Genomic DNA, 112,255 nt, shown 5'->3' with positions numbered 1-112,255 from the left:
CGCTGCAGTCAAAGCCGCTTGGCGTTGTTCCACCCCAGCGATATCGAACGCCCATATACTGTTTTCCTTTGTTAATCACTGCGTTAGGGTTATAGCGCGCTGAGCTAGAAGAAGATTTACCCTTTGCTGAAACGCCTAGTTTAGCATACGTTCCTTTTCCAACAATACCATCTGCTGCTAGTCCATTTTTGCGCTGAAATGATTTTACAGCAGAAGTTGTAACAGTCCCAAAGTATGTAGTCGTATTCCCTTTAAAATAACCTTTATTTTTCAACGTTTGTTGTAGTTGTTTAACATCTTGATGATTCATGCCTTGGCGAAGCGTTTGGTCGCCTAGAGCCGCTTGGCTGACAATCGGGCTAGTAGAAACAATAACGCCAGCAAGCGTAAGAGCTGCTATTACTTTTTTCATAAAACTAGTACCCCCTGAAAATTTTTCCTGATTTGAGTAAATTCATCATATCATCTTTCGACAGTGTTCTACGTTACAATTTCATTACATATATGAAAAAAATGAAATATAAAGGTGAATATAGTCTTATAAAAGCTGTAACTAAAAGGGTTCTTTAGATGTGCAATATTGCTAGAAAAACTTTGAATATTTGACGGTAAATAACTAAAAGATATGAAAAAGTATGTACATTTAAAATTTAACAAAGAAATATGTTGTGAATTACTACACAAAAAGTTCGAACTCGGGTAAAATGTAGAACTATAATATAGTAGTCATGTATGTGACTTTGATGAGGTGAAAGTAATGAAAAGAATAGGTGTATTAACAAGCGGCGGAGATTCTCCAGGTATGAATCCTGCGGTTCGTGCTGTTGTGCGTAAAGCAATTCATGAAGGTATGGAAGTTTACGGTATCTATCAAGGATATCAAGGGTTAATAGAAGGAAATATTAAAAAGCTAGAAGTTGGAGATGTTGGTGACATCATTCAACGCGGTGGAACTATGCTTTATTCTGCAAGATGTCCAGAATTCAAAACAGAAGAAGGGCGTTTAAAAGGTATTGAAAACCTTAAGAAGCACGGTATTGAAGGCTTAGTAGTTATTGGTGGAGACGGATCATATATGGGAGCTGTAAAACTAACAGAGCTTGGTTTCCCTTGTATCGGTATCCCAGGAACAATTGATAACGACATTCCAGGAACAGATTTTACATTAGGATTTGATACGGCTCTTCATACGGTTATCGATGCAATTGATAAAATCCGTGACACGGCGACTTCTCATGAACGTACGTTTATTATTGAAGTTATGGGTCGTAATGCAGGAGACATTGCTCTTTGGTCAGGTCTTGCTGGCGGTGCGGAAACAATCCTTATCCCAGAAGCAAAAGATGAGTTCCAAGAAATGGTTGATCGTTTGAGAAAAGGCCAAGAGCGCGGTAAAAAGCACAGCATTATTGTAGTAGCTGAAGGTGTAGCCAATGGTAATGAAGTGGCGAAGCAGCTTCATGAAGCTGCAGGTATTGAAACGCGTGTAACAGTATTAGGACACATTCAGCGCGGTGGTTCCCCAACTGCTCAAGATCGTGTGCTAGGAAGCCGTTTCGGCGGTCGTGCAGTCGAGCTTCTGCTAGAAGGTAAAGGCGGCCGTGCAATCGGTATCCGTAAAAATGAAATTGTAGATTATGATATTATGGAAATTTTAGGTGAACCTCACCATATCAATGCTGATATGTACCGTTTATCTAAAGAGCTTTCAATCTAATCACAGTGTTGCTGAGGCGAAACTTCTTATATTGAAGGAGTTTCGTCTTTTTTTGATTGCATCCCTGTCCCTTCGCAGTGTTTGCATGTTTTCATGTAACCGATACCAGGAATAACGGCTAGCTTTCCGAGCCCTTTGCAAAAAGTGCAAATTAATTCAAAACCAAACATCGTTCCATCCCCTCTGTACACGTTTTCTTTCAGTTTATCATAAAAGTAGACAAATAATTTTAAAAATTATAGAAATAATTAAAAAAATGATTACATTTGAACAGCGAGTGATATAGTAAAGAGAGAAGACCATTTTACAAAAGAGGAGAGGAAGCGTGATGTTTAAACGAATTTTACTTGCCTCAGATGGCTCAGAGCATGCAGCTAAAGCAACAGAAAAAGCCGTTCAGCTGGCTCAGCTGACAGAAAACAGTTTTATTCAAGTTATTTATGCAGTAGAGGGTGATTCAAGATTAAAATCACTTAGCCGCGACGAGGAACGGGAAAGTCGGATACATACAACAGATGAAATTTTAAAGCAAGGAAACGTGGAGTATGAGATTACGTTTATGCATGGAGACGCGGCTAAAACAGTGATTCAATTTGCTAATCAAAATTCATTTGACCTTGTAGTAATAGGAAGCAGAGGGTTAAATCCTGTAAAAGGCATGCTGCTTGGAAGCGTGAGTTCTAAAATTGCACAGCAAGTAACGATTCCTGTGCTAATTGTTAAATAGGAGAGAAATGCAATGTCAAAACAGTACAAAGAATTAAAACAGCTCATTGATGATGCTAAACACATTTGTTTTTTTACGGGAGCAGGAATGAGCACAGAGTCAGGCATACCGGACTTTCGCTCTCAAAATGGCTTATATCGCCAAAACAAAAGCTTTGTGGACATAGTAGCTGCTGACTTCTATGAACAGTATCCTCATGAGTTTTGGCCGCTGTTTAAAGAGATTTTTCATATTAAAATGCTGCATCAGTATAAAGCAAATACGGGCCATCGCTTTATTGCTGAACTAGAAGAAGCCAAAACCGTGCATGTGATTACGCAAAATATTGATGGCTTGCACCAAGATGCAGGAAGCACGAACGTTTTTGAGATTCATGGATCCATTAAGAGAGCTCATTGTCCAAGCTGTAAAGAAGAGTATGGCTTAGCGTATTTAAATCAGTCGGCTCTCCCACAATGTACAGCGTGTGAGCGCCTTTTAAAGCCAAATGTTGTTCTCTTTGGAGATGCCATTCATCAGTTCGATGAAGCAGTTACAGCAGCGCTGTCATCTGATTTATTCATCGTGCTTGGTTCATCGCTTGAAGTAGCACCGATTAATCAGATTCCGCTGCTTGTGAGCCGGTACAATCGTACAAACATGGTGATGATTAATAAAGAACCTACGCATTACGATTATTTGTTTGATTTGGTTATCTATGATTCCATTGGACAAGTGGTCGCAAATTTATAAGCGTCTATGCATGGACATAGCGCTTTTTTAGCATTTAGTGATAAAGTGTAGGGATGTATCATATGGTGTAGTACATCATCCATTCGCTAATGGATAGAAGGGATGTTTTCGCATATGAGTGTAGGCTTGAGAGTTTGTCTCTTCATTGTTGGTATTGCACTCAAAGTGACAGCTGTTTTGACTTTGATTTTTGAAATGAATCTTGTCCCCATTCACGGAAGGAGTCTCACTTATTATGCTGAAGCGATAGGTGTGAAACTCCCCATTATCTGTTTTGTCCTTGGTTTTTTTTGTGTAGCAGCAAGCTTTTATTTACCTGCTAAAAATCGCCGCACCAGTAAATAGCAAGGGCAGGAGACTAACTAAAACGTTTGACTGCAAAGTTTTTAACATTTAAAATAAAGTCAATAAGTTTAAAAAGAAATAGGATAATTATTCCTTATTCTTTTTAGATATACGGAAATAGAGGTGATTGGATGGGGCAGTGTACCACGTTGGCGAAGTAGCATTATATGCACCAGTGTCAAAGCGTACAATACAGTATTATATAAACCTACATTTGCTTCACGCATATCGCTCTTTATCACATAATCGCTCTTTTAAGACGTTAACAGACTTTAACTTTATAAAGATTATAAACTACTAAATTTTTTATAAATGAATGGAAGAGAGAATCAGCGCTGAAGCAACATCATGAAATGAAGCGATGTGAGCCATTGCTTCACATCTAGAACAGCTGAATAAAGAATGACCTGCTACACTAACGAGTGAAACGTGAGATAAGGAAGAAAGACTGGCAGTTTTGCTCCATATAAAAATGTTTATACATTTATCATGTGATTCCTCCTTATATGCACTTTTCCAAGTGATCAGTACAGGGATAGAGTTCTTTATCCAAATTTTTTATTTTTTAGGAGGTGAGTCCTTACTCGTTTTTAAACGAGCTAAGGAACTTGATTGGACATATTTAACTTGATTTTACTAGCGGTACTGATTGCATTAACTGCTTTTTTCGTTGCTACCGAGTTTGCGATTATTCGCGTGAGGAGTTCCAAAGTGGATCAGCTTATAGCAGAAGGGAGCAGCAATGCAAAAGCTGCGAAGCAAGTTATTTCAAATTTAGATGAATACTTATCTGCGTGTCAGCTTGGTATTACGATTACTGCGCTGGGAATTGGTTGGTTAGGAGAGCCTACACTTTCGCATCTCCTCTCACCATTACTTGATCAACTAGGGATAAGCGGAGCTTTAACAAAAGTACTATCTGTTGCGATTTCTTTTGCGGTTGTTACATTTATAAACGTTGTGGTCGGAGAGCTTGCTCCGAAAACATTTGCAATTCAAAAAGCAGAGAAAGTCACTTTATTATTTGTTCGTCCGCTTATACTCTTTTATAAAGTAACCTATCCTTTCATTTGGCTATTAAACAGTTCTTCTCGTTTAATAACAGGGTTATTTGGTCTAAAGCCTGCTTCAGAAAATGAGCTTGCACACAGTGAAGAAGAGCTTCGCATCTTGTTATCAGAAAGCTATAAAAGCGGTGAAATCAATCAATCGGAGTTTAAATATGTAAGTAAAATTTTTGACTTTGATGATCGCGTTGCCAAGGAGATTATGGTGCCGCGTACGGAAGTCGTTTCGATTGACCAGGAAGATACAGTCGAATACATCCTTGAGATGGTTCAAGAAGAGCGGTTTACCCGCTATCCGGTCATCGATGGAGATAAAGATCATATTATTGGAATGGTCAATATGAAAGAGATTTTAACCGAGATTGTCATGAACAACAGCAAGGAAAAAATAGATTTAAAACAGTATATCCGTCCTGTTATTGAAGTAATTGAATCGATTCCTATTCATGATTTATTGCTTAAGATGCAGCGTGAACGCATCCATATGGCTATTTTAATTGATGAATACGGTGGAACAGCAGGGATTGTAACAGTAGAGGATATTTTAGAGGAAATTGTCGGTGAAATTCGTGATGAATTTGATGCGGATGAACTTCCATTAATTCAGAAAGTCAAACCCGATCATTATATTGTAGATGGAAAGTTATTAGTAAGTGAGCTTAACGAGCTGCTTGGCACAACAATTGATGATACGGATGTTGATACAATTGGAGGCTGGGTCTTGACGGAAAAATATGACGTCAAGCAAGGAGAAAGCCTTAGCTTTGATCAGTATGACTTTACCGTTACGAAAATGGAAGGCCATCACATTCAATATATTGATGTGATCAAAAAACGTCAGGTGCATCAAAGCACGGATGAAGCGGTTAATGTGTCGGACATGAACCAGTCACAGGCTTTATCTTCGTAACAAAAAGGCGCATTGCAAAAGAGCAGTGCGCCTTTCTTATGAAAAAAGCGTGCTGAGAAGATGATAAAGTCATATGATGGAACTAAGGGATAATATTACCGCTATGAATCTTGAAATCAATTTGCTTTAATAAAAGTATGAAAACTCTATCAAAACTTTTATTAGTAACACTGTTGTCTGTCACTCTAGCTTTTGGTCTTAATAACACTGCGCAAGCAGCAACCGTACATACCGTTCAATCGGGAGATACGATGTGGAAAATAGCAGTAAAATATCAGGTTGGCGTTTCCGAGCTGATTGAAGCGAATTCTGCTATTAAAAATCCTAATTCGATCTATCCGGGACAGAAAATTACTATTCCAACCGATAAAGCAGGAAGTTCATACGAAGAGCAAGTGGTTCAGCTAGTGAATCAAGAACGTGCTAAAGTAGGACTTAAGCCTTTAAAGTCTAATTGGGAAGTAGCTCGCGTTGCTCGCTATAAATCGCAGGATATGATTGATAAAAATTATTTTAGTCATACATCGCCTACATATGGAAGTCCGTTCGACATGATGAAAAACTTTGGTATTACATACAGTACAGCAGGTGAAAATATCGCTGCTGGACAAGCAACTCCAAAAGAAGTGGTTAACGCATGGATGAATAGCGAAGGTCACCGTAAAAACATACTATCGAGTCAATTTACCGAAATCGGAGTAGGTTACGCTAAAGGTGGAAGCTACGGCCATTACTGGACTCAAATGTTCATTTCAAACTAAAAAAGAAAGGAAAAAAAGCTGACTTAGTAGTCAGCTTTTTTTAGCTTCGAGCACTTTCTAGAAATTCTTTTGGATTGCCAGAAAGCTTTCCGTCCTGCTCAACGATGAGTGTGCGCGTAGGGAAAGCAAATTCTACGCCTTCTTCTTCAAGAATGTCCATAATTTCGAAGTTTATATTTTCTTTTACCTCTAAATAATCAGCAAAAACGGTTGTATTTGTAAAGAAATACAGATAGATATTTAGACTAGATTCATAGAAGCCGTCAAAATTTACAAGAATCGTTTCATTGTGAATTTCTTCGTGCTCCGTCAGCATCTTTTTAATTCTTGTCACTACGGTTTCTAACTTTTCTTTTGGGGTATTATAATTCAAGTTTAAATGAAAGGCAATTTGACGTTTTCCCATCTTAGCCCAGTTGATAATAGGCTCATTAGAAAGAGTAGCATTTGGAACCGTTACGACTGCTTGAGCGAACGTTCGAACTTTGGTGCTTCGAAACGTAATATCTTCTACAACGCCTTCAACACTCGGTGTTTTAATCCAATCTCCAATAGTAAAAGGCTTTTCGGTAATAATCACAATTCCGCCGAATAAATTACTAACGGTGTCTTTTGCGGCTAGGGCAAAAGCAAGACCACCTAACCCAAGACCCGCTACAAAGCCGTTTACGTTAAAACCCCATTCTTCTGCGATGATGGATATAGAAAGCATAACAACAACGATGCGGATGAACTTTTCAATAAAAGGAATAATGATTCGATCCACTTGGATATCAAAGCTTTTGGCAAACGTTGCAAAAAATAAATTGGTAGAAGCAGCTAAATTATACAAGCCCCATCCTGCAAGGCCAACAGAAGCTGAACGAACTAAATGTCTTTCCGTGTCGGCTGTTAAAACATCAAAGGGAAGATAGGGAAGAGCAAGCTTGAAACCAATAATCACAAAAATCCAGCGCAGCGGCTTTTCAAAAGCTTCTAAAACGCTCGTAATTAAATTGATTTTTTTATTTTTGACAAAACCAATAATAAACTTAAACAAATAAGTCGTGAACAGCTTGCGAAGAATTAAAAAGATCAGAAAGATCCCAATCGCAATCACGATTTTTTTCCAATCATCTAAAGATGACAGAGACTTCAAAAAATCCATACAATCCTCCTAGTTACCAAAACTGTGCTACAGTTCATTTATATCCGTCAATTAAAGCATTTCTATGTAGAGTGTACTGTACCCTAAATTCATGCTTTTTAAAAGCTTCTTCCCTATTAAAATAGCATAAAAATACCCGTAAATCTATTTAAGTGATAATTATGAATATATCTCTTTTTAGTAAAAGAGACAGACAATAGTCTGAAAATAAGTTGTATAATAAATAGGTGATATTATAAACATTAATTTATCTTATTATTTATTTAAAACGTTCGTTGGAGGGAGAAGCTTTGTTAAGTCAATTAAATAGAATGCTAGAAAAATTGATGCCCTTTATTACGCCGGTCAGCTTACTCATAGGAGTGCTTATCGGTTCGTCACTGAGTCAGTATACCTTTTTAATTCCATGGCTTTTTGCATTAATGACGTTTGCTGGAAGTTTAAACTCAAATTTTCAGCAGTTAAACGCCACCATACACCGTCCATTTCCAATCGTTATGGCCCTGTTTGTTTTACATATTTTTATGCCAGCGTGGGCTTGGAGCGTTGGCCAGGTGATTTTTCCGCATGATGTATTTACAAGCACGGGCCTTTTACTAGCAGCGATTATTCCAACCGGAGTGACTAGTTTTATATGGGTCTCTATTTACAAAGGAAGCATTCCTCTTGCGCTGTCCATTATTTTAATTGATACTCTTTTAGCGCCGCTTATCGTTCCTTATACGCTTTTATTGGTGGTTGGAGACACCGTGCATTTGGAAGCGCTAAAGCTAGTCAAAGATTTATGTTTTATGATTGTCCTTCCATCTCTGTTAGGCATGTGCTTAAATCAATATACAAAAGGAACAATTAAGCAGACATTAGGACCAAAGCTGGCACCTGTTTCAAAAATAGGGTTAAGTGTGATGGTCATGGTAAACGGGGGAGTGATTGCCCCTTATTTAAAACATATCGATAAAAAACTGCTGTTTATCATCGTGATCGTCTTTTTAATGAGTTCAGCTGGTTATTTCTTTAGCTGGATGATTGGTAAATGGCTAAGGTGGGACCGAGCAAAAGTTGTGACGCTTACGTTTTGCGGGGGCATGAGAAATATTAGCGCCGGAGCCGTATTAGCCGTATCTTATTTTCCAGCTCCCGTTGCTGTACCCGTCGTACTAGGGATGTTATTTCAGCAGGTATTAGCCGCTTTATCAGGGCGTTTAGTTCAAAACTATTACCAGAAAAAAGACGCTGAATTTGTTTCATTGAAATAAATGGAAGAAGCAAGGGACGAACCACAGTAATCATAAAGTAAGCACTCTGTTTTAATGATGAGAGATAAGGTGCTTTTACGCTTGCTGCGTTCAAGATAAAGAGATGATTAGAAAAAGAAACGGTGTGGCATACTAGAAAGAAAAAGGTCGGATATTCTTGCTTATCAATATAGCGCTGGCGTTTGTTTTACCTTGGATTTTTGGCACACTTTATTTACATCCTAAAAATCGTCGTTTAATGCCTTTAGTAGGAACTGCTTTTTGCATTTTAGCAATCATTGTCAATGAATTAGGGAGTTATTATGGCTTTTGGAAACTCCGCACTTCTTTAGAAAATGAAGCATTAGAGGCGCTGCCTTTTAATTTAGGCGTCTATCCTGTATTGGCCAGCTATATGATTTTTTTAATCCAGCGAATCGGAAAACCTTATTTTTTTATTTTTCTTATTGCGCTGTTTACAACATTTTTAGAAGGAACGTATGTGCATATGGAAAGAGTTATATACGGAAACGGGTGGAATCTCGGCTGGACATTTTTTTCCTACTGGATTCCGTACAGCGTGATTTATTTATACTATAGGTATTTGGTTAGTCTTAGACTGCTTCACTAGAAGAAAGAAAAAGAAGTAAATATGCACAATAAAAAAAGCCGTGAATATTCACGGCTTTTTTTGTTAGATCGCTTTTTTCGAGCTGGATTTATCTTTTGAATGATCCCACGCATCAATATTATCAAGTCCAGAAATGCTGTCTTGATAGAAGACAGGGTCTTTTCCAGCTTTCTTTTGGGCAAGATAATCTTTGAGTGCGGCAAAGGCAACTTTTGACAGCAGGAGAATTGCGATTAAGTTGACTACTACCATAAAGCCCATAAACAGATCTGCTAAATCCCATACAAGCTGAATTTGAGAAATAGAACCGAACACAATCATTGCAAGTACAGCAACACGATAAGTCATCAGCCAAGCTTTATTTGTGTTCAAGAACTCAATATTTGTTTCTCCATAGTAGTAGTTACCAATTAATGTACTAAAAGCAAATAGGAAAATCATAATCGCAAGAGCGCCTGCTGCCCAAGAACCAATGTGAGTGCTTAAAGCAGCCTGTGTTAACTCAATACCGCTTAAATTTTTATTTGTGTAAGCACCTGAAAGTAAAATGATAAAGGCAGTACTGCTACAAATAATAAGCGTATCCGTTAATACACCAAAGGCTTGAATCAATCCCTGTTTTACCGGGTGGCTTGTTGTTGCAGCAGCTGCAGCGTTTGGCGCGCTACCCATACCCGCTTCGTTTGAGAATAATCCGCGTTTAATTCCTTGCATAAGAGCTGCTCCAAGAGAACCTCCGGCAATTTGCTCGAAACCAAATGCATTTTTTACGATTAACGCAATAAGAGAAGGCATCTCTTGAATGTTCATAATAATAATAAAGAGTGCTACGCCAATGTAGGCAACAGCCAGTACTACCACAATATATTCTGACATTTTTGCAATACGCTTAACTCCACCAAAAATAATGGCAGCGAAAGCCACTGTCATAATAATTCCTAACACTAAACGATTTGTTCCGAACGCATTTTCAAAAGCAAGAGTAATCGTGTTCGATTGTACAGCATTAAAAATTAAGCCGAATGATAAAGTGATTAAGACAGCAAACAGTCCGCCCATCCAGCGCTTCTTTAAACCTTTTTCCATATAGTAAGCCGGTCCGCCTCGGAAGCCGCCGTCTTTGTCTTTTACTTTGTATATTTGTGCTAATGTACTTTCGATAAATGCTGAAGCTGAACCGATAACGGCAAGCACCCACATCCAAAATACAGCACCAGGTCCCCCTAAAGCGATCGCAATCGCAATACCTGTAATGTTCCCCGTACCAACGCGGGCTGCCATACTGATACAAAATGCTTGGAATGGCGAAATTCCGTCTTTAGAAGAGCTATCCGCACCTTCTTTTAATACACGAATCATTTCTCTTAATAACCGAATTTGTAAAAACTTTGACCTGAATGTAAAAAACAAACCAAATGCAATCAGCATCGCAATCAGTAAGTAGGACCAAAGAAATTCGTTGATTGAACTAACAAAACCTTGAACTACTTCTTGCATAGTTTCACCTCTTCATGAATTATAGTAGAATAATAATAAAAAACGTGAATTTATAGAATTTTCCCTCTATTTAGATAGATCTCCCTATTTCCCCGCTGTTTTTCTTCATTATCCTTGTCGAATCTTGTTGCTAAATCTGAACCTTATATATATATAAAATAATAATTTTGGTCTTTTGTCAACTAACCTCACATGGAAAAATAGGGTGATATGACAAATGAAGCGGGTATGAAAAGGCGATAACAGCAGGGATGAAAGAAATTTCATTTTGTTTTACTTAATTGTTGCTAGAAAATAAAAGTTTTAGGCCAAGTACGCCAAAAACCGTTCCTTTTACATATTTTAATGTGTGCTGAAAGATACGGCTTTTTTTGACTTTTTTCCCAAGGCCAGAAGCAAATAGCGCAATAAGTGAAAAGATGATGAGCGTTTCGGCGATAAAGATGATACCAAACAAAATCATCTGCAAACTTACATGTCCAAGAGACGAATTAACAAACTGCGGTAAGAACGTGATGAAGAAAATAGCTACTTTTGGATTGGTTAAGTTGCTAACAAATCCTTTTCTAAAGTGATGGTGCTGCTGAACGTTTTCTGTTAATTCCAATGGACCGCTTTTTTCGCGAAACGATTGGTATGCTAAAAACAGCAGGTACAGAACGCCTACAACTTTTAGAATCGTAAAGGCTATAATTGATTTTTGAAAGATAATAGATAGCCCCACTGCGGCTAAAAGAGTATGTACAAAGGTTCCCGTAATAGATCCCAATACGGTTTTGATGCCTGCTTTGACGCCTGAAGCAATACTTTGTGTCATTACAAAAATCATGTCTTGTCCTGGTATTAAGACAATGATAAGTGACACGGCTATGTAAGGTATAAGCCAAGAAAATGTCATGATGATTCCCTCCCAACAGAATTTTAACCATTTCGACAAAAAGTTCTCAAGAGTGTGTGCTAATGAATTAATAGATTAATGGAGTAAAGTTAAGAAGGCATAAAAGCATAAAAAGAGGTTATTTCTCCTAATAAAAATCAATAAAAGATGTAGGAAAAAAATAGGTGGTGTTGTATAATAATTCGATATACTTAATTTTTATAGAAAGAGGGTGAAATTTATGAAGTACTGTTTAGCACAGCCAGAGGACGCTGCTATAGTTCACGATCTTATGCTGCAAGCCTTCTCCGTCTATCGCGATTCTGTCCCATCGTCCAGTGCTCTTGATGAAACGATAGAATCTATTATGCAATCGTTAAAGCACGGAAAAGAAGCTGTCATTTTATACGTCGAAAATAAGCCGGTAGCGATGGCGCGTTTTACGCTAGAAGAAACGAGCTTATATTTTTACCGCCTGTCTGTTATTCCTACTTTTCAAGGAAAAGGAATGGCTAAACAGCTTATTCAATGGTTAGAAACATACGCCAAAGAGTGTGGCAAGGAAAGTTTATCATGCAAGGTGCGAATGAGTGTTTCTCGTAATATAGCTTTGTATGAATCAATCGGCTTTTACATAGAGGAAAAAGAAATCGTACATAGAGACGGAGTGGATATTCCCGTAGTAAATATGAAAAAAGAGATTCTAAAAGGAGTAATGGCATGAATAAAGCAACTCTTCCTTTACCGCCTCCTGTCTTTCTTTTAATCGGTGTAGTAGCCGTTTCTTTTTCTTCTATTTTAATTAAATGGTCGGAGGCGCCTGCTTCTATTTTAGGAATGTATAGACTGCTGTTTACGGTCCTTTTATTTTTACCGTTTTTACCATGGAGGGAAATGAAAATTCTTTTTAAAAACAGCACGTTAAAAGAATGGCTAATGCTAGCTGTATCAGGCGTGTTTTTAGGGCTTCACTTTCTGTTTTGGATGGAGTCTTTTTCACATACAACAGTTGCTAGCGCTATGATTTTGACTGCGCTTGAGCCGGTTTTCGTAGTGATAGGAGCTTATTTTTTATTTAAAGAAAAAACAAGCAAAGTAGGAATCATCAGCATTTTAATTGCTGTTAGCGGCTCAGTGATTATCGCATCGGGAGATATCGGAGTATCCAAAACGGCTCTTTACGGAGACTTACTTTCTGTCTTAGGTACAGTAGCTGTTTCTGTTCATATGCTGGCGGGGCAAGAATTATGCAGGAAAATGCCTTCAATCATCTATAGCTTCGCCGTTTTTTTAATCGGTGGCCTGGTTCTATTTGTCTACAATATTTGTACAAACGTATCGCTGATTCAATATGACATAAAAGATTGGTGGATCTTTTTGCTTTTAGCACTTATTCCTAATATTTTTGGTCATGCCTTATTTAACTGGCTGTTAAAGTACGTAGATGCTACAACGATTTCAATGGCTATTTTGGGCGAGCCAATTGGTGCCATCATTCTCGCTTATTTCTTGCTTGGAGAAATGACAACTGTTTCTCAGTTAGTGGGAGGAATGGTTGTGATGATTAGTGTGATGATCTTCTTAAAGTACAAAGCAGCAGAGCTAGAAAAAGTCATGGCTCTTCAAGAAAAGTCCAATATCAGCTAATTGGATAGGCAAGCAGCACTGAGTATGATACAGTTTATTTATCATTATTTACCATTTGGTGAAAAGGCTTTTATTAAACTATATAAAGCGGGTGTAAATATGCTGAAAAAACTAACGGATTACGTTTATTACTTTCCTCATTCTGAAGAAACGGATCGGCCGGTGCTCGGGCTTATCTGCGGGGAGAAGTATAGTTTCATCGTAGATGCCGGGAATTCTTCTGCGCATGCATCATCATTTTTAGAAGAAGTGGAAAAAATGGGCGTCCCTCCAATCAAAGGAGTAGCTATTACGCATTGGCACTGGGATCATACATTTGGCATTCATGCAATGAATAAGTATACAATCAGCCATCATTTAACAAAGAAAAAGCTGGCCTATTTAAAGACACTGCGCTGGGATGATGATTCCTTGGATAAACGCGTCCAGGAGGGGGAGGAAATTGAATTTTGCCGGGATATGATCAAGAAAGAAATGCCGAGTCGAGAGGCGTTAATTTTACAGGAGCCAGACGTAACGTTTCATCATCATATGGAAGTTGACCTAGGTGGAATCACTTGTTGTATTCAGCATATTGGAGGAGTACACGCGCAGGACTCGTCTATTGTCTACATACCCCAAGAAAAAGTCCTGTTTTTAGGTGATTGTCTATGTCCAGATTTTTATAGCGGTGACTGGAGTTATGATAAAGAAGACTTTGAGCGGATTCAGAGAGAGCTTAAAAAATATGATGCGCAGTATTATCTCTCATCTCATTTTGACCCTGAAACTCCTGAGGAACTTTGGCGAGATTTAAACCAATTGAGTGCGATTGGAGAAATTGTAGGAAATGAAGTCGATTTAGAAAAAGCATGTTTTCAGTTTGAATGTGAAACATATAAAAAGCCGACAAATGAGCAAAAAGAGAGAATACAGTATTTTGTTAATGGAAATATCAAACGCAAAAGCAGAGAACTGTTTTGATAGTTTATACATAATGATAAATAAGCCCGACTGTTCATACTATGTTATGAGCAGCCGGGCTTATTCAATTGGTTGTGCAGTGATATAAGCTTTAAGTTATGATAGTAAAATAAATAACTTGACGAAATAAAGTTATAAAAATATAATAAGTTACATAAAGTAAGTTGAATAAAAAATGATATATTAAAAAGGAGAAATAATCATGAATTTTCACCGTGCACCTCATGTATTTGTTGGGAAAGTAAATTTAAAAGTAGAAAATTTAGAGCGCTCACTTGCTTTTTATCAGCAAATAATCGGGTTTAAACTTTTAGGGAGAAAAGAGAACAAAGCTCTGTTAACAGCTGATGGACGCACCGCGCTGTTATCGATTGAACAGCCGGAAAACGTTACAGCAAAACAGCCTCGTACAACAGGCTTATATCATTTTGCTCTATTGTTGCCGACTCGTTCTGATTTAGGAAGTATACTGCAGCATTTGTTAAATAGCGGTTATCCGCTTCAAGGGGCGTCTGATCATCTAGTGAGCGAAGCGCTGTACTTGGCAGATCCAGATGGAAACGGCATAGAGATTTATCGAGATCGTCCGTCAAGTACATGGGAATGGAATGACAGTGAAGTAGTAATGGCTACAAAACCTTTAGATGCAGAAGCGATATTAGCTGAAGGAAACGGTAAACCATGGACAGGATTACCTTCAGCTACCTTAATGGGACATATTCATCTTCACGTTTCTGAATTAGGACAAACGGAAAACTTTTATCGAAATGGATTAGGTTTTGAGGTTGTGAGCAATTACCATAATCAAGCATTGTTTATTTCAACTGGGCGCTATCATCATCACATCGGACTAAACGTTTGGAATGGAATTGGAGCGCCTAGTCCTCTTGAAAGCAGCGTTGGTTTAGAGTCATTTACACTTGTTTTTCCAGTTGAAGAAGCAAGGGAGCAGGCAATAAATCAGCTTCGTGAAATTGGAGCAGCTGTGTCTAAAGAAAACCAAGATTTCATCACAAAAGATCCATCAGGCAATATAATTAGATTAGTCCTTTAAAATAAAAGCTGCCGTAATTGGCAGCTTTTATTTATCGCAATGTTCGTCAAAATAGGAAATAAATGTACACGTTTTTCTCAAATAGTAAGATGATAATGGCGAAAACGGTGTTATTTTCAGGGAAATAAACGAAGAGTCTTACGTTTAAAAAAGTTTGTAAATAAGCGGGCGTGGGAATAAAATACATATCAAGCATCATTTCTTATCGTTATTGAACCTTTATATAAAGTCTTTTCATATAAAACCTTGAAGGAAGGGAGCGGAAACCTGTGAGATATAAAGTGAAACATTGGCTTAGATTAACTTCAGACGAGCGCTATCTTGTATTGTTTGCTACTGCTGCTTTGCAAAAAGAAAAGCGATAAAAGAGTTGTTAATAGTAAGGAAAGTAGCTTTATATGCTAACGAAAAGGTAATAAAAGGCCTGAAAATAATATATTATTTTCAGGCCTTTTATTGTTTTTAAACCTTTTTTAAGTCAACTGTTGAGAGATAGCTTCAGCCGTTTGTTTGCCGTTTGTTATACACGCTGCAATGCCTACTCCATAGTAAGAACAGCCGGCTAATGTAATAGCGGGGTGCTTGTCATGCAATTTTTGAGTCAAGCTGCGTACGAGTTCACCGTGTTTAAGGTGATAGGTAGGCATCAATTTATCCCAATTGGTTACATCGCTTTCAATGGGCTGCTCTTTGATGCCTAAGCTGTTTTCAATGTCCTTTTGTGCCACTGCTAGCAGCTCTTCTTTTGACATCATCCGCAGTCTGTCAAAGTGGTGGCTCGTGCTTTTATAAAACAGGCGAACTAACAAATTCCCTCGCTTAGAAGTGTGAGCCCATTTTTTGCTCGTCCACGTACAGGCATTGGCGATTAAGTTGCTTGATTGAGAGGCAATAAATCCAGTGCCTTCAGCAGGAAGGCATTCGTCTGGAACGTCATAACCCATGTATACGCTAATTAGAGAAGAATCTTTTAACTGCTCAAAGTCTTCGTTTAATTCAGGATCGTTCAACAGGTGCTGAGCAGCCGTGTGCGGTGTAGCTAACACCACGTAATCTGCTGAATAGGCTTGCTCCGGCGTACTGATTTGGTAACGTTCACCGTCCCGTTTTATGCTGGTGGTTGGCGTATTTTTTAAAATCGTTACATCAGAAAGCACTTCTTCTAAGCGGTGAATAATCGTTGATAAACCTTGTTTAAACGAAATGAATTTTTTATTTCCTGCCGTTTTAAATTTCTTTTCATTGGCTCCCATTCCTTTGATGATGCTGCCGTACGTGTTTTTGTAGTCGAGCAGATACGGGAGAGTCGAAGAAATCGTGAGTTTGTCTAAATCGCCAGAGTAGACGCCGGATAAAATAGGTGCAATTTGCTTTTCTACTAGCTCTTCTCCTAAAAAATGTTTTAAAAAGAGTCCAATTGAGCTGTCTTTCGTAAACGTTGTATTTTTAGTGATTAAGTCTTTTAAAGCTGTAATTTTAGCTTTTGAAGAAATCAGCTCGCTTTTAAAAAGAGATTCTATGCTTGTTGGAATACCGAACATGGTATCTTCAGGAATGGGCAGCAGCTCATTAGCAGAGTAAATAAACGATTTGCCCGTTTCGTTATAGACTAAATCGTTTGTTAAGTACAGCTCTTCTAGCAGGGGCATAACATTTTCTTTTCGAGCTACAATAGAATCCGCCCCTGTTTCCATAATAAATTCCCCAGCTTCACGCGTATTGATTTTCCCTCCTAGATGGGCATGTTTCTCTAGTAATAATAATTTAAGCGGGAGATTACGTTCTCGTTTTAGTTTCTGCAAATAGTACAGAGTGGTTAAGCCCGTAATTCCTCCTCCAATAACAGCGACCGTTTTCAAAATATTCACTCCTACATTTTCAACAATTAGTCTGTAATATACGAAAATCATACCACTATGACTAGGAAAAGTGTAATGAATTGATTGTGAACATAGTGTGTGCAAACACGAAAAGAAATATTGAAACTATACGATTAGATATTTTGAAATTACATAAAATAAAAGCTCATACACGTAGAGAAAATGACTGAGACGCAGCAGTGAAGAAAGGAGGAAGCATCATGCTCGGCGGTTTTATGGAAACGCTGAAAAAAGACTGGCTCGCTTTAGTATTAATAAGTGTTCTTATATGCGGTATTACCTTAAACGTACGAGCCGAAGAGAAGAGCGGACGAAGCGGATACATCGAACCAAAGCTAGTTTTTCCTGTGATCAGTGATGTTCATATTAAGGAAACAGGAACGCTTGATTTGCGTACTTTTCAACATGCATTAACGCAATTAAATGAACAGGCACCGAAACAAGATGCATTTGTAGTAGTAGGAGATTTGGCTGATACCGGCGCGTTAAAAGAATACGACCGCTTTTTTTCTATTTATAATCAAAATAAACAGCCGCAGGCCGTATCTCTTTTTACAATTGGTAATCATGAATACCGGGACAGCGTAACTAATCAGCAAGCGCAGCAGCGTTTTTTATCTAAAACCAAAATGAAAGCTCTTTATTTTCATCAAGTGATAAAAGGGTATCATTTTATCATGCTTGGAACAGAAAGCCGTCTGACCGCCGGTGATTATTCAATCAAACAAATTAACTGGCTTGGAGAACAGCTGAAGATAGCAAAGCGAGACGATCCTAAAAAACCGATTTTTGTCTTTATTCATCAGCCTATTAACAATACACTGTACGGGAAAAACAGATGGGGGATAGAAGTGAATGAACAGCTTCTTTACAATACGTTAAAACCTTATCCGCAAGTCATTACATTTTCTGGTCATACCCACCATCCGTTGGACGATCCTCGTACTATTTTTCAAAGAGATTTTACATCTCTTGCAACGTCTTCTGTTCGGTATATATGGCCTGGTGCTGGATATTTACAAGGTGAACTTCCTCCTGGCTACCGAGATGTGAGTCAAGGTCTTCTTGTAGAGGTTTATAATCGAAAAGTAGTAGTTAAAAGGCGAGATTTTCACGCAAATAAGTGGACAGGAGAAGCGTGGAAAATTGACATACCTGCAGATTCAAAAAAATTTCACTACACGAATGAACGAGATTTAGTAAAACCGATTTTTCTTCCAAGCTCTACTATTTCTGTTATACAAGAAAAAGCTTCATCGAATCAGCTTTATACCCAGTTTACGCAAGCGGTGGATAATCTGATGGTTCATTCTTATCGCATTACCGTCAAAAATAAAGAAACTGGAGAAGTGGTCAAAACATATAATGCATTTTCTCAATATTACAGCGATCCTGTTCCGGATGTTCTAAGTCTCCCGTTATCAGGTTTGCAGCCTCATACTGCGTATCAAATAGAAGTAGCGGCAGTGGATGCGTTTGACAATCAAAGCGACCAAAAATTAATCATTGAAGGCTCTACTAAATAGCTAAAAGAATCCTGATTTTTATTGATTCTTTTAACTTTTTTTCATCTGTTTTTAATGTTATTTTCATTAGATTTTTAAGTGGAGTTGCTACACTGAAACTGTATTTAAAGTAATAATATGTAATTTTCATGAAAGTATCAAAATCAAAAGGAGTTTGTATGAAAGGATCTTTTGTACGTTTTTTAGTAGTAGGGCTGGTCAATACAGGAGTAGGTCTCTCCATTATGTATGTGCTGCTTCATATCTTTCATCATTACTGGGCAGCAACGCTTGTGGGCAACGCAGCGGGGGCAGTCGTTAGCTACGTATTAAATCGAATATTTACGTTTAAAAGCGGAGTTCATTTATCTAAAAGCATACTGCGTTTTATTTTGGTTATTGGCGTTTGCTACGGTTTATCTTACTATATTGGACTGCAGTTCTCCAGCTGGTTATTGCACCAACTTCCTGCTGCTGTGCGTCCGTTCAAAAAAGACGTCGGTATATTGATTGGAACAGGTCTGTATACGCTTTTAAATTATACGGGTCAAAAATACTTTGTATTCAATGCAAAAAAAGAAGCAGCCGTCATACACGATTAGCTTCTAGCAATTATGAAATGGAAATAGGTGTTAACAGATGAAGAAAGAAACAGCTATGAATAAAGAAAAAACATTGCTTATTATCGCTTTCCTTTTGCTGCTTGCGTATGTATCCCCTATGTTTTTGCTTGGGGAAAATTCACATATACGCGTGCACGATAATTTAGACTCAAATATTACGTGGTATAAAGTTCTGCATCGAAGCGGAGAGCTGTTTGGCTCCAGTCATGCCGTATTACCTCAAATTATTAACGGATTGCCGAGGAATACGTTTGGAACAGAATTTAGCGGTATTCAGTGGCTGTATGGTTTATTCCCGACCATGCTTGCATACAGCCTGAGTCAAACGATCACGCGCGTATTTGCTTTAATTGGAATGTACTTATTATTAAAAAAGCATTTTATCAAAAGCAAGGATGCTTATGCGATTCGAGTGCTTGTATCACTTGCTTTTGCACTTACTCCTTTTTGGCCTTCGGGGATGCTGAGTACATTAGGACAGCCGCTGGCGCTGTGGGCGTTTTTAACCATTCGAAACCGCGAAGGAACGTGGAAGGAATGGCTTACTCTTTTATTGCTTCCGTTTTACGCGAGCTTTGTGCTAGGGTTTTTCTTCTTTTTAGCAGCGATGGGGCTGCTATGGCTAAGAGATGCAGTAAAAAAACGAGCGTGGAATATGCCTTTTTTAAGCAGTATTGCAGCGATGACCGCTGTCTTTCTGCTCATTGAATACCGGCTTGTTGATTCTCTTTTGTTTCCGGAGGCCCCGACGAGTCGAAATGAATTTTTAAGCTCTACTCTAAGTTTCGGACATTCCATTCGCCTTACTTTGAAGAACTATACGCTTGGGCATACACATGTAATGACGCTTCATACCTTTGTCATTTTACCGCTTTCTTTTATTGTACTGTGGATTGTCGCTCGCAATCAGAATGGAAAGCTTGAAAAAACGTTTTTGCAGTTATTTGTTCTTAATCTACTACTGTCGATTTGGTATGCGTTTTGGTTTTATAAAGGATGGGAGCCGCTAAAAGAAAAATTTCAGCTTTTAAATACGTTTAACTTTGCTAGATTTCATTTTTTACGCCCGCTCATTATTTATTTGATGTTTGCCGTTGGCGGCTATGTTTTATGGAAGCGGGGCAAAGCGTGGAAAAAGTTTGTGTGGGTGTGTTTGGTTTTACAGCTGCTTGTGTTATTTATAGCGAACCCTGAGCTTTATTATCGCTACAATCACGAGCCGTCAGTCAAAGAATTTTATGCTGTCCATCAATTCGATGAAATCAGCAGATATATAGGGAAACCTAAATCATCTTATCGGGTAGCAAGCATTGGGCTTCATCCATCAATTGCTCAGTATAACGGCTTTTATACGCTAGATACGTATAACAACTTCTATCCGTTAACGTATAAACATGAGTTTCGCAAAATCATTGCCAAAGAGCTTGATAAAAATAAAAAGTTAGAAAGCTACTATGATCACTGGGGCAACCGCTGCTATGTGTTTGTTAGCGAGCTAGGGAAAAAATATGATTACCGAAAAGACTCAACGAAAAAAATCCGTCATTTGCAGCTTAATATCAGCCAATTTAAGAAAATGGGCGGTCGCTATATCTTTTCAGCTGTTCCAATCGAAAATGCTGAAAGTGACGGTTTGCACTTTTTAAAAGCATTTAACGATAAACAGTCCGCTTGGAAAGTGTATGTATATGAAGCAAAGTAAGGGGGCAATAACATGAACAGACCTATTTTAACGATTGTTGTTCCATGTTACAACGAAGAAGAAGTATTCACAGAGACATCTTTTCAATTAACTACTGTAATAAAAGAACTGATAAATGAACGTCTTGTATCGAGTGAAAGCACCATTTTATTTGTCGACGATGGAAGCAAAGACAGCACGTGGTCGCTTATTGAAAAAGAAAGCTGCAGCAATTTATTTGTAAAAGGGTTAAAGCTAGCGCGAAATGTAGGACATCAAAATGCTTTGCTCGCAGGACTAGAAGCAGCCCATAAGCAATCTGATTGCGTCATTTCCATTGACGCAGATTTGCAAGATGATATCAGCGTCATTCGTACCTTTGTGGAGAAATATTGGCTCGGGTATGAAGTCGTATATGGTGTTCGAGACAGCAGAGAAACCGATACATTTTTTAAACGAACCACGGCAGTAGGGTTTTACCGTTTTATGAATAAGCTAGGAATTCAGCTCGTTCAAAATCACGCTGATTTTCGTCTCATGAGCAAACGTGCTCTTGGCGAACTCATGAAATATAAAGAAGGAAACGTCTTTTTACGAGGCCTTGTACCATTAGTAGGATTTCGCTCCACGGAAGTCACATATGACCGAAAAGAACGGACGGCGGGCGAATCAAAATATCCGTTAAAGAAAATGCTTGCTTTTGCATTCGATGGGATTACATCTTTTAGCGTAGCGCCGATACGCTTATTGACGCTGCTTGGAGGAGCTTCTTTTCTCTTTAGTATTGCGTTTGGTATTTATGCGCTGATTCAAAAATATTTAGATCATACGCAAATCGGCTGGACGTCTCTTATTTTATCCATTTGGCTTGTAGGCGGCCTGCAGCTAATGGGAATGGGTCTTGTCGGAGAATACATTGGCAAGATTTTTAACGAAGTGAAACAGCGTCCTAAATATGCGATTGAAAGAGATTTATATACAAAACACTCATTAGACAAACAAAAAGATTTGCTTATGCATTAATTTAAGAAGCTTCTCCTAAATGGAGAGGCTTTTTTTTGTTAAAGCGTTTATCATAATTTTTAAGTGAACAGGAAATGCTACTACTAAAATTTCTAAGGAGATCAAAATCTATGAAAAGACTATTTTATACAGTCAGCACTTTTTGTTTTGTCTGGCTTGCTTTTGCAGCCATTCATGTCAGCGCTCTTTCGATTGAGAAGCTTCCAATGAAGAAATCATCTGAACAATGGTCGGTTGAACTGACAAAAGCGAGCATGACGGGAGATAATCAGCTAAAGTGGAAAAATAACGTCTATCATACATATGGATTAACCGTTGAAAACATTGGGAAAGACGTAGAGCGCGTGCAGGTCCAAGCTTTTCGGCACGAAGGAAAAAATAAGGCGAAATACAGCTTGTTTTCTCCTATTGAAAGGTCTAACTTAAGCAAAAGCGGTCAGCGTTTTCGCTATGCGAATTTTGCTGTTCCTGGAAAAGCGGCAAGCTTAGACATCATGATCAACTGGACGGACGAACAAGGTAATCATCAAGAGCATTTTGAATTTAAATAAAAGTCTTCGCCTAGGCGAAGACTTTTATTTTGCAGGAATTTATCCTCGCATGTAGAAAACGAACACGAAAGGAGAGATCCATAATGATTGCAAAAGCTACTGAAGAAGAATTACAGGAAATTCGGACGAAATCTGCTGATGCGCTGTTTGAAGGAACAATGAAGCAGTTTCATCCGTCAGCTGAACGCGTAAATGAACTAGTTGGTAGTGCCTTTGAAAAAGGCTGTTATTATTTAGTTTCAAGACAAGAAAATAAACTCGCAGGCTGGGTTCTTATCGGCCCATCTACCGACTTCTTTTCAAAAGAAGAAATTGGCTTTATCTACGAATTATATGTTGTACCGGAATACCGCGGGCAAGGTTTAGCCAAGCCGTTAATACAAAAAGCAATTGATGAATTGTCTATCAAAGGATACCCTGAAATCAGACTCAGCGTTCATGCTGGGAATTTTGCACAGCATGTGTATCGTGACCTTGGATTTGTAGATAAACAAATATCAATGACCTTACAGGTGGTAAAACGTCCGTAACGTTGGTGAATATCAGCGAGTCCATAAAACATAAGATGTTATACACGCGATGAGGTTTGGCAGTGAAAGTAAAAGTAAATAAGTAGCCCAAACGGCTCCTTTATCTAGTACTTCAACGGCTCCTCCACCTGTATTATCTGAGGAAGGGGGATCTTCAAGCGCGTTCATAACTAAAGCTGCCGCAGCTAAAATAATTCCTCCGATGCTTCCCGTTGTTTTGACAATTGCAATATGGAAAGTAGATGAAAAAGCAATAGTAAGAAGCAGCAGCAAGCTTCCCAAAAAAGCAGATAACATATATCGTTTCATGTGCTCACCATCCTTTATGAAATCATACCATATTTTACTTCTTTTTTCTTTTTATTGAAAAGCTATTGACGTAACCTATAAAACATATTAGAATAGTCAGAAATAATTCAAAAACGAAATATTCTTATCTAGAGAGGTGGAGGGACTGGCCCTTTGAAGCCTCAGCAACCACAATTATTGAATGGTGCTAATTCCAGCATAGCCTAGCTCTGACAGATAAGAAGAGGAATCTTTTTCTATGATGAAATCCTCTTCTTAGGAAGAAACATTTCGTATAGAAAAGGTGAGGACATTGAACAGTAGACAAACAGCGTTAAGCACTGATGATTATTTAGATCTATACTTATTAGCCAAAGAAATAAAAGACGAAACGTGGCAGCAGGAAACTTTAGCCGCGCTAAAAACGCAGCAAAATCGTTCATTTGAAGAAAAACAATCCGCCCTAGTTCAAGAGATATGGGAAGATTTTAAACAGTTAAATGAAGATATTTCTTTTACGTATCGCTTGATTCAAAAAGAGCCAACTAACGAACAATTTCAGGCTAAATTAAGGCACTTGAGAGAACGGCGGATCACGCTGAGCCGTGAGTTATATTTAGCTAAAAAACAGTATGTTGAACACACGCAATAAAAAGATCCGCTTGATAAACAAGCGGTTTTTTTGCGTGAAAATGTTAGAATCGTTATATTTCGGGTAGTAAATAGATAAGACAAGCAAAGGAGGGGTAACAGTGGCCCAAGGTGTATTATGTGAAGTGAATGAGTGCATGTATTGGAAATCCGGAAATAAATGCAGTGCAGAGTCCATTTACGTTGTGAGTCCTGAAAGTAGTCACCATTTTTCTGAAACGGAAGAACCTGGCTGTAAAACTTTTGAACCCGCGAGATAAATGCTAGTTTTTATAAAAAAAGCATAAAATGAACGATGCGCTGACGGAGTTGAGTCGGCGTTTTTCTATTTTTTTAAAATACTATTGCTTAGGTGCAATAATAAATACATATTAAAATAGCAGTGTCTACGTCTAATTGTGCGTTTAAACAAAATGATAAGATAATTTTTTTGTTTTTCGACAAAAGAAAAGTGAGAGAAAGGTGATAGAATACAAATATACAGCCTAGCTGTCTTTTAGCACAAACTTATATGAAAGCGCTAACAAAAAAGGCTGTGTTCATCTCGTTTTGACAGATTGGAAAAAGGGGAGACGTTTATGCAGGGGAAAACTCAGGGGAAAGAATTGAAACGCGGGTTAGAAGAAAGACATGTGACGCTGATGTCCTTAGGAGCAGCCATAGGGGTAGGGCTGTTTCTTGGATCTGCATCTGCTATTAAATTAGCAGGACCGGGGATATTATTGGCGTACGGATTTAGCGGAATGATTATGTTTTTTATTATGAGAGCACTTGGAGAAATGGCGATTCAAAAACCTGTTGCAGGTTCATTCAGTAAGTACGCGCGCGACTATTTAGGGCCGCTTGCCGGTTATTTAACAGGTTGGAACTACTGGTTTTTATGGGTTGTAACATGTATGGCTGAAATTACAGCCGTTGGCATTTATATGGGGTATTGGTATCCAGATGTACCAAACTGGATTTGGGCGTTATCGGCGCTTGTTATCATGACAACGGTTAACTTCTTAGCTGTTAAGGCATATGGTGAACTGGAATTTTGGTTTGCACTTATTAAAATTTTAGCGATTGTATTAATGATTGCCGTTGGATTATTAATGATTGTGTTTGGAATCGGCAACGGCGGCGTTGCGACTGGTATCAAAAACTTGTGGGACAACGGCGGACTGTTCCCGAACGGATTTAAAGGCATTTTGCTGTCGCTGCAAATGGTCATGTTTGCATATTTAGGAATTGAAATGATCGGCGTTACCGCGGGAGAAGTGAAAAATCCGGAAAAATCTCTAGCAAGAGCGATTGATTCTGTCTTTTGGCGTATTCTTATTTTCTACGTTGGTGCATTATTTGTCATTATGTCGATTTATCCGTGGCAAGAAATCGGTTCACAGGGAAGCCCTTTTGTATTAACATTTGAAAAAATCGGCATTCCAGCGGCGGCTGGTATTATTAACTTTGTTGTGCTAACAGCAGCTCTTTCTTCTTGTAACAGCGGTATTTTTAGTACAGGCCGTATGCTGTTTAACTTAGCAGAGCACGGAGAAGCACCAAAAGGATACGGCCAGCTTACAAAAGGCGGCGTACCGGGAAAAGCTGTTTTAGCATCAGCGGGTGCTTTATTAGTGGGAGTAGCGTTAAACTACATTGTGCCTGCCAAAGTATTTACGTGGGTAACAAGCATTGCAACATTCGGTGCGATTTGGACATGGGGAATTATTTTGCTTTCTCAAATTAAGTATCGCAAAACGTTAAAAACAGGTGAAGAGGCAAAGCTGAAATATAAAATGCCTTTATTTCCGTTAACATCTTATGTGTCACTTGCGTTCCTAGCGCTGGTGGTGGTTCTCATGGCATATAATCCAGATACTAGAATTGCAGTTGTCATCGGACCATTATGGTTTATCGGTCTTATTATCGCGTACTATGCAAAAGGATTCCACAAACGAAGTCAAGGTTCAGCTGCAGCTGAGCAAAAGCTAGTGAAATAAAAGAAAAGACCTCTTTCTTGGAAAGAGGTCTTTTTTCATTAGTTTATGTGCGAATGATTAGTTTGTTTTAAGGGATCATTGGTACGTATGAATAATGTAGAAAATATTCTATTTATTCTGTACTATTTAGTTAGAGAATTCGTTAATGATTAAGTGGTAATTGAAAGTGGATAAGTATGTTAGTTTTACGCTTTTTAACGCCGTACAGTGCATCGAAAAGTTGGGAGGAAATAGGCAGAAATGATAGAAAGATTTAGTGAAAAAGACATAAAGGATTTGCTAGTGCTATCTAAGTTGGAAAAATGGGATTATAGCGAAGCGGATTTACATACGATTTTTTCATCTGGAGACGTATTTGGTCATAGAAATGAGAAAGGTAACATTGTATCAAGCGTAGCAGTAATTTTGTATAAAAATCAGTCAGCTTTTATAGGAATGGTAATTGTGAGAAAAGATTACCGAAAACAAGGGTTAGCCGGGCAGCTCATGAAGCACTGTTTGCAAACTCTTTCCCCTGAGGTGAATGCCTACTTAATTGCGACAAAAGAAGGTGAGCACTTATATAAAAAAGCAGGGTTTAAAACCGTGGACTATGTAAGTAAATATATAAGCAGTGAATACATACCAAGAGCATTTAAAGCTTCAGGGGTTTATACACGATCCTTAACGAGAAGGGACTTCAAAGAGGTTGTAAAGCTTGATGAAGCAGCAATGCTAGTCATTGATGAACTAGCGAAGAATTACAAAGAAAAGCTGAGAATTGACCTGTCTTCTCATGAGGAAACGTTAAAGAAACTTGTGGAAAATCACGGATTTCAGCTTCAAAATGAGCCTCCTGTTATGGCGTGTGGTGTCAATCCCCTACCTGCTAGACAGGGCAATCTTTTTGCTATAGCAGCTCAGGCGTTTGGATAAAAAGAAAGGAGAAGCTCCTTTCTTCGCGTCTACCGAATTCTATCAATTTTAAATCCGTTATCAATTTGATGAAAGCCGACTTTTGGATAGTAGTTCATAGCAGAAGGAGCGGAAAGTAAAATCAGCGCGGTTTCTTCGCCGATTTCTGATTGAACGTGTTTGATTAGCTGTGTACCGATTCCTTGATTTTGATAATCTTTTACAACAGCTAAATCCGATAAATAGCAGCAATAGCTAAAATCTGTTAACGCTCTGGCTATGCCAATGAGTTCGCTGTCGTTCCAAGCGGTGATAGTAAGAGAAGCATGATCAAGCATTCTTTGAATTCGATCAAGGTCTTGTGCAGGACGTTTAATACCGGAATGTACAAATACTTCAGCAGCTTGTTCCGCACGGATTGAGACGTTGGTTTTATAAGTGATAGTCATTGCGTCATCTCCTTGATTTATAAGATATAGTCCAGTATATGAAGAACCTGAACTGAGAGTAAGTGTCAGAAACAGCGAATTTAATAGTATCAGTTAGAAAGGAAAGAACACTATGTTAGAGTTAATGCCTTTGCTTGATAAAAGAAAAGCAGATCCCTTATACATGCAGCTTTATATCTACATAAAGAAACAAATTCAAAAAGGTACCATTCCGCCTCTTGAAAAACTGCCTTCTAAACGAAAGCTAGCTCTTCATTTAAGCATTAGCCAAAATACGGTTGAAGCAGCTTATGTACAGTTAGAAGCAGAGGGCTATATCGAGATACTAGCCAGGAAAGGGGCATTTGTAAAAGAGATAAAAAATGAAGTTGTGCTTCAAGAACTGCCTCCCGCCTATGTCTCTTTACCGCAAGAAGAACGGAAATCAACTGTCATTGACTTTAGCCATGGAAAGGTAGACGTAGAAAAATTTCCGTATAACACGTGGAAAAAGCTAACGGTTCAAACTATTTATCATGATGAAAGCCAGCTTTTTTACAGCGGACATCCACAGGGCGAACTGCTTCTTCGCCAAGAAATTGCAGCGTATCTTTATCATTCAAGAGGAGTGCGCTGCACAGCGGAGCAAATTGTGATAGGTGCAGGTACGCAGTATCTTATGTGGCTGCTTTCTGTCACGTTGGGGAAAGAAAAAATAATTGGGTTTGAAAATCCGGGTTTTCACCGAACGAGGCACGTTTTTCAAGAACAAGGCATGTCAGTTATCCCTATTTCTCTCGATAATTCTGGCTTGAAAGTGAAGGAACTGAAAGAAAGCGGAGCGGATGCGGTGTACATTACGCCGTCTCATCAATTTCCTATTGGGATGGTCATGCCGATAGCAAGAAGACTTGAACTACTAGAGTGGGCGGCAGAAACGAACAGCTATATTATAGAAGATGACTATGACGGAGAATTTCGCTATAAAGGAAAACCGATTCCGGCCCTTCAAGGATTAGATCAAGACGATCGCGTTATTTATACGGGTACGTTTTCAAAATCGTTGATGCCTTCTCTTCGAATAAGTTATGCCGTGCTGCCACACCGGCTTCGTACAAGCTATGTGAAGCACTGTGGACTTTTTAAACAGCCTGTTTCAAGGCTTCATCAGCATACGCTTTTTCTGTTTATGAAAGAAGGGCACTGGGAACGTCACTTGAATAAAATGAGAACAACGTACCGTAAAAAACAAGCGCTGCTGCTAGATTGCTTGACTACTATTATGGGAGAACGTGTAGATGTTATTGGAGAACATTCAGGCTTGCATATTCTTCTTGAGGTGAAAAATGGAATGAGTGAGCAGAAACTAATAGAAGCAGCTGCCAAGCAAGGGGTAACGATTTATCCAACGTCTATTTATTATCATAGTGCCGGTGACAACAACACGCCCTATGTATTGCTTGGATTTGCGGGACTGTCTGACGAAGAGATAAAAACGGGCATAGATTCGCTGTTTAAAGCTTGGTTCGTCCAATAAGAAGTGAAATTAAAGAGTTCTTTAAACAAAAAGACTTTAAACGGTCTATTTTAGCGAGAGAAATAGATAAGAACCAGCGCGTTTGATTACACAGACTGCGCCGGTTTTTTGTCTGAAAATCGAGAGTTTGCGAAAATTAGTGAATCTGTAGGTAAAGGAAAGTTTGATAGGAAGAAGATGCTTCTTGTAAGGAAGATACAAATGTATGAAAAAGCGGCGTTACATTCATGCGGTTGTTTCTCGACCAGTCGTGGTTTACGAAAAATGATTTTCTTAGTTCGGCTGTGAGTTCAAGCTGTACTCCGGCTTTTAGCAGATTATCGTTTACAATATTTTGCTCGCTTGTTCCGGCTATATCAGAAGGGGCGTCACGGACTGTAAAGCCGTGTTTGCGCAGCGATTGCTTTACCAGCTCTTTATAAAGCTGATTTTTTCCGCCTACATATACCATAGGCTGACTGCCGCTGTAGCCGTGAATTGTCAAAACGGACATGCTTTGCTGAGCCATTCCTCTAGCAGTGGGTTCGTCAAAGTTTTCTGAGGTTATGTGCAGAACTCCGTTGTTAGTTGATTTGATGCCTTCGAATAAATAGTAAGAAGCGGAAAAATGATCGGCGAGTTCTTTGGCGACTTCTGATGTACCCGGTTCAATTCCTCCGCCGTGAATGGCCATAATGGATAGGTAGCTAAAGCGCTGCTCGTAGCGAATATCGTAGTCTTGGTGAAGAATTTCGTGCTGCTGCAGTTCGGCATAAGAGGAGTAATAGTCACCGCTTGCATAAGAGGGAGGGAGAATCAAAAAGCAGCACATGAAAGGCAACAAAATGCTTGTACTCCATTTGAATAAACGATTCATCAATAATCACCTCTATTTATCCTATGATAAATAGAGGTGATTATTAGTATTTCTGTCCGATATAGAGTAAATGAGAAGAAAGTCCAAGGTGATAAGAACTTGATGCTTGTTGAATAAGCAGTTGAACGATGCTGTCCATTTCTTCAGGGGACTTTTCTTTCCAATAAGTCCATTCCTCAGAATTAACGGACGAAGCAACGTTAGAGGCAATCAGCTCGATGTATTGAAATCCATGCTTCTTTAAAAAAGGAATAATATCCTCAATATTAGCGTAATAAGCGTGAGTAAACCGGCCTTCTTCGGCATGATCAAAGCAGCCTGATTCATAAAAATCATGCAGCGCTTTTGCCGTGTTGTTTGGTTTTAAACGCTCCGGGGATGTTAAAGAAGAAATGACGTGCTGGACGCGCGGCATAAACGAAATAAAGACAGTTCCGCCTGGTTTTGTGACTCGATACAGCTCTCGAACTGCTTGAATACGATCTTGTTTCTTCTGCAAATGATACATTGGTCCAAGCATTAATGCCGCATGAAATTGTTCATCGAAACAACATTGAAGATTCCTGGCATCCGCCACGTGAAAATCATGAAATGCATCATATACCTGCCGTTCTAAAGCTTTTTCTTTGGCTTTCTCAACTAATTGCGGCGTCAAGTCAGTTAAAGTTAATTCGTAGCCGCTTTCCGCTAGTTTCAAAGCATATCTTCCCGGTCCGGCACCGTTATCTAAAATATGTCCGCTGGGAGGAAGGTGCTTTTTGATAAAATGCCAGTTTACTTGAAACTCAATAGGCTCGCGTTCTAATCTTCCCCACTCATCAAATCTGCTGTAATAATTGATGATTTTATCCAATTTGATTAGCCTCCACTTCAAAAATTAGTTATAGTAAATTATAACAAAAATAGAAATAGTTAATAGGTGCATTTGTGAAAAAATGAAGATGAAGAGAAAGGAGGGGGAAAAATGACCGCAGCTTTTATTAGTCGTCTAGCTCTATCAGGTCTGTTAGGAGCTTTGGTTGGATTAGAAAGAGAATTTAGAGCAAAAGAAGCGGGCTTTCGCACTCATTTTTTAGTTGCTGTCGGTAGCACGCTAATTATGCTAATTTCGAAATACGGCTTTTCGGATGTGCTTCATCAAGATCATATGGCTCTTGATCCGAGCCGGGTTGCCGCACAAGTAGTAAGCGGTATTGGTTTTTTAGGAGCAGGTATGATTATTATTCAAAAGCAGCATATTAGAGGGCTCACAACAGCCGCAGGCGTATGGGCAACGTCGGGAATTGGTTTAACCATTGGGGCGGGTATGTATACAGTCGGCATTAGTGCAACTATACTGGTGCTGATTGGCTTAGAAATATTGAACGTAATGTTTACATCTCTTTCTACTCATTCCATTTTAATTAAGTTTCGTGCAGCGAATCAAGAGGATATTTATGAGCTTCTTGATAAGATTGAAAGGGAAAATATTATGATTTCATCCTATGAGATTCACCGAGATCATCATCAAGGTGAACTGCTCTATTTTGTTGAAATAAAAGGAAAAGCAAAAAAGAAAGGGAATAAAGTAGAATTGATTAAATCGATTCATTCTATGGCTCATGTGTTATTTATTGAAATTGAATAAGTACTTATTTATTTTTTGTCAAAGAGATTAAGACATAACTAAATTAATCTAAAGTCGAACAAATGGATAAAGGGGGCCAGTATGGATCGTTTAGTACACCGCAGTTGATTTCCATGCAAGGCTTAGCTTTCCGCGGGCGGGCGGTGAGCCTCCTCGTCGCTTGCGCTCCTGCGGGGTCTCACCTGTTCCGCTTTTCCCGCAGGAGTCTTTGCCTTGCCCTCCAATCAACCGCTAGAAGTACCTACATATATAAAACCTACGTTCGGATCTTCCTTCAACTAGAATACTTTTGCTCCAGCCTCTTTATTTGTTCTCTATCTTACTTAAACTGTTTCGCCGTGTTTTAGCAAAGCAAAAAAAGGCTATTACCTAAATATAGAGAATTTTACTGGAGGTTATAAAATGAAAATTGGAGTGGTAGGCGCTACAGGAAAAGCAGGAAGTTTTATCGTGAAAGAGGCTTTAAATCGCGGGCATGACGTAACAGCAATTGTACGTGATGCGGGCAAAGTAGAAGAAAAGGATGTTCGTACATTGGAAAAAGATATCTTTGATATTACGGCAAACGATATTGAAGGTTTCGACGCAGTAGTGAATGCGTTTGGAGCTCCTGAAGGAAAAGAACATCTGCATGTAGAAGCGGGGCAGTCGTTAATTCATGTATTTAAACAAGCTCCGGACGTTCGTCTTCTTGTTGTAGGAGGAGCAGGCAGTTTGTTTGTCGATGAAGAGAAGACGACGCGTCTAGCAGATACGCCTGATTTTCCAAAAGAGTATAAAGCGACAGCTGACAACCAAGCTCAAAATTTAAAAGACTTAGAAAGTACAAGCGATATTAATTGGACGTTTATTAGCCCAGCAGCATTTTTTAATCCTTCAGGAAAACGAACGGATGCTTATAAAACAGGAAAAGATCATGTTATTTTAAACTCAGAAGGAAACAGCCATGTCAGCTATGCTGATTATGCTATTGCTGTCATTGATGAAATTGAGCGAGGAGAGCATGTAAACGAACGCTTTACCGTTGTATCCGACGCTAGATAAAGGAAAAGCCGCTTTATGCGGCTTTTTTTTGTGAGTGATATACTATGAAAAAAGAAAAGGAGTACAGCAGAAAATGAAGAATACAAAAAACGTAACGCTAGCGTGTTATAGTGAAGCGTACGACTCGTCTATACATAGCTATACGCTGCCTGAAGAGCAGCTTATTTATACGGCACTTCCCGCTGAAGCCTTAGCTAATTGTGAGCAGGAAAAGGACAGAACGCCCGTTTTGATTTTGGCAGAAAACAAAGTAGCCGGCTTTTTCGTGCTCGACGCAGGGGAAGCCGTTAAAGAATATACCGAGAGCTCCGGCGCGCTTTTAATACGGTCGTATTCCATTCATCCTGATTATCAAGGAAAGGGAGTTGGCAAAAAGTCATTGAAACTTCTTCCTTCTTTTATCAACCATCACTTTCCGACTAAAAATGAAGTGGTGCTAGGCTTGAACTATAAAAACACGGCCGTGCAGCATCTGTACAAAAGAAGCGGCTTTGTCGATACAGGCCGGCATATTTTTGGAAGCCAAGGAAAGCAGTTTGTTTATCAGATGGACATAAAAAAAGCTTGAACAAGAGTTCAAGCTTTTTTCTTATATAACAAGGAGGAAGCTAGAGAAAATAGGCAGCGCTACAAGGGACGTTTTTAATACGGGAGCAGGTACGCGATTTGTAAACTTTGCTCCAATATATGAACCGACCATTGTGCCGACTACTACCTGGATCAACAGCGGAATATCTAAAAAGCCCTGCTGATAATAGCCCATTCCTCCGCCGATGGCAATCGGAATAATAACGAGCATTGTCGTTCCGGCCGACTGACGAATAGACAAGCCTAACACCATCATAAGGCCAAGCTGGATAAATGGAGTTGATCCAATTCCAAACATTCCTGACAGAGCGCCTGTGATTAAGCCGATCAGTAAAGAGTAGACGACAAATTTAGCTCCTGTTGGAATCGTACGTTCTTTTTGCTGACGGGAAAATAAAAACATTCGCAGCCAAAGTAAAACGCCAGATAATAAAAGCATACCGGCTGTTAGCCATTTTAGCTCGCCTTCTGGGATAAAGGATGAAAGGTTAGACCCAATCCAAGCGCCTAATGCACCGAGGATACCAACAGAGATACCGGATTTTAAAGATACGTTACCTTCGCGGTAATGACTGACTGCGCCAGATAAAGAAGAGAAAATCATTGCGGTAAGAGCCGTTGCAAGTGCAACGTGAACAGATACGCCGTACAGCAGCGTTAAAATTGAAATAATAAAACCTGATCCGCCTGCTCCGACAAATCCTAAGATCAGTCCGACGGCTAACATTGTTAAAACAATTGAAACATCCATAAACTAATTCCTTCTTTCAACACTTATTCTATGCAGACACATAACATTTTTAGCAAGTGCTACGTTCTTCATTTAAACATGAATTTTTTATGACGTCCAATGTATAATTTATATGAAATTGATAGTATTATGTAATAAGTAAAGGATGTGAAAAAATGGAATGGCAGCAGCTCGAATATTTTAATGTTGTAGCTCAAACGGAACATTTCACAAAGGCCGCAGAAAAATTATCAATCGCGCAGCCTACGCTCAGCCGCTCAATTTCTAAATTAGAATCAGAGCTTGGCGTGCCGCTATTTGAACGAAAAGGAAGACAAGTCATTTTAAATCGATACGGCCGGCTTTTTTATGAACGAACGGCTAAAGTATTAAACGAAATGGAAGAAGCTAAACGTGAGCTTTCAGATTTAATCCACCCTCACCGCGGCAGTATTTCGTTTGCTTTTTTAAAATCATTAGGCGCTTCGTCGGTCCCAAAACTAGTTCATGCTTTTTTACAAGAGTATCCGAACGTTCAATTTCAAATTTTTGAGAACGCCACGAACATCATGCTCGATCAGCTTCAAACGGGGGAAATTGATTTTTGTATGTCTTCCGTAACGGAATCTAGGGCAGGAATTCAGTGGGAATATTTATGGAAAGACGAGCTGTACGCGTATGTCCCTGATACGCATTCTTTTGCCTCAAAACAAGTGCTTTCGATTTCAGAGTTGGCTCATGAATCGTTTATCGCGTTAAAAAAAGGATACGGAAGCCGAACAATTTTTGATCAGCTGTTTGACGAAGCCGAGATTGTCCCAAATATTACGTTTGAAGGAGAAGAATTTTTGACGGTGATTGGTTTTGTAGCGGCTCATTTAGGGATTGCCTTGCTTCCTGAAATAAAGGGAGTGGACTTGCGAGGCATTAAAAAAATAAAGCTCAAAGAAGACACAGCTTCAAGGGTAATTGGGATTGCGTGGAACAAGGATAAATATTTAACTCCTGTTGCGAAAAAGTTCCAGGAATTTTTAATTCAGTATTTCAAAGACCATCATACAGGAGGAAAAAGATGAAGAAAATTGCTTGCCTGCACGCTCATCATTCGAACATCTCTTATATAGAAAAAGCGCTGCCGTTTGCGAACTGTATGCATTTCGTAGACCCTGGACTTGTACATCGGGTAACAACCGACCCTAAGTTTGCAGCGGAGTCAGCAGCTGCAAAAGTAGAAAAGCAGTTAAAGTGGATGGAAGAATGTTCAGCGGATGCCATTTTACTTACGTGTACGAATTACATTGCTCTTTTACCAGAAGCATTTACAAGCGATGTTCCAATTATTAAAATCGATGAGCCTTATTTTCGCCGAATATGTGAAATAGAAGAACCGCAGCTTATCGTGTTTACAAATCCGGAGACCGTAGAAGGAACAATGAAGCGCCTAGACGAATTTGCATTTTATCAAAATGTAAAGATAAAGGTTCGCCCTGTTGTGATAGAAGGTGCTTTTGAACTAGTAATGACTGGAAACCTAAAGAAGTATAAACAGAAGGTAAAACATGTCTTACATGAGCTAATAAAAGAGCATAACACTGTTGTTTCAGTGGCACAGCTCTCAATGGTAGAAGCAGCGGAGGAGGTAAGCGACCGTATTATTACGCCTCTTCAACCGTTAGCGGAAGAAGTAAGAAAAACAATTATTAGGTCATAAGAAATGAAAGGAAGAAAAAATAAATGGTAAAATATTCACTTTATTTTGACAAAAATTTCATTTCCTTATATGATAAGTAGTGTTATAGAAACCACTTATTATATAGGGGAGGCATCGTTTTGTGAAGAAAGCAAATGCACGCGATAAGATTTTAGAAACAGCATCGCGGCTTTTTCAGCTGCAAGGCTATCATGCAACAGGATTAAATCAAATTATTAAAGAGAGTGGGTCGCCAAAAGGGTCTCTTTATTATTATTTTCCAAAAGGGAAAGAAGAACTGGCGATTCACGCTGTTCAATATACGAATAAATACGTACAAGTTCAAATTAAAGAAAGTCTAAATAAATCTTCTGATGCAGCGCAGGCTATTCAGTATTTTATTGAAGAATTGTCCAAGCAGTTTGAACACGAAGAAAGTATTGCTGGTATGCCTGTTGGACTGCTGGCTGGAGAAACGGCTCTTATTAATGAACCGCTGCGCGAAGTCTGCTACGCAGCGTTTCAAGATTGGGAAAAACTTTTTAGAGAAAAAATGATAGAGAGCGGATTTCAAGAGAAGCAGGCAGGAGAGCTTGCAATTGTGATTAACTGTATGATCGAAGGAGGAATCTTGCGTTCGTTAACAGAGAAAACAAGCGCTCCTTTGCAGCAGATTCAGCAGCAGATTCCAGTGCTTGTTCGTAAATAAAAAGTGAGGCTGGGACATCACAAAATGAATCTAATCTAAAGACTAACAATCGGGATACATGAGCTGAACTGCTTGTGACATTGCTGTTGATTTCCGTGCAAGGCTTCGCTTTCCCCGCAGGAGTCTTCGCCTTGTCCTATAATCAACAGCTAGAAGTAGCTACCTACATGAAACCTACGTTCACTATAATCATAAAAAAACACGAACTATTCATCCTTTTTGATAGATAGTTCGTGTTTCACTTTAACTAAACTATTATGTCCTCGATTCTTTTCTATAGATTGACGGAATTTGGCATATATTGATAAAATTTAAAGGTATATTTTCTGAAAATTCTATTTCTTACAAAGAGAAAGAAAGGAGTAGCTTGTGATTTTTACTATTATTCAAGCTGATGATACGTGGGCACTATGGGGAATTTTAGCAATTTGGGCTTCTGTTAGTATTTTTCTCGAACAAAAGTATAAGTGGGCTTCTTTTCTGTCAGGAGCTATTATTGCGCTAGCAGGAGCGCTTATCCTATCAAATTTAAAAATCATTCCAACAGAGTCGCCGGTTTATGATGCGGTTTGGGCGTATCTAGTACCGCTTGCCATTCCATTATTGTTATTTCAAGTCAATATGAAAGAATTATTTCAAGAAAGCCGGAAACTGCTTTTTATTTTCTTAATCTGTGCAGTAGGAACGGTCATAGGGAGCACGGTAGGCTTCTTGTTATTAAAAGATTATATTCCTGAACTAGCAAAAATTGCAGCTGCTATCGGCGCTTCTTATGTAGGTGGAGGGGTTAACTTTGCTACCGTTACGGCCAAATTTGAACCATCAAGTCAAATGGTTTCGGCGACGGTGGTTGCTGATAATATGGTCATGGCTTTGCTGTTTGCCGTGTATATGTTTGTTCCTTCTATGAAGTTTTTTAGGAAACATTTTAAGACGCTTCATATTCAAGAAGTAGAGGCTGGGCAATATGGAGAAAATGATCGTCATACGCTTGCAGAAAAATATTGGGCGAAAAAAGAAATTTCGTTAAAAGACGTGGCGGCTTCAATTGGTACATCATTTTTTCTAGTGGTTGCATCGTTTAAATTAGCCGAATGGTTTGGAACAATCATTCCAACTGGTCCAAATGTTTCGGTAGTTCAAACGTTATTACATACTATTTTGAGCGAAAAATATTTATTGCTTTCCACACTTACGTTTCTTGTCATTTATCTGTTTCCTTCTTATTTTAAAAACATTAGCGGAAGCCAAGAAATCGGCACGTACTTCATTTATATTTTCTTTGTTGTCATTGGAGTGCCGGCGTCCATTCCATTAATTGTTGAAAAAGCACCGCTTTTGATTCTATTTGTGCTCATTGTGGGAATGAGTAATTTAATAGTGGGGCTGCTTTTAGGAAAAGTATTTAAAATTGATTTAGAACATATTTTACTGGCGAGCAATGCAACGGTAGGGGGACCTACGACAGCAAGTGCAATGGCGATTGCTAAAGGATGGGGAAGTTTGGTTGGTCCTATCTTGGTAGTAGGAACGCTTGGCTATATTATTGGTAACTATATCGGCTTTGCACTTGGCTATTGGTACTTAACATTTTAAATAAAAAAACGCCGCCTCTGATGACTCAAAGGAGGCGTTTTTTTATTTAGCGTGCTTGACTGCTGATGATCGATAAAAGCGGCCTTTAAAGATATACGTAGCTGTAATAAATAAATAGATAGCCAGTGTAATAGTCGTAATAACAACGGAGGTTGTGCAGATAACACCAATTAAAATAGCGCTTAGTGCAATTAGGGCAGCCCACGTCGTATAAGGAAACCATTTAACAGAGTAACTGCTTGATGCTTCTGGCTGAACTTTGCGGGACTTTAAGTGTGCGATCGCAATAATCAACCAAATAAACAACACGGTATATCCTAAGGATCCCATCAAATAATCAAATGTTTTACTTCCTGCAAATAAGGAAATCAACACGCCCACATAAAGGGATGATGTACACATTAAGATTGCATAGACAGGAACTTTGTTAACAGAAAGTTTCGAAAATATCTTCGGCACTCGACCGTCTACTGCTTGCGTATATAAAATACGTGATGAACCGTAAAGTCCTGAGTTCATTGAAGAAATAACGGCTAACAAGATCACGGCATTCATAATATGATCTGCTCCGGGAATTCCAATCATGTTAAATACCATCACAAAAGGACTTTGAGAAACGCCGTTCACTTCATTCCAAGGAATCAAGCTCACGATGATAAAAAACGGGAACAGATAAAAAGCAATGATGCGCGTTAATGTACTGCGCACGGCTTTTGGTACTACTTTTTCAGGGTTTTTTGTTTCAGCTAGCGTTACTCCGATGATTTCAGTTCCACCGTAAGAGTAGATGACAATTAGCATCGCTGTAATTAACCCAGTTGGTCCTTTAGGGAAGAAACCGCCGTGATCACTTAAATTCGAAAAACCCGCTGCGGTATGGTGACCAAATGATACAAATAGTAATAGAAGTCCAGCGATGATAAAGATCACAATGACCGTAATTTTAATTAAGGCTAACCAGTATTCCGTTTCAGCAAATGCTTTAACCGAAAGCAAGTTAATAACTGTGACAATAACGGATACGCCTAAAGCAAGCATCCAAATTGGATAATCAGGAAGCCAGTACTGAATAAAAATAGCTGCTACAACGGCTTCAGCTGCAATGTTTAACACCCACATTTTCCAGTAAATCCAGTCTAAAAAATAAGCGGGATAGCTTCCTAAAATCGACTGAACTAAATCACGAAACGTTCGTGCGTCACTGTTTCGAACCGCCATTTCAGCAAGACCTTGCATAATGAATAGTAAAATAATTCCGCCAATTAAATAAGCAATGATAACTGATGGTCCTGCCATATCAATAGCTGAGCTGCTTCCTTTAAATAAACCAGCGCCAATTGCTCCACCTAGCGCCATCATCATAATGTGACGTGAAGTCATTGTTCGCTGTAAACCTTGGTTGTCCTTCTTCATGACTTTTCCCTCCACTTTTTTATAAAATAAAAAAAGCTTATCGTCTCCTACCTCATTATCAAATGAGAGAAGAGACGATAAGCTTTAGCTGACCGCGGTACCACTCTTGTTGGCTCTTAAAGAACCCTGCTTAAAACCTGATAACGAAGGTTAGACGTTAAAACTTAGAGAATACTTCTGCATTCTTTCTGAATTACCACTCCTGGGCGAGTTCAAAGTATTATTGGACTACGTTGCACCAACCCGTAGCTCTCTTGACCGAATAATAAGCTTCTACTACTCCCAATCGCTGTGTTTTTGATTAAAATCTGAAAGTTCTTGATGAATAACCATTACTATACGTGCTTCTTTTTTCTTTGTCAACAGCTATTTTTTTAAAAATAAAATGATGGAACTTTGGTTTTTTTAGAACTCTGGACTGGTTATTTTGGTAAAAAAATCAGTCGTTTCACCTAATTTTCACCAACTCTGCTTACATTAAGAAATATGAAAAAGAGGTTGTTTTGACAAATACATAGGTGAGGAGAATGAATAGAGTGAAAAAGATGATGTATGTCCGGTTTGGACTGGATCTTTTAATGGCCGTTACGTTTGTTTTATTTTTTAACAAACAAGTATTGGGAGGGTTAACGTTTCATGAAATTGCGGGGCTAGCGATTGCCGTCGCGTTTTTTACCCACGTGCTGCTAAACTGGCAGTGGGTAAAGAGAGTTACGGTTAAATTATTTGACCGCAAGCTTCCGCGCAGAACAAAGTTCGGTTATTTTTTAAATATCATGCTGTTGATTACGATGTCATTTATTATGATTAGCGGTATTTTTATTTCAAGAGTAGTATTTCCGAATATTAATATTGGTAATGAACAGTGGTTTAAGGTTTCGCATATTTCAGTATCATTTTTAGTGTTAATTTTAGTAGCCGCTCACATAGGTCTTCATTGGCAATGGGTTATAAATGTATGTAAAAATATGACGAAATTCCAAAAGTCAAAGAAAAGCTTGAACATAGCAGCTAAGCTCGCAACCGTTGCACTGTTAGTCGTTGGCATATACGAAATAAATGAGACGGGTTTTCTTGGAAAGCTTGGAGGAGTAACGAGAGTGCTGAATTTAAGTTCCTCAGATATGCCGCAAAAAGGCGGTGGGAAGCCGGATTTTGATCGCCATTCATTTAGCGAGAACAAATCTTCTGCGATGGCATCTGCTGGTCACGAACGTCCGAACTTTGATCACGATGGCGGAGGTTTGGAAAGAGGGATGAAAGGAAAAGAAGGCGGTTTTGAAAGTCCGAATCCTTTTGTTGTAATCGGTACTTATTTTGCTATTATGTCGGTTTTTATTATTGTTATTTATTATATTGAAAAAATATTAGCAGGAGTAAAAAGACGCAAAAAAATGGCGGGTCCGGCTGCGGAAATTTAAAATAAAAAAGCTTTCTATTTCACTGTTTTTTCATCGTACAGAAGTAAAATTATTTATGTAAAAGCGAATGCTTTGCAAAATTAATATGAGATAAACTTAGGTGGTGGAAATGGTGAAACAACACACACAGCCTGAAACGGAACATAAGAAAAATTGGTTTATTAATGCGCTATTGAATTTTGGTATTTATAAAAAAGGAAATCGGCATCTATACGAACTGACACTTCAAGAGTTAGAAGCTCAATATGTAAAAGTAAAAGCATTTATGTATAATCAAGAACCTCTTTCGCAATGATAAAAAGGCACTCAGTGTATGAGTGCTTTTTTATATGAGAAAGTCTTATTCTTTGACAGGCAAAACTGTACAGCTTAAAATAACAGTATATTTTAAAGTTACAGTTTTAAATGACACATATTAGTAGGAAAGAAAACAGTTTCTACCTATAATATGCCAATATTTTTGACCGTATCATTTTTGGAGGGAAATAAAATGACAAATAAAAAGTATGAGCCGCTTTTACAGCCATTTACTTTTTCAAATGGCATCAAATTAGATAACCGCGTTATTCTTGCACCTATGACAAATTTTTCATCAAATGAAGATGGAACAGTATCAAATGCAGAAGTAGACTATTATGTACGACGTTCAAACGGTGTTAGTATGGTCATTACAGCATGTACATACGGAACGCCGAACGGCAAAGGATTTCACGGAGAGTTTGCTGCAGACAGCGATGAAATGATTCCTAGCCTGAGCCGTTTAGCAACAGCAATTAAAGATCAAGGAGCAAAAGCAGTTCTTCAAATTTTCCACGGAGGCCGCATGTGTCCGCCTGAGCTTGTTCCAAATGGAGAGGTTGTTAGCGCAAGTGCTGTTGCTGCAGAACAAGAAGGAGCACCGGTGCCTCGAGAGTTAACAAATGCAGAAATTGAAGGCATTATTCATGATTTTGGTGAGATGACGCGCCGTGCTATTGAAGCAGGATTTGACGGAGTTGAAATCCACGGAGCAAATAACTATTTAATTCAGCAGTTCTTTTCTCCGCATTCTAATCGCCGCGAAGATAAATGGGGTGGCAGCGTGGAAAAACGCTTAACATTCCCGCTAGCAATCGTAGACGAAGTAAAGCAAGCCGTTTCTAAACATGCAAAAGAGCCATTTTTAGTAGGCTATCGCTTCTCGCCAGAAGAGCCTGAAACGCCCGGAATCACAATGGCTGATACGTTGAAGTTAGTTGATGCACTAGCAGAAAAAGACCTTGATTACCTTCACGTATCCCTAATGGAATTCTGGTCAAAACCGCGCCGAGGCGTGGAAGATACTCGTTCACGTATTGAAATTATTCAAGAGCGAGTAGGAAGTCGCGTGCCTGTGATGGGCGTAGGTTCTATTCATACAGCAGACGAAGCAGCAGCAGCTCTTGAAACGGGTATTCCACTGCTTGCGATTGGCCGTGAATTAATTATAGATCCAGACTGGGTTCAAAAAGTCAAAGAAGGCCGCGAAAATGAAATTGTGACAACATTAAGCAAAAAAGATCAGGAAAAGCTTGTCATTCCTGATCCGCTGTGGCAAGCCGTTATCAACACGCCAGGCTGGTTCCCGGTTGAAGATTAAAAGAAAGACAGAAAAGCGCAAAGACGATGGGGCTGCCCCCGTGTCTTTGCGCTTTTTGCTTCTTCGTGGAATAGCGCTTTTGAACCATTAATTTACAAATGGGCTTCTTTATGTTTGAATAATAATAGTTTTCTGAAAGTGAGGTGGAAAAATGAAAGCAGGCCCAATGGTAAAAATGATGGTTTCAATGAGTATTTTTGGTTCAATTGGCTTTTTCTCCACACAAACTGGACTGCCTTCTTTTGATTTAGTATTTGTTCGCTGTATTTGTGCAACGCTTTTTCTCGGAATGTGCTGGTTTGTAACGGGTGAATATAAAAGAGAAAAATGGAATGCCAAAGAAATAAAGCAGATTTTACTGTGCGGAATATTTCTTGTGTTTAACTGGGTATTTCTATTTAAAGCATTTGAAATGATGTCCGTTACGGTAGCTATTTCTGTTTATCATCTTGCGCCCGTCTTAGTATTGCTTCTGGGAAGCTTTATCTTTAAGGAGAAATTAACGGTTCTTGGCGTTATGTCTATTTTTATTTGTTTTGTGGGAACAATTCTGATTATTGGGGTGAAGGAACTTACGATTGATGGCTTCATGTCGTCAGGAATACTGTGGGCGCTTTTAGCCGCTTTGTTTTATGCATGCACGACGCTGCTTGGCAAAGGAATTATTCATACGAGTGCTTACGCTGTTACATTTCTTCAGACTTTTTTAGGAATTTTTTTATTATTGCCGTTTGTTCACTTTAATGATTTTCATCTCCTCACAACGGCCAATTGGACAGCGATTTTAGTAACAGGCTTTGTACATACTGGTTTAGTGTATTATTTGTTTTTCGACAGCCTGCGCTACTTAAAAACTCAGGTAATTTCAGTTCTGGTATTTTTAGATCCAGCCGTTGCTATTTTATTAGATACAGCATTCACGGGATTTCGCCCGACGCTTTTTCAGCTTGCAGGCATTGTTTTGATCTTTTTAGGAATGCTTTTTACTTTGAAGCCAAAACCTTCATCTCAAAAAAGTATTTCCAATAGCAAGATTAAAAAGATCACATAGAATTTCTATTTAATCTGCAGGTGCTCATTTATTAGAAAAAGGGGAGCTAGTCATGAAAGTCAGTAAGCAAAACGCAGAACACTATGTGTGGGGAGGAAAATGCGATGGGTGGCACCTAGTGAAAAATAAAGACGTAAGTATTATTCATGAGCGCATGCCCCCTCATACGAAAGAGGTAAGGCATTATCACACGAGAGCACAGCAATTTTTCTTTGTATTAAAAGGAACAGCTGCTCTAGAAGTAGACGGAATCATTTATGATGTAAAAGCACATGAAGGAGTAGAAGTACTTCCATTCATTCTTCATCAAATGATGAATCGTTCGAGCGAGGAGATTGAGTTTCTTGTTATTTCACAGCCTTTTGCACAAGGAGACCGCGTAGCTGTTTATAAAGAGGAAGACTAAGCATAGATAAGTCTATTTTTACTAGTCCTAACAGTAAGCGAAGAATACCGTCCAGTACAATAGTACCTTTTCATTAAGTAAGTGAAATATTATGCGTAATAAATATAAAAATACTTTTATTGCAGAGCAGAAATGTGGTAAATTAATATGTATGCAATATAGGGAGAACAAAATTTACAAATTAACAATTGTGTAATATTAACATCACGATAAAAAATAAGAGATTACAAGTTAATTTGTGAATTTTGTAGATGACTAAAAAAAGAGATGAAGATGATATTGTTTGACAAATTGAATCATTTTCGGGTAATCTTTTGCAGGACGTAACCGTTACGATTTGATGTAGGGGACTTTCCTGAGATTAGCTGAACATGAAATCTCTACTTTTTAGTGAAAGGAATTTGAAAATGAAAAAACTATTTTCAAAGCCGTTGTTTTACTTTTTTATAGCGGTTTTATTCATGTGGATCAAGTCTTACATGTCTTACAAAGTGGAGTTCAACTTAGATATAAGTGACTCAATGCAAAAAACGTTATTGTTTATTAATCCAATTAGTTCAACCCTGATCTTCTTAGGGTTAGCATTGTTTGCAAAAGGAAAAAGATCCATCGTTTGGACGCTTATTCTTAGTACAATCATGACGGTCATTTTGTACAGCAATATTTTATATTATCGATTCTTCAATGACTTTGTGACATTGCCTACTTTAACGCAAACAAGCAATGTGGGTCATATGGGAGGCAGTATCGCTGATTTAGTAAAAGCTCACGATATTTTTTACTTTGTAGATATCATTTTACTGATTGCGCTATTGTTTGTTAGAAAAATCGAATGGCCAAAAGCACGTCTTAAATTCCGCTATACGTTCATGGTACTAGCGGCAGGAGCTATCGCTTTTGCAATTAACTTGCACTATGCTGAAAAAGATCGCCCTGAATTATTAACAAGAACATTTGATCGCAACTACCTAGTGAAATATTTAGGAGCATACAACTACACGGTGTATGATGCAGTTCAAACGTTTAAAAACTCAAAGCAGCGAGCATTCGCAAGCAGTGATGACTTAACAACAGTGAAAAACTTCAGTACAAGTCACTATGCAGCTCCAAATATTGAGTATGCCGGTAAAGCAAAAGGGAAAAACATTATTAAAATTCATCTAGAATCATTTCAGTCATTCCTGATTAACTATAAGTTAAACGGGCAAGAAGTAACGCCGTTTTTAAATTCATTAGCAAATGGAAATGAATTTATGTATTTTGATAACTTCTTCCATCAAACAGGACAAGGTAAAACAGCTGATGCAGAGCTTATGATGGATACGTCATTATACGGCTTGCCTCAAGGATCAGCATTTAGCTTAAAAGGCCGCAACACGTACCAAGCAGCACCAGCGATCTTAGATCAAGAGGGTGGCTATACGAGTGCCGTTTTACACGGAGACTATAAAACGTTCTGGAACCGTAATGAAATTTATAAGCAGTTCGGTGTGGATAAATTCTTTGACGCAAGTTATTACAATATGACTGGTGATAACAAAGTAAACTATGGATTAAAAGATAAGCCATTCTTCAAAGAATCTATGCCAATGCTACAGTCATTGAAGCAGCCGTTCTATGCGCATATGATTACATTAACAAACCATTTCCCATTTGTCCTTGATAAAGGCGATGCTAGCATTGAGCCGGCAAACACAGGAGATGGAACGGTAGACCGTTATTTCCAAACGGCTCGTTATTTGGATGAATCACTGCAAGAATTCTTTACAGAGCTAAAAGCTTCAGGCTTATATGACAACTCAGTTATTATGATTTACGGTGACCACTACGGTATTTCTGAAAATCATAACAAAGCAATGGAAAAAGTTCTTGGTGAGAAAATTACGCCATATAAAAACGCTCAGCTTCAACGCGTACCGTTCTTCCTTCACGTACCAGGTGTAAAAGGTGGAGTGAACCATACGTACGGCGGTGAAATTGACGTAGTGCCTACGCTTCTTCACTTAGTGGGAATTGATAGTAAAGAGTATGTTCAATTCGGTACAGATTTATTATCAAAAGACCATGATCAGGTAGTAGCATTTAGAAACGGTGATTATGTTTCTCCGAAATACACGTCAATTGACGGCAAGTATTACGATACAAACACAGGAGAAAGAATCACAGCAACAGACGAAGCGAAAGCTTATAAAAAGAAAGTTGGAAGAGAGCTAGAACTTTCTGATAAAGTGTTATACGGTGATTTATTACGATTTAATAAATTAGATGACTTTAAAGCGGTCGATCCATCAAAATACATGTATGGAAAAGACCAAGAAACAGAAAAGTAATGTAAGCTTTCACACCATACAATCCAAACAAGCAAGTAGAGGAGCTTTTTAAAAGCTTAGCTACTTGCTTGTTTTATGAGAACTTCATTGAAAAAGAAAGCTGGTGACAGAAACGTGGAGCGAACAAGACGCAAAAGAAGAAGAAGAGTTCGATGGGGCAGAGTGTTCTTTGCTTTGTTGTTTCTTTTTATTATCGTTGGAGGCATATACAGCTATTTCCAATATAAGCAAGGGCTATCGATGGCAAGCGATGGTAAATTTGCGGATGACGGCACGACATTTGAACAGTTTCAAGGCAGTCTCCCAAATAACGGAGAAGTAAATATGCTGCTGTTAGGAAGTGACTCGCGCGGGGAAAAGCATTCTCGTACAGACTCTATTTTAATTGCTCACTACGATTCTAAAAGCAAACACCCGAAAATTGTTTCCCTTATGAGGGATATGTACGTGGATATTCCAGGACACGGCAAGCAAAAGCTGAATGCTGCTTACGCGTTCGGAGGTCCTGAGCTGCTGCGTCAAACGATCAAACAAAATTTTGATATCGATATTAACTATTATGCAGTTGTGGACTTCGAAGGGTTTTCAAAAATTGTAGATACGATTGCACCTGATGGCATTGAAGTAACCGTGCCTCACGATATGTCTTCGGGAATTGGTATGACGCTTCACAAAGGTACCCAAGTTTTACACGGTGAACAACTGCTTGGCTACGTACGTTTTCGCCATGATAACATGAGTGATTTTGGACGCGTTCAGCGCCAGCAAGAAGTCGTTTTAAAGCTTAAAGATGAAGCAGCAAGCCTAAACAGCGTGTTTAAAATACCGAAGCTTCTCGGCGTAATGGATCCTTACATCGATACAAATTTAGATACAAAAAGCATGATGCTTCTAGCTAAAGATGTGGTAACAGGAAACATGAAAGATGTTCAAAGCCTGCGACTGCCGTTAGACGGATCATTTGAAAACAAAACGTATAGCGGTGTTGGTATGGTGCTTGATATTGATTTAGATAAAAATAAAGAAGCGCTGCAAGAATTCTTAAATGACAAATAAAGAAAAGCCTCGAGACGCATGTCTCGAGGCTTTTTCCTTATACATAGACGATGATGCGTTTGAATGACGTAATTAAACTGGTCACTATACCAGAGCATACAACAATGAATAATGAATAAATAGCTGTATCGTTTTGAAGCAGTAAAATACCTGAAATAATAATAGATGCGTCAATCACTAAAATGATGATGCCGGGGTTTAAAGATAACCATTTCGCAAGTATCAGAGAAAATAAGTCGACCCCGCCTTGACTTGCGTGCTGCCGGAGCATGATGCCGGTTCCGATTCCGTTAAAAACACCTCCAAGGCAAGCGCTTAAGATAATGGGAAAGTGAAACATCCCGTGAAGCGGAAACAGCAAATCAATCATAACGGCTGAGAGAACCATGCCATAGATAGCATTTAAAAAATAAGAGCGGTTAAAACCCAAGGCGAGAAGGTAAATCGGCAAGTTTAAGCAAAAAATCATCACACCTACTTTATAGCCAAGTAAATAATTAATGATTAAGCTAATTCCCGTAATGCCTCCTGTTACAAGCTGAAGCGGAAGAATAAAAACGTTAATTCCGATACTAACAAACACACTGCCAATTCCAATTGCAATCAATTTTTTATACATGCTGTCTCATCCTTGTCTATGAATCTCTTTATATGTATATGAAGACAAGCAGAGTTTCAGCACAAAGACCGCTTTAGAAACCATAATGAACGGATTAAATATATGTAAAGGAAGCTGTTTTAAGATGCAAATGTGTTGCATAAACATGGTTCACCATAGACAATAAGAATTAACGAAGAAGGTAAATGGAGGAGAAAAAATTGATCGTTCGAAAAGCTAGAGAAGAAGAAACATCATCTATTGAAACAGTGACGCTTGCTGCTTATGAGCAATATGCAACTGTAAAATCAGAAGCACACTGGAAAAGATATCGAAAGGGAATTTTACATACCCTGAGTGAAGAAAAGAAATTTGAGTGCATTGTAGCTGAAATCGATGGAGAAATGGCAGGAAGCGTTTTGTTTTATCCCCCAAATACGGATGTATATGGAGGATTGTTAAAACCATTTCCATGGGCTGAAATTCGTCTGCTGGCAGTTGCTCCGTCTCATCGCCGAAAAGGAGTCGCCAATGCGCTTCTTGAAGCGTGTGAAAAAAAATCTCGGGAGCTAGGGTGTTCTTATTTAGGTTTACATACAGATCATTCAATGGAACATGCCATTAAGCTGTACACTAAAAGAGGTTACGTTCGCTTTCCTGATAACGACTTTTATCCGGTAAAAGATTTGCACGTTATGGCATTTAGAAAATCAGTTTAATAAAAAAAGCCTTTGAAATCAATGATTTCAAAGGCTTTTTTGAGATTCTGAATTTAAAATGACAAAAGCGAGAAAAAGAATAGCAGAAGCTAGCCAAACTGCTTTTGTCCCTAGGGTGAAAGTAGAAATAGAACCTAACAATGCGCCGCTCAAAAAAGAGAGGATAATGGCGGTAAAACGAAGGCACTGATAAGCAGCGTTTTCATCGCGTTTGAATATAGCATAGTATGCTGCTTGAGAAGCAGTACGAAGGTTTCCGGTTGTCATGGTTGTATTATATGACCATTTTATCAAAGTTCTAAATGAAGAAACTTGAAGAGCAGCAACAAATGAAATTGTTACTGTAACCAACATATTAGGAACACTAGACGGTAAAAAACCAACGATAATGAGTACGACAATTTCTAAAAGCAATACGATACGAGAAGTATCAGGGAGTACAGATACAAATCGCGGTTGCTTAAATGTTTCGGTTACAGCAACGCCTAGGATAAAGGCTACAATAGGGGGAATATGAAGAAAAGCTTCTGTCCATTGACCTTGCGCTGCCTTTACACCTAATAAGACGATATTTCCACTTTGTGCATTTGCGAATACTCCGTTTCTGCTTATATACGTATAAGCATCAAGAAAACCTCCCACAATAGCTAACAAAATTCCAAGAATAACTGAATTTGCCGTTGCAGCTTTTTTGAATCGTTTCGTTAATTGTAAAAAGTAAGATGATTTGTTTGTGAGCATGTCTTCCTTCTGCCTCCTGAAAATCTAAGATGCATTATCTAGTATAAGCAAAAGAGAAGCTTTTCTTCAATTACTGCGATTTCATATAAAAAAGATAGGGTAGGTCCCTATCTTTTTTGTAATTTATATAACGTGACGATTCCAGTGGCGGTGAGCTGAAATAGCTTCAATAAATTCATCTGTAAAGCGTGTAGTTTCTCCAGTTACGACGCCGGGACTACTATCTAATCCAGCAGCTTGCAGCCACTTAACACCTTCATCCGTCGCCCCAATTGGTTTAAAATGCTTGAATGCTTCTTGAGCAAACGTCAGTGCTTCTTTACGAAACTTCTCATCAGCTGACGAACTTCCGACAACATAAACCGCATCGAATAAGACAGAGTCACTTGTTAAGAAGGTGTGCTGTACTTCAAGCTCTGACCCGTCTGTTCCTTTTACGTTTTGGAGGGTTGTGCTTACAATTTCAGGCTGAATGCCCTGTTGTTTTAAACTGTTTAACACCTGTGGTAGGTCACTGCTAAAGTCATTAGCTACAATGACAGCTACTTTACGCGTATTCGGCTTTTTAATCGTTTGCTCCTGACTAAGAGCCGGAGATGACTTGGTCACTGGCGCGTCTTCTCCAGATGGAGGCGTTGCACCAATCGCTTGTGCTACTTGTTTAGCTAGCACTGTACTGACGTTGGCAAACATATCAACGACCTGCTGCTGAACAGACTTGCTTTTTACTTTTCCAAGTTCAAAGCTAAAAGCACTGATAATATGCTCTTTTTCAGGGGCGCTCATGCTATTCCAAAATAGCGTTGCCTGTGAAAAGTGGTCTTTAAAACTTTCGCTGCGGCTTCGAATTTTTCTTCCTTCCACTTTTTCTTGATAGTGAGCATAACCGCCTTCTGATTCAGGTACAGGAGCCGGCGTGTTGGCTGCAAGAGAGTTTCTGTGATAGCTGACAGGTCCTTTGTTAATCGTTTGACGTCCGTAACCGTCTCGTTGGTTGTTATGAAACGGGCATACTGGACGGTTGATTGGAAGTTCGTGAAAATTCGGACCGCCAAGACGAATAAGCTGGGTATCTGTGTATGAAAACAATCTTCCTTGTAAGAGAGGATCGTTAGAAAAATCAATTCCCGGTACCACATGCCCCGGATGGAATGCGACTTGTTCCGTTTCGGCAAATACGTTGTCCACATTTCGATTTAAGGTCATTTTTCCAACTAGTTTGACGGGAATGTCTTCTTCAGGCCAAAGCTTAGTTGGATCGAGAATGTCAAAGTCAAATTTAAATTCATCTTCCTCATCTATGATTTGAATGCCTAGCTCATATTCAGGATAGTCTCCGTTTTCAATCGATTCCCATAAATCGCGACGATGAAAATCCGGATCTTTCCCAGAAATTGTTTGAGCCTCGTCCCAAACAAGGGAATGCGTTCCAAGCACGGGCTTCCAGTGAAATTTGACAAAATGAGCTTTTCCTTCTGCATTAACTAAGCGAAAAGTATGTACGCCGAAGCCCTCCATCATACGCAAACTGCGTGGAATTGCACGGTCTGACATTGACCACATGACCATGTGAGCAGACTCTTGGTTATTGGCGACAAAATCCCAAAACGTATCATGTGCTGAAGCCGCCTGCGGCATTTCGTTGTGTGGCTCAGGCTTAACAGCGTGAATTAAATCCGGAAATTTAATCGCATCTTGGATAAAGAACACGGGAATGTTATTTCCAACTAAGTCATAGTTTCCTTCTTCTGTATAAAATTTTGTTGCAAAACCACGGGCGTCGCGCACCGTTTCAGCTGAACCTTTAGAACCTGCTACAGTAGAAAAACGGACAAATACAGGTGTTTTTACAGACGGATTCTGTAAAAATTTAGCTTTTGTATATTCACTGAGAGAGTCATACAGTTCAAATTCTCCGTGAGCAGCGAAGCCTCGTGCATGAACGATGCGTTCAGGAATGCGCTCGTGGTCAAAATGCGTCATTTTTTCACGGAAATGAAAGTCTTCCATAAGGGTTGGACCACGTTCACCCGCTTTTAAAGAAAATTCATCTTCGGAAAGCTTTAACCCTTGATTGGTTGTGAGCGCTTGGTTTCGATCATCTGTTTTAAACTGCTCGAGCTGTTCTTGCTTGCTTTTTTCATTTACAGGGTGCTTTTTTGTCATACCTGTCTTCCTCCTTGATCTTCAGTTAATAATCATTACAAAATGTGTACCCTATCAAAAGTTGAAGCAAACAGAAATGTTGGAATTTTTTCGTAGGAAATCCGTTATTTTCTTGTTATGATTATGAATAAGTATTCATAAATACAAAAATAAAAGGAGAGGGGATACATAGATGAAAACACGGGTAACAGATTTATTAGGGATTCAATATCCAATTGTACAAGGAGGTCTTGCGTATTTAGCGTACGCAGAACTTGCCGCTGCTGTCTCAAATGCAGGCGGGCTTGGACAAATCACAGCTATGACGCTCCGAAAACCTGAGAAACTACGAGCTGAAATTAAGAAAGTACGTTCTTTAACTGAGCGTCCTTTTGGCGTTAATTTTGCTGTGGGAGGTCAAACAGAAGGTTCTTATAAAGAACTTCTCGACGTAGCAGTAGAAGAAGGCGTGCCGGTTGTTTCCATAACAGGAGCAAATCCCGCACCTATTTTTGAGAGATTAAAAGGAACGGGAATTAAAACGCTCGTACTGGTAGCCAACGTGCGTCAAGCTCAAAAAGCCGAGAAGCTAGGAGCAGATGCTGTCATGGCAGTGGGGCAAGAAGCAGGAGGACATATCGGACGTGAGGATCTGGGTACAATGGTATTAATTCCTCGAGTAGCTGCGGCTGTGTCAATTCCGGTTTTGGCAAGCGGAGGGATTGGAAACGGACAAGGATTATTAGCAGCGTTATCATTAGGCGCTGAAGGGATAGAAATGGGAACACGTTTTATCGCGACAAAAGAATGTGTAGATGCCCATGATGCATATAAACAAGCTATTGTAGAAGCCAAAGAAACCGATACTGTGGTTATTAAACGTTCGTTCGGGGCACCTGGACGCGTATTGAAGTCCCACTACACTCTTGACATTATCGAGCGTGAGCAGCAAGGAGAGAGGTACGAAGAGTTAAAAGACGTCATTAGCGGAGGGGCAAACTGCCGGTATATTTATGAAAATAAAATCGATGAAGGCTATGGATGGGCAGGCCAAGTCGTTGGACTGATTGATAATATTCCAACGGTGCAAGAGCTTTTTGCCAGTATGATAGAAGAAGTAGAAGCTGGTTCTAAACGACTGCTGAGTATATTGGAAAAGAAGTAGAGATACAAGCCGTCATACCGCAGCAATTATTCGCATATTTATAATCTATATCTCTAAATGAGGTGAGAGAATGAAAAGGATGCGAGCATTTGCTATTATGACGTTTTTAGTAGTAGGTTCAGGGTATGCAGTTTTTACTAAAAAAGAAGAAGTTTTCAAGACTCAGCAAGCACAAGTGTACGAAGAAGCAAAGCCTGTTATTAAACAAATGGACAAACTGGATATTTGGCATAAAATCAGCAGCGGTTTAACTGAAGCGGGCTATGAATCAAGGGGCGTGAATTCTTCCCTTTACTCAAAAGACAGAGTAGAGCTGGATGTGTATATGGAGCCTTCCGTTTCAGCTGATGCCAAAACGCAAGAAACGATTAAACAAATGGTATATAAAATACTCGAAGAAAATAAGTTTCAGCAAAAGGCCTTTCATGTAACAATTAAATTCCTGCCCGAAAAACAAGCAAAATAGACTTGTCTCGGCCAGGAAATTTTTTTGTTAAAATGCTTTTTCATTGGCTGCTGGAATACTCTCTGGGAGAGAAATTTCAGCATTTTTGGGCTGATACGCAATTTTTCCGTCCAGCACATCATTTGCTTTTTGTAGATCTAATAAATTTTCCCATCGTGCGATAATAAAAGCAGCTACCGCATAACCAATAATATTAACTGTAGTCCGGTAATTACCCATAAAGCGATCAGGAGCGAGCATCAGAGCAACGGCTGCTACCGGAATGGATCCGGTTGCTGCTGCGGTAGCAGAGAGAGCAACAAAAGCTGATCCTGGAATACCAGCCATTCCTTTAGACGTAAGAAGAAGAACACCAAGCATTAAAAGCTGATCAGTGAGGCTCAAATCCACGCCCGTTGCTTGTGCTAAAAAGACGAGGGCAAGAGACAAGTAAATGGAAGCACCGTCTAGATTAAACGAATAGCCCGTAGGTACAACAAGGCCGACGACTGCTTTGTTGCATCCTGCTTGTTCGAATTTATCCATGAGCTGCGGCATAACGGCTTCAGTGGAACCCGTAGCAAATGCCAGCATAATTTCTTCTCGTATATATAGAATGACTTTCCACAAACTTAATTTTAAATAGATTCGTAAAATAACAGCTAAAACAAGAACAAATGCTAGACAAGCAATTGTCATAGCGATAAACAGCTTTCCGAATGCAGCAAGTGTTCCAAGACCGTACTGACTAACTGCAAATGCCATGGCACTAAACGTGGCAAGAGCCGTTAATTTCATAATGTATCCCATAATTTTAAACAATACATCATTTACTTTCTCCAATACATTTAAAAGTGTCTCTGCTGTTTTTCCACTTATATGGACAAGCGCGATGCCAAACAAACAAGAAATTAAAAGCACTTGAAGCATGGAGTTGCTTGAAAAAGCACCAACTGCACTGTCTGGAATCATATTAAGAAAAAAATCACCTTCACTCGGAAGTTCGGAGCCGTTAGTTTTCGCGTCCACTTCGCTTGTGCTTAAGCTTGAAGGATCAACATTCATACCGGTGCCGGGATTCATTACGTTTGCTACTAATAGACCGATTAATAGAGCGAATGTTGTGACAATTTCGAAGTAAAGAATGGTTTTTCCGCCGATACGCCCAACTGTTTTAATGTTTCCAACCTTGGCAATTCCAACAACGACTACTCCAAAAATAAGAGGAGCAATCAGCATTTTGATAAGCTTAATAAAACCGTCTCCAATCGGTTTCACAGCATTCCCGAAGCTTGGCCACAGATATCCTACGGCTATGCCAAGTACAATCGCCATCATAATTTGAAAGAAAAGACCTTTATAAAAAGGTTTTTGCTTACTTTTTGCCGCTGTTTGTGTCATGTGTTCTCCCTTCGTCGTACAATTTTTTAGATATCACAATAGATGTTATGTTTTTTTACATTTTAACGTAAGGTTGTTTGAGGTGTCATTGGTCTCTTTGACTAAAATTCAATAAAAATATTAGTTGAAGTGTATAAGAAGGGAAGGGAGTGGTTTAAAACATTATTATTTTTAATATAGATCTTTAAAAAAACTAATAAAAAGCACATGCAAAGGCATGTGCTTTTATTTGTTAAATTAATTTAATTCCGCTAATTAGAATGATGGTTGCCATAATGGCTTGAAGCGGTCTTGAAGGCACTTTCGTTGATAAACGGCTTCCGATTAACACACCTGGAATAGATCCAGTTAATAGGTTAGCAGTCAACATGTAATCCACGCTTCCGAAGCTTGCATTTAAAATACCAGCCACCGTAACGAGAAGAAACGCATGTGCAATATCAGTTCCAACTAGCTCAGATGTTTTTAGCTTAAATAAGTACAGCATCGCAATCGCAAATAATGAGCCCGAACCAATCGATGTTAGTCCGACAATGAATCCAAAGACTACACCAATTCCGATTGTTAATCCTTTTTTCTGATTTAAGTCCATTTCTTGAAAACGATTTGGGCGAATGAATTTATCAAAAAAGACGCGAAAGATAATTGAAATGGCAACCAGTGTCATGACATATCCAAGAGCGTGCTTAATAATCGTTTCTTGATGCTCGTGAAAAGATGGAAATGCATGAAGTGTGACAATGGCAAGAACAGCGCTCGGAATACTTCCGAAGGCTAAATATTTTGCTAATTTAAAGTTAATGGTTCGCTGTTTATAGTGCTGAGCGACTCCAAATAATTTTGTGATAGAATTGTAGACAAGATCTGTTCCTACGGCAATGGAAGGGTTAATGCCGAGTACAATCAGTAAAGGTGTTAATAAAGCGGCGCCTCCAACTCCCGTTAAGCCTACTAGGGTTCCGACGAATAATCCCATTAAGGTAATTGATAGTTCCATGTTTCTTCCTCCTACTCTCAAAACCAAGTACATTGATCTGATTATAGAGCATTGTAGCTCATATGTAAATAAAATTCTGAATATTTTTAGTGGAGTTGAAAAGGTTTTCTTTGCCTTCACTATTTTGGGGAACGGACGATAAAGTCATAGGAAGTTATAAAAAAGTAAATAGAATACGTTTATTTGTCTATGATTACGCTCTAATTTGTGTTACAAATGTAAATGCAATAAAAGAGTTTATTTTTATCTCATTTGAAAGACCGGTGAATACATGAGTTTTGTCACGAAAGATTTGTTAATTAATTTTTTATTTATTTTATTGGCGCTGTTTTTAGTGCAGATGTTTTATTTAATCAAGTATGCTAAAAAAATTCATTGGTGGAAAGATCGTTATATCGCGGTATTTCCGATTTTAGCTATTATCTTTTGCCTTTTGTTTCCGGTTAACGGAGCTTATGTCCCCGATGATTATCGAATGGATTTACGAAGAATTCCTTATATTTTAGGAACGCTATATGGAGGCTGGCCGCTAGGAAGCTTGCTTTTTGTCTTTATTTTACTGCTGCGCTTGCTAATTGGCGGGTACGATGTAGGGTTTTTATCAACACTAATTGCTCTTCCGATTTTATCCATTCCTTTATTTTTCATAACAAAATACTTTTTACATTTCTCATTAAAAAATAGAATTATCGTGAGCACCTGTCTTAGTGTAATCGGTTCTTTATTAGCTATGCTTGTATCTATTTTTGTCTTGCACGTAACAAGCATTCCTATTAGCGTGTGGGTTCAATTCGCGATTTTAGATGTAGCAGGCATGTTTGTCATTACCATACTGTGGGAAGCGATACGGGCAAATTTACTAGTGCTGCAGCGCCTGATGAAAGCAGAGAAACTAGAAATTGTCAGTCATCTAGCTGCCAGCATCTCTCATGAGGTGCGAAATCCTCTAACGGCAAGCAGAGGATTTATGCAAATGCTGCAAGAAGATGAAAAAGAACCTGCTAAAAAACGCTACATTTCCATTGCGATTAATGAACTAGATCGTGCAAAAGAAATCATTGATGATTACTTGCTGTTTGCCAATTCTGCTCCGGAACGAAATGAAAAAATGAATATTTCAGAAGAGATTCATCATGTCACCCATATTATGACGCCTCTTGCCAATATGAATGGAGTCGCTATTGATTTTACATTTGATGAAGAAGTGAAGTTCTTCGTAATGGGAGAAAGAAGAAAGCTTCAGCAGTGCCTAATCAATTTATTTAAAAATAGTATTGAAGCCATGCAAAATGGAGGCACGTTAACCGTTAAAGTAACAAAAGAAGGCGGAGCTGTTATTGTGGATATTATCGATACAGGCTGCGGCATGACGCAAGAACAAATCAACCGGCTAGGCGAACCGTATTTTACAACAAAAGAAAAAGGTACGGGGCTTGGAACGATGGTATCTTTCAGCATTATTCATTATATGAAGGGAAAAGTGAGTGTGTCTAGCGTAAAAGGAAAAGAAACGTGTTTTTCACTTGAATTTCCACTTTGTGAATAAAGAGGCTGGGACAAAAATTATTTAGTTGAAGGAAGATCCGAATGCGTTTGATTCTTGAGGGAGAATCAAACGCATTCGGATTTTTTTATTGATAGGGTAAATATAGGTTTCGTATGTTTAGTTGCTTCTAGCTGTTGATTGAAGGGCAAGGCGAAGACTCCTGCGGGAAAAGAGGAACAGGTGAGACCCCGCAGAAGCGTACGCGACGAGGAGGCTCACCGGCCGCCCGCGGAAAGCGAAGCCTTGCACGGAAATCAACAGCGGTGTAACAAGTAACTTATACTAACTCCTTTATTCAATTTGTTCGACTTTAAATTAAAATGATTTAGTTACGTCTTAAACGCTTTTTAATGAAGTTCACTCACATACTGATCAATCATCGTTTGCAGTTCCTCTAGGGGCGTTTTACTGTTGTTAACAGACAGCTGCTTTAACGATTGAAGGGCACTATCCACAACAAACTTGCGGGGATTTGATTGTTTAAACAGCTCTTCTTCAATAAAACTAATAAGCTCTGTGCATTTTTGACGTTCGAATTCATCAGTAAATTGTTTGTGAACTTGTTTTTTTAAATCGATAAGTGCTGCAGAAATGTCCTGTTCTATTTGATTTTTAGTATTCGGGCAAGATGGAAGCCATTCTTTAATCGTTTGCGGATCGAGCAAAATGTCTCCTGCATTTGCTACTTCGTCTACAAGAGGAAGCAGGCGCTTGACACTGTAGCTTATGATCTCATGCGGGTCAGTATTTGTGCCGTTAACCATAAAATTATAGTGAAAGTTGCGATGAAGCATGCCAAGAAACATAATTGCACAATCTAGCAGGTACGGTTTCTTTTCTTGTCCAAATAAATCAATGAACCGCTTGTAAACCCAGTTTACTTCAATAAACTGGGTTTTTTTTATGTATGCTTTTAAATCAGGATCATTGGAAACAAATACTTCTTCAAGTAATGTAAAAAATTTATGTTTATGATGATTTTTCATCTGTGCATCAATCTGTTTAACAAATACATCTACATCGGTCAGGCTTTTACCAACCAGCAGCTGGTTTCGCTCTTGTTCAATTGTTGTATGAAGCCAGGTAAAAACAGCGATTAATAATTCATTTTTTGAAGAAAAATAGTTGTAGAATGTTCCTTTTGAAATGCCGCTATAATCAATGATGTCTTGAATAGACGTAGCTTGAAATCCTTTTTCAACGAAGAGATGGTGTGCATTTTTTACAACTTGCTGTTTTCGGTTATTCATTATTATCACCTAAATATAAAATTAGACTCATGGTCCAACTTTATGATACATGATTTAAAGCGTTTACACAAATGTTCTTTTTTAAAAAAATGGACGATATCACGACAATATATTGATATAAAAGGGTTATAGGAGTAAAAAAGTCGATAAAATAAAGGACATGAACGCAAGATTTTTCGCTTGCATAAATTGAACTCACAGTATAATATACTCTATGTAGAACATGTGTCTAAAAAAATGAACTTGAAGTATAAGGAGGTACAATAATGAGTCAATCGATAAATCAAATGGAAAAGCCGCCTTATGGCATAATTGCTATTTTGTTAATAGGCGCTTTTATCTCATTGTTGAATGAAACGTTATTAAACGTGGCGCTGCCATCTATTATGAAAGACTTAGATGTGACAACGTCAACTGTCCAGTGGCTTTCTACTGGTTATATGTTAGTGAATGGTATTATGATTCCAACTACCGCTTTTTTAATTCAGCGCTATTCTGTCAGAGGCTTATTTTTAACGGCTATGACTTTATTTACAGCAGGAACAATACTTGCCGGCGCTTCGCCCGTATTTTCGGTCTTGTTAACCGCTCGTATTATTCAAGCATCAGGCGCAGCCATTATGATGCCGCTTTTAATGAACGTATTGCTCACAAGTTTTCCATTAGAAAAACGCGGAGCTGCGATGGGGATTTTCGGTTTAGTTATGATTTTTGCTCCGGCAATTGGTCCTACATTATCAGGGTGGCTAATTGAACACTATGAGTGGAGAATGCTGTTCCACCTTGTTACGCCAATCGCGGCAATTGTATTAATAGGCTCTTTCTTCCTATTAAAAGACAAAAAAGAAAAAGTGGAAATCAATTTGGATTTCCTATCACTTGTGTTATCTACGATTGGATTTGGAGGACTTCTATACGGGTTTAGCTCAGCAGGGGATAAAGGCTGGGATTCTGTGGAAGTATACGGCACCATTATCGTAGGAGCTGTGGCGCTGATTTTATTTATTACGCGTCAGTTCAAGCTGAAAACACCTATGCTTGAATTCCGCATTTTTAAATATCCAATGTTTGCTTTATCATCAACGATTTCAATGGTGATCACAATGGCATTATTCTCAGCCATGCTGCTAATGCCAATTTATGTTCAAACGGTACGAGGCATTTCTCCGCTTCATTCAGGATTACTAATGCTTCCGGGTGCGCTGCTAATGGGTGTGATGTCACCGATTACCGGAAAATTATTTGATAAATTCGGAGCGCGTGCACTGGCTGTAACGGGTCTAACGATTACAGCCGTTACGACGTATTTCTTCAGTAACTTAGAGCTTGATACGACGTATACAACGCTCATTACGCTTTACACGCTTCGCATGTTCGGAATGTCTATGGTGATGATGCCGGTTATGACAAACGGATTAAATCAGTTGCCGCAGCGCTTTAATCCCCATGGTACTGCGATGAATAACACGCTTCAACAAGTATCGGGAGCTATTGGTTCGGCTCTTTTAGTAACGGTGATGTCAAACCGTACAGCTACGCATGCAAAAGAGCTCGCTCAAGATGCAATGAGCGGAGCAGGAGCAGCTCAAATGAAAGAACAGATTGGGATGCAGGCAATGGTACAAGGAATTAACGATGCGTTTGCCGTCTCAGTAGTACTAGTGGTGGTTGCCTTAATTCTTTCATTGTTTATGAAACGCGCCACGCCGGCAAGTGAAGATGAAGTGATAAAGGAAAAAGCAGGACGCGAGCAGTTTGCTAAATAAAAAAGAAATCCCCGCTGAGACAGCGGGGATTTCTTTTAGCTTGTATATCTAAAGCTTAAGCCCATTTTCTTTAATAATTTCCGGTAGCCGATGGACGTTTGATCAGCCATAATATGCGCTTCCATCTGCAGGTCTAAAGGCAAGTCTTCAGGTTTTTGGTTTTCAACCATTTCACGGTCTTCGTCAAAGACGCGAAGGTTAAAGTCATACACACCTTCAACGGGAGAATCTTTGTCAAAGTTTCGAGCGATTGGTGCGAATAAACGTGTTTCGCGGGCTGAAATAGGAGAGACTGCATTCATAATCCACAGCTCTGCGCCTTCTGGGAAGTATACTTTTAGCGTAGCTGTAAACGGCGGATAAACATCAAAGACGCGAAGCCATTTAAAATCAGGTGGATTTAAATGCTGCTGTTCTTTGGAATAATTGCTCACGGTGCTGGTATATTCTACATGAAGCCCATAGTCTGTATCGCTTACTTTATATTTAGGCACAAAGGCGTTGTTTCGATCACCAAATGTGTCCGTGTGCACCCAAGCAAAATGAGCTACGTCTAAAAAGCCTTCCATTTGACGACCGGCCGAACCCATGATATCAAAGCTCGGACAAACAATTTGCTGAAAATCAGGGTCCTCCCACGCATCGAAGTAAGGCAGGTTATCTTGTTCTCCTGTCAGGGAAGTCCATACTAATCCAAATCGTTCAATAACTGGATAGACGGCCATACACAGGCGGGGAGAAATGTTGGCATCAGGGTGAGCTGGAATCGACGTGCATGCGCCGTCCGTTGCATAGCGGAAGCCGTGGTAAGGACAGACAATTTCATCATCTTCCACCCAGCCCATGCTAAGCGGGGTGCCTCGGTGAACGCATAAATCACGAGCCGCTACTACTTTGTTTGTCGTGCGGTATAGAACGAGATTTACATCTAGTAGTTTTACGGACGTTGGTTTCTCTGTTACATCACTGCAGCGTGCGACCGGGTACCAATACTTGGCGAGCGTCGTCCAATCTTCCAGGCTGAACGTGCAGTCTCTTGGGTAGGGAGTTGCCGTTTTTGATTTGGTCATGGTTGGTTGTTGTTCCATCTATTTTCTTCCCTTCTTTTGTAAGCTCTTTTACTAAGGGTAATATAAAAAAAGAAAATTCACACAATTTATGTAAGGAGTTCTAACATAAAATATGGAACTTTGTAGAAAGTGCGAATTTCAGAAGACGCAAATTAGAGAATATACCAATAAAAAAATTTAAAAAAACGCTTCCTAAATAAATTTAAACGTGATATAATTTTCCAAGACGCTGGTGTAGCTCAGTAGGTAGAGCACTTGCATGGTAAGCAAGAGGTCGCAGGTTCGATCCCTGTCGCTAGCATACTAAAAAAACCTTCTTTCTTGTTGAAAGAAGGTTTTTTTATTTGTGTTGACTTTAAAATTATTCTCCGAATTATTCTTCCCCGCCTTGTGAAAACTTTAACAGTTTGATAGCCTTATTAGGAGGCTGTGAGAAAACATGTGTATCTTTTCCACTATGTCTTATGAATCATATTTAGAAATATTCTTAAAAGAATGTTTATTGCCTCTAAGTATTGGGTACACGAAACTAGGGGTTAAATTTCAACAGGGAGTGTGAACGATAATTTGATTACGTTTAAGAATGTGTCAAAGCAATATCCAGACGGTACGACCGCCGTGAAAAATATTAATCTAGAAATTAAAGAAGGGGAGTTTTTCGTTTTAATTGGTCCGAGTGGGTGTGGGAAGACAACCACCTTAAAAATGATTAACCGTCTTCATGATATTACCGAAGGAGAACTATACATAAAAGATAAGCTCGTATCGGCCCACAACATACATAAGTTACGCTGGAACATTGGCTATGTCCTGCAGCAGATTGCTCTTTTTCCTCATATGACCATTGCTGAAAATATAGCCATTGTACCCGAGATGAAGCATTGGAAGAAAAACAAAATCAAAACGCGCATTGATGAACTGCTTACCTTGGTAGGACTAGACCCAAAGCAATATAGAAACCGGAAGCCGTCTGAGCTCTCAGGTGGCCAGCAGCAACGTGTAGGTGTAGCACGTGCCCTCGCAGCCGATCCCCCCGTTATTTTAATGGACGAACCCTTTAGTGCCCTCGATCCGTTAAGCCGCGAACAGCTTCAGCAAGATATTATTAGCTTAAAAGAAAAAATCAAAAAAACATTTGTGTTTGTTACGCATGATATGAGCGAAGCGATGACGCTTGGAGATCGTATCTGCCTGATGAAAGATGGGGAAATTGTTCAAGTTGGAACCCCGGAGGAATTCATTCAAAAGCCTAAAAATGAATTTGTAAAAACATTTATTGGAAATCAAGGCAATGCTTTATTTGAGACATTGGATATGTTTGTCAAAGAAAGTGAACAGCCAGACGTAGAACCTACTGAAGAGCTAGCTTCAACCGCCACTGTTCAGCAGGCAATGGACGCCCTTTACGACCATGAAGCAATAGCCGTGAAAAAAGGGAGCAAACGCATTGGCGTTGTAACGCGCAAAAACCTATTAGCGTTTCTTTCTGATAAAACGAAAGAAGGAGGAACGCTGTAATGAATGCACTAAGCACATTATTAGATCAACGAGGAGATGCACTGTTTCAAGCTCTTCTTGAACACATTCAAATTTCCGTACTGGCTCTTGTTATCGCCGTGTTAATTTCAGTGCCGCTCGGACTGTACTTAACGAGGCATGACCGCATTGCTGAACCGATCATTGGCGTAACAGCCGTACTGCAAACCATTCCTTCACTCGCTTTATTAGGATTACTGATTCCTCTTGTCGGAATTGGAACCTTTCCCGCGGTTATTGCACTGTTTTTATATTCGCTTCTTCCTATTGTACGAAATACATATACCGGAATTAAAGAAGTGGACCCATCTTTAATTGAAGCATCCAAAGCCATGGGGATGAACTCGTGGAGACGATTAATCAAAGTAGAACTTCCTCTAGCACTTCCTGTCATTATGGCCGGAATTCGCACAGCGATGGTACTCATTATTGGTACAGCGACAATCGTGGCTCTTATCGGAGCGGGCGGACTCGGAAGCTTAATTTTGCTTGGTATTGACCGAAGCGATAATAGTTTGATTTTATTAGGAGCCATTCCAGCCGCATTATTAGCGCTTATTTTTGATGGAATTCTGCGAACGATTGAACACTCAGCTAAAAAAGGGTCCAAAAAACGCTCGTTTATTATGATCATCGTATTAATACTCATTCTTGTTTCTCCGTTTGCAGCGATGAGCGCAACAAAACCAGACCTTGTTATCGGAGGGAAGATTGGTGCAGAACAAGATATTTTAATTAATATGTACAAAGAATTAATTGAAGATCAAACCGATATGAAAGTAAATCTGCGTTCGTCGCTTGGGAAAACGGTATTTGTATTTGAGGCTCTGCGTAACAAGGAAATTGATTTGTACCCTGAATATACGGGTACAGCCATTGTGACGCATCTAAAGGAACAGCCGGACAGCAAAGATGAAACAGAGGTGTACAAGCAGGCAAAAGAAGGATTTCAAAAGAAATTCGGCCTTGTCTATTTAGATCCAATGAAGTTTAATAATACGTACACATTGACCGTAACAAAGGAATTTGCCAAGGAAAATAATCTAACAACTATTTCAGATTTGGCAAATGCAACAGATAAAGTAAAAGCAGGATTTACGCTTGAGTTTAAAGATCGTGAAGACGGCTATGTAGGCATTCAAAAAGAATATGGCCTTACCTTCCCCAATATTAAAACGATGGAGCCGAAGCTTCGCTATCGCGCTGTAGAAAAAGGCGATATTAACATGCTTGATGCTTACGCAACGGACCCTGAAATCAAACAGTTTGGTTTGAAAGTCTTAAAAGACGATCAGCAGTTCTTCCCTCCGTATCAAGGAGCGCCTGTGCTTCGTGAAGCTACGCTAAAAGAGCACCCTGAACTGAAAAAAATCTTAAATCAACTGGGCGGTAAAATCAGTGATGACGAAATGCGTGAAATGAACTATCAAGTAAATGCGAAAGGAAAAACGGCTGAAGAAGTTGCTCATCAATTCTTAGTGAAAAAAGGATTAATTAAAGAGTAAAAACGAAGAAAAAAGCTAGGACAACAGTATGTTAGTTGAAAGAAGATCTGAATGATGAATCGTTCGGATCTTTTTATTTTAGTTGTTTCTAGCAGTTGATTGGAGGGCAACGCGAAGACTCCCGCGGAAAGCGAAGCCTTGCATGGAAATCAACTGCGGTGCAAGAAGTGATCCATACTCGATTATTTACTCCATTCGTCCGTCTTTAGATTGGCGTGATTTCGTTATGTCTCAATCTCTTTTTAATGCGGGAGAAGCATTAATGAAAATGAGGCCTTATGAACAAGCTAAAGGTACCGAATTTGTTTTCTGATGGAAGGGAGGCGCTTTTATGAATTCATTTTTTACGTGTCATCCTGTACAACATTCCTTTCAGCTTTTTTCAGTTGAACATCTTGTAACTTTAGCTATTATCGTGATCATAGGAGCATTTATTTTTTTGTGTCGAAAGCAGCTGCGAAAAAAGATGTTTGTGTTCATTTTGCTTTCACTCATTCTAATTGCTTCAGAAACAGCCTACCAGGCTTGGGAAATCAGCTGCCATCAGTGGTCCGCTGAAACTTCCTTGCCTCTTCAGCTCAGCGATATAGTCGTGCTGCTGGCTGCTGTTATGCTGATAACCAAAAGCAGGCTTCTTTTTTATTTTGTGTACTTCGCAGGAATCAGCAGCTCTGTTCAAGCGATGATTACCCCGGACCTTGGCGGCTATGCGTATGCCCAGTTTCGCTATGTGCAGTTTTATGTATCGCATGGCGGTGTGGTACTTGCTTGCTGTCTGCTAATTGCTGTCTGCAGATATAAGCCGACGTTTCGTTCTTTATGGGTAAGCGTAGTATCTGTTAATCTGTACGGAGGTTTTATCTATGCTATGAATCGTTTACTCGGGGCGAATTATTTATACATGATGAAAAAGCCAGAGCACGCTTCCTTGCTGGATGTTCTTGGACCTCATCCTTGGTATTTAGTATGGATTGAAGGAATCATGATTCTTAGCTTTCTTGTCCTTTATCTGCCGTTTTGGGTACATAAAAAAATTAAAGGTGATAAAAACAAAGGCAATTTTATTGAAGCAAAATGATAATACTGGTAGTTTATAAATGTAAACGAATTTCCTGACTGAAAAGCAAAGAACGAGTAAACAAGCCGTTAGAGGCAAGCATAAAAATAGAAAAGAATAAAGCAGGCACAAATATCAGAAGGAGAGTATCAAAATGAAAACACTGGTTATTTTAGCGCATCCAAACTTAGCATCTTCTCGTATTAATAAAGCGTGGGCAGAGCGAGTAAAAAAAGAAGAGAATGTGTACGTTCATGATTTATACGCAAACTATCCCGATTTCAAAATTGATGTAGAAAAAGAGCAGGAGTTAGCTGTTCAATTCGATCGTATTGTTTTTCAATTTCCATTTTACTGGTACAGCTCACCAGCACTCTTAAAAGAGTGGCAAGATGTTGTCTTAACATACGGCTGGGCTTATGGAAGCAAAGGTACTAAACTTCACGGAAAAGAGTTTGTCGTAGCTACTTCGACAGGGGGCCCTGCAGAAGCTTATCAAGAAGGGGGATACAACCGTTACCCAATGAATCATCTGCTTCTTCCTTTTCAAGCTATGGCAAATTTAACAGGTATGAAGTTTCAAACTCCATTTTTATTTCAAGGAGCAGGCGGTGATCTGAGTGACAAAGTTATTCAAGATAGTGCAGAAAGCTACGCTCGATTACTAAGATAATAAAAAAAGCCGCGTCACAGCGGCTTTTTAATTTGCGTTTGTTCGTGAGAAAGAAGTAAGCAGCTTTTGAGGAGCGATATCTAATCCTTCAATTAGTAGTCCTGTCATAGCCGTTAGACTCCCGACTTCAAAAGATTCCCCGGCTCTCCAAAATGCTGATTCACCTTGTTTGATATAAATTTTCAGTCCGTTATCGCCAGCTACCCAGCCTTCCCCGTGAACGACTAAAAGAAGCTGTGGAATCGTAGCTTCTTGACGAGGGGTATAATCATTTTCTTGAAAAGATAAAAAGCTGATTTTGACATCTCCAGTATGAGAAAGTAATGGGTTTACTTTATAGGTAGAATGAAGAAAGGAACGCTCTTCTTCAGCTTGAAAACCATATAATTTCATCATTTCATCTCCTTGGCTAAAAAATATAAAAAGAAGTCCTTCTCCTTTCATATACGCATGTAACAGCAAAAATAGAACTCCAAAGAAACGGTTGTTTCTAGGAAAATGGCTTCATTTTTTGTCGAAGCTGAAAATTTTTTGAAGGATAGGGAGGAAAAACAGAAGTTTTTTTGAATAGTATAAAAAAGGTGTCCGCTAATGGACACCTTTTCCTAATTTAAAAATGATTGTAACGCTTGTTTGTTTTCTTCAAGGTCGATGCTTAAAACAGCACCAATACCGGATATTCGTTCATTTGAATAGGAACCTTCAACCGGTAAACGAAGAGATTTTAAATCTGGCTGATTTCCAACTAAAAAATCTTTTCCTATCACAATAAATGTTTTTGGCGGAATATTTGTATCCACATATGGATCAATGACTCCCCATAGCTTAGGAGCTTTCGCCAGCGTCTTTACTTGAAGAGCTTCATCCATTAATTTACCGATCACTTCTTGTTGACGCTTCACGCGCCCGAAATCACTTTGGCTATCATGTCGGAATCGCACGTATCCTAGTAATTTATCTCCGTGAAGAGTTTGTTTTCCAGGTTTTAGCGTCATGCCAATTCCTGATGACATTTCGTGCGGCACGGTAACCGTAATTCCCTCAGGGGCAATCGTATCGGCAACTTTAGAAAAACCTTTAAAATCAACAACGGCATAATAGTTTACATCTAAGCCGAAATTTTCTTTAATTGTCTTACGCATTAATTCGGGCCCGCCAAATGCATAGGCTGAATTTAATTTGTTTTTGCCATGTCCAGGAATATCCACATATGAATCACGCATCAAAGAAACAATTTTAGGCTGATTGCTGTCTTTGTCATAATGAGCAATCATGATTGTATCGGCACGCGAATGTTCTTCACCTCGAGAGTCAATTCCAAGAAGCAGCACATTCATGCTATCTAAATTGGCACTTGCACCATTAAAATCAAATTGTCCATCTTTCCCAAAAGCTCCGTCTGCTTCTGCTAACCCTTGTTGGTATTGATAATACACATACGCACCAGCGGCGATTACAAGAATGAGAAAGAAAAGAAGTAGCTTTCTAAAGCGTTTCTTTTTTCTTTGCTTTTTTCTTTTATGTTGTTTACGTTCTGTACGTTCTTCCAAATGTCTCACCATCGCATTCAAAAATATTAATACTTTTTTGTTTGAAACCAATTATGCAAAAAATTATAAAACGACATAATAAAATTAACACTAAGGAATTAGATTAGCAAGTACGTTCACTAGTAAATCTGCGAAGGCGGCTAAAATAAGAGAAGTGTACAAATAGAAGAAAGAGGAAATAAAGGTTATTTTTCTCGAGGATATTTGTTATAATTTATCATAGTTAGGGAAAAAGTTCTGTCTTTTAAGAATGGAATAAGAGGAAAGTCTCTGTTTGTGGAGAATCAAATATAGGTCTAAATGTAGAAAAAAGGAGTGAAGCGAATGAGTATATATGTGTCATCTTCGAACCTTGTGCTGATTCCAGAAGCGGCGTTAAGTCATTGGAAACCTTATGGCGCGGGGGAATTGACCGGAGCTATTATTTCAGGTAAAGATAGTGCTGAAATAATTAAAGAGCTTAATCAATCGTCTATTCTGCCTTTTACAAGTTTTTTCTATCGAAAGCATTTTGTTATTCTGTTTGATAAAGAACAAGTGAAAAATCATTTTGAACAGCTGCTTTTATTATATAAATCTCAGGGCTATATTTTTTATTCTTCTACTTTATACGATGATCATTGGTCCCAGGTCCTTGAAGGAACGAAGCAGCTGTTAACGGTAAATGGACAAGTGGTGCCGGTGCTTGAGCTTGAACAAAACGGTGAATTTGATGTTGTGCGTGATGAAGGCGGTCTGCACATTGTGATAGATGATGACGAAGACGAAGAGAAGCAGCTAGAAAAAAAAGTTCATGAGCTTCCGCTTGAAGAAGGTACCTATTTTATTGGCGATCCGGGATTTGTTGAAAACCGGGACATGCTGGTAAAAGAATATTTTCCTAAAGGTACGTACGAATTTATTTATAGATACGGAGAAAATGGCTGGCTGATGAAAGTAAGTATTCAGCGAAAAGCGATTAAAGAGCAGCTTACTACTCTTCACGCGGCTTTGTCTTAACCTCTATTCATTGTACAATATTGCTAAATAACTATGTTATAATAGTAATATTGCACAATGAAAGGGGTTTTTTTAATGGAAGCACGTTTACAAAAAGTCGTATCGTGGCTAAAAGAAAAGAATGTAGAAACGGCCTTTATTTCGTCAACCGAAAACGTATTTTATTTAACTGGATTTCATACGGATCCGCATGAGCGTTTACTTGGCTTATTTGTGTTTAACGAAGCGGAGCCGATGCTTGTTTGTCCATCAATGGAAGTGGGACAAGCAAAAGAAGCCGGCTGGAAATTTGATGTGATTGGATATGAAGATCATCAAAATCCTTGGGAACTTATTAAAGAAGCTTTACATAAACGAAACGTAATAGATGTGAAAAAGGTTGCTGTAGAGAAAGAGCAGCTGCTGTATGCGAGAGCCGAAGAACTGCTTAGCCTATATCCAAACGCTGAGCTAGTCGGAGCAGAAGAGAAGTTAAATCAGCTGCGTTTAATTAAAGATGAGCGTGAAGTTGAGATTCTGCAAAAGGCAGCTGCCTTAGCTGATTTTGGTGTAGAAGTAGGCGTAGCTGCTTTAAAAGAAGGCGTTACGGAAATGGATGTTCTGGCTAAAATTGAATACGAGCTAAAGCGAAAAGGAATTCGTGAGATGTCGTTTTCAACGATGGTTTTATTTGGTGAAAAAACGGGAGAAGCGCACGGGAACCCAGGTCTTCGCACGTTAAAGCCAGGAGATATGGTTCTGTTCGATTTAGGTGTAGTGCTAGACGGATACTGTTCAGATATTACGCGTACAGTCGCTTACAAGTCCATTAATGATAAGCAAAAAGAAATCTATGAAACGGTACAGCGCGCCGAGCAGGCAGCTCTTGAAGCTTCCAAGCCCGGCACTCGCATTGGCGACTTGGACATGGTAGCACGCAATATTATTACAGAAGCAGGGTATGGAGAGTATTTCTTGCATCGTCTTGGTCATGGTCTTGGCATCAGCGTGCATGAGTTTCCTTCAATGAGCCGCAACAATGATGATGTGCTTCAAGAAGGCATGGTATATACAATTGAACCGGGTATCTATATTCCAGGACTCGGAGGCGTGCGTATCGAAGATGATGTAATCATTACAAAAGATGGATACGAAACGTTAACGAAGTACCCAAAAGAATTACAAATTATTTCATAATAATGTCATAAAAAATAGAGGCTGCCATGGTGCAGGCTCTATTTTTTATGGGAAAAGAAAAAATTGGTTAAGGTTTCTTGTTTGCTTCTTGGTACAATTTCATAGTATGTTACGAAACGATAACATTTCTATCACATTTTCTAAAAACTATATCGTAAGCGAGTGCAGTAGTATATGCTGTACAGTAGGGAGCTTTTTAAGGTCGCAAGCAAGGAGGTTTTTTATGAGTAATTTTACAAAAGATGAAGAATTAATTATACATAAAGCAATAGATGTATTTGGTCAAAAGGATCGAATTGAAGATTATTCAGATGAAAGAAAAAAGCATGGTATTCACGTTGTGGCGTGTGAAAACCATCCGCGTCAAGACGTAACCGCGTATGCAACGCTCGGTGGACATCAATGTCCGACAGGCTATACAGTTGGAGGGATCCCGCTTCGAATTGAAATCGTTGGGGCTTGTCATGAGGAATTCGGTATTTATTCTGCTATTTTAGCAAACTGTATTTTCCATATGATGAAATCTCATGTGTCCATCTTCCCAGGAGCTATTTATAAAGACGTTATTGCAGTCCTTGATGACAGCTTTCATATGCAGCACATTTTGCTGATTCCGCCGTTTTTATGGGATAATTTTTCAACGATTGAACTATCTGATAAAAAAGTAACGTTCCTGCAGGCCGTTCCGATTTCAGAAAATGAACGTGCTTTTGCACTTGAGTACGGGGTAGATTCGTTGCTAAGCCGCTTTGATGCTGAGCAGGTGAATGTCTTCAATTTAGAAAGAAGATCTGTTGTATAAACAAAAAGAGCGCCGACTGAGACGCTCTTTTTTCTTATTGATTAGTAGGTCAATTCTTTTTGCGGTATAGCTTTTTTATGACTCGTTTGGTAGCTGTGAAGCACCATGCCTGCTATGATAACTCCCATTCCAACCCAAGAAAGAATCGATGGCAAAGGACTTGATAGAAGGAAGACCTCTCCTAGCAGTGCAAATAAAACTTCCATCGATTGTGTAGCTTCAACTGCACCTAACTTTTGAGAGTCTTTTTTAACAAGGTCGGTTGCTGCAAAAAATAAAACTGTTGCACATACTCCTGAAAGTAAAGCAACTAAACTGCTTTGATAAATCTGAGTTGTTTTTGGTAGTCCATCGGTCACGTAGGCATAGACAGAAAGAATAATCCAAAACGGCAGGCTTGAAAGCGTCATTCCAAGCACGCGCTGAAACGTATTAAGTGACGACACCTCCATCATTTTACGGTTGCCAAGCGGGTACGCAAAAGAGGCAATCAAAATGGGAATGGTACAAAGCAAGGCAGTAGCGGCCGACAGTTCAGTCGCATGCTCAAGCTGCATGAGCACAACTCCTATTAAAATAATAAACGAAAAACCTAGCTGCTTGAAAGGAATGCCTCCTCGCTTCTTTCCTTCTTTGTAAAACAAAGGAGCTAGGAGAGACCCCGATAAAATTGTGATTTGCCAAGTTCCTGCAATAAGCCAGCCGGGACCGTAGGCTGAAGCAAAACAAAGAGGAGCGTAAAATAAGCCAAATCCAACCGTGCTCCAAAGCAGCCATTTTTGCGGCTGGGCTTTTATTTCTGCCACCACAGGTTTAATACCACCCCAAAAATAAACGAGCACAAGCAAAAGAGGTACCATAAAAAAATAGCGCAGCGACGCGCTCCACGCCCAGCTGCCTCCGGATAAATCCATCGCTCGATTTAAAACGAATGTAAAAGCAAAAAAGAATGATGCAGCAATGCCTAATAAAAGAGGCTTCACTTGGATTCCTCCTCACTTGTCAGCGCTTCACCTAGCGTCAGCCAGTTCGTTTCGACAAGCTGCGTTGTCAGTGCGGCATCTTTTTGACGACAAGCGTTTATGATTTCTTTGTGCTGATCAACGGAAGCAAGACTAGAAAGAGAAGAAAAGCGAGCTATTTCTAAACGCTGAATTTTGGCGCTTGTTTGTTTTACAACACGCTCTAGCTCTATATTGTTCGCCCGTTTTAAAAAGACGGAATGAAATGCTTCATCCGCTTCAATCGCTTTAAGGACATTTCTTGTTTTGATTGCATGTTCTAGAGATTGATTGTGTTTGATTAGTTCGCCCATATCTTCTTCTTGTAACGAAGTACAAGCCAGCTTAGCAGCAAGTGCATGAAGAGCTGCGACGACAATAAAAGATTGTTTTGCCTCCTCAAGGTTTAATGGAGCCACTTTTGTAGAAGAGCCAGGTGTCGTTTGGACAAGGCCTTCATCTTCAAGTCTTTTTAATGCTTCTCGAACAGGAGTGCGGCTAACTCCAAATTGCTCAGCCAGTTCTTTATCCTGAAGCTTTTGTTCCGGCTGAAATTCAAGCATGACAATATTATGTTTAAGTGTTTGATAGACTTCTTCTCTTAAAGAAAGTCGTTTGAGAGGTTGAATGTTATTTTTCATAAAACCAATATATCGCATATTACATTAAATAACAATGTGAAAACTAAAAAAACTTCGTCTAAAAAGCAGACAGCTGCTTTTTAGATGAAGAGCTTAATTACTGCTGCGCAAAGATTTAGATAAAATGCTCGCAATCGCTTTGCTGTGCTCAACCTGCGTTTTTTTGGACTCTTTTCGTTCAAGAGCTACTTTTTGAAGACTTTTTTCTTCTTCAGTTTGAGCAATAACTTGAGGAACGGGGGCAGGTTTCCCGTTTTCTAATGCAACAAAGGTAAGAAAAGAAGTAGCTGCAATACGCTTAATGCCCGTTAACAAATTTTCGGCAATCACTTTAACAAAAATAATCATAGAGCTTTTTCCTGTAACAACAACGAATGCTTCATATGAAATAAAATCTTCTTCGGTGACGGGTTCGATAAAGTCAACGTGATCAATGGAAGCCGTAACACACGACTTTCGGGAATGTTTAGCTGCTGAAAGAGAAGCTGTCATGTCCATGTCAGCGACAATTTTCCCCCCAAAAAGGGTGTGGTGATTGTTTAGGTCATTTGGAAAAATGTGCTGTGATTTGACTACTCGTGAGACGCTGCAAAGTACTGCTTTTTCACTCATTGAAAACACTCCTTCAAACTGTTTATATGGTTTAATGTATGTTGACTACTTGTTCTTATGTATACAAGTTATAGAAAGCCTTTTCGTAAAAAGCTCTTCAAAAGCTTCTATATGGTAAAATAGAACAAATATGAAAGAGAGGATGAGAGCATGAACTTAACTCAATTTTCTAGAAGAAAATATACGGATTCCCCTACACCTTTAGAAAAGCTATCGGTTTTATCTCAGCAGTTAAATGGACCTTCAATTTATATGAAGCGCGATGATATGCTTGGACTGACAGGGGGCGGGAATAAGACGCGCAAGCTTGAATATTTAGTAGCTGATGCAAAGGCGCAAGGAGCAGACGTGCTTGTAACGTGCGGTGCGATACAATCCAATCACTGTCGTTTGACGCTCGCTGCGGCTGTAAAAGAGCAAATGAAATGCGTGCTCGTACTGGAAGAAGGGGAAAATAAAGCAAGCGATCAGCCGACAGGAAACTATTTTCTTTATCATTTATTAGGCGCTCATGACATGCGGTTTGTCGCTGAAGGTTCTGATTTGACAGCGGAAATGAAAAAAGTAGAGCGAGAGCTAATTGAAAAAGGTCATAAGCCTTATTTAATTCCAGTAGGAGGTTCGAATGTTATCGGTGCAACCGGATACGCTGCCTGTGCACAAGAGCTGCTTATGCAAAGCTATGAGCAGCAAATAAAACTTAGCCACGTTGTTTGCACAAGCGGCAGCGGAGGCATGCACGCAGGATTAGTGGCAGGCTTTCAAGGTCTTCAAAGTGACGTATCTGTTATTGGAATGAATGTCAGTCGTGCTAAAGAAGAGCAAGAAGTAAAAGTTGCTAAGCTGACGAGTGAACTTTATGATCATTTACATAGTAAAACGCCTTTTAAAAAAGAAGAGATTGTGTGTATGGATGAATACGTAGGTCCAGGATATGCTGTTCCGACAGAAGAGATGGTGGAAGCAGTCAAACTTGTGGCCAGTACGGAAGGGATTTTATTGGATCCTGTGTATACAGGAAAAGCGATGGCTGGTCTAATTGATTTAATTCGAAAAGGTTATTTTAATAAGGATGAAAATGTGGTGTTCGTCCACTCAGGCGGTTCACCGGCTCTTTATGCCTATACATCATTTTTTTCATAAAAAAGCAAGGGATTCGACTCCCTTGCTTTTTTAGTTTATATAGGAATAGTAAGTGAAAACGTTACTCCGGTGTCTGTATTTTCAGCCGTAATTGCTCCATCGTGCATCGTAACAATACGCTTTACAATGCTTAAGCCAATACCGAATTCACCGTTTGCTCCTTTTTTAAACGGTTCAAACAAGTGTTGAAGCACGCTTTGATCAATCGGCGGACCATCGTTGCTGATTGTACATTGAACGTTCGTTTGGTGTTTAGCAAGTGAAAGTGAAACCTTCGTCTCGGCATAGCGCAGCTGATTGTCGAGTACATTTTCAAGAACTTTTGTCCATAGCTCTTTGTCTCCTTTAATTGTTGCGTTTGCGTCGTCAAATTCCCACTGTATTTCAGGGCGCCTCCACCGCAAGCGATCCACTACTTCATGAAGAAGTGCAGTAAAATCAAAGTCATCTTGTGCAAGCTGATGAGTGGACATATAGTCAAGCTTGGTTAAGTAAAGCAAATCGCGGATTTTTTTCTCAAGATTTTTAGATTCATCTTCAATAACTTTTACCGTTTGAGATAAATCACCTTTTGGATAAATGCCGTCTTGAATCGACTGAGCGTAGCTTTGAATAACCATAACCGGTGTTTTTAAATCATGTGAAATATTTTGAAGCAGCGTTTGCTGTGCTTCATCTTTAGATACGAGCCTTTTGCGCATTTGCTCGATCGAGGCGCCTAGCTTGCCAATTTCATCGGAACGGTTGACTGTAACGGGCTCATGCCAATTTTGTTCGGCAATTTTTTTTACATCTTTTTCAAGCGATACAAGCGGCTTGCTTAAATATCTTGATAGCCAAATAGATGGAAGCCAGCTGAATAGAAATACAATTGAAATTACAAAAAGCAGCTGTTTAAACAGAGTAGAAGTGAGCGCGTTGCGATACGTATCCCACGAAAATGAAAGCAAAAAAGCAGGCTGTCCGTTTACGCTTACTTTTCGAATTACATAAAAAAGCGTCCGGTTGCCGAGATCTTTTTCATAGCGAGCGACGATTTTCCGCTGACTGATTGCATCTTCCTGTGCTTTTCTCAAAAAGTCTTGAGGCAACACCCGTGATGAAAAATAAGAGATATCCGCATGTTCAGGCAATAAAATATGATCCACGGTTCGATTGCCAAGTGTTGGTTCACTGTCTTCATTGCTAAAGTAGTATTCACCTGAGCGGCTTGGCAAGCCGTATTCTTTTAAAATATGCTGTTCATTTTCAATAGTGGTATAAATTTCATTCGTGAAGAACTGCCTGAGCGTCGTTGGGAATAAAATAGCGAGCAAAATTGAAATAAGCAGTAAAATACCGGAGATGACGAGCCAAATTTGAAATGCAAGCGACTTGTTTTTCATGCTTTCATCATCCGGTATCCGTATCCGTAAATCGTTTCAATTCGTGCTTGCGGCATTTTTTTACGCACGCGCCTTACTAAATCATCCACCACTCGGTCTGTGCCGAAATAATCTTCTCCCCAAATGAGATTCAGCAGCTGCTCCCGTGAAAAAGCCTGTCCAAGGTCTTTTGAGATAGTGACAAGAAAATCAAATTCTTTAGACGTTAAATCAATCGGCTTTCCATTTTCACTGACCGTACGGGTATGTAAATCGATTTCATAAGGAGTCAGCGTAATGGTATCGGTTTTCTTTTGATTGGAACCATATACGCGGTTTAGCAGTTTGTTTGCTCGAATAACTAGTTCACGAGGCAAAAAAGGCTTTGATAAATAGTCGTCGCTGCCCATTTCAAGCCCAAGAACCCGGTCAATATCGGCATCGCGGGCTGAGATGAAAATAACAGGCACATGTGGCGTTTGCTGCTTGATTTCGCGAATGAGCTGATACCCGTCAATGTCAGGCAGCATAATATCTAAAATCCACAGATGCGGAGGAGTTGCAATCATTTCTTTGGCGTCCGTGCCATTAAAAAATGAGCGAACGTCCCAGCCTTCTTTTTGAAGGTAAAGGGTTAAAACTTCGTTTAAATTTTGTTCATCCTCTACTAAATATAGTGTAAAGCTCAAATTTGACACCTTCCTCTGAATATATGAAAATTAAGGTAAATAAAGCATATTACGCCATATATGCGCGTTTCTTTAAAGGTCTATGTACCCGCTATTATACTACGTGTTTGCTGTTATAAAGAAATTTTTCACAATTTCACACATTGTTTTGATACTTATCCCAAACTTTTATTTTATAGTATAGATAACATAAAATTTGCTACGTTAAAAGGAGTGTTTTTCATGGATCCACGTGATTATGAAAGAGAGCAAGAACGAAAAGAAGAATATGAAAACCGCCAGCAGCGCTATGATCAGTATCAGCCTGCGTCATCATCACAGCCTCCAAGAAGACGCTTATTTCCAGTGATTGCATCTTCTATCGCCGGAGCAGTGCTAGGGGGAGGAATTGTGCTATACGGTGCTCCGCAGCTGGGGTTAATAGATTCAGCTGATACGCAAACAGCGAATCAAACAACGCAGACTCAAACCGCAACAACAACGAGCACCACGCCTCGAACAGTAAGCACAACCGTGAATCAGTCAGATCTTGTTTCAGTTGTAAATAAAGTATCAGCTGCTGTTGTAGGCGTGAACAATATTCAACAGCAAACAAATCCATTTTCTGGAGATACCCAAACGCAAGAAGCAGGAACGGGTTCCGGTGTTATTTTCAAAAAGGAAAATGGAAAAGCATACGTTGTGACCAATAACCACGTTATTGACGGCGCAAGCGAAGTAGAAGTGTCACTTTCAAACGGACAAAAAGAAAAAGCTAAGATTGTCGGAGCTGATGCGCTAACGGATTTAGCGGTGCTTGAGATGTCTGACAAAAATGTTGAACAAGTGGCGAAGTTCGGGAAATCATCGGATTTAGTAGCGGGTGAAACGGTGCTTGCAATCGGAAATCCTCTTGGTGAACAATTTTCTCGTACGGTCACACAAGGTATCGTGAGCGCAGCAAAACGCTCTGTCCCTATTTCAGAAAATTGGAACGTAGATGCAATTCAAACGGATGCGGCGATTAATCCAGGAAACAGCGGCGGTGCCTTGATCAATTCTTCCGGTGAAGTAGTCGGTATCAACAGTATGAAAATTTCAGAAGACAATGTAGAAGGCATCGGCTTTGCTCTTCCAAGTGATGAAGTGCAGCCGACGATTGAACAGCTGATGAAAAACGGAAAAATAACGCGTCCATATATGGGGGTAGGTCTTCAAGATGTAGGTCAGCTTTCAGCTGCAACAAAACAAAACCAGCTAGGCCTAACCAGCGATACGTCTGAAGGAGTTGTCGTAACGACGGTTGAACCATTCTCTTCTGCTTCTGATGCAGGTTTACAATCAAAAGACGTGATTGTTGCCATCGATGGAAATGAAGTCAAAACATCCAGTGATTTACGTCAATATCTATACACAAAACGTAAAGTAGGAGACACGGTAAAATTAGACGTGTATCGAAATGGAAAAAAACAAACTATTTCTCTGAAGCTTTCAGAGCAGCAGGATAACAATGGATGAGTTCAACACCGTTAAAGCTGCTGCTAGCAGTATTAACAGCGTTCGGATTTTTAACCGGCTGCGAAGGGAAGCATTCAAACACGATGTTTCCTTCTGTAGAAATTAGTCAGCTATCTTCTACCAAAGAACTGGCAGCGTATGAGGGAGGCAAGGTGACAGGAGCTGAATTCAACCGTTTTTTAGCCGTTGAAGGGTTCTTAAATCCAGATGCTCCGCTAAATGATACGAGCTACCGCAAAGAGTTATTGCGGCAGCTTGTTATGCAAAAAATCTTAATTTCGCATCTAAAGACAAGCGATAAAGTACAAAAACAAGTCGAGGATATGTGGAAGCAAATTAAACGCTCATATGACGAGGATACAAGAAAACAAGGTTATGAAGTGTTAAATATTCGTTCCAGTGATGTAACCAACCAGCTAACGAATCAGTTTAAATTAGAAGAATATTTTCGTAAACAAATTACGTCTGATGAACTAACTGCTTACTATAAACGTATTGAAAACGATCTAACGCGCGTATCTTTTACGCAGCTGGCTTTTTCCACTTTACATGATGCCGCTGCCGCTGCGGCTGAACTGCAAAAGGGAACATCGCTTCAGGACGTTCAAAAAAAATATGCTGATGTCCAGACAGTGAGCAAAATAGAGAATGCTGATAATCTAAAGCTTTCAAGTTTATCTCCCTCTTTTATAGATGTTTTAAAAAAACAGCACATCGGAGAGAGTAGTGAGCCCATTAAAATGGGTAAAGTCTATTATATTCTTATTTTAAAACAAAAAGATAAAAAAACGGAATCAGAAGTCAAAGAAGAAATGATGAAAGAACTTGTTTTGAATCATATCAACCGGTATATCCAGGATCAACTGCCAAGGTTTCACGTGACTTTCAACCTTAGGTAGTTCCCTTTTATATAGATTGATTGTTTTCAAAAAACAAGCAGGTAAAAGAGCTTTCTATTAATAGAGAGCTCTTTTACATTTTTAAGTAGACAGAAATGTCGGCACCTGATAAAATGAAGTTGTAAAACTTTCATTATTCGGAAAATTTATACCCTCCAGCTTTGGAGGGTTATTTTTTATGCTGTTGGACGAATAAAAGAGGCTGGGACAAAAGTAGTTTAATGGAAAGAAGATCCGAACGATGAATCGTTCGGATTTTTTCGTTAGTATGGTGAACGTATGTTTAATCTATTTATTTGGTTCTAGCTGTTGATTGGAGGGCAAGGCGAAGACTCCTGCGGAAAGCGAAGCCTGGCACGGAAATCAACAGCGGTGTCAAAAGTGATTCATACGAGCTTATTGATCCCATTGTTCGCTTTTAGATTGGACCGCTTTCGTTAGGTTTCAATCACTTTTCATCTTTTAAATGACTCAATAATGCAGGAGCCATCTCCACGTGAGAAAGGGCGATGTGTGAAATCGTTTTGGCATAAGGTGTAATTTCGTTAATAAATTGTTCGAGTACGTGCAGGTGAGGAAGCTGAAGCTTTGTAATAAAGCAGGCTTGCCCGGCGATGCGTTCACAGAATAAAGCGTAGGGATACTGAGAAATAAATCGTTTAAAACGCTCGTGCTCTCCGTTTTTCATGGTTACTTCAATAAAACACGACACAGGCAAATGCAGCTTTTCATAATCAATATCGATCGTATATCCTTTTATAACGCCAAAGCTCTCTAGCTGCCTTACTCGCTCTGCCACCGAAGGAGGAGACAGGTTAATTTGTTTTCCTAGCTCTCGTAAGGAAAGGCGGCTGTTTTGCTGCAGCGCCTGCAAAATCGATAAATCAATTTCATCAATTTTCAATTGAAAACCTTCTTTCTCATTAACGTTTCATTTGATTAGTAATAGTAGATAAGATGTTTTATATGTAATCTGAAATTTCCATTTTTCTTACTATAATAATTAAAAAGGAGTGAGTAAAAAATGGCAAGAGTTTTGTTAGCAAACGAAGAGGGAACAAATTTTGAAAAAGCATTGAATTTAATTCCGCATGTAAAAAGATTGTATGATGAGCTTTACGACACGCTTTGGAACAGCGATATAGTAGAAAAAGAGACTAAGGAAAAAATTAGGCTTTATCTAGCAGGTGTTAACGGCTGTGAGACGTGTATGAGCATGTCATATTTAGGCGATGAGACGCTTAATCAAAAAGTGTTAAGAGAAAAAGAGCTGGAAGAAAAAGATCGATTACTGTTTCGATTTATTGATGTATACCGGGTGCGTCCAAGGGAGTTGACGGATGCTGATATGAATCAATTAAAGAAATTTTACAGTGATACGCAGCTGTTAGAGCTTTTGGCTGTTATTAATTTATTTGATCAATTTCACAAAATGATTGTCAGTTTAGATTTATATGATTTTTGCAGCTTGCAGGGCAAGTGAGATCTTCCCTAAAAATATCTTGACAGACAAAATCCACAGGAGTAAGATAGCTTTCGTGAAGTGAAACGCATCATGAATCGAATCGATTATTCTAAAAAATAGATCATAGACATTTGAATAAAAATCGCTTAATCCATTACGGAGCGGAGGACCCATTATTTACGCACATATTGTGCTCCGGGGTGAATCCTTAAAAAGGTAGGGTTACTCTTAAAACCCGAACCCGACAGCTAACTTCGCAAGCGTTTTGAGGGGGAAGAGTGTGGAAAAACACAGGAGCCTTCCTGTGTTTTTTTGCGCTTTTTTTAAGAAAAGGATGTAATTTTTTAGAAAAAGTATAAGCTAAGAGAACACACAGCAGTTGAAGAAAGGAATAAATACATTATGAAAAAACAGTTTGCTGTATTGGGATTAGGTCGTTTTGGAGGCAGTTTGGTTGAAGAGTTTGCTAATCTGGATGTGGATGTGCTCGCTATTGACCGCAATCAAGAGGTAGTAAATAAATTTAGCAACTCAGCTACATATGTTGTGCAAGCAAACGCGATTGATGAAGCTAGCTTAAAGGGGCTAGGTATCCGCAATGTTGATCATGCGCTTATTTCGTTTGGAGATGATATCGAAGCAAGCGTACTCGCAACCATGCTTTTAAAAGATATGGGCGTTAAGCAAGTATGGGTAAAAGCAGTGAATATGTATCATCAAAAAGTGCTCGAAAAAATAGGAGCGGACAAAGTTATTCATCCAGAGCGCGATATCGCTAAGCGTATTGCTCATCACGTGGTGTCAGAAAAAATCATTGATTACATTGAACTGTCAAAGGATTATAGTATTGTCGAAATTGTCGCCTCTAAGAAACTTCATAATAAAACGCTGTTTGATTTAAACATTCGTGCCAAGTACGGCTGCAATATTATCGGCTTTCAGCGAAAAGACGGGGAAATGGTTATTTCGCCTACCGCACATGAAATAATTGAACAAGGAGATATGCTGATTGTTATCGGACATAATCGCGATTTGAACCGTTTTGAAGAAGAAGGAGTTTAACTCATGAAAAAACAAATCATTAAACTCACCCCTCCGCAGCTGCTTGTCTCTATTTTTGGAGGAGGAATTATTATTGGTGCTCTTCTATTGATGATGCCTTTTTCTACTACTGAGCCAATCCGGTGGGTAGACGCCCTTTTTACATCTACTTCCGCTATGACAGTGACCGGCTTAGCCGTCGTAGATACAGGTACACGTTTTACCGTCATCGGTCAAACGATCATTATGCTGTTAATTCAAATAGGCGGTCTTGGCATTATGTCATTTGCCGTGTTGATTTTTATGATGCTAGGTAAAAAAATTGGATTTAAAGAGCGTATGCTCGTTCAGCAGGCCTTAAATCAGACGAGCGCCGGCGGAGTTGTGCTGCTAGTTAAAAGGCTGTTTATCTTTTCATTTTTAATTGAGTTTGTTGCACTTATCTTCTTAGCAATACGCTGGGTTCCGGAATTCGGATGGTCTAAGGGATTGTTCTTTAGCTTGTTTCATTCGATTTCTGCTTTTAATAACGCAGGGTTTGGACTGCTGTCTGATAACTTAGTTCAGTATGTAGGAGACCCTATTATTAACATAACAATTTCTTTTCTGTTCATTATTGGCGGGTTAGGGTTTACCGTCCTTGCTGATATGTGGGTGAAAAAATCGTACAAAAAACTAACGCTGCATTCAAAAATTATGATTATCAGCACGTTTGCGATTAACGTGACTGCAATGCTTTTTATTTTTTTCTTAGAGTACGGCAATTCACATACGCTTGGAAATTTATCATTAGGGGACAAAGCATGGGCGTCTTATTTTCAAGCAGTAACGACAAGAACCGCTGGATTTAATACGATTGATTTAGCTCACCTGCATGACGCAACGGTGTTTTTAATGGTTTTATTAATGTTTATTGGTGCAGGAAGTGCGTCAACGGGAGGCGGTATCAAACTAACAACGTTTGTGGTAATTATTTTTTCAGTATGGGCATTTTTACGAAGCAGGGAAGATATTGTGCTCCTAAAGAGAAGGCTCCTTCCCCTTCACGTGTTTAAGGCACTAGCCATCACGATGATTTCAATTATGTTTGTGTTTGGGGCCATTTTCCTGTTAAATATTTCGGAAAACCTGCCGTTTGTAAAAATTATGTTTGAAGTTGTTTCTGCGTTTGGAACAGTAGGTTTATCGATGGGAGCCACTCCTGAACTTTCGTACTTTGGACGCGTGATTATTATCTTTATCATGTTTTTAGGAAAAGTGGGGCCATTAACGCTTGCATTTTCATTATCAAAACAGAAGAGAGAAGCTGTACGATATCCAAACGAAGATATTATGCTAGGGTAAGAAAAATCGCCTCCAAGGAGGCGGTTTTTTATGTTATTTATATATTCAAGACATATAAGAGGTTACGCACAAAACAGTTGCGATGAATAAAAAGAAGGCAAAGACAAGAACAATGGGCAATTTGGAATGTCGGCGCATTAAAGGTCCCCCTTTTTTATAGTAAAAAATCTCTTACTATATATAACGAAAGAAACAAAAATATGATTCACTTTTTTAGCGAAATTTGAAGGTTTTTCTCATAAAAATCCGCACCCCTGTCCTAAACATTTTGCCAAGCTGTTGCATACACTAAAAGCAGATAACAGGAAGTGAGGGATGATACGTGGGAAAACAAAGTTTTGCGTTAATCGTTGTGTTATTTGTTTTACTTGTTATTGTAGGTGCGTCTGGCTTTCGCTTTTAAATGTTAGTTCTTTATTTGCGCATAGCCCCTGTCAAGAAGGGCATACTAGGGGGAAGTGAAAACCAAAAATTTCTTCAATATTGCCGAACAATGAGTTCCTCTACTCATTTATCTAATCGGTATGTAGCCATGCGAAAGCATGGTTTTTTTGTCGTAAGAGGATGAATGATGTTCATCCTCTTTAGAAATTAATAGTAGCAAGAACACCCTACGATTACTAATAAAATAAATAAAACAACGATAAATGAAAAACCAAAACCGCCTTTTGCGCCCATATGTGTAACCTCCTTTAATAAAATTCTCTATATCCTATGTACTAATTGGGTTAAGTGATTAAGAAATTTGCCTATTTTTTAACGGTAACGATCTTTTGAGAAAAATGAAGAACACTTACTTTTTTCATTTGTGCAGAAATCCTTTATGATAAAGAGGAAAAGGAGGGCAAAGTGGTGGGAATACATGTAGAATACGTCATGAATCAGCTAGAAGAGGGTAAGTGGAAAGAGATCAAACGCGAAATTCAACAAGAAATGAAGAAAAAACCTCAAGCATCTGATTTGTACTGTTACTTAGCAGTTTGTTTAGCAAAGCAAATCGAAGAATCAATTATTTTTGAAAAAATGGTATTGAATTTAGAAATGGACCGAGCTCTTCATCAGGCATTAACATTAAATCCATCTTCAAGCTTGGCGCACTTCGTTCGAGGAATAAAATACCGGGAAACTCCGCTTATGTTTGGAGGGAATTACGAAAAATCGCTGTCTTATTTGCAGCGGGCGCAAGATCTTGGTTTTGAAGGGATTATGCTGCCACTCGAACTCGCCAAAACCTATATTCAATTAAAAGAAATGGAAAAAGCGAAAGAACAAATCGCCTATGCCCGGGAAATCAATCCTACTCACGCGGATATTAAAAAAGTCGAAAACATGCTGCAAACAGGACGGTGAATCAAAAGTCCTGTTTTATTTTTGGTTTTCAGGAAACATATGCTGATTTTCATAAAGAATTGCTTTTTATATAACAATAAGAATATTTATAGAAATTTTAAGAAGTGCATGTAAGTCCAACGACTTCTTAACTGCTAGATTTTCTACATTATTAGAGCGTTCAGTCTACATAATTCCAAAAATAGTAAGAAACTATCAGCCTATGGATAAATTGTTAGAAAATATAGATAATTGTAAATGGATAGAGAGAAAAGTTAAACATGCGACTAACTAAAAAAGCAAAGGTCTGATTTACTTTGCTTTTTATTTATACACATATGTAAAAAATATCATAATAAACCAATTTATTCTTTGTGAAATCCATCGTTTCAGACGATGTGAAATAATGTATTTGAAGGAGGAGACCCAGATGAAGGTTATGAAGATGTTGGTTATTGCATTATTTAGTTTAAGTTTAGTTGTCACACCAGCTGCTGCTGAAGTTCCGGGTGTCGACCATTCAATGAAACGAGGTGCTACACAAGGAATTGTAGCGGCATCTCACCCGCTGGCTGCTGAAGCGGGAAGGAAAGTTTTAGCTGAAGGCGGAAACGCTGTGGATGCGGCAGCTGCCATTCAATTATCTCTAAACGTTGTGGAACCGATGATGTCAGGTATCGGCGGCGGCGGCTTTATGATGATTTATGAAAAAAAGAAAGATAAAATTACGATGCTAGACAGCCGTGAAATGGCACCAGCTGATGTCACGCCTAAGCTGTTTTTAGATTCAAAAGGAAAAGTCATCCCTTTCAGTAAGCGTCACATAACAGGAAAAGCAGTTGGAGTTCCTGGTACGCTAAAAGGAGTAGAAACAGCCCTTAAAGATTATGGAACAATGGACTTATCAGATGTTATTAAACCAGCTATTACTCAAGCAGAACAAGGAATCAAAGTAAATTGGTCGATGGCTCAGTACATTGATGAAAATGTGGACAAGCTTGAAAGATACCAAACGGCCGGTAGTGTATTCGTGCCGAATGGCAAGCCGTTAAAAGAAGGAGATAAGCTTGTTCAGCCGGATCTTGCTAAAACATTAAAGCTTATTCAAAAAGAAGGATCAGACGCTCTTTATAAAGGAGAAATTGGAAAAGCGCTTGTTAAAGAAGTTCAAAAACGCGATGGAAGCATGACTATGGATGATTTGAAAAATTACGTTGTAAAAGAACGTGAGCCGGTCAAAACAACTTACCGAGGCTACGATGTGGTTAGTGCGGCTCCTCCTAGCTCCGGCGGATTAACCGTGCAGCAGATTTTAAAGCTAATGGAAGGTTATGATGTAGAAAAAATGGGTTCCAATACGCCTCAGTATTTGCAGCATTTAACGGAAGCGATGCACTTAGCTTTCGCGGACCGCGCGGCGTATATGGCAGATGAAGACTTTTACGAAGTGCCGAAAAAAGGACTGTTAGATGAAGATTATATTAAAGAACGTCGTAAATTAATTAATCCAAACAAAGCAACGCCTAATGTCAAAGAAGGAGACCCTTGGAAATATGAAGGAAAAGAAAATCCAAATAAAGCAACAGTAAAGGAAGAAAATCCAATCGGCCAAACGACTCATTTCTCTGTTGTAGACAAATGGGGAAACATGGTTTCTTACACGACTACCATTGAACAAGTTTTTGGTTCAGGAATTATGGTTCCTGACTACGGATTTATGCTCAACAATGAAATGACGGATTTTGATGCCACTCCGGGAGGCGTGAATCAGGTTGAGCCTAAAAAACGTCCTCGAAGCAGTATGTCTCCAACGATGCTGTTAAAAGACGGAAAGCCGTTCATGGCAATTGGTTCACCGGGAGGCCCAACCATTATTGCGTCTGTAGCAGAAACGATTATGAATGTTATTGACCATAAGATGCCGATTCAAAAAGCGATCTTAACACCTCGTATTTATTCAGGCGGCTATCCAACCGTAAGATGGGAACCTGGCTTTAGCCAAGATACAATTCTTGAAATGATGGCTAAAGGACATGCGTTTGAAGAAAAGCCTGAGCATATTGGAAACGTTCAAGCGGTTATCTATGACTATGAAACAGGGAAAATGTACGGAGGCGCTGATAATACGCGCCAAGGCACGGTATTAGGAGTAGACGCAATTAAATATGTATCCAAACAGCCAAAACCAATTAAAGAAGAGAAAAAAGGAGAGTTTACAGTTGAAGTCAACCGTGCCGTTTATCCATTTACTGATAAGCAAGTGAAGCTGATTGATGGAAAGCCTTACGTTCAGTCCGATCGCCTACTGTTAGGCTTAGGCGTCATTGATTCGAGTGATTTAAAGCTATATAAACCAAATCATCACTCTTATTTATCAGTTATCAAAGTAGCAAAATCCCTTGGCTACAAAGTGAAATGGGACGAAGAAAAGAAAGTGGTCTCATTAGAAAAAGATCCTGGTGAAGACGATGCCGGCGATGATGAAGACGGAGACGTTATTACAAATTAAAAAAGAGACTGGGACAAAAGTATTTTAGGTGAAAGAAAATCCGAACGATGAATTGAGATTCTTGATGGAGAATCCAACTCGTTTGGATTTTTTTTATTGCTATGGTGACCATAGTTTTCGTCTATGTAGTTGCTTCTAGCTGTTGATTAGAGAGCAAGGCGAAGACTCCTGCGGGAAAAGCGGACTAGGTGAGACCCCGCAGGAGCGTATGCGACGAGGAGGCTCACCGGCCGCCCGCGGAAAGCGAAGCCTTGCACTGAAATCAACAGTTGTTCATCTTTAGATTGAATGGATTTTGTTATGTCGCAATCTCTTTTTTATGAAAGCAAATAAAATTGGCGATTTTAAACGAAACGACAAAAAAGTTTGCACGTTTTGCCAAAAAGTTGTAGAAATCGACAGTTTTTTTGGCGCATGTAAGAAAACCCGTGATAAAAAGACTGATAGAATGCTACAAACAAAGTTGGCATCATTTTTGCATAAGAAATAGATGAGGGGCTGTATCAATGAAAAAAATACATAGTTAAATAAACACCTATGCTTACTTCACACAAAATAAAATGCAACGGAGGTATAGAAAATGAAAAAAGACATTTCAATTATCGGTGTACCCATGGATTACGGACAAACAAGAAGGGGTGTAGACATGGGGCCGAGCGCGATTCGCTATGCAGGCATGAATACACGCTTAGAAGCTCTTGGCTATACCGTACACGATGAAGGGGATATTAAAGTAGAAATTAAAGAGCGGGCAGACGTAGATAAAAATACGAATTTGAAAAACTTAGCGGCTGTAGCCAGCGGAAATGAACAGCTTGCTGCAAGAGTTGAAGAAGTGAGAGAGCAAGACCGCTTTCCGTTAATATTAGGCGGAGACCACAGCATTGCGATTGGAACGCTTGCAGGAGTCGCGAAAGGTTCAGAAAATTTAGGCGTTATTTGGTATGATGCTCATGGTGATTTAAACACAGCTGAAACATCTCCATCAGGCAACATTCACGGCATGCCGTTAGCGGTGAGCTTGGGTATTGGACATCCTGTACTTTTAAATATTGGAGGGTATACCCCAAAAATTAAACCTGAAAATCTAGTTATTATCGGTGCACGCTCATTGGATGATGGTGAAAAAGAGTTAATTAAAGAAAAAGGAATTAAAGTGTATACCATGCATGAAATTGATCGTTTAGGTATGACGCAAGTGATGAAAGAAACGATTGATTATTTAAGCGGTACAGACGGCGTGCACCTGTCGCTGGACTTAGACGGCTTAGATCCGGATGATGCACCAGGCGTAGGTACACCTGTAAAAGGCGGCATCAGCTACCGAGAAAGTCATTTAGCAATGGAAATGCTAGCGGAAGCAGACATGGTGACATCTGCTGAATTTGTAGAAGTGAACCCCATTTTAGATCAGCATAACAAAACTGCAGAAGTAGCGGTTGCGTTAATGAGTTCATTGTTTGGCGATAAGCTTTTATAAGAAAGAGCTACTTACAGGTATCGTGTAGAAGAAAATCTATTATGATCCAATAAACGGTCATGCAGGGTTAATCGGCTGCCATCCTCGCTACGGGGCTGGCGCCATTTGAAAAACATCCGGCACTAATGGACTTCAGCCATGAAGAGCTACCCAGTAAGCGGCTATAAAAACAAAATAAACCTAAAAAAATGAAAGCGATTTCATTTTTATGCAGCAAAGGGAGGAAATGGGATGAATATTCCACAGGGACAGCCAGGAGAATTAAAAAGAACGATGAAAACAAGGCATCTTTTTATGATATCACTAGGAGGATGTATTGGTACCGGTTTTTTCCTTGGTTCAGGTTATACCATCAATGAAGCAGGTCCGATGGGAGCAATGATTTCCTACTTAGTAGGAGGGATCATTATGTATCTAACGATGCTGTGTCTTGGAGAATTATCCGTTGCTATGCCAGTTGCAGGATCGTTTCAAACATACTCCACTAAATTTATCGGCCCTGCAACCGGTTTTGCGATTGGATGGCTGTACTGGCTAGGATGGGCAGTAACGGTGGCACTTGAGTTCTTAGCTGCCGGACAATTAATGCAAAGATGGTTCCCAGACTCGCCCGTTTGGTTATGGTGCGCCATTTTTGGAGCGTTAATTTTTTCACTAAATGCACTTTCAGCTAAAGCATTTGGTGAAACAGAATTTTGGTTTTCAAGCGTTAAAATTTTCGCCATCATTATGTTTATTGTTGTAGGTGGAGCGGCAATGTTTGGACTCATTGATATGAAAAGCGGACAGGAAGCACCGCTTCTATCAAACTTCTTTGCCGAAGGGCTGTTTCCAAATGGCGTAACGGCTTTGCTGATTACAATGATTACGGTGAACTTTTCGTTTCAAGGAACAGAATTGATTGGAATTGCGGCAGGAGAAAGTGAAAATCCGGAAAAAACAATTCCAAAAGCGATCAAGCAAACGGTTTGGCGTACGCTTTTCTTTTTCGTCTTATCCGTGTTTGTCCTAGCAAGCATGATTCCTCGTGAAAAAGCAGGCGTCGTAGAAAGCCCGTTTGTTGTTGTGTTAGACAGTGTAGGTGTACCTTACGCGGCGGATATTATGAACTTTATCATTTTAACAGCTCTTCTTTCAGTCGCAAACTCTGGATTTTACGCGGCTACACGTATGCTTTATTCTCTTTCAAGAGAAGGAATGGCAAGTCCTGCGCTTGGAAAAGTTAACAAAAGAGGAGTTCCATTTAATGCACTATTAATTACGCTTGTGATTTCATGTTTTTCTCTGCTTTCAAGCGTAGTGGCAGCTAAAACCGTTTTTGTGTGGCTGATTTCACTCGCTGGACTCGGCGCTCAAATTGGCTGGATTGCGATTACAGCTTCACTGCTTGCGTTTCGTCGTGCTTACGTGGCTAAAGGTGGAAAAGTGGAAGATCTCAAATTTAGAACACCTCTTTATCCGGTTCTTCCTATCGTAGCGCTTATTACGAACTGTATCGTTATGATCAGTCTTGCGTTTGATCCCGAGCAGCGAATGGCGTTATACTGCGGAGGTATTTTCTTTATAGGCTGCTATGTTTATTATTATTTGAAAATTCGAAAACAAAATCAGTCAAAACAAGAGCAAGAAGTTCAGCTTGCGGAAAATAAACGAATGATTATTTAACATAAAAACCCGGAAAATCACGATTTTCCGGGTTTTTATGTACTCGTTTTTAGCTATCTAGTGTTGTCTCTTCATTTTTACGGCGGCGAAGTCTCCATAGCGTGATAAGGACAACCAGTGTAAGAACAATACCGCTGCCGAGCAGGATATGACTCACTGTTTTATCCTGCTTTTTTTGGCCTTCTTCAAAATATTTCTTGTACATCGCCACGGCAGCTTTATTTTGCTGGTATTTTTTTGGAACGCTCATTTCTTTTCCAAGCTTCCAGCCGTCTTTATAAGCTTTTTGCTGCAAAGGTTTCACGTCTTTATTCGAATAAAAGCCTGCTTTGTACCATTTTTCTAGTTCGGGCTTGTCCTGAAGATTTTTAGGCGCTCTATAGGTCTGATAAGTGAAAGCTGAGTCGTACCCGTCTGCTTTTACGTCTTTTTGCTTTTGTTTCTGTCCTTTTTCATATCCTTGCTCAAAGGCTGTTTGCAATTCGCCTTCTGCTTCTGCAGGTACTTCTAATGAAAGGTCGTGATAGCCTTGTACGTAGCCCTGCTTTTCAAACTGCTTTTTTTGCTGCTTCAGCACTTCGGCTTGAGCGGTTTCAAAGCCTTCTGTAAAAGCCTGACGTGTGACATCCTCATCATCATACATGCTCGGAACACTCATTGAATCATTTTCAAGACCTTGGTCATAGCCTTCTTTTTTTGCTTTAACAGATAAGTCCATTAAAGAAATAGCTTTTTTGTAGCCTTGAACATACCCTTTATTCCAGTCGGATGACTTAGAAGGGAAAGGGTCGATTTCTGATTGAATAGTAGCATGTTTGTAATCAAGGACGCCTTGCTGATAGCCTTCCTCTTCGCCGGCAGCCATTTCATTTTCTTGTTCAGTCTTAAGTTCTTCCTCTTTTTGCTGCTGTCCTTTTTTATATCCTACCGTATACCCCATCATAAACCACGTGAATTCTTCAGAAGATTTGTCCAGTCCTGTTGTTTGATCAAACTGTTCAAATTTTTTCTCTGCGTATCCATCTTCTTCTCCAAGCGAATAGCCTTCTTGATAGAGAGAGTCAAAAATAGCTTTTACATCTTCAGCTGTATCCACGTCTGTTGACTGGTCCAAAACGTCGGAAGAGGAATCCGGGGAATCAGGAGTAGCATTAGAAGGGATGGGATCACTTGCAAGAATAAGTAAGCAAGCTGTACTAATAACGGCTAATTTTTTTTTCATCATTTCTTCACCTTTTAGTTCAAAGTCAATGTTTATTTTGTAGTTTAAGCGTACAGCTTTCTATGTAGAAAGGCGTGTAAAAGTTTTTCCAATTATGAAAATTATAACATTTAAATGAGAAGGAGAATAGGTGGTAAAAAGGAGAAATATGTGTTTTTTACGGAGTTTTATTTTTGTCGCTGTTTTGCTTTTTTCACTTTAAATGAACGATAAAACACTTCAGCTACAAAACAGAACAAAAGGAAAAAAAGGACAAATAGTTCAGCGAACTCCATAACACGAAACGGACTGTAGGCATTTTGCAAGGCCATGGAAAAACTAAATCCTTGCATCATATCCACTCCGATAGAAAATCCCATTAAGCATCCTAACAGCAAAGCTGATATCCAAACGATTTTCATACGTCTCACTCTCCGTTTTTGTTTTTTTCTTAAAAACATTCTACCGATAGTTTTTGTTATTTTTTTTGTCTTACGCTTTGATTGCTCTATTAAAAATTGCATACAAAGCATTTATTTGGAAAAAGCTAAAAAAAAGAAAAGAAAGGTGTTTTTAATCGTGCCTTCTTTATTTAAAAATAAAAAAAGCAAAGACAATAAAAAGGAAACAGAAGGTTCGTCGTCAGAGGAACAAGCGACAGTCCTTTATTTGTAATGAATGTGATGCTGCTGCTGTTAATTATTTATACGGTGCACAAAGGACTTGAAGTAATAGCTAGAACGGCTAGACGTGTTTTTTATGATTGCATTAGTAATCGTAGGATTTGTTAAAATCAGCGTCTTTTTTTACGCTGTGATTGTTGGACTTTCCACACTATTTAAGGTGAAACGACCTTCTGCGCTGACATATCCTGTGGGCACGGTGATTTTATTTTTTTCTTTGACAATTGCAAGTAATTTTCAAGAGCATTTAAAAGAAGGGCTAACGATTATGCCGGTGTTGCTTTTTATCCCTTTTCACGTAGTGATTCCGTTTACGCTGCTCTGTATAGCATTTATTAAACATCGCATAAAAAAACAAACGCGCTGCAGCCATTAGGATGGCTGCAGCGCGTTCGTCCGCTATCCGCTACTGCAAATGCAGCTGCTCTCGCTCTTTTTTTACTTGTTCTAGCTGTGAAATCGTAACAAGCTGATACCCTTGTGCATGAAGCTGCTTCATAATTTCAACCGCTGCTTCGGCACTTGTTTGGTAAATATCATGCATTAAAATAACTTTTCCGTCTCCGACTTGGCTCATAACTGCTTGAACGGAGTGAGGAACGTTTCTATATTTCCAGTCTTCGGGATCGATATCCCATAGAGTCACGCCAACATTTCCGATATAACGTCTTACATTTGCGTTGACGGCTCCATAAGGAGGGCGTACATGCAGTGGTTCATAGCCGCTCACTTGTTTAATGAGCGCTTGGGTATCGCCTATTTGGTGTTTGACCTGCGCTTCGTTCAAACGTGTGAGCTGAGGATGATCCCAAGAGTGATTTCCCACTTCGTTTCCTTCCTTGACCATACGTTCGATTGTTTCAGGATAATATTGAACGCGGCTTCCTAACACAAAAAAGGTAGCGTGCCCGTTCACTTCTTTTAATCCATCTAAAATCACATTGGTAGATGAAGGGTTAGGTCCATCATCAAAGGTCATCGCAACGACTTTTTTAGTTGGATCAATAGGCGCTCCTTGCTGCGGCATTTCGTTAACGATATGTTTTGGAGGCGTTTCTTTGACTTTATTTTTATTTGCTGCTTCGTCTTTGTAAGCATCGCTCAGCATGTCTTTAAATAAATCTTTTTGGATAGCGATTGTTTTGGTTTTCGTTTGTTCAGCACCTAGCTGATAAGGCTTAAAATAGATCACAATACTGTTTTCAAGCAGCGCAAACTGACTGAAATTTTGATTAGCTGCCCGAGTTCCTTTTTGAAGGTCCGGGTCAAAATCAGCTGTTTTCATTTGTTTTTTTAATTCAGCATATGAAATAGCCGAAAGGCGATCTAAATAGTTTGCATTTTCTTTAAATAAATTCTTTAACGTCATTTGTTTTTGAGCAGGCAGGTCAAAGGTAAAGGTTTTGAGAGAAGACGTTCCTTTCTCTCCATTTACAGATTCATATTCATCAAAGACAACGCTTAGCGTTTGCTTGCTGTAATGGACGATTTTATATGTAATCGTTAATTCAGATTTTTTCTTTTTTGACTGCTTCTTCAGCTTTTTTTCATAGTGTGCCACTTGATCTGTTACGTAAGCTTGAATGGATTGATCGATTTCTTTTTTACCAAAGGAAGGGTAGCTAATGGCATAGCCTCCGTCGGTAAGGTCCTTAACTAGCGTTTGAATTTCAACGTTTGGATAGGTTTGATCTGTTTGAATACTTGCCGTTTTTTTCTCTGTACTGTTTGCTTTGACGATATACCCTGCTGTACCAAGAAACAAAATACAGCATCCAAGCAGTGTCAAAATACGTTTGTAGCCCATGGTTTTCATGTAGTAATATTCCCCTTTTTGTATATATCTACCTAATAGACGCATGAGACCATTATTTAGTTTTACTTTTTTTAAAAAAAACCAAACTATTTTTCTACTCATTCCGTCTACCTTATAGATGTACTTCAGCAAGAGAAAATAGAAGGGTATGAAAGACGATGAAAAAACATGATGCACATCAGGTGCTCGTAGCGTGCGTAACCGAGCATAAAGCGGATTTTTACCGGCTTGCTTTTAGCTATGTAAAAAATCAAGAAGATGCGCTTGATATTGTGCAAGAATCGATTAAAAAAGCACTCATTTCAATGGACAGTATCAAGGATATTCAATCGATTAAAAGCTGGCTTTATAAAATTGTTGTACGAACAGCAATCGATTTCCTGCGTAAGCATAAACGTCTAACGCTTATGGATGATGAAGCGCTTGAGTACTTGAGCAGCGGACGTGAAGATCAGTATAAAGATATCGATTTAAAGCAAGCAATGGATCAGCTGCCGGTTAAATATAAAACCATTATTATTCTGAGGTTTTTCGAAGATTTAAAAATGGACGAAATTGCGGAAATCATTGAGGAAAATGTAAACACGGTAAAGACAAGGCTATACAGAGGGTTGAACCTGTTGCGGATTACGATGACGGAGGAGGACTTAGAACAATGAATGAAAAAATAGAAAAGTTAAAGAAGCAGTATCATGACATTCCTATTCCAGACGAATTAGATGATGTTGTTGCACAGGCACTTTCTTCACATCCCCGTAAAAAGAAATCCTATATTTGGCCGAGCGCGATTGCGGCAGCAGCGGTGATTTTTATCACAACGGTGAATGTGAGTCTAGATGCGGCAAATGCAATGGCAAAAATTCCTGTGCTTGGAAAAGTAGTAGAAGTGATCACATTTGATGAACTAAAGCAAGAAGAAAAGCATTCTCGTATTGACGTGAAAACACCATCGATTTCAGGCTTGGAAAACAAAGGTCTTCAAACAAGCTTGAATGAAAAGTATATAAAAGAAAATGAGCAGCTGTATGAACAGTTTAAAAAAGAGATGAAAACATTACAAAAAGGAGAGAAAGGAAACGTGGCTGTCAGCAGCGGCTATGATATTATGACGGATACCGATGATTTGCTTGTGGTTCATCGATATGTGGAAGAATCGAGAGCTTCAACGTCGAGCGTCAATCAGTACGACACGATTGATAAAAAACACGAAGTGCTCGTTACGCTTCCAAGTTTGTTCAAAGATAAAAGCTATATAAAGGTCATTAGTGAAAATATTAAACAGCAAATGAAAGATCAAATGAAGCATGAAGAGGGCAAAATCTACTGGCTGACTGAAGAAGATATGGATCCTTTTAAAGAGATTGCTGAGAATCAAAGCTTCTATATTACAAAAGATCACAAGCTTAGAATTGTATTTGATAAATATAAAGTCGCCCCAGGATATATGGGAAACATTGAGTTTGAAATTCCGACAGACGTTATTTCAAACCTTCTGGTTGGTAAACGGTATATTCATTAAAAAACAGGCGTGAACGCTGAACGTTCACGCCTGTTTTTTACATAAAGAAACGTTAAAATTTATTTTTATGCAAAATAAGTTGAAATATATAAGCAATCATGTATAATATTTTGTATATATTTTCATTCTTTTTGTTTATAAAGTCTTAGGGAAAAATGATGTGAACGGTTGCATTTCTAGAGAGGAAGTGAAGAGGTGAAACGCACGTTAAATCAAGATACGATTAAAGATGCTATGCTGTTTAATCAGCTTGTGATGCAGGTAAGCAAAGCTCTTTGGAAGTCTACTGAAAAGGATTGGGAGCAGTGGGTTAAGCCGTACGATTTGAGCATTAATGAGCATCACATTTTGGGGATTGCATATCAGCTGGAAATTGCGTCGATGACCGACATTTCAAAACTAGGCGTCATGCATTTATCCACAGCTTTTAACTTTGCAAAAAAATTGCACCTGCGGGGCTATCTTACCCTTTCTAAAAATGAGAAAGATAAGCGGAATACATACGTACAGCTCACAGAAGAAGGAAAAAAGATGTTTTTAAAAACGCTCGAGGATTATAATCCTCTTGAAAATCCTTTGTTTCAAGGAGCGATGCCGCTGCGAGATGTTTACGGAGAGCTGCCTGACTTTGTTGAGCTGACGGCTCTGATTCGAAGCATATACGGAGAGGATTTTGTCCAGTTTATCGAACGTTCTTCTCAAGAGCCCGCTAGCTTGAAAAAATAAAAAAGCCTTCTTGTGCAAGCTGAGAAGGCTTTTTTGCATATCAACTTTTTTCAGTTAACCGTTCAAGTTCTTCTGAGGAATGGGCCATCTTCTCAATTCGGAGAGACAGCTGCTTCATTACGCCGGCTATTTTTTTAAGCTCTTTTTTTGTTAGAACGGTTTGCTGTTTGTTCTCGGTTGTTATGCTAAGAACGTTTGTGAAAAAAGAAGTAATGTTGTTCATATTGTCAGCCGTATCTTTTGTTAATGTAGCGACTTCTCCACCTAACGCCGAGACGCTTTCGATTTGTTTTTGAATGTCTCCGATAAAAGTTGAAATATTGGAAATAGAATTCTTCGTTTCTTCTGCAAGCTTCCGTACTTCCTGTGCCACCACTGCAAACCCTTTTCCATGCTCGCCTGCTCGAGCAGACTCAATCGAAGCGTTTAATGCTAATAAATTTGTTTGCTCAGCAATAGAAGTAACAATCGAAACAATTTGATGAATTTGCTGTGATGTATGTTCGAGCGTTTTCATTTTGTTTTGAATGAGCGACGTATTTTTTTGTATGCTTCCAAGCATGTTTTGTTCTTCTTTTAATTTTGCTTGACTCGTAACGGATTCCTTCTCAATGACTTCTGCTAGTTCAGAGCTTTTGTTTGCATAAGAAACGACGTCAGAGGATTGACTGTGCATTTGATTCATAAACGTCTTCGTTTCTTCAGATAACGAAGAAAGGATAGATGATGTACGAGAGATTTCTAGCTGAATCTTCTCTTTTTGAGTCTGAAGTCCAGCGCGCTGCTCGTCATATTCAAGCTCATAGGCTTTTAACACAATTTGCTGCTCTAGACTAATAAGCTTTGTCATACTTGCAATAAAAGCCAGACATTCTTCTTTTGATTCCATCGTACGTTCACATACTGAAAGAAGCGACGTAAATAAATTTTGAAATGCGCACAAATACCAGTTTGGCTCAAGTCCAATTTTAACGTGCATCTTGGAAATTTTTTGACGTTTTACCACAAAAGCATCATCTATTTGTCCATCAAACATTTCTAAGATATGCTGTTTTAACGTTTGTTTTAATGCATGGACGCTGCTGTGCTTTTCGATAATCGCAACCAAATGGGCCTGTTCGCCAATAGCTTTGTAAAAATCATTCACAATCTCTTCGATGGCGTTCAGCGCGTGAACTTGAAATCTGGCAATCCGTTCGAGATCATCTTCTGCTAAGGAAATCATGTTAATCTGCTTTTTTATCATCGGATCCGATACTTGCAGCTTTACAGTGATGGATTCGACACCCGCGGCTTCGGCGTGCACTTTGTTTCGTTTAAACCAATTCATGTTTATCACCTTTATTTGCTAGAATAGTTGTTTTTCTTTTCTTCTTATATTTCGGCGTTTTATATCCAAGAGTTGAGGCTGTTTAAGAAGATTGTTATCAAATTGTTATCTTCTATTAATTGAATTGTTATCCGCAGATGGTATGGTTGTACGGTGCTTAAAACATGATTCGGGGAGGAAACGAAATGAAAAAAATGCTATCGGCGCTTCTTGTAGGAGGAGCTTTATTTGCAAGTCCGGCAATGGGACATGCTGCGTTTGGCGACACGGTTTTAAAACAAGGGATGACAAATGATGATGTGGAACAAGTTAAAACAGTGTTAAAAGATAAAGGATTTTTAAAAGTCGAAGTATCGCGTTATTTTAATTATGAAACCAAAAAAGCGGTCATAGCTTTTCAAGAGAAACATAACCTAGAAGCAGACGGAATTGTTGGAGAAAATACATACAATGCATTAGGTAAAGGCGGCGTTGTAGAAGGCGAATCAGAAGTAAATGTTGATAAAGTAATTAGCAAAGCAAAATCCTTAATGGGCACGCCGTACAAATGGGGCGGCACCACACCTTCAGGATTTGACTGCAGCGGATATCTTCAGTATGTATATAAAGAAAGTGTAGGCATCGATATTCCAAGAACGGTTGAAGATATCTATCAAGCAGGTGAAAATGTAAGTGAACCGCAGGTAGGAGATCTTGTGTTCTTTGAAACGTACAAAGAAGGTCCTTCTCATGCAGGCATTTATCTTGGAGACGGAAAGTTTATTAATGCTTCGTCTTCTAAAGGCGTTACAATTAGCGATAAAAATTCAAGCTATTGGAAAGAGCGCTATATAGGAGCAAAACGCGTTGTAGCTAATTAATAGAGAAATAGATAAAAAAGACAAAGTCGTGATGACTTTGTCTTTTTTTGATGAAAATAATCAAGAAAAACTTACTTTATGTCAAAAGATCTAGTCATGTGCGGATTAATTTGAATTTAGGAAGGTGTTCTATCACCGATATGTTACGGCTTGTATATATTGATATAGTAATCCCTCTAATTAGTTCATTTGATGGGGATACGAATATAAAAAGGAGGAAAATAACAATGGGTGTTTTTTACTGTAGTAAATGTAAAAGTAAAACCAAGCGTAATTCGAAATCTAGATTAAAGCGGCTCTTATTTTCAGATAGATTTGCTGAATTTATTAGAAATAATACAAAACAAGCCGTTGCAGAAGTAATTTATTCGCAAATATTCAAACATTATTTATCAAGCATTTTAACAGAAGTAATCTATTCTCCAACATTTAAAGACTATTTGTTAAGTATTATTAAAGAATCCCAAGAATCACCTTTTAAAGAAATTGCCGAGCAGTATGTCGGGCAAGAAGTTGTGATTGAAACAACGGCTGGTCCACTCGAAGGTGTTGTGACGTTTGTAGGAGATGATTATTTAGAATTAGTAGAGTCTCCAACATCAACGGTATTACTTCCATTTACAAGCATTGTTACTATTCAAAGCGCTTAAACGAAAGGAGAGAAAAGTATGTTTCAAGATGCATTACGAGAAAATGTCGGTTCATTTGTGCAAATTATCACAGCTATTGATGATGTTAGAAATGGAACACTGCTTGCTGTTACGGACGCAGCGGCTGTTGTGCGTACGTCAAGCTCATATGGTGAGCCCACGGATGTAACAATTCCACTAGTATCCATTACGTATGTTCGAATTTTCAGCGGAGTTGAGTGAGTTTGAAAGTATCAGTTGTTATTCCAGCTTGTAACGAAGCCGATTCATTATTACCTGTGCTTCAAGAAGTTCAAAAAATAAAGCCGTTTGAGATTATTGTTGTAGTAAATGGATCCAGTGATGCAACAAAGGAAATTGCCGAAGGTGCAGGCTGCCGTGCTGTTTATTATGAAGAAGCTCTTGGTATTAATATTGGAAGAGCCATTGGGGCTAAAAAAGCAAAAGGAGAGATTTTGCTTTTTTTGGACGGAGATATAGCGGTTCCTCATGAGGAGCTGATGAAATACACGCAGGCTATAGAAACTGGTCATGACATTGCGTTAAATGATCTTTCTTGGATTATGAAACGAAAAGTGCGTCCCCATCCGGTTTCTATTTCAAAATATATGCTGAACTTATGCTTACAGAGTGAAGATTTATCCGTTCAAGCATTAACAGCTATTCCTCATGCCATAAAAAAAACATCGGCTGCTGAAATTGGGTACGAAAACTTAGCCCATCCGCCCCTTGCTCAAACGATTGCTCTTTTAAAAGGAATGTCAATCGTTGCACCGTGTTCCTCGGACGTTATTTATACAAACAAGATTCGAAACACTCATAAAACCATTCCCACTAATTCCCCTTTTCCTATTTCAACTAACTACATCATTGGAGATCACATTAAAGCATTGGCTCATCTTATTAAAGAAAAAGGAATAAGAGGCGGGCTAACAGATGGCGATCGAAACCGGGAAGTTGTTTCGACTTATACACCGAATGTGAAGCGGAAAATAGGCGTTAGGTATAGTGCTGTTATTCCAGTAGGCGAAGAAAAAGAAACGATTGCCAGCGTTATTAAAGAAGTAAAAAAAGCCGGAGTGGAAGAAATCATTGTGGTTGCCAACGGAGCCGATGAAGTAACGGTTAAGCGAGCGATCGAAGCCGGAGCTACTGTTCTTCATTATAGGCAGCGGCTCGGACACAATGTACCTCGAGCAATTGGTGCGATGTACAGCAGCGGTGAAATTTGCTTGTTCATAGATGGAGATATTGTGATTTCCGCGGAAAACTTACGTCCGTATCTAGAAGCAGCTGACCAAGGCATTGATGTAGCGCTTAATAATTTAGAGTGTCTGCTTGACGAAGTGCATCCTATTCACTCTGTAAGTGCTGCGAAATATTTTCTTAATCTTGTTTGCAAACGTCCTGATTTAACGATCAATACAACGACGGCAATTCCGCATGCCATTAAACGAGATGTAATGGAGAAAGTGGGCTATGATTCTCTTATTATTCCCCCTTTATTTCAATTAAAAAGTATCATGTACGGCTTTACGGTTCAACCTGTTCATTTTGTGGATGTGGCGCGAACGAACCGGATTCGAAAAGAGCATATGAAAGTCAAAGGTCTAGCAGCATCAACTCAGCGAATCCTAGGAGATTATGTAGAGGCCATGGCGTACTATATTAGCCAAACTAGCGAAAGAGGCGAATTTCTTCCAGACATACGAAGACATGATCTTTTGTTTGAGGTGTTGAAGGATGAATAAAAAAGTTGCTGTTATTGGTCTTGGGTATGTAGGACTGCCGCTTGCTCTTTTGTTTGCTAAGAAAAACTATACCGTGATTGGACTTGATATTGACGTCCGGAAAATTGAAGCGCTAAAACAAGGGAAAAGCTATATTCTAGATGTAAGTAATGATGTGATTCAAAGCGAGAAAAACTTTCAAGCATATGAATTGAAAAAAGGTATTTCCGCATTTCAAGCATGCGATTATGTAGTGGTGACCGTGCCAACCCCAATTACAGAAACGCACAATCCAGATTTAGGACCAGTTATTAGCGCATCTACTTTCTTAAAAGAACACATGGTAAAAGGGCAAACGATTATTTATGAAAGCTCTACCTACCCAGGTACGCTTGAAGAAATTGTTTTGCCTATTTTAAAGGAATCTGATTTGCAAGCAGGAGTTGACTTTTATTTAGCTTATTCTCCAGAACGAGTCGACCCGGCGAACAAGTCATACGATATTGAGAATATCCCAAAAGTGATCAGCGGCTACAGTAAAGACTGCCTTTATCACGTGCAGGCGTTTTATAAAAGTATTTTTCAGCAAGTCGTACCTGTTTCTTCTCCGAAAGTAGCGGAAATGTGCAAGCTGTTTGAAAACATTCAGCGCCTGGTCAATATTTCGTTGGTGAATGAAACAAACGAACTGTGTGAGGAATTAGGAATAGATTTTTATGAGGTCTTACAAGCGGCATCTACCAAGCCGTTTGGGTTTACTCCTTATTATCCAGGTCCCGGAATAGGGGGGCACTGCATACCTGTTGATCCGCTTTATTTCTTATGGAAACTAAAGCAAAATGGGTTAACGAGCGAACTTATTGAAGCGGCTCATCATATTAATGAAGAAATGCCAAATAAAGTGATTAGGCGAGTTGAAAAGCAGCTTGAAGCAAATGAAAAGCGCGTGTTCGTGGTAGGCGTTGCGTATAAAAAAGACGTAAATGACATACGTGAATCGCCGGCGCTGACCGTGTGTGAAGGTCTTTTAGAAAAAGGGTATGAATTAACGTATCATGACCCGTATATTGACTCTGCCGTCTTTAATAAGCAAACGTACTTTTCTGTTCCGCTCACAAAAGAGGAAGTCGAAAAAAGCGATGTTGTACTGGTATTAACTGACCATAGTCAGGTGAATTGGTCAATCGTAAAAAATGCAAAAAAAGTTGTAGATACAAGAGGTATTTTAAATGAATGAAGCCGCTGAGTTATTCAGTGGTTCTTTTTTTAGGAGTGATATTAATGAAAACTCTTTCTGTCGTGCTGCCTGTTTACAATGAAGAAGACACGCTAAAGAACGTGCTTAAACAAATTAAGAAAGTGAATGTGCTTGAGATTATTGTAATCGCAAATGGCTGTACCGATGCTTCAGTAAAAATAGCAAAAGAAGAAGGGTGCATGGTAAAAGTAGTGGAAAAACGCCTTTCTCCTCATGAAGCAAGAATGGAAGGAGCCAAAGCTGCCAAAGGAGATGCCGTCTTATTTGTAGACGGAGATATTATTCTTTCTGCTTCTGAGATTGAACGCTTTGTGCAGCCGTTGTTATTTGGACATAGCGATGTTGTGCTAAACAAGTGGGAAAAAACAAAGATAAATGCTTTTAACCGCAGCGAAATGACGTGGAGTGCGGTCTTGCATCATGCGCTTGGAAAGCCTCATCGTGCCAACGCTTATTTAGAAGCGCCTTATGGTGTGCTGTTAAGTGTATTGAAGAACTACTGGGAGCTGCCGCCTCTTTCCTTATTTGTGACGTTTTTAACACAGTATCGTGTAAGCTCGCATATTACGATTGAAACCCAGGGAAAGGGAAGCTTTCGTCCTTTCGATCGCCCGCTGCGCAGCAGAGAACGAATTCAATCCTACCAGCAGCTTCTTCAGACATATTATACGCTTGCGTCAAATCGTAAAAGGCGAGTGAATATGCTGACGCAGCCTATTCCAGTAGCGGAATGCGGCTGGGGGAAATTATCTTCTTTTTATGGAGGTAAACAGCTGTCTGTTATTATTCCGGTTTGCAACGAAGAACAAACAATCAAACAAGTAATTGCAGAAGCAAGAAAACTTGAGCCATTAGAAATCATTGTTGTGATTAACGGCTCTACGGACCAGTCAGAGAAGTACGCCAAAGAACAGGGCGTCAAAACCCTCGTCTATGATGAGCGGTTAGGGCATGACTGCGGAAGAGCTGCGGGGGCCCTTGCAGCAACAGGAGATATTCTTCTCTTTATAGACGGAGATTTTGTACTGTCTGCCCAAGAACTATACCCGTTTGCTTCAGCGGTAGCGAGCGGTGTCGATCTAGCTTTAAACATATGTGAAGATGAAGCAAAGCTCACGCATGTGGTGCAGGGGTGGAAGTACGTGTTAAATGAGACGGTAGGAAGAAAAGATTTATTAATGAGCTCGATGACAGCTGTTCCTCATGCCATAAGCAGAGAGTGCCTGCAAAAAATTGGACTTGAGTCTCTTGTGATACCGCCTTTTGCTCAAGTAAAAGCGATAATAGAAGATTTTCATGTGCAGGCCGTTCACCATGTTGACGTAAATAAATTCAATCGGTTTCGATATTCTGAGCACCTACTATTGAAGAACCATTCTCCTACGGCAGAACTCATTATTCACGATCATATTTTTGCTTTTCTCTCTTATCTTCAGCGTGACTGAGCAGGGAGTATTGCCTTACTTCCAAAAGAAACGTTTAAAATGAGATAAAGAAATTTGGTGATATCTTGTTTTTCTGTTCTAACCCCTTGAATTTGTTCACAGTTGTAACTAAAATTGTTACATGTGCAGACAAAAGTAAAAAAGGAGGAAAAGAAATGAAAAGCTATCAGCTTGGAACGTTTTTACTTCGTCTTATGTTAGGGCTAACGTTTTTTATTCATGGTCTTGGCAAATTCCAAAGCGGTATTGATAATACGGTCGGTTTTTTCCACAGCATGGGCATTCCTGCGTTTTTCGCTTATGCGGTTGCGGTTATTGAATTCGTAGGGGGAGCTGCTATGATTCTTGGATTTCAAACGCGTTTAATCGGTGTCTTGTTTGCGATTGTGATGATTGGCGCTATTTTTACAGCGAAAAGCGGTGCTGGTTTTACAGGCGGCTATGAGCTTGAGGTTGCCCTTTTTGTCGTTTCGCTTCATATGATTCTAGCAGGAAGCGGCGCGTACGCGTTAGACAACCGATTACAAAAACCAGAAGAACATTATTCTTAAAAAGGTAGGCGCATAGCGTCTACCCTTTTTTGTAAAATATATCCTTCTATCGATTCATTTTTATTAAAATATACAGCTATCATTTTTAAGAAAATTCTTATATATGGTACTATTTGGTCATAGATGACTGTATAGTCATTCTATTTGAACGATATGGGGAGGTTTTAACATGAAAACCGAAAGAGAAAACGGAATCGTCCGTCAAGTGAATACGATTCAAACAAAAGAAGAGCGCTTTAATCCTTTCTCTTGGTACGAAGAGATGAGAAACAGTGAACCTGTGCAGTGGGATGAAGAAAGGCAGGTATGGGATGTTTTTCACTATGACGGAGTCAAAGAAGTACTGGAACAAAAGAATATTTTTTCTTCTGATCGAAGACCTCCACAAAACCAAAGACAAACTGCTTTAGGAACGAGCCTAATTAATATTGATCCGCCTAAGCACGCTGAAATGAGAGCACTTGTTAATAAAGCTTTTACGCCTAAAGCAATGAAAGCATGGGAGCCTAAAATTGCTCGCATTACACATGAATTATTACAAGAAGTTGAGCACCTTGAAGACATTGATATAGTCGAGCATCTTTCCTACCCGCTTCCGGTTATGGTGATTGCCGATATTTTAGGCGTGCCGATAGAAGACCAGCGTCAGTTTAAAGATTGGTCGGATATTATCGTAGCGGGTCCGTCGAATAATGAACGTGAAACGCTAGAAAAATTGCAGCAAGAGAAAATGAAAGCAAATGATGAGCTAGAAACTTACTTTTATCGAATCATTGAAGAAAAACGCACCCATCCAGGAGATGATATTATCTCCGTGCTTCTTCAGGCAAAAGAAGAAGGGACACAGCTAACGGATGAAGAAATCGTAGGGTTTTCCATTTTGCTGTTGATTGCAGGAAACGAAACCACAACAAATTTAATTTCAAATACGATTTATTGTTTAATGGAAGATAAAGCTTCTTTTGAACGACTCAAACGAGAGAAAGAACTTTTGCCTTCTGCGATTGAAGAAGTTCTTCGCTATCGTTCACCCGTTCAAGCTCTTCACCGAATCGTAAAAGAAGATGTGATTCTTGCAGGCAAGAAATTAAAAGCAGGAGAACACGTCATTCCATGGATGGGATCAGCGCACCGAGACGCGCAGTACTTTGAAGACCCGGATGTATTTAAAATCGACCGAAAGCCAAATATGCATATGGCATTTGGAAGAGGCATTCATTTTTGCTTAGGAGCACCGCTTGCTCGAATAGAAGCAAAAATTATGCTGGCCGAGCTGATTGACCGCTATCCGCAGATGGACTGGAGCCCGGCATTTGAGTTAAAGCCGATTGAAAGTACATTTGTATACGGATTAAAAGAATTATTAATTCGGAAAAACGTATAAAAAAGACTTCCCACAAGTCAATTTCACTGACCTGTGGGAAGTCTTTTTTTATGTAGATTCACTCTAGAGACTATTCTTATAAACTTTTAAATTCTTATCAGCAAATTTCTTATATCCAGTAGGTAGGATACGACCTGTTACTTCGTACGTTATTTATAAGAAGGGCAACGATTACAATTACAATCGATCCTATTAAAACGGGATTGATAATATAATTCCAAGAAGAAGCGCCTAAGATCACAACAATGGGGTCTGCTCCTGCGGGTGGGTGAGTTGTTTTTGTAAGCATCATAAAGAAAATGGCTAGGCCGACTCCTGTTCCTAAAGTGTAAGGGTTATTACCGAATAAATGATAGATGGTTAACCCCACCAAAGTCGCTACTAAATGCCCTCCAATAATATTTCTGGGCTGCGATAGAGGAGCGTTCCAAAGGCCAAATGCTAATACACAGCTGGCTCCAAAAGGGGCCATAAGCCAAGGGCTTGATGTAAGCTGAGTCAGTATAGCTAGAAGTAAAATACTAACCGTTCCACCGACTAAGCCTGTAACTGCATCTTTTACGTCAATTTTTAAAGGGCTTCTCGCGGTTGTTATCATTTTAGAAAAATATGATTGCGTGTATGAAATGTCTTCCTTTGCCGACGCTTTAGGTGAACTATTCATCTTTATATAAAACCTCCTTTATTTTTCAATCATTTTACCTCTTTGTAAATTAACCTGTCAATAATGATTTTAATGGTTAGTTTTTGTGAGGTAAAAAAAGCTTGAATTCATGATTAGAATTCAAGCTTTATTTCACCCCTATCCTTTTTATCTTGAAAACGCGCCGCTTTTTGCCTGTTCCCGCAGATTTTCATCGAGCACCATTTACGTCTTCCAGTTGTATCAATAAATAACAATACACAGTCAGGGTTGCTACATCTTCTTATTTTGTTTAGTTGGCCTTCACTGATTAACTGCAAAGCATCTAATGATAGTAAGGAAAAGAGTTTATTTACGATGCTCCCGATTGGGATTTGTACTAATTGCTGTGCATGAACTTTAAAAACATAAGGAGCTTTTTCAATATTTCTTTCTAAAGATAATATCCACTTATTATCAATGGCATTTCCATCTGCTATTGATTCAAAGTTGTTTCTTAAACACAATCGAAAATCATATATAAGATGTAACACTTCCGTTAATTCACTTTGGGACATAGTCAATATTGTTTTATCAAGAGAAGGGATCTCTTCACACATTATATGAAGCCAGTCTAACAAATCTTGGTCTTCACTTAGTAACTCGTGACGACGGCCATGACTGACGACTTCAGTATTTACTAAATTGAGCGAAAGAAAAGGGGAGATTAAAGGGAATTTTTTTCTTTTATTCATATCGTTTCTCATTCCTTACTCTTTTTCTGCTTGAATTCTCGCTTCAGCAATTTTATCGGTATGATTATATCCCCATTTAAACATCAGCTCGATAATAGGGATGAGCGTTTCTCCAAAGGATGTCAAATAATATTCTACTTTAGGCGGAACTTGTTTATAGACTTCGCGGTGGATAATTCCGTCGCGCTCGAGTTCGCGAAGCTGCAGTGTGAGCATTCGCTGCGTCACACCAGGAATGAGTCTGCGCAGTTCATTAAAGCGGCGGCGTTCCTTCGATAATTGATATAAAATGACGCTTTTCCATTTGCCGCCGACTACATCAACGGCTGCTTCCACAGGGCAAGAATAGCCGTGAGGCTCCCATTTTGTTAAGTCGTATTTCATAGTGATTACTCCTTTTATCAGTGAGTTCAGCTGCATTTGTGCTGTTTATACTATAGCACGTCTTATTTGATAAAAACATGGAAATGATTCATGGAATTATTGACGGAAAATTAAAAAATTAATGGAAATAATTATGAGTTTGTTGTATGATGAAACTATGAAAATAACTTTTCTATTAAAAAGCGAAATATTTTGAAAGCGCTTTATTTATAAAGAACGACAGGGGAAAGGGCGGAGGAATGATGAAAAGATTTATCAAAGTAGAAAAAAGAAATCATGTGGCGGTTGTACGAATGAATCAGTCAATGCTTAATCGTTTGAACAGTGAAGTCATGTATGAGCTGCAAGAAACGATGAATGAGCTGCAGCACGATGCGTCGGTTGGATCTATTGTATTTATGGGAGAGTACTATAAGATGAACGGAGATCATAGAACAACTTCTTTCCTACGTGAAGAAACAGGAAGGCTTTATCAGCCGATTCATGCAGTAGCAGCTCGAGCGATTTTTCAGCGTATTTCATGCAGCTCCAAACAAACGATTGCGCTTCTTACAAACTTTACGTTTGGCGGAGGATATGAGTTAGCTTTAGCATGCGATGTACGAATTGCGGAAGAACCTGTGCAGCTAAAGTTAACAAACGGCATGACTGTTAGTGCGCAAGAAGCGTGCAACATGGGCAAAGTGCAGCACGTTGTGCAAAAAGGAAAAGGATTAGAATATTCACTTGCGCTGAACGCATTAGAAAAGGAAGCTTAAAAAACGCTTTCACTTTATTTTTATAAAGTGAAAGCGTTTTTATTTTGCTTTGTTGATAAAAAGGTATTGAAAATTCTGAAAAAAGGAGTAGAATGATAACAAATCTACTTATTTTAAATAAGCAAAGGAGCTGGTATCAATGCCATTCATTTTTAAAGAAGCGGTAGTCGGATTGTTTACAGCGGCAGCAGCAGGTTTACTGGCGTTTCAAGGGGTAGAAGTGGTGTCAGCCATCATTCATCTGCTAACTTTTTGGAAACAGTAATAGCTAATAAGTAGAGGAACGACTTATAAAGATAAGGGGCTTGAGATTTTCTCAGCCCTTTTTGTTGTGGAGTTCATTATTTTTCAGTATACTAACGGTGGAAATTAAGACATAATATGGTTACATAGCAGGGATTTACGAATTCAGTAGGGAAGTATGTAGACTCTGAAAAAAATAAACAACGATCGCTTTTACCCGGTAACAAGTTCTGTTATCGGGTAACGTGTGTAAGGGGTGTGGATAAGTGAAAGACAAAAATTTAACAGAAGAACAGCAGCGAGTTGATTGGGTAGTAGAAGAAATCAGCCAAAAAGCTGAAAAAATAGGCAAAAGCGTAGGAAATGTAAAAGGCGAAATTGTCGATTTGCGAAGCACGTTTTGGGACGATGTCACGGTTAATATGGATGAGCCGGATGATGTGATTGAGACATTTACGAGTATTAAGCAGCAGGCAGAACTTTTAGCTGAACGTGAAATTACCCATAGACAAGCGTATGATCAATTAAAAACATTAAAAAAACTAACGCAATCCCCTTATTTTGGACGTTTTGATTTTATAGAAAATGGCGAAAAAGAAGCGGAAGCTATTTATGTGGGCGTGGGCTCTTTAATGGATCAAAAAGATGAAGAGTTTTTAATTTATGATTGGCGTGCGCCTATTTCGAGTCTTTATTATGATTATTCACCGGGAAAAGCGCAGTACGAAACGCCAGGTGAAGCGATTAAAGGCGAGATGAAGCTAAAGCGTCAGTTTATTATCGAAAATAGCGTAATTAAAAGCATGTTTGATACAGGAATTACCATTCGAGACGAGCTGCTTCAAGAAGTGCTCGGACACAATGCAAGCAGTCAAATGAAAAGTATTGTAGCGACTATTCAAAAAGAACAAAACCAAATTATTCGAAATGAAAAAAATAAAGTGCTGATCGTTCAAGGGGTAGCAGGGAGCGGTAAAACGTCTGCAGCTCTTCAGCGCGTGGCTTATCTTCTCTATCATCACCGAAAGCAGCTGACTGCAGAAAACATGATGCTGTTTTCACCAAATCCGCTTTTTAACAGCTACGTCTCAACTGTTCTTCCGGAGCTTGGAGAAGACAATATGAAACAAACAACGTTTCAGCAATATGCCGATGGCCGGTTAGGAAACGAGTTTGAAGTGGAGGACTTGTTCGTGCAAATCGAATATTTGCTAACGGAAAAAGATGTTGCGGCAAAAAAGCAAAAAATGCAGGAAATTCGCTACAAGGCAAGCTGTGAATTTAAAAAGCAGGTAGATGCGTATATTGAAGAACTGTCTACTAAAGACATCATTTTTAAAAACATTAAGTTTCGCGGCGAAATCGTGTTATCTGCTCGGCGTCTGCTGTCTTATTTCTATTCGCTTGATAAGGGAATTTCCATACCTAACAGGATGCAGCTCGTTGCGGAATGGGCGCTTAAACTCATTAATCAGCTTGAAAAACTTGAGCGCAAAAAAGATTGGGTTCAAGAAGAAATTCAGCTTTTAGAAAAAGAAGATTATGTAGAGGCCTATCAGCACCTGCAGAAAAAGGAAGGCTACACGGAAAGTTCATTTGACGACTTTGACCGGGAACAAGCGTATTTAGCCAAAGCGGTTGTAGCTAAAAAAATGAAATTTATTAAGCAAGCCATCAAACAGCTTAAATTTATCGACATTCGCCGTATCTATATGCAGCTGTTTGAAAGAAATCACCTTTTTTCCCACGTAGAGGGATGGGAAGACACTGCTAAAAACACGGTGCAAAGAGTCATGAACATGAAGCTGTCTTATGAAGACGTAACGCCTTACTTATATATAAAAGATCAAATTGAAGGGCGTAAAACCAACCCTGTCATTCGCTATTTGTTTATTGATGAAGCACAGGACTATTCACCGTTTCAGCTGGCGTTTTTAAAAGAGCTGTTTCCGCATGCCAGAATGACGCTGCTTGGAGACTTGAATCAAGCGATCTATGCGCACGCCTTGAACGCACCGACCATTCTTTCAAGCGAACTGTACGAAGAGAAAGAAGCAGAAACGCTGACTCTTACGAGAAGCTACCGATCAACACGTCAAATTGTCGAATTTTCAAGGGATATGGTAGCAAACGGTCATTTAATCGAGCCGTTTAATCGAGACGGAGCGAAACCGACCGTAACGGCTACAGGCGACGTGCAAAAGCTGCATGAGGCAATTATACACAAAATTAATGAATTGAAGGAGCAAAACTATAAAACGATTGCTGTTATTGCCAAAACAGCTGAGGAAAGTCGTCAGGCATTCCAAGCGCTGCCTGAAGCGATGTCTGCAAGGCTGCTGACAAAAGAAACAAGTTCATTTGAAAAAGGCATGCTTGTTCTGCCAGCTTACTTAGCAAAAGGAATTGAATTTGATGCCGTCATCATTTACAATGCATCGAGTGAATGTTACCAAGATGAATACGAGCGAAATTTATTTTATACAGCATGTACAAGAGCGATGCATGAGCTGCACTTGTTCTCGCTTGGTGAAATCAGCCCGTTTATATCAAATAAAGAAACTTATGAATACCAAAGTCAATAAAAGAAGGCAGCCAGTAGGCTGCCTTCTTTTATTGACTTTCAAAATGCAGCAAATACTTCACCAAATAAAGGCCTGAGTTTGTTTTTTCTTGAAGAGGAATGGTCAGGCATGTGACGTAATAATACCCGTTTGGAATATCATAGCTTAAGGTTTCAGATAGGACGCTTTTGATTTCAATCCCATCGCTTTCGACGTGAAAAGGAAGGCGAGTGGTCTTTTCAGCCTGTGATACGTCTAGAGTTTCGTTTACCCACACTTCAATAATGGCTTTTGTGTTCGATACGGCTTCAAATGAAATAGCTTTATCGTCTGCGACATATCCTTTTTGAATATCTTCATCACTCCAGTCGTGATGGGGCTTTGGCTGTCCTTTTTGAAACAGCGTAAACTGATGATAAGACATGGTTAGCTCTTGTTCTTTCCATTTTGTTTTCATGATTTCACCTCTTCAAAGTAAAGCTTGTTCTGCTATTATTGAACGATAAATTGTACGCGTGTACCATCTGGATACTGTTCTAACTGATTTCCAACCCATGAGCCGGCTCCGCGGTTATCAGAAGGTGAAATATAGCGAATGTCAGCTCCTGCTCCGCCTTCTTCGCACATAGCCATTGGCCATTCATCACGGTCATAGCCTGTTTTTGTCGGATATCCTTTCAGCGATTCTTCCCGGTTCGCTTCAGCACCGTCGCGATCAACTGTGCAAACGGAAGAGTGCCCAGCGGCAATCGCGTCACGAATATGATCACCCGTTTCAGGATATCGGTCTAACGGAAAATAAAGCGTTGCATCGTAGTTTACTTCAGCTGCCGTTTTTTCAGGAGCTAAAAAAGCTGCATGTCCCATAAACCCTAAAACACATGCCATGATAATGAATAGACTTGCCATTAATTTTTTCCCGTATGTAGCCATTTCAAACCTCCAGTATAAGTCGTTTTTACAGCTTAACTATACTCTCAGATTGCTAAGTTTAGATTACAGGACAATAAATACAGTGTAAACAAGTATTAACATTTATGTTAAACTTCCTTTACTTGACATCATACCCTAATAGGTATAAAGTTGTGTATACATTTACTTCATGCGTACAGCTTAAAAGCAAGAAACGCAATCATGCACGAGCGGAGGTAGTAGTATGATGGAATATGATAAGCAAGTTAAAAATCGTTTAAAACGAATTGAAGGTCAGTTAAAAGGCGTCTTAAATATGATGGAACAAGGAAAAGACTGCCGTGACATTGTGACACAGCTCTCAGCAGCTAGAAGCGCAATTGATCGCACAATGGGTGTTATTGTCAGCACCAATCTTGAACAATGCGTAAGAGAAAGCATTGAAAAAGGCGAGAATACCGAAAACTTAGTAAAAGAAGCAGTAGAGCTGTTAGTAAAAAGCAGATGAGACATTCGTTTCATCTGCTTTTTGTTTTAGTATAGGCTGCTTATAAGGATAAAAACGGCTGTTCCTAAACACAATACGGATAGGAACAGCCGTTTTTTAGGTTTATCACGCTTTAAGAACAGGAAAGATATATGGAGAGAAAGGAGGAGGTCAAGGTGAGTGATGACAAAAAGTCACCAACATATAATCATACGGAAATTCATCATAAAATTGAGGCTTCTCCAAAAGCGCCGGGAATCAAAGCTGCTTTTCGCTTTAACCACGCTTCTTCTCCGTGGGTAAGAGGAATCAGCTCAGGCTTGTCTTCAAGCCTGCCGATTTTGATAGGAATTTTGTTTGATCATTTGCAGTACGGACTCATTGCAAGCATTGGCGGCTTTACATATCTATATACAAAAGATGAGCCTTACGCGCAGCGTGCCGTTAAGTTATTTTTAGCTTTGCTTGGCGTTACGCTCTGTTTTACACTCGGCTCATTATTTGCTGACGTAGCTTGGATGAAAACTATTTTATTTGGTGTTATTGGAGCTGTATCGGTTTATGTTTTCGGAGCCTTAAAAATTCCAGGACCTTCTGCCATGTTTTTTGTCCTTTCATTTGCTGTGAGTACGAGCATTCCAGCGCCAAATATGCAGGCTGTTTTTTTGCACGCAGGACTCGTTTTTTTAGGAGGGACACTATCTTGGTGTATTAGCATGAGCGGCTGGCTTATTAACCCGCGCGGACCTGAAACTGCCGCTGTGGCGAAAGCGTACAGGCAGCTAGCTTCGTTTGTCGGGTCTCTTGGTACGGAATCGTTTCACGCCGAGCAGCATAAAACGGTTGTCGAGCTTCGGGCAGCGGAAACAGCGATGAAACAAGCGAAAATTAATCGAAAAAAATCATCGTTTGCGCATCGTCTGTTTTTATTAAATCAAAAAGCCGAAGGGCTGTTTATCTTTGTGATGGCCGCTGCGAACGATTTTAATCCAGCTGTTTCTAAAAAAGCACAGGCAGTGATTGAAACGTTCGCATCCGAAATGGCCACGTTAAAAAAACATAAAAAAATTCGAGACGTTCGAGAAGAAATTGAAGAGCTGTCCATCAAAGAAGAGCTGCGTACATTGCTATTGGATGTAAATGACGTTCTTCAAATGAAAGAATTAAAAGAAACGGAGTATATTCAGTTTTCACAAGGCAGCGTAAAAACACGGTTAAAAGCTGCTTTTCACAAACGTTCGTATGTGCTTAAAAACGCTTTGCGCTACGGAATTATTATGATTGTTGCCGCAGCGGTTGCCTACACGACAAATATTCCAAGGTCTTACTGGATTCCGCTTACGTGCGCAGGAGTGATGCTTGGAGCAACCGTTCGTGCAACGGTTCAGCGAGGTATTCAGCGCTCTGTCGGAACCATTTTAGGTATTTTAATTGGAACCGGGATTCTAATGCTTGAACCAACGGGAATCGTCATTGCGCTCATTGTCTTTGTGCTTCAGTCGACGATTGAAATTGTAATTGTCAAAAACTACGCGCTCG

Annotated in this window: 118 protein-coding genes, 1 tRNA gene, 2 riboswitches and 1 other annotated feature (2 of these 122 only partly in view); of the genes, 81 read left to right on the top strand and 38 right to left on the bottom strand. The window is 39.2% G+C overall.

The window, feature by feature from the left end; all coding sequences use genetic code 11:
• Window positions 1-412, bottom strand: the 5' portion of a protein-coding gene (locus tag ACFX4N_RS14525; protein WP_013058679.1) for a C40 family peptidase. It extends 266 nt beyond the left edge of the window; the window shows 412 of its 678 coding nt (coding positions 1-412); it begins with the start codon at window positions 410-412; the stop codon falls past the left edge of the window.
• A 345-nt stretch (window positions 413-757) separates the two neighbouring features.
• Here ACFX4N_RS14525 and pfkA point away from each other — a divergent pair, with 345 nt between their 5' ends.
• Complete coding sequence (gene pfkA, locus ACFX4N_RS14520) at window positions 758-1,717, top strand: 6-phosphofructokinase (RefSeq protein WP_013058678.1); 960 nt, start codon at window positions 758-760, stop codon at window positions 1,715-1,717.
• Window positions 1,718-1,743: 26 nt separating this feature from the next.
• Here the strand turns inward: pfkA and ACFX4N_RS14515 are convergent, their stop codons facing one another.
• Window positions 1,744-1,887, bottom strand: coding sequence for a hypothetical protein (locus tag ACFX4N_RS14515; RefSeq protein WP_013058677.1), 144 nt, complete (start codon window positions 1,885-1,887; stop codon window positions 1,744-1,746).
• A gap of 158 nt (window positions 1,888-2,045) precedes the next feature.
• Here ACFX4N_RS14515 and ACFX4N_RS14510 point away from each other — a divergent pair, with 158 nt between their 5' ends.
• The 5 genes from ACFX4N_RS14510 (at window position 2,046) to safA (ending at window position 6,259) form a co-directional block, all read left to right on the top strand.
• Entirely contained in the window at window positions 2,046-2,444 is a 399-nt protein-coding gene (locus tag ACFX4N_RS14510; protein WP_013058676.1) for a universal stress protein, read from the top strand.
• Window positions 2,445-2,456: 12 nt separating this feature from the next.
• The gene (locus ACFX4N_RS14505) at window positions 2,457-3,176 is read left to right on the top strand and encodes an NAD-dependent protein deacylase (protein WP_013058675.1); all 720 of its coding nucleotides are present in this window, start codon (window positions 2,457-2,459) and stop codon (window positions 3,174-3,176) included.
• Between the two features lie 114 nt (window positions 3,177-3,290).
• Entirely contained in the window at window positions 3,291-3,521 is a 231-nt protein-coding gene (locus tag ACFX4N_RS14500) for a YuzI family membrane protein (RefSeq protein WP_035439113.1), read from the top strand.
• 612 nt (window positions 3,522-4,133) lie between these two features.
• Window positions 4,134-5,498: a hemolysin family protein gene (locus tag ACFX4N_RS14495; protein WP_028415084.1), complete on the top strand. Its 1,365-nt coding sequence runs from the start codon at window positions 4,134-4,136 to the stop codon at window positions 5,496-5,498.
• Window positions 5,499-5,635: 137 nt separating this feature from the next.
• Window positions 5,636-6,259 carry a SafA/ExsA family spore coat assembly protein gene (gene safA, locus ACFX4N_RS14490; RefSeq protein ID WP_078082276.1) on the top strand — a complete coding sequence of 208 codons (624 nt, stop codon included), beginning with the start codon at window positions 5,636-5,638 and terminating at the stop codon, window positions 6,257-6,259.
• A 40-nt stretch (window positions 6,260-6,299) separates the two neighbouring features.
• Here the strand turns inward: safA and ACFX4N_RS14485 are convergent, their stop codons facing one another.
• Window positions 6,300-7,406, bottom strand: coding sequence for a mechanosensitive ion channel family protein (locus tag ACFX4N_RS14485; protein WP_057273888.1), 1,107 nt, complete (start codon window positions 7,404-7,406; stop codon window positions 6,300-6,302).
• A 290-nt stretch (window positions 7,407-7,696) separates the two neighbouring features.
• Here ACFX4N_RS14485 and ACFX4N_RS14480 point away from each other — a divergent pair, with 290 nt between their 5' ends.
• Window positions 7,697-8,662, top strand: a complete 966-nt coding sequence (locus ACFX4N_RS14480) for a bile acid:sodium symporter family protein (protein WP_013058670.1) — start codon at window positions 7,697-7,699, stop codon at window positions 8,660-8,662.
• 157 nt (window positions 8,663-8,819) lie between these two features.
• Window positions 8,820-9,272 (top strand): CBO0543 family protein, encoded by a 453-nt coding sequence (locus tag ACFX4N_RS14475; protein WP_013058669.1) that lies wholly within the window; start codon window positions 8,820-8,822, stop codon window positions 9,270-9,272.
• A 63-nt stretch (window positions 9,273-9,335) separates the two neighbouring features.
• On the opposite strand, the gene ACFX4N_RS14470 is transcribed toward ACFX4N_RS14475, so the two are convergent.
• Window positions 9,336-10,769, bottom strand: a complete 1,434-nt coding sequence (locus ACFX4N_RS14470) for an alanine/glycine:cation symporter family protein (protein ID WP_029323894.1) — start codon at window positions 10,767-10,769, stop codon at window positions 9,336-9,338.
• Between the two features lie 277 nt (window positions 10,770-11,046).
• Window positions 11,047-11,667, bottom strand: coding sequence for a LysE family translocator (locus ACFX4N_RS14465; protein ID WP_013058667.1), 621 nt, complete (start codon window positions 11,665-11,667; stop codon window positions 11,047-11,049).
• Between the two features lie 220 nt (window positions 11,668-11,887).
• Here ACFX4N_RS14465 and ACFX4N_RS14460 point away from each other — a divergent pair, with 220 nt between their 5' ends.
• From ACFX4N_RS14460 to ACFX4N_RS14445, 4 genes are all read left to right on the top strand, one after another.
• Entirely contained in the window at window positions 11,888-12,370 is a 483-nt protein-coding gene (locus ACFX4N_RS14460; RefSeq protein WP_377261670.1) for a GNAT family N-acetyltransferase, read from the top strand.
• Window positions 12,367-13,293 (top strand): DMT family transporter, encoded by a 927-nt coding sequence (locus ACFX4N_RS14455; protein WP_377261667.1) that lies wholly within the window; start codon window positions 12,367-12,369, stop codon window positions 13,291-13,293. Before ACFX4N_RS14460 ends, ACFX4N_RS14455 begins: the two co-directional genes overlap by 4 nt.
• Before the next feature lie 24 nt (window positions 13,294-13,317).
• Window positions 13,318-14,256 (top strand): MBL fold metallo-hydrolase, encoded by a 939-nt coding sequence (locus ACFX4N_RS14450; protein WP_328126352.1) that lies wholly within the window; start codon window positions 13,318-13,320, stop codon window positions 14,254-14,256.
• Between the two features lie 202 nt (window positions 14,257-14,458).
• The gene (locus tag ACFX4N_RS14445; protein ID WP_063672540.1) at window positions 14,459-15,310 is read left to right on the top strand and encodes a VOC family protein; all 852 of its coding nucleotides are present in this window, start codon (window positions 14,459-14,461) and stop codon (window positions 15,308-15,310) included.
• A 473-nt stretch (window positions 15,311-15,783) separates the two neighbouring features.
• Here ACFX4N_RS14445 and ACFX4N_RS14440 read toward each other — a convergent pair whose 3' ends face one another.
• The gene (locus ACFX4N_RS14440) at window positions 15,784-17,169 is read right to left on the bottom strand and encodes a protoporphyrinogen oxidase (RefSeq protein ID WP_377261663.1); all 1,386 of its coding nucleotides are present in this window, start codon (window positions 17,167-17,169) and stop codon (window positions 15,784-15,786) included.
• A gap of 221 nt (window positions 17,170-17,390) precedes the next feature.
• Between ACFX4N_RS14440 and ACFX4N_RS14435 the strand changes: the two genes are divergently transcribed.
• The 6 genes from ACFX4N_RS14435 to ACFX4N_RS14410 all read left to right on the top strand — a co-directional run bounded on the left by ACFX4N_RS14435 (window position 17,391) and on the right by ACFX4N_RS14410 (window position 23,103).
• The gene (locus ACFX4N_RS14435) at window positions 17,391-18,716 is read left to right on the top strand and encodes a metallophosphoesterase (RefSeq protein ID WP_377261660.1); all 1,326 of its coding nucleotides are present in this window, start codon (window positions 17,391-17,393) and stop codon (window positions 18,714-18,716) included.
• A 158-nt stretch (window positions 18,717-18,874) separates the two neighbouring features.
• The gene (locus tag ACFX4N_RS14430; RefSeq protein ID WP_377261657.1) at window positions 18,875-19,297 is read left to right on the top strand and encodes a GtrA family protein; all 423 of its coding nucleotides are present in this window, start codon (window positions 18,875-18,877) and stop codon (window positions 19,295-19,297) included.
• Between the two features lie 37 nt (window positions 19,298-19,334).
• The gene (locus tag ACFX4N_RS14425; RefSeq protein WP_057273882.1) at window positions 19,335-21,020 is read left to right on the top strand and encodes a DUF6044 family protein; all 1,686 of its coding nucleotides are present in this window, start codon (window positions 19,335-19,337) and stop codon (window positions 21,018-21,020) included.
• Window positions 21,021-21,032: 12 nt separating this feature from the next.
• Window positions 21,033-22,022, top strand: coding sequence for a glycosyltransferase family 2 protein (locus tag ACFX4N_RS14420; protein WP_057273881.1), 990 nt, complete (start codon window positions 21,033-21,035; stop codon window positions 22,020-22,022).
• Between the two features lie 110 nt (window positions 22,023-22,132).
• Window positions 22,133-22,573, top strand: a complete 441-nt coding sequence (locus ACFX4N_RS14415; protein WP_013058656.1) for a hypothetical protein — start codon at window positions 22,133-22,135, stop codon at window positions 22,571-22,573.
• A gap of 83 nt (window positions 22,574-22,656) precedes the next feature.
• The gene (locus tag ACFX4N_RS14410; protein WP_013058655.1) at window positions 22,657-23,103 is read left to right on the top strand and encodes a GNAT family N-acetyltransferase; all 447 of its coding nucleotides are present in this window, start codon (window positions 22,657-22,659) and stop codon (window positions 23,101-23,103) included.
• Window positions 23,104-23,115: 12 nt separating this feature from the next.
• Here ACFX4N_RS14410 and ACFX4N_RS14405 read toward each other — a convergent pair whose 3' ends face one another.
• On the bottom strand, window positions 23,116-23,412 hold the full coding sequence (locus ACFX4N_RS14405) for a hypothetical protein (protein WP_013058654.1): 297 nt from the start codon (window positions 23,410-23,412) through the stop codon (window positions 23,116-23,118).
• Between the two features lie 121 nt (window positions 23,413-23,533).
• A riboswitch (SAM riboswitch) is annotated at window positions 23,534-23,635 on the top strand.
• A 69-nt stretch (window positions 23,636-23,704) separates the two neighbouring features.
• Here ACFX4N_RS14405 and ACFX4N_RS14400 point away from each other — a divergent pair.
• The 4 genes from ACFX4N_RS14400 to ACFX4N_RS14385 all read left to right on the top strand — a co-directional run bounded on the left by ACFX4N_RS14400 (window position 23,705) and on the right by ACFX4N_RS14385 (window position 26,939).
• Window positions 23,705-24,043: a hypothetical protein gene (locus ACFX4N_RS14400; protein WP_057273880.1), complete on the top strand. Its 339-nt coding sequence runs from the start codon at window positions 23,705-23,707 to the stop codon at window positions 24,041-24,043.
• A gap of 100 nt (window positions 24,044-24,143) precedes the next feature.
• Window positions 24,144-24,302 (top strand): DUF1540 domain-containing protein, encoded by a 159-nt coding sequence (locus ACFX4N_RS14395; RefSeq protein WP_082611771.1) that lies wholly within the window; start codon window positions 24,144-24,146, stop codon window positions 24,300-24,302.
• A 318-nt stretch (window positions 24,303-24,620) separates the two neighbouring features.
• On the top strand, window positions 24,621-26,024 hold the full coding sequence (alaP, locus tag ACFX4N_RS14390; protein WP_013058652.1) for an alanine permease AlaP: 1,404 nt from the start codon (window positions 24,621-24,623) through the stop codon (window positions 26,022-26,024).
• A gap of 240 nt (window positions 26,025-26,264) precedes the next feature.
• Window positions 26,265-26,939 carry a GNAT family N-acetyltransferase gene (locus tag ACFX4N_RS14385; protein WP_063672534.1) on the top strand — a complete coding sequence of 225 codons (675 nt, stop codon included), beginning with the start codon at window positions 26,265-26,267 and terminating at the stop codon, window positions 26,937-26,939.
• Between the two features lie 29 nt (window positions 26,940-26,968).
• On the opposite strand, the gene ACFX4N_RS14380 is transcribed toward ACFX4N_RS14385, so the two are convergent.
• Window positions 26,969-27,367 carry a GNAT family N-acetyltransferase gene (locus ACFX4N_RS14380; RefSeq protein WP_057273878.1) on the bottom strand — a complete coding sequence of 133 codons (399 nt, stop codon included), beginning with the start codon at window positions 27,365-27,367 and terminating at the stop codon, window positions 26,969-26,971.
• Window positions 27,368-27,479: 112 nt separating this feature from the next.
• Here ACFX4N_RS14380 and pdxR point away from each other — a divergent pair, with 112 nt between their 5' ends.
• Window positions 27,480-28,883: a MocR-like pyridoxine biosynthesis transcription factor PdxR gene (gene pdxR / locus ACFX4N_RS14375; RefSeq protein ID WP_057273877.1), complete on the top strand. Its 1,404-nt coding sequence runs from the start codon at window positions 27,480-27,482 to the stop codon at window positions 28,881-28,883.
• Between the two features lie 136 nt (window positions 28,884-29,019).
• On the opposite strand, the gene ACFX4N_RS14370 is transcribed toward pdxR, so the two are convergent.
• Window positions 29,020-29,739: a poly-gamma-glutamate hydrolase family protein gene (locus ACFX4N_RS14370; RefSeq protein WP_274588717.1), complete on the bottom strand. Its 720-nt coding sequence runs from the start codon at window positions 29,737-29,739 to the stop codon at window positions 29,020-29,022.
• A gap of 43 nt (window positions 29,740-29,782) precedes the next feature.
• Window positions 29,783-30,592 carry a class I SAM-dependent methyltransferase gene (locus ACFX4N_RS14365; protein ID WP_192100070.1) on the bottom strand — a complete coding sequence of 270 codons (810 nt, stop codon included), beginning with the start codon at window positions 30,590-30,592 and terminating at the stop codon, window positions 29,783-29,785.
• 111 nt (window positions 30,593-30,703) lie between these two features.
• On the opposite strand from ACFX4N_RS14365, the gene ACFX4N_RS14360 reads away from it, so the two are divergent.
• The gene (locus tag ACFX4N_RS14360; protein ID WP_013058646.1) at window positions 30,704-31,366 is read left to right on the top strand and encodes an MgtC/SapB family protein; all 663 of its coding nucleotides are present in this window, start codon (window positions 30,704-30,706) and stop codon (window positions 31,364-31,366) included.
• Between the two features lie 90 nt (window positions 31,367-31,456).
• On the opposite strand, the gene ACFX4N_RS14355 is transcribed toward ACFX4N_RS14360, so the two are convergent.
• Window positions 31,457-31,594 (bottom strand): hypothetical protein, encoded by a 138-nt coding sequence (locus ACFX4N_RS14355; RefSeq protein WP_179865087.1) that lies wholly within the window; start codon window positions 31,592-31,594, stop codon window positions 31,457-31,459.
• A 174-nt stretch (window positions 31,595-31,768) separates the two neighbouring features.
• On the opposite strand from ACFX4N_RS14355, the gene ACFX4N_RS14350 reads away from it, so the two are divergent.
• Entirely contained in the window at window positions 31,769-32,410 is a 642-nt protein-coding gene (locus ACFX4N_RS14350) for an NAD(P)-dependent oxidoreductase (protein WP_028415060.1), read from the top strand.
• 73 nt (window positions 32,411-32,483) lie between these two features.
• Window positions 32,484-32,978 carry a GNAT family N-acetyltransferase gene (locus ACFX4N_RS14345; protein ID WP_377261646.1) on the top strand — a complete coding sequence of 165 codons (495 nt, stop codon included), beginning with the start codon at window positions 32,484-32,486 and terminating at the stop codon, window positions 32,976-32,978.
• A gap of 21 nt (window positions 32,979-32,999) precedes the next feature.
• On the opposite strand, the gene ACFX4N_RS14340 is transcribed toward ACFX4N_RS14345, so the two are convergent.
• Window positions 33,000-33,749 (bottom strand): sulfite exporter TauE/SafE family protein, encoded by a 750-nt coding sequence (locus tag ACFX4N_RS14340; protein WP_013058643.1) that lies wholly within the window; start codon window positions 33,747-33,749, stop codon window positions 33,000-33,002.
• A gap of 155 nt (window positions 33,750-33,904) precedes the next feature.
• On the opposite strand from ACFX4N_RS14340, the gene ACFX4N_RS14335 reads away from it, so the two are divergent.
• The 4 genes from ACFX4N_RS14335 (at window position 33,905) to ACFX4N_RS14320 (ending at window position 37,723) form a co-directional block, all read left to right on the top strand.
• Entirely contained in the window at window positions 33,905-34,804 is a 900-nt protein-coding gene (locus ACFX4N_RS14335; RefSeq protein ID WP_013058642.1) for a LysR family transcriptional regulator, read from the top strand.
• Window positions 34,801-35,439 carry a hypothetical protein gene (locus ACFX4N_RS14330; RefSeq protein ID WP_057273875.1) on the top strand — a complete coding sequence of 213 codons (639 nt, stop codon included), beginning with the start codon at window positions 34,801-34,803 and terminating at the stop codon, window positions 35,437-35,439. The genes ACFX4N_RS14335 and ACFX4N_RS14330 overlap by 4 nt, the downstream gene beginning before the upstream one ends.
• A 121-nt stretch (window positions 35,440-35,560) precedes the next feature.
• On the top strand, window positions 35,561-36,127 hold the full coding sequence (locus tag ACFX4N_RS14325; protein WP_013058640.1) for a TetR/AcrR family transcriptional regulator: 567 nt from the start codon (window positions 35,561-35,563) through the stop codon (window positions 36,125-36,127).
• A gap of 369 nt (window positions 36,128-36,496) precedes the next feature.
• Complete coding sequence (locus ACFX4N_RS14320) at window positions 36,497-37,723, top strand: DUF819 family protein (protein ID WP_057273874.1); 1,227 nt, start codon at window positions 36,497-36,499, stop codon at window positions 37,721-37,723.
• A 42-nt stretch (window positions 37,724-37,765) separates the two neighbouring features.
• Here the strand turns inward: ACFX4N_RS14320 and ACFX4N_RS14315 are convergent, their stop codons facing one another.
• Entirely contained in the window at window positions 37,766-39,136 is a 1,371-nt protein-coding gene (locus tag ACFX4N_RS14315) for an amino acid permease (RefSeq protein ID WP_057273873.1), read from the bottom strand.
• 67 nt (window positions 39,137-39,203) lie between these two features.
• Window positions 39,204-39,435: a binding site (T-box leader), on the bottom strand.
• Between the two features lie 237 nt (window positions 39,436-39,672).
• Here ACFX4N_RS14315 and ACFX4N_RS14310 point away from each other — a divergent pair.
• From ACFX4N_RS14310 to ACFX4N_RS14280, 7 genes are all read left to right on the top strand, one after another.
• Window positions 39,673-40,557 carry a DUF4405 domain-containing protein gene (locus ACFX4N_RS14310; protein ID WP_098196882.1) on the top strand — a complete coding sequence of 295 codons (885 nt, stop codon included), beginning with the start codon at window positions 39,673-39,675 and terminating at the stop codon, window positions 40,555-40,557.
• Window positions 40,558-40,666: 109 nt separating this feature from the next.
• The gene (locus ACFX4N_RS14305) at window positions 40,667-40,852 is read left to right on the top strand and encodes a Fur-regulated basic protein FbpA (RefSeq protein ID WP_013058636.1); all 186 of its coding nucleotides are present in this window, start codon (window positions 40,667-40,669) and stop codon (window positions 40,850-40,852) included.
• 195 nt (window positions 40,853-41,047) lie between these two features.
• The gene (locus tag ACFX4N_RS14300; RefSeq protein ID WP_057273871.1) at window positions 41,048-42,175 is read left to right on the top strand and encodes an NADH-dependent flavin oxidoreductase; all 1,128 of its coding nucleotides are present in this window, start codon (window positions 41,048-41,050) and stop codon (window positions 42,173-42,175) included.
• Window positions 42,176-42,326: 151 nt separating this feature from the next.
• Window positions 42,327-43,226, top strand: coding sequence for a DMT family transporter (locus ACFX4N_RS14295; protein WP_029323844.1), 900 nt, complete (start codon window positions 42,327-42,329; stop codon window positions 43,224-43,226).
• A 52-nt stretch (window positions 43,227-43,278) separates the two neighbouring features.
• Entirely contained in the window at window positions 43,279-43,632 is a 354-nt protein-coding gene (locus ACFX4N_RS14290; protein ID WP_029323842.1) for a cupin domain-containing protein, read from the top strand.
• Window positions 43,633-44,039: 407 nt separating this feature from the next.
• Entirely contained in the window at window positions 44,040-45,962 is a 1,923-nt protein-coding gene (gene ltaS, locus ACFX4N_RS14285) for a lipoteichoic acid synthase (protein WP_013058632.1), read from the top strand.
• 75 nt (window positions 45,963-46,037) lie between these two features.
• Window positions 46,038-47,018, top strand: a complete 981-nt coding sequence (locus ACFX4N_RS14280; RefSeq protein WP_371410276.1) for an LCP family protein — start codon at window positions 46,038-46,040, stop codon at window positions 47,016-47,018.
• Window positions 47,019-47,055: 37 nt separating this feature from the next.
• Here ACFX4N_RS14280 and ACFX4N_RS14275 read toward each other — a convergent pair whose 3' ends face one another.
• The gene (locus ACFX4N_RS14275; RefSeq protein ID WP_274588713.1) at window positions 47,056-47,637 is read right to left on the bottom strand and encodes a YitT family protein; all 582 of its coding nucleotides are present in this window, start codon (window positions 47,635-47,637) and stop codon (window positions 47,056-47,058) included.
• Between the two features lie 200 nt (window positions 47,638-47,837).
• Here ACFX4N_RS14275 and ACFX4N_RS14270 point away from each other — a divergent pair, with 200 nt between their 5' ends.
• Complete coding sequence (locus ACFX4N_RS14270; protein WP_353880080.1) at window positions 47,838-48,335, top strand: GNAT family N-acetyltransferase; 498 nt, start codon at window positions 47,838-47,840, stop codon at window positions 48,333-48,335.
• A 27-nt stretch (window positions 48,336-48,362) separates the two neighbouring features.
• Here ACFX4N_RS14270 and ACFX4N_RS14265 read toward each other — a convergent pair whose 3' ends face one another.
• Complete coding sequence (locus ACFX4N_RS14265; protein ID WP_013058628.1) at window positions 48,363-49,076, bottom strand: YoaK family protein; 714 nt, start codon at window positions 49,074-49,076, stop codon at window positions 48,363-48,365.
• 123 nt (window positions 49,077-49,199) lie between these two features.
• The gene (locus ACFX4N_RS14260) at window positions 49,200-51,242 is read right to left on the bottom strand and encodes a catalase (RefSeq protein WP_377261637.1); all 2,043 of its coding nucleotides are present in this window, start codon (window positions 51,240-51,242) and stop codon (window positions 49,200-49,202) included.
• A 172-nt stretch (window positions 51,243-51,414) separates the two neighbouring features.
• Here ACFX4N_RS14260 and ACFX4N_RS14255 point away from each other — a divergent pair, with 172 nt between their 5' ends.
• Together ACFX4N_RS14255 and ACFX4N_RS14250 are read left to right on the top strand one after the other, a co-directional pair.
• Window positions 51,415-52,386: an NAD(P)H-dependent flavin oxidoreductase gene (locus ACFX4N_RS14255; RefSeq protein WP_013058626.1), complete on the top strand. Its 972-nt coding sequence runs from the start codon at window positions 51,415-51,417 to the stop codon at window positions 52,384-52,386.
• Between the two features lie 70 nt (window positions 52,387-52,456).
• Window positions 52,457-52,852 carry a hypothetical protein gene (locus ACFX4N_RS14250; RefSeq protein WP_013058625.1) on the top strand — a complete coding sequence of 132 codons (396 nt, stop codon included), beginning with the start codon at window positions 52,457-52,459 and terminating at the stop codon, window positions 52,850-52,852.
• A gap of 27 nt (window positions 52,853-52,879) precedes the next feature.
• Here ACFX4N_RS14250 and ACFX4N_RS14245 read toward each other — a convergent pair whose 3' ends face one another.
• Window positions 52,880-54,232 (bottom strand): cation:dicarboxylate symporter family transporter, encoded by a 1,353-nt coding sequence (locus ACFX4N_RS14245; RefSeq protein WP_029323833.1) that lies wholly within the window; start codon window positions 54,230-54,232, stop codon window positions 52,880-52,882.
• Between the two features lie 232 nt (window positions 54,233-54,464).
• Window positions 54,465-55,229, bottom strand: a complete 765-nt coding sequence (locus ACFX4N_RS14240) for a sulfite exporter TauE/SafE family protein (protein WP_013058623.1) — start codon at window positions 55,227-55,229, stop codon at window positions 54,465-54,467.
• A 271-nt stretch (window positions 55,230-55,500) separates the two neighbouring features.
• Between ACFX4N_RS14240 and ACFX4N_RS14235 the strand changes: the two genes are divergently transcribed.
• Complete coding sequence (locus ACFX4N_RS14235) at window positions 55,501-56,775, top strand: ATP-binding protein (RefSeq protein WP_013058622.1); 1,275 nt, start codon at window positions 55,501-55,503, stop codon at window positions 56,773-56,775.
• Window positions 56,776-56,909: 134 nt separating this feature from the next.
• On the top strand, window positions 56,910-57,044 hold the full coding sequence (locus ACFX4N_RS14230) for a hypothetical protein (RefSeq protein ID WP_274588712.1): 135 nt from the start codon (window positions 56,910-56,912) through the stop codon (window positions 57,042-57,044).
• 78 nt (window positions 57,045-57,122) lie between these two features.
• On the opposite strand, the gene ACFX4N_RS14225 is transcribed toward ACFX4N_RS14230, so the two are convergent.
• The gene (locus tag ACFX4N_RS14225; protein WP_013058616.1) at window positions 57,123-58,025 is read right to left on the bottom strand and encodes a TetR/AcrR family transcriptional regulator; all 903 of its coding nucleotides are present in this window, start codon (window positions 58,023-58,025) and stop codon (window positions 57,123-57,125) included.
• A gap of 266 nt (window positions 58,026-58,291) precedes the next feature.
• Here ACFX4N_RS14225 and ACFX4N_RS14220 point away from each other — a divergent pair, with 266 nt between their 5' ends.
• Complete coding sequence (locus tag ACFX4N_RS14220) at window positions 58,292-59,791, top strand: DHA2 family efflux MFS transporter permease subunit (RefSeq protein ID WP_057273867.1); 1,500 nt, start codon at window positions 58,292-58,294, stop codon at window positions 59,789-59,791.
• Between the two features lie 35 nt (window positions 59,792-59,826).
• Here ACFX4N_RS14220 and ACFX4N_RS14215 read toward each other — a convergent pair whose 3' ends face one another.
• Window positions 59,827-60,879: an aromatic ring-hydroxylating oxygenase subunit alpha gene (locus ACFX4N_RS14215; RefSeq protein ID WP_013058614.1), complete on the bottom strand. Its 1,053-nt coding sequence runs from the start codon at window positions 60,877-60,879 to the stop codon at window positions 59,827-59,829.
• Window positions 60,880-61,089: 210 nt separating this feature from the next.
• Between ACFX4N_RS14215 and ACFX4N_RS14210 the strand changes: the two genes are divergently transcribed.
• The 5 genes from ACFX4N_RS14210 (at window position 61,090) to ACFX4N_RS14190 (ending at window position 65,632) form a co-directional block, all read left to right on the top strand.
• A tRNA-Thr gene (locus ACFX4N_RS14210) sits at window positions 61,090-61,162 on the top strand.
• 266 nt (window positions 61,163-61,428) lie between these two features.
• On the top strand, window positions 61,429-62,379 hold the full coding sequence (locus ACFX4N_RS14205) for an ABC transporter ATP-binding protein (RefSeq protein WP_013058613.1): 951 nt from the start codon (window positions 61,429-61,431) through the stop codon (window positions 62,377-62,379).
• Window positions 62,379-63,902, top strand: coding sequence for an ABC transporter permease/substrate-binding protein (locus tag ACFX4N_RS14200; protein ID WP_057273866.1), 1,524 nt, complete (start codon window positions 62,379-62,381; stop codon window positions 63,900-63,902). The genes ACFX4N_RS14205 and ACFX4N_RS14200 overlap by 1 nt, the downstream gene beginning before the upstream one ends.
• Before the next feature lie 331 nt (window positions 63,903-64,233).
• Window positions 64,234-64,980, top strand: coding sequence for a YwaF family protein (locus ACFX4N_RS14195; RefSeq protein WP_192100076.1), 747 nt, complete (start codon window positions 64,234-64,236; stop codon window positions 64,978-64,980).
• A 133-nt stretch (window positions 64,981-65,113) separates the two neighbouring features.
• Window positions 65,114-65,632, top strand: coding sequence for an NAD(P)H-dependent oxidoreductase (locus ACFX4N_RS14190; RefSeq protein WP_057273864.1), 519 nt, complete (start codon window positions 65,114-65,116; stop codon window positions 65,630-65,632).
• Between the two features lie 27 nt (window positions 65,633-65,659).
• Here ACFX4N_RS14190 and ACFX4N_RS14185 read toward each other — a convergent pair whose 3' ends face one another.
• Both ACFX4N_RS14185 and ACFX4N_RS14180 read right to left on the bottom strand, forming a co-directional pair.
• The gene (locus tag ACFX4N_RS14185) at window positions 65,660-66,025 is read right to left on the bottom strand and encodes a hypothetical protein (RefSeq protein WP_029323815.1); all 366 of its coding nucleotides are present in this window, start codon (window positions 66,023-66,025) and stop codon (window positions 65,660-65,662) included.
• 212 nt (window positions 66,026-66,237) lie between these two features.
• Complete coding sequence (locus tag ACFX4N_RS14180; protein WP_371410214.1) at window positions 66,238-66,969, bottom strand: LCP family protein; 732 nt, start codon at window positions 66,967-66,969, stop codon at window positions 66,238-66,240.
• Between the two features lie 537 nt (window positions 66,970-67,506).
• On the opposite strand from ACFX4N_RS14180, the gene ACFX4N_RS14175 reads away from it, so the two are divergent.
• The 3 genes from ACFX4N_RS14175 (at window position 67,507) to ACFX4N_RS14165 (ending at window position 70,159) form a co-directional block, all read left to right on the top strand.
• Window positions 67,507-68,181 carry a hypothetical protein gene (locus tag ACFX4N_RS14175; protein WP_053487663.1) on the top strand — a complete coding sequence of 225 codons (675 nt, stop codon included), beginning with the start codon at window positions 67,507-67,509 and terminating at the stop codon, window positions 68,179-68,181.
• A gap of 75 nt (window positions 68,182-68,256) precedes the next feature.
• Window positions 68,257-69,357, top strand: coding sequence for a M24 family metallopeptidase (locus ACFX4N_RS14170; RefSeq protein ID WP_057273862.1), 1,101 nt, complete (start codon window positions 68,257-68,259; stop codon window positions 69,355-69,357).
• 223 nt (window positions 69,358-69,580) lie between these two features.
• A complete protein-coding gene (locus tag ACFX4N_RS14165) occupies window positions 69,581-70,159 on the top strand; it encodes a suppressor of fused domain protein (protein ID WP_013084584.1) in 579 nt (192 codons plus the stop codon).
• A 41-nt stretch (window positions 70,160-70,200) separates the two neighbouring features.
• On the opposite strand, the gene ACFX4N_RS14160 is transcribed toward ACFX4N_RS14165, so the two are convergent.
• The 3 genes from ACFX4N_RS14160 to ACFX4N_RS14150 form a co-directional block, all read right to left on the bottom strand.
• Window positions 70,201-71,142, bottom strand: coding sequence for a DMT family transporter (locus ACFX4N_RS14160; protein ID WP_029323811.1), 942 nt, complete (start codon window positions 71,140-71,142; stop codon window positions 70,201-70,203).
• Window positions 71,139-71,819, bottom strand: coding sequence for a GntR family transcriptional regulator (locus ACFX4N_RS14155; protein WP_013058601.1), 681 nt, complete (start codon window positions 71,817-71,819; stop codon window positions 71,139-71,141). Before ACFX4N_RS14155 ends, ACFX4N_RS14160 begins: the two co-directional genes overlap by 4 nt.
• Before the next feature lie 75 nt (window positions 71,820-71,894).
• Entirely contained in the window at window positions 71,895-72,413 is a 519-nt protein-coding gene (locus ACFX4N_RS14150; protein WP_013058600.1) for an acyl-CoA thioesterase, read from the bottom strand.
• A 150-nt stretch (window positions 72,414-72,563) separates the two neighbouring features.
• Here ACFX4N_RS14150 and cuyA point away from each other — a divergent pair, with 150 nt between their 5' ends.
• Window positions 72,564-73,556, top strand: a complete 993-nt coding sequence (gene cuyA, locus ACFX4N_RS14145; protein WP_057273860.1) for a D-cysteate sulfo-lyase — start codon at window positions 72,564-72,566, stop codon at window positions 73,554-73,556.
• A gap of 35 nt (window positions 73,557-73,591) precedes the next feature.
• On the opposite strand, the gene ACFX4N_RS14140 is transcribed toward cuyA, so the two are convergent.
• Together ACFX4N_RS14140 and ACFX4N_RS14135 are read right to left on the bottom strand one after the other, a co-directional pair.
• Window positions 73,592-74,941, bottom strand: a complete 1,350-nt coding sequence (locus tag ACFX4N_RS14140) for a sensor histidine kinase (RefSeq protein ID WP_013058598.1) — start codon at window positions 74,939-74,941, stop codon at window positions 73,592-73,594.
• Window positions 74,938-75,609 (bottom strand): response regulator transcription factor, encoded by a 672-nt coding sequence (locus tag ACFX4N_RS14135; protein WP_053487660.1) that lies wholly within the window; start codon window positions 75,607-75,609, stop codon window positions 74,938-74,940. The genes ACFX4N_RS14140 and ACFX4N_RS14135 overlap by 4 nt, the downstream gene beginning before the upstream one ends.
• Before the next feature lie 222 nt (window positions 75,610-75,831).
• Here ACFX4N_RS14135 and ACFX4N_RS14130 point away from each other — a divergent pair, with 222 nt between their 5' ends.
• From ACFX4N_RS14130 to ACFX4N_RS14120, 3 genes are all read left to right on the top strand, one after another.
• On the top strand, window positions 75,832-77,106 hold the full coding sequence (locus ACFX4N_RS14130; RefSeq protein WP_013058596.1) for a S1C family serine protease: 1,275 nt from the start codon (window positions 75,832-75,834) through the stop codon (window positions 77,104-77,106).
• The gene (locus ACFX4N_RS14125) at window positions 77,103-78,005 is read left to right on the top strand and encodes a peptidyl-prolyl cis-trans isomerase (RefSeq protein ID WP_098449428.1); all 903 of its coding nucleotides are present in this window, start codon (window positions 77,103-77,105) and stop codon (window positions 78,003-78,005) included. Before ACFX4N_RS14130 ends, ACFX4N_RS14125 begins: the two co-directional genes overlap by 4 nt.
• 309 nt (window positions 78,006-78,314) lie before the next feature.
• Window positions 78,315-78,446: a hypothetical protein gene (locus tag ACFX4N_RS14120; RefSeq protein WP_255255980.1), complete on the top strand. Its 132-nt coding sequence runs from the start codon at window positions 78,315-78,317 to the stop codon at window positions 78,444-78,446.
• A 7-nt stretch (window positions 78,447-78,453) separates the two neighbouring features.
• Here the strand turns inward: ACFX4N_RS14120 and ACFX4N_RS14115 are convergent, their stop codons facing one another.
• Complete coding sequence (locus ACFX4N_RS14115; RefSeq protein ID WP_013058593.1) at window positions 78,454-78,909, bottom strand: Lrp/AsnC family transcriptional regulator; 456 nt, start codon at window positions 78,907-78,909, stop codon at window positions 78,454-78,456.
• A 120-nt stretch (window positions 78,910-79,029) separates the two neighbouring features.
• Between ACFX4N_RS14115 and ACFX4N_RS14110 the strand changes: the two genes are divergently transcribed.
• The 4 genes from ACFX4N_RS14110 (at window position 79,030) to ACFX4N_RS14095 (ending at window position 82,258) form a co-directional block, all read left to right on the top strand.
• Window positions 79,030-79,488, top strand: a complete 459-nt coding sequence (locus ACFX4N_RS14110) for a carboxymuconolactone decarboxylase family protein (RefSeq protein WP_057273858.1) — start codon at window positions 79,030-79,032, stop codon at window positions 79,486-79,488.
• Between the two features lie 115 nt (window positions 79,489-79,603).
• Window positions 79,604-79,748, top strand: a riboswitch (cyclic di-AMP (ydaO/yuaA leader).
• A gap of 124 nt (window positions 79,749-79,872) precedes the next feature.
• Window positions 79,873-80,532 (top strand): potassium channel family protein, encoded by a 660-nt coding sequence (locus ACFX4N_RS14105; protein ID WP_013058591.1) that lies wholly within the window; start codon window positions 79,873-79,875, stop codon window positions 80,530-80,532.
• A 3-nt stretch (window positions 80,533-80,535) separates the two neighbouring features.
• Window positions 80,536-81,855 carry a TrkH family potassium uptake protein gene (locus ACFX4N_RS14100; RefSeq protein WP_057273857.1) on the top strand — a complete coding sequence of 440 codons (1,320 nt, stop codon included), beginning with the start codon at window positions 80,536-80,538 and terminating at the stop codon, window positions 81,853-81,855.
• A gap of 322 nt (window positions 81,856-82,177) precedes the next feature.
• Window positions 82,178-82,258 carry a YjcZ family sporulation protein gene (locus tag ACFX4N_RS14095; protein ID WP_082611769.1) on the top strand — a complete coding sequence of 27 codons (81 nt, stop codon included), beginning with the start codon at window positions 82,178-82,180 and terminating at the stop codon, window positions 82,256-82,258.
• A gap of 188 nt (window positions 82,259-82,446) precedes the next feature.
• On the opposite strand, the gene ACFX4N_RS14090 is transcribed toward ACFX4N_RS14095, so the two are convergent.
• On the bottom strand, window positions 82,447-82,533 hold the full coding sequence (locus tag ACFX4N_RS14090) for a YjcZ family sporulation protein (protein WP_016765201.1): 87 nt from the start codon (window positions 82,531-82,533) through the stop codon (window positions 82,447-82,449).
• A gap of 174 nt (window positions 82,534-82,707) precedes the next feature.
• Here ACFX4N_RS14090 and ACFX4N_RS14085 point away from each other — a divergent pair, with 174 nt between their 5' ends.
• From ACFX4N_RS14085 to ACFX4N_RS14065, 5 genes are all read left to right on the top strand, one after another.
• The gene (locus ACFX4N_RS14085; protein ID WP_231101771.1) at window positions 82,708-83,205 is read left to right on the top strand and encodes a tetratricopeptide repeat protein; all 498 of its coding nucleotides are present in this window, start codon (window positions 82,708-82,710) and stop codon (window positions 83,203-83,205) included.
• A 409-nt stretch (window positions 83,206-83,614) separates the two neighbouring features.
• Window positions 83,615-85,693: a gamma-glutamyltransferase gene (gene ggt / locus ACFX4N_RS14080; protein WP_192100078.1), complete on the top strand. Its 2,079-nt coding sequence runs from the start codon at window positions 83,615-83,617 to the stop codon at window positions 85,691-85,693.
• A 142-nt stretch (window positions 85,694-85,835) separates the two neighbouring features.
• Window positions 85,836-85,976 (top strand): hypothetical protein, encoded by a 141-nt coding sequence (locus tag ACFX4N_RS14075; protein ID WP_170959544.1) that lies wholly within the window; start codon window positions 85,836-85,838, stop codon window positions 85,974-85,976.
• A gap of 297 nt (window positions 85,977-86,273) precedes the next feature.
• Window positions 86,274-87,173 (top strand): arginase, encoded by a 900-nt coding sequence (gene rocF / locus ACFX4N_RS14070; protein WP_013058586.1) that lies wholly within the window; start codon window positions 86,274-86,276, stop codon window positions 87,171-87,173.
• A gap of 231 nt (window positions 87,174-87,404) precedes the next feature.
• A complete protein-coding gene (locus ACFX4N_RS14065; protein WP_043978423.1) occupies window positions 87,405-88,838 on the top strand; it encodes an amino acid permease in 1,434 nt (477 codons plus the stop codon).
• Window positions 88,839-88,887: 49 nt separating this feature from the next.
• Here the strand turns inward: ACFX4N_RS14065 and ACFX4N_RS14060 are convergent, their stop codons facing one another.
• Complete coding sequence (locus tag ACFX4N_RS14060; RefSeq protein WP_235567338.1) at window positions 88,888-90,060, bottom strand: hypothetical protein; 1,173 nt, start codon at window positions 90,058-90,060, stop codon at window positions 88,888-88,890.
• 167 nt (window positions 90,061-90,227) lie between these two features.
• Window positions 90,228-90,461 (bottom strand): YczF family membrane protein, encoded by a 234-nt coding sequence (locus ACFX4N_RS14055; protein WP_013058583.1) that lies wholly within the window; start codon window positions 90,459-90,461, stop codon window positions 90,228-90,230.
• Between the two features lie 337 nt (window positions 90,462-90,798).
• On the opposite strand from ACFX4N_RS14055, the gene ACFX4N_RS14050 reads away from it, so the two are divergent.
• Window positions 90,799-91,098 (top strand): GerAB/ArcD/ProY family transporter, encoded by a 300-nt coding sequence (locus tag ACFX4N_RS14050; protein WP_377261619.1) that lies wholly within the window; start codon window positions 90,799-90,801, stop codon window positions 91,096-91,098.
• 30 nt (window positions 91,099-91,128) lie between these two features.
• On the opposite strand, the gene ACFX4N_RS14045 is transcribed toward ACFX4N_RS14050, so the two are convergent.
• Entirely contained in the window at window positions 91,129-92,538 is a 1,410-nt protein-coding gene (locus ACFX4N_RS14045) for a polysaccharide deacetylase family protein (protein WP_057273853.1), read from the bottom strand.
• Between the two features lie 158 nt (window positions 92,539-92,696).
• Here ACFX4N_RS14045 and ACFX4N_RS14040 point away from each other — a divergent pair, with 158 nt between their 5' ends.
• The 3 genes from ACFX4N_RS14040 to ACFX4N_RS14030 all read left to right on the top strand — a co-directional run bounded on the left by ACFX4N_RS14040 (window position 92,697) and on the right by ACFX4N_RS14030 (window position 94,783).
• Window positions 92,697-93,197, top strand: coding sequence for an RNA polymerase sigma factor SigV (locus tag ACFX4N_RS14040; RefSeq protein WP_013058580.1), 501 nt, complete (start codon window positions 92,697-92,699; stop codon window positions 93,195-93,197).
• The gene (gene rsiV / locus ACFX4N_RS14035) at window positions 93,194-94,057 is read left to right on the top strand and encodes an anti-sigma-V factor RsiV (protein ID WP_377261617.1); all 864 of its coding nucleotides are present in this window, start codon (window positions 93,194-93,196) and stop codon (window positions 94,055-94,057) included. Before ACFX4N_RS14040 ends, rsiV begins: the two co-directional genes overlap by 4 nt.
• 195 nt (window positions 94,058-94,252) lie before the next feature.
• The gene (locus ACFX4N_RS14030) at window positions 94,253-94,783 is read left to right on the top strand and encodes an HTH-type transcriptional regulator Hpr (protein WP_013058578.1); all 531 of its coding nucleotides are present in this window, start codon (window positions 94,253-94,255) and stop codon (window positions 94,781-94,783) included.
• A gap of 40 nt (window positions 94,784-94,823) precedes the next feature.
• On the opposite strand, the gene ACFX4N_RS14025 is transcribed toward ACFX4N_RS14030, so the two are convergent.
• On the bottom strand, window positions 94,824-96,113 hold the full coding sequence (locus ACFX4N_RS14025; RefSeq protein ID WP_057273852.1) for a globin-coupled sensor protein: 1,290 nt from the start codon (window positions 96,111-96,113) through the stop codon (window positions 94,824-94,826).
• Between the two features lie 185 nt (window positions 96,114-96,298).
• On the opposite strand from ACFX4N_RS14025, the gene ACFX4N_RS14020 reads away from it, so the two are divergent.
• The 8 genes from ACFX4N_RS14020 to ACFX4N_RS13985 all read left to right on the top strand — a co-directional run bounded on the left by ACFX4N_RS14020 (window position 96,299) and on the right by ACFX4N_RS13985 (window position 103,991).
• Window positions 96,299-96,973: a C40 family peptidase gene (locus tag ACFX4N_RS14020; RefSeq protein WP_057273851.1), complete on the top strand. Its 675-nt coding sequence runs from the start codon at window positions 96,299-96,301 to the stop codon at window positions 96,971-96,973.
• A gap of 227 nt (window positions 96,974-97,200) precedes the next feature.
• Complete coding sequence (locus ACFX4N_RS14015; RefSeq protein ID WP_057273850.1) at window positions 97,201-97,623, top strand: DUF2642 domain-containing protein; 423 nt, start codon at window positions 97,201-97,203, stop codon at window positions 97,621-97,623.
• Between the two features lie 18 nt (window positions 97,624-97,641).
• Window positions 97,642-97,845, top strand: coding sequence for a hypothetical protein (locus ACFX4N_RS14010; protein ID WP_057273849.1), 204 nt, complete (start codon window positions 97,642-97,644; stop codon window positions 97,843-97,845).
• A gap of 2 nt (window positions 97,846-97,847) precedes the next feature.
• Window positions 97,848-99,374, top strand: a complete 1,527-nt coding sequence (locus tag ACFX4N_RS14005) for a glycosyltransferase family 2 protein (RefSeq protein ID WP_057273848.1) — start codon at window positions 97,848-97,850, stop codon at window positions 99,372-99,374.
• The gene (locus tag ACFX4N_RS14000) at window positions 99,367-100,590 is read left to right on the top strand and encodes a nucleotide sugar dehydrogenase (protein ID WP_057273847.1); all 1,224 of its coding nucleotides are present in this window, start codon (window positions 99,367-99,369) and stop codon (window positions 100,588-100,590) included. The genes ACFX4N_RS14005 and ACFX4N_RS14000 overlap by 8 nt, the downstream gene beginning before the upstream one ends.
• A gap of 44 nt (window positions 100,591-100,634) precedes the next feature.
• On the top strand, window positions 100,635-102,056 hold the full coding sequence (locus tag ACFX4N_RS13995; RefSeq protein ID WP_057274143.1) for a glycosyltransferase family 2 protein: 1,422 nt from the start codon (window positions 100,635-100,637) through the stop codon (window positions 102,054-102,056).
• 155 nt (window positions 102,057-102,211) lie between these two features.
• Window positions 102,212-102,607, top strand: coding sequence for a DoxX family protein (locus ACFX4N_RS13990; protein ID WP_013058570.1), 396 nt, complete (start codon window positions 102,212-102,214; stop codon window positions 102,605-102,607).
• Between the two features lie 169 nt (window positions 102,608-102,776).
• Entirely contained in the window at window positions 102,777-103,991 is a 1,215-nt protein-coding gene (locus ACFX4N_RS13985; RefSeq protein WP_377261613.1) for a cytochrome P450, read from the top strand.
• A 109-nt stretch (window positions 103,992-104,100) separates the two neighbouring features.
• Here ACFX4N_RS13985 and ACFX4N_RS13980 read toward each other — a convergent pair whose 3' ends face one another.
• The 3 genes from ACFX4N_RS13980 to ACFX4N_RS13970 all read right to left on the bottom strand — a co-directional run bounded on the left by ACFX4N_RS13980 (window position 104,101) and on the right by ACFX4N_RS13970 (window position 105,752).
• Window positions 104,101-104,655 carry an HPP family protein gene (locus tag ACFX4N_RS13980; protein ID WP_013058568.1) on the bottom strand — a complete coding sequence of 185 codons (555 nt, stop codon included), beginning with the start codon at window positions 104,653-104,655 and terminating at the stop codon, window positions 104,101-104,103.
• Window positions 104,656-104,768: 113 nt separating this feature from the next.
• Window positions 104,769-105,368 carry a CGNR zinc finger domain-containing protein gene (locus ACFX4N_RS13975; protein WP_057274142.1) on the bottom strand — a complete coding sequence of 200 codons (600 nt, stop codon included), beginning with the start codon at window positions 105,366-105,368 and terminating at the stop codon, window positions 104,769-104,771.
• Between the two features lie 15 nt (window positions 105,369-105,383).
• A complete protein-coding gene (locus ACFX4N_RS13970) occupies window positions 105,384-105,752 on the bottom strand; it encodes a winged helix-turn-helix transcriptional regulator (RefSeq protein ID WP_057273846.1) in 369 nt (122 codons plus the stop codon).
• Window positions 105,753-105,994: 242 nt separating this feature from the next.
• Here ACFX4N_RS13970 and ACFX4N_RS13965 point away from each other — a divergent pair, with 242 nt between their 5' ends.
• The 3 genes from ACFX4N_RS13965 (at window position 105,995) to helD (ending at window position 109,338) form a co-directional block, all read left to right on the top strand.
• A complete protein-coding gene (locus tag ACFX4N_RS13965; RefSeq protein WP_028411017.1) occupies window positions 105,995-106,510 on the top strand; it encodes an enoyl-CoA hydratase/isomerase family protein in 516 nt (171 codons plus the stop codon).
• A 139-nt stretch (window positions 106,511-106,649) separates the two neighbouring features.
• The gene (locus tag ACFX4N_RS13960) at window positions 106,650-106,775 is read left to right on the top strand and encodes a hypothetical protein (protein ID WP_016765178.1); all 126 of its coding nucleotides are present in this window, start codon (window positions 106,650-106,652) and stop codon (window positions 106,773-106,775) included.
• 244 nt (window positions 106,776-107,019) lie between these two features.
• The gene (helD, locus tag ACFX4N_RS13955) at window positions 107,020-109,338 is read left to right on the top strand and encodes an RNA polymerase recycling motor HelD (protein ID WP_057273845.1); all 2,319 of its coding nucleotides are present in this window, start codon (window positions 107,020-107,022) and stop codon (window positions 109,336-109,338) included.
• Window positions 109,339-109,366: 28 nt separating this feature from the next.
• Here helD and comJ read toward each other — a convergent pair whose 3' ends face one another.
• Entirely contained in the window at window positions 109,367-109,774 is a 408-nt protein-coding gene (gene comJ / locus ACFX4N_RS13950) for a competence protein ComJ (protein WP_013058563.1), read from the bottom strand.
• 35 nt (window positions 109,775-109,809) lie between these two features.
• Window positions 109,810-110,184, bottom strand: a complete 375-nt coding sequence (locus ACFX4N_RS13945; protein WP_228540951.1) for a NucA/NucB deoxyribonuclease domain-containing protein — start codon at window positions 110,182-110,184, stop codon at window positions 109,810-109,812.
• A gap of 292 nt (window positions 110,185-110,476) precedes the next feature.
• On the opposite strand from ACFX4N_RS13945, the gene ACFX4N_RS13940 reads away from it, so the two are divergent.
• Window positions 110,477-110,737 (top strand): metal-sensitive transcriptional regulator, encoded by a 261-nt coding sequence (locus ACFX4N_RS13940; protein ID WP_013058561.1) that lies wholly within the window; start codon window positions 110,477-110,479, stop codon window positions 110,735-110,737.
• A gap of 155 nt (window positions 110,738-110,892) precedes the next feature.
• Window positions 110,893-112,255 carry the 5' portion of an FUSC family protein gene (locus ACFX4N_RS13935; RefSeq protein ID WP_057273843.1) on the top strand. The gene runs 587 nt beyond the window's last position, so 1,363 of the gene's 1,950 nt are visible here — the first part of the coding sequence; its start codon is at window positions 110,893-110,895; its stop codon lies beyond the right edge, outside the window.

This window comes from Priestia sp. YIM B13551, from assembly GCF_042787905.1.
Lineage (GTDB): Bacteria > Bacillota > Bacilli > Bacillales > Bacillaceae_H > Priestia.
The sequence above is the reverse complement of the archived record's forward strand: the minus strand, read 5'-3'. Positions and strand labels throughout refer to the sequence as shown.

What these genes read in the sequence shown, in the direction of transcription:
- ACFX4N_RS14485 (WP_057273888.1), bottom strand. Translation starts at nt 7,406, where the DNA reads ATGGATTTTTTGAAGTCTCTGTCATCTTTAGATGATTGGAAAAAAATC.
- ACFX4N_RS14175 (WP_053487663.1), top strand. Translation starts at nt 67,507, where the DNA reads ATGAGTATATATGTGTCATCTTCGAACCTTGTGCTGATTCCAGAAGCG.
- rsiV (WP_377261617.1), top strand. Translation starts at nt 93,194, where the DNA reads ATGAATGAAAAAATAGAAAAGTTAAAGAAGCAGTATCATGACATTCCT.
- ACFX4N_RS14380 (WP_057273878.1), bottom strand. Translation starts at nt 27,367, where the DNA reads ATGACTATCACTTATAAAACCAACGTCTCAATCCGTGCGGAACAAGCT.
- ACFX4N_RS14015 (WP_057273850.1), top strand. Translation starts at nt 97,201, where the DNA reads ATGGGTGTTTTTTACTGTAGTAAATGTAAAAGTAAAACCAAGCGTAAT.
- ACFX4N_RS14195 (WP_192100076.1), top strand. Translation starts at nt 64,234, where the DNA reads ATGAATTCATTTTTTACGTGTCATCCTGTACAACATTCCTTTCAGCTT.
- ACFX4N_RS14265 (WP_013058628.1), bottom strand. Translation starts at nt 49,076, where the DNA reads ATGCTCACAAACAAATCATCTTACTTTTTACAATTAACGAAACGATTC.
- ACFX4N_RS13960 (WP_016765178.1), top strand. Translation starts at nt 106,650, where the DNA reads ATGCCATTCATTTTTAAAGAAGCGGTAGTCGGATTGTTTACAGCGGCA.
- ACFX4N_RS14165 (WP_013084584.1), top strand. Translation starts at nt 69,581, where the DNA reads ATGAGTAATTTTACAAAAGATGAAGAATTAATTATACATAAAGCAATA.
- ACFX4N_RS14290 (WP_029323842.1), top strand. Translation starts at nt 43,279, where the DNA reads ATGAAAGTCAGTAAGCAAAACGCAGAACACTATGTGTGGGGAGGAAAA.
- ACFX4N_RS14065 (WP_043978423.1), top strand. Translation starts at nt 87,405, where the DNA reads ATGAATATTCCACAGGGACAGCCAGGAGAATTAAAAAGAACGATGAAA.
- ACFX4N_RS14345 (WP_377261646.1), top strand. Translation starts at nt 32,484, where the DNA reads ATGAAGAATACAAAAAACGTAACGCTAGCGTGTTATAGTGAAGCGTAC.
- pfkA (WP_013058678.1), top strand. Translation starts at nt 758, where the DNA reads ATGAAAAGAATAGGTGTATTAACAAGCGGCGGAGATTCTCCAGGTATG.
- ACFX4N_RS14130 (WP_013058596.1), top strand. Translation starts at nt 75,832, where the DNA reads ATGGATCCACGTGATTATGAAAGAGAGCAAGAACGAAAAGAAGAATAT.
- ACFX4N_RS14280 (WP_371410276.1), top strand. Translation starts at nt 46,038, where the DNA reads ATGAGAACTTCATTGAAAAAGAAAGCTGGTGACAGAAACGTGGAGCGA.
- ACFX4N_RS14420 (WP_057273881.1), top strand. Translation starts at nt 21,033, where the DNA reads ATGAACAGACCTATTTTAACGATTGTTGTTCCATGTTACAACGAAGAA.
- ACFX4N_RS13980 (WP_013058568.1), bottom strand. Translation starts at nt 104,655, where the DNA reads ATGAATAGTTCACCTAAAGCGTCGGCAAAGGAAGACATTTCATACACG.
- ACFX4N_RS14295 (WP_029323844.1), top strand. Translation starts at nt 42,327, where the DNA reads ATGAAAGCAGGCCCAATGGTAAAAATGATGGTTTCAATGAGTATTTTT.
- ACFX4N_RS14445 (WP_063672540.1), top strand. Translation starts at nt 14,459, where the DNA reads ATGAATTTTCACCGTGCACCTCATGTATTTGTTGGGAAAGTAAATTTA.
- ACFX4N_RS14000 (WP_057273847.1), top strand. Translation starts at nt 99,367, where the DNA reads ATGAATAAAAAAGTTGCTGTTATTGGTCTTGGGTATGTAGGACTGCCG.
- ACFX4N_RS14055 (WP_013058583.1), bottom strand. Translation starts at nt 90,461, where the DNA reads ATGAAAATCGTTTGGATATCAGCTTTGCTGTTAGGATGCTTAATGGGA.
- ACFX4N_RS14235 (WP_013058622.1), top strand. Translation starts at nt 55,501, where the DNA reads ATGAGTTTTGTCACGAAAGATTTGTTAATTAATTTTTTATTTATTTTA.
- ACFX4N_RS14010 (WP_057273849.1), top strand. Translation starts at nt 97,642, where the DNA reads ATGTTTCAAGATGCATTACGAGAAAATGTCGGTTCATTTGTGCAAATT.
- ACFX4N_RS14045 (WP_057273853.1), bottom strand. Translation starts at nt 92,538, where the DNA reads ATGAAAACCATGGGCTACAAACGTATTTTGACACTGCTTGGATGCTGT.
- ACFX4N_RS13990 (WP_013058570.1), top strand. Translation starts at nt 102,212, where the DNA reads ATGAAAAGCTATCAGCTTGGAACGTTTTTACTTCGTCTTATGTTAGGG.
- ACFX4N_RS14250 (WP_013058625.1), top strand. Translation starts at nt 52,457, where the DNA reads ATGAAAAGGATGCGAGCATTTGCTATTATGACGTTTTTAGTAGTAGGT.
- ggt (WP_192100078.1), top strand. Translation starts at nt 83,615, where the DNA reads ATGAAGGTTATGAAGATGTTGGTTATTGCATTATTTAGTTTAAGTTTA.
- ACFX4N_RS14425 (WP_057273882.1), top strand. Translation starts at nt 19,335, where the DNA reads ATGAAGAAAGAAACAGCTATGAATAAAGAAAAAACATTGCTTATTATC.
- ACFX4N_RS14200 (WP_057273866.1), top strand. Translation starts at nt 62,379, where the DNA reads ATGAATGCACTAAGCACATTATTAGATCAACGAGGAGATGCACTGTTT.
- ACFX4N_RS14140 (WP_013058598.1), bottom strand. Translation starts at nt 74,941, where the DNA reads ATGAAAAACAAGTCGCTTGCATTTCAAATTTGGCTCGTCATCTCCGGT.
- ACFX4N_RS14040 (WP_013058580.1), top strand. Translation starts at nt 92,697, where the DNA reads ATGAAAAAACATGATGCACATCAGGTGCTCGTAGCGTGCGTAACCGAG.
- ACFX4N_RS14025 (WP_057273852.1), bottom strand. Translation starts at nt 96,113, where the DNA reads ATGAATTGGTTTAAACGAAACAAAGTGCACGCCGAAGCCGCGGGTGTC.
- ACFX4N_RS14410 (WP_013058655.1), top strand. Translation starts at nt 22,657, where the DNA reads ATGATTGCAAAAGCTACTGAAGAAGAATTACAGGAAATTCGGACGAAA.
- ACFX4N_RS14110 (WP_057273858.1), top strand. Translation starts at nt 79,030, where the DNA reads ATGGCAAGAGTTTTGTTAGCAAACGAAGAGGGAACAAATTTTGAAAAA.
- ACFX4N_RS14215 (WP_013058614.1), bottom strand. Translation starts at nt 60,879, where the DNA reads ATGGAACAACAACCAACCATGACCAAATCAAAAACGGCAACTCCCTAC.
- ACFX4N_RS14340 (WP_013058643.1), bottom strand. Translation starts at nt 33,749, where the DNA reads ATGGATGTTTCAATTGTTTTAACAATGTTAGCCGTCGGACTGATCTTA.
- ACFX4N_RS14105 (WP_013058591.1), top strand. Translation starts at nt 79,873, where the DNA reads ATGAAAAAACAGTTTGCTGTATTGGGATTAGGTCGTTTTGGAGGCAGT.
- ACFX4N_RS14260 (WP_377261637.1), bottom strand. Translation starts at nt 51,242, where the DNA reads ATGACAAAAAAGCACCCTGTAAATGAAAAAAGCAAGCAAGAACAGCTC.
- ACFX4N_RS14050 (WP_377261619.1), top strand. Translation starts at nt 90,799, where the DNA reads ATGATTGCATTAGTAATCGTAGGATTTGTTAAAATCAGCGTCTTTTTT.
- ACFX4N_RS14370 (WP_274588717.1), bottom strand. Translation starts at nt 29,739, where the DNA reads ATGAATCGTTTATTCAAATGGAGTACAAGCATTTTGTTGCCTTTCATG.
- ACFX4N_RS14090 (WP_016765201.1), bottom strand. Translation starts at nt 82,533, where the DNA reads ATGGGCGCAAAAGGCGGTTTTGGTTTTTCATTTATCGTTGTTTTATTT.
- ACFX4N_RS14415 (WP_013058656.1), top strand. Translation starts at nt 22,133, where the DNA reads ATGAAAAGACTATTTTATACAGTCAGCACTTTTTGTTTTGTCTGGCTT.
- ACFX4N_RS13975 (WP_057274142.1), bottom strand. Translation starts at nt 105,368, where the DNA reads ATGAATAAAAGAAAAAAATTCCCTTTAATCTCCCCTTTTCTTTCGCTC.
- safA (WP_078082276.1), top strand. Translation starts at nt 5,636, where the DNA reads ATGAAAACTCTATCAAAACTTTTATTAGTAACACTGTTGTCTGTCACT.
- ACFX4N_RS14300 (WP_057273871.1), top strand. Translation starts at nt 41,048, where the DNA reads ATGACAAATAAAAAGTATGAGCCGCTTTTACAGCCATTTACTTTTTCA.
- ACFX4N_RS14360 (WP_013058646.1), top strand. Translation starts at nt 30,704, where the DNA reads ATGACCGCAGCTTTTATTAGTCGTCTAGCTCTATCAGGTCTGTTAGGA.
- ACFX4N_RS14240 (WP_013058623.1), bottom strand. Translation starts at nt 55,229, where the DNA reads ATGGAACTATCAATTACCTTAATGGGATTATTCGTCGGAACCCTAGTA.
- ACFX4N_RS14245 (WP_029323833.1), bottom strand. Translation starts at nt 54,232, where the DNA reads ATGACACAAACAGCGGCAAAAAGTAAGCAAAAACCTTTTTATAAAGGT.
- ACFX4N_RS14315 (WP_057273873.1), bottom strand. Translation starts at nt 39,136, where the DNA reads ATGAAGAAGGACAACCAAGGTTTACAGCGAACAATGACTTCACGTCAC.
- ACFX4N_RS14450 (WP_328126352.1), top strand. Translation starts at nt 13,318, where the DNA reads ATGATACAGTTTATTTATCATTATTTACCATTTGGTGAAAAGGCTTTT.
- ACFX4N_RS14150 (WP_013058600.1), bottom strand. Translation starts at nt 72,413, where the DNA reads ATGAGTGAAAAAGCAGTACTTTGCAGCGTCTCACGAGTAGTCAAATCA.
- ltaS (WP_013058632.1), top strand. Translation starts at nt 44,040, where the DNA reads ATGAAAAAACTATTTTCAAAGCCGTTGTTTTACTTTTTTATAGCGGTT.
- ACFX4N_RS14435 (WP_377261660.1), top strand. Translation starts at nt 17,391, where the DNA reads ATGCTCGGCGGTTTTATGGAAACGCTGAAAAAAGACTGGCTCGCTTTA.
- ACFX4N_RS13940 (WP_013058561.1), top strand. Translation starts at nt 110,477, where the DNA reads ATGGAATATGATAAGCAAGTTAAAAATCGTTTAAAACGAATTGAAGGT.
- rocF (WP_013058586.1), top strand. Translation starts at nt 86,274, where the DNA reads ATGAAAAAAGACATTTCAATTATCGGTGTACCCATGGATTACGGACAA.
- ACFX4N_RS14185 (WP_029323815.1), bottom strand. Translation starts at nt 66,025, where the DNA reads ATGAAATTATATGGTTTTCAAGCTGAAGAAGAGCGTTCCTTTCTTCAT.
- ACFX4N_RS14505 (WP_013058675.1), top strand. Translation starts at nt 2,457, where the DNA reads ATGTCAAAACAGTACAAAGAATTAAAACAGCTCATTGATGATGCTAAA.
- ACFX4N_RS14220 (WP_057273867.1), top strand. Translation starts at nt 58,292, where the DNA reads ATGAGTCAATCGATAAATCAAATGGAAAAGCCGCCTTATGGCATAATT.
- ACFX4N_RS14510 (WP_013058676.1), top strand. Translation starts at nt 2,046, where the DNA reads ATGTTTAAACGAATTTTACTTGCCTCAGATGGCTCAGAGCATGCAGCT.
- ACFX4N_RS14225 (WP_013058616.1), bottom strand. Translation starts at nt 58,025, where the DNA reads ATGAATAACCGAAAACAGCAAGTTGTAAAAAATGCACACCATCTCTTC.
- ACFX4N_RS14350 (WP_028415060.1), top strand. Translation starts at nt 31,769, where the DNA reads ATGAAAATTGGAGTGGTAGGCGCTACAGGAAAAGCAGGAAGTTTTATC.
- ACFX4N_RS14515 (WP_013058677.1), bottom strand. Translation starts at nt 1,887, where the DNA reads ATGTTTGGTTTTGAATTAATTTGCACTTTTTGCAAAGGGCTCGGAAAG.
- ACFX4N_RS14500 (WP_035439113.1), top strand. Translation starts at nt 3,291, where the DNA reads ATGAGTGTAGGCTTGAGAGTTTGTCTCTTCATTGTTGGTATTGCACTC.
- ACFX4N_RS14170 (WP_057273862.1), top strand. Translation starts at nt 68,257, where the DNA reads ATGGAAGCACGTTTACAAAAAGTCGTATCGTGGCTAAAAGAAAAGAAT.
- pdxR (WP_057273877.1), top strand. Translation starts at nt 27,480, where the DNA reads ATGTTAGAGTTAATGCCTTTGCTTGATAAAAGAAAAGCAGATCCCTTA.
- alaP (WP_013058652.1), top strand. Translation starts at nt 24,621, where the DNA reads ATGCAGGGGAAAACTCAGGGGAAAGAATTGAAACGCGGGTTAGAAGAA.
- ACFX4N_RS14460 (WP_377261670.1), top strand. Translation starts at nt 11,888, where the DNA reads ATGAAGTACTGTTTAGCACAGCCAGAGGACGCTGCTATAGTTCACGAT.
- ACFX4N_RS14100 (WP_057273857.1), top strand. Translation starts at nt 80,536, where the DNA reads ATGAAAAAACAAATCATTAAACTCACCCCTCCGCAGCTGCTTGTCTCT.
- comJ (WP_013058563.1), bottom strand. Translation starts at nt 109,774, where the DNA reads ATGAAAACAAAATGGAAAGAACAAGAGCTAACCATGTCTTATCATCAG.
- ACFX4N_RS14305 (WP_013058636.1), top strand. Translation starts at nt 40,667, where the DNA reads ATGGTGAAACAACACACACAGCCTGAAACGGAACATAAGAAAAATTGG.
- ACFX4N_RS14470 (WP_029323894.1), bottom strand. Translation starts at nt 10,769, where the DNA reads ATGCAAGAAGTAGTTCAAGGTTTTGTTAGTTCAATCAACGAATTTCTT.
- ACFX4N_RS14180 (WP_371410214.1), bottom strand. Translation starts at nt 66,969, where the DNA reads ATGAATGTGCTGCTTCTTGGAATTGACTCTCGAGGTGAAGAACATTCG.
- ACFX4N_RS14455 (WP_377261667.1), top strand. Translation starts at nt 12,367, where the DNA reads ATGAATAAAGCAACTCTTCCTTTACCGCCTCCTGTCTTTCTTTTAATC.
- ACFX4N_RS14385 (WP_063672534.1), top strand. Translation starts at nt 26,265, where the DNA reads ATGATAGAAAGATTTAGTGAAAAAGACATAAAGGATTTGCTAGTGCTA.
- ACFX4N_RS14430 (WP_377261657.1), top strand. Translation starts at nt 18,875, where the DNA reads ATGAAAGGATCTTTTGTACGTTTTTTAGTAGTAGGGCTGGTCAATACA.
- ACFX4N_RS13970 (WP_057273846.1), bottom strand. Translation starts at nt 105,752, where the DNA reads ATGAAATACGACTTAACAAAATGGGAGCCTCACGGCTATTCTTGCCCT.
- ACFX4N_RS14335 (WP_013058642.1), top strand. Translation starts at nt 33,905, where the DNA reads ATGGAATGGCAGCAGCTCGAATATTTTAATGTTGTAGCTCAAACGGAA.
- ACFX4N_RS14155 (WP_013058601.1), bottom strand. Translation starts at nt 71,819, where the DNA reads ATGCGATATATTGGTTTTATGAAAAATAACATTCAACCTCTCAAACGA.
- cuyA (WP_057273860.1), top strand. Translation starts at nt 72,564, where the DNA reads ATGAACTTAACTCAATTTTCTAGAAGAAAATATACGGATTCCCCTACA.
- ACFX4N_RS14125 (WP_098449428.1), top strand. Translation starts at nt 77,103, where the DNA reads ATGAGTTCAACACCGTTAAAGCTGCTGCTAGCAGTATTAACAGCGTTC.
- ACFX4N_RS14060 (WP_235567338.1), bottom strand. Translation starts at nt 90,060, where the DNA reads ATGAAAAAAAAATTAGCCGTTATTAGTACAGCTTGCTTACTTATTCTT.
- ACFX4N_RS13995 (WP_057274143.1), top strand. Translation starts at nt 100,635, where the DNA reads ATGAAAACTCTTTCTGTCGTGCTGCCTGTTTACAATGAAGAAGACACG.
- ACFX4N_RS14405 (WP_013058654.1), bottom strand. Translation starts at nt 23,412, where the DNA reads ATGAAACGATATATGTTATCTGCTTTTTTGGGAAGCTTGCTGCTGCTT.
- ACFX4N_RS14330 (WP_057273875.1), top strand. Translation starts at nt 34,801, where the DNA reads ATGAAGAAAATTGCTTGCCTGCACGCTCATCATTCGAACATCTCTTAT.
- ACFX4N_RS13985 (WP_377261613.1), top strand. Translation starts at nt 102,777, where the DNA reads ATGAAAACCGAAAGAGAAAACGGAATCGTCCGTCAAGTGAATACGATT.
- ACFX4N_RS14275 (WP_274588713.1), bottom strand. Translation starts at nt 47,637, where the DNA reads ATGTATAAAAAATTGATTGCAATTGGAATTGGCAGTGTGTTTGTTAGT.
- ACFX4N_RS14255 (WP_013058626.1), top strand. Translation starts at nt 51,415, where the DNA reads ATGAAAACACGGGTAACAGATTTATTAGGGATTCAATATCCAATTGTA.
- ACFX4N_RS14465 (WP_013058667.1), bottom strand. Translation starts at nt 11,667, where the DNA reads ATGACATTTTCTTGGCTTATACCTTACATAGCCGTGTCACTTATCATT.
- ACFX4N_RS14190 (WP_057273864.1), top strand. Translation starts at nt 65,114, where the DNA reads ATGAAAACACTGGTTATTTTAGCGCATCCAAACTTAGCATCTTCTCGT.
- ACFX4N_RS13945 (WP_228540951.1), bottom strand. Translation starts at nt 110,184, where the DNA reads ATGGGACATGCAGCTTTTTTAGCTCCTGAAAAAACGGCAGCTGAAGTA.
- ACFX4N_RS13965 (WP_028411017.1), top strand. Translation starts at nt 105,995, where the DNA reads ATGAAAAGATTTATCAAAGTAGAAAAAAGAAATCATGTGGCGGTTGTA.
- ACFX4N_RS14020 (WP_057273851.1), top strand. Translation starts at nt 96,299, where the DNA reads ATGAAAAAAATGCTATCGGCGCTTCTTGTAGGAGGAGCTTTATTTGCA.